Origin of the sequence: Streptomyces sp. NPDC101225, from assembly GCF_044767585.1 — a bacterium.
In the GTDB taxonomy this organism is placed as follows: Bacteria; Actinomycetota; Actinomycetes; order Streptomycetales; family Streptomycetaceae; genus Streptomyces.
The window spans coordinates 1-112,520 of record NZ_JBIWOE010000007.1; the positions used below are offsets into that span (position 1 = coordinate 1).

Annotated in this window: 105 protein-coding genes and 2 riboswitches (1 of these 107 running past the window's edge); of the genes, 35 read left to right on the forward strand and 70 right to left on the reverse strand. The window is 71.9% G+C overall.

What is annotated here, in order from left to right; all coding sequences use genetic code 11:
* Window positions 1–108 precede the first annotated feature (108 nt).
* The 10 genes from ACIRPX_RS12270 to hisD form a co-directional block, all read right to left on the reverse strand.
* Window positions 109–1,377 (reverse strand): MFS transporter, encoded by a 1,269-nt coding sequence (locus ACIRPX_RS12270; RefSeq protein WP_404192163.1) that lies wholly within the window; start codon window positions 1,375–1,377, stop codon window positions 109–111.
* Complete coding sequence (locus tag ACIRPX_RS12275; RefSeq protein ID WP_404192166.1) at window positions 1,370–1,960, reverse strand: ArsR/SmtB family transcription factor; 591 nt, start codon at window positions 1,958–1,960, stop codon at window positions 1,370–1,372. The genes ACIRPX_RS12270 and ACIRPX_RS12275 overlap by 8 nt, the downstream gene beginning before the upstream one ends.
* 111 nt (window positions 1,961–2,071) lie before the next feature.
* A complete protein-coding gene (gene hisF / locus ACIRPX_RS12280) occupies window positions 2,072–2,827 on the reverse strand; it encodes an imidazole glycerol phosphate synthase subunit HisF (RefSeq protein ID WP_404192169.1) in 756 nt (251 codons plus the stop codon).
* A complete protein-coding gene (locus ACIRPX_RS12285) occupies window positions 2,824–3,234 on the reverse strand; it encodes a RidA family protein (RefSeq protein ID WP_404192171.1) in 411 nt (136 codons plus the stop codon). Before ACIRPX_RS12285 ends, hisF begins: the two co-directional genes overlap by 4 nt.
* Window positions 3,231–3,956 (reverse strand): bifunctional 1-(5-phosphoribosyl)-5-((5-phosphoribosylamino)methylideneamino)imidazole-4-carboxamide isomerase/phosphoribosylanthranilate isomerase PriA, encoded by a 726-nt coding sequence (gene priA, locus ACIRPX_RS12290; protein ID WP_404192174.1) that lies wholly within the window; start codon window positions 3,954–3,956, stop codon window positions 3,231–3,233. Before priA ends, ACIRPX_RS12285 begins: the two co-directional genes overlap by 4 nt.
* Complete coding sequence (hisH, locus tag ACIRPX_RS12295) at window positions 3,953–4,600, reverse strand: imidazole glycerol phosphate synthase subunit HisH (protein ID WP_404192176.1); 648 nt, start codon at window positions 4,598–4,600, stop codon at window positions 3,953–3,955. Before hisH ends, priA begins: the two co-directional genes overlap by 4 nt.
* Window positions 4,591–4,755 (reverse strand): hypothetical protein, encoded by a 165-nt coding sequence (locus tag ACIRPX_RS12300; RefSeq protein ID WP_164932275.1) that lies wholly within the window; start codon window positions 4,753–4,755, stop codon window positions 4,591–4,593. The genes hisH and ACIRPX_RS12300 overlap by 10 nt, the downstream gene beginning before the upstream one ends.
* On the reverse strand, window positions 4,752–5,354 hold the full coding sequence (gene hisB / locus ACIRPX_RS12305) for an imidazoleglycerol-phosphate dehydratase HisB (protein WP_404192180.1): 603 nt from the start codon (window positions 5,352–5,354) through the stop codon (window positions 4,752–4,754). Before hisB ends, ACIRPX_RS12300 begins: the two co-directional genes overlap by 4 nt.
* Window positions 5,351–6,466, reverse strand: a complete 1,116-nt coding sequence (locus tag ACIRPX_RS12310; protein ID WP_404192183.1) for a histidinol-phosphate transaminase — start codon at window positions 6,464–6,466, stop codon at window positions 5,351–5,353. Before ACIRPX_RS12310 ends, hisB begins: the two co-directional genes overlap by 4 nt.
* Entirely contained in the window at window positions 6,463–7,788 is a 1,326-nt protein-coding gene (gene hisD / locus ACIRPX_RS12315) for a histidinol dehydrogenase (RefSeq protein ID WP_404192186.1), read from the reverse strand. Before hisD ends, ACIRPX_RS12310 begins: the two co-directional genes overlap by 4 nt.
* A gap of 164 nt (window positions 7,789–7,952) precedes the next feature.
* Here hisD and ACIRPX_RS12320 point away from each other — a divergent pair, with 164 nt between their 5' ends.
* The 4 genes from ACIRPX_RS12320 to ybaK all read left to right on the forward strand — a co-directional run bounded on the left by ACIRPX_RS12320 (window position 7,953) and on the right by ybaK (window position 11,987).
* Window positions 7,953–9,530 (forward strand): oxidoreductase, encoded by a 1,578-nt coding sequence (locus ACIRPX_RS12320; protein ID WP_404192188.1) that lies wholly within the window; start codon window positions 7,953–7,955, stop codon window positions 9,528–9,530.
* A gap of 136 nt (window positions 9,531–9,666) precedes the next feature.
* The gene (locus ACIRPX_RS12325) at window positions 9,667–10,713 is read left to right on the forward strand and encodes a hypothetical protein (RefSeq protein ID WP_404192190.1); all 1,047 of its coding nucleotides are present in this window, start codon (window positions 9,667–9,669) and stop codon (window positions 10,711–10,713) included.
* A gap of 11 nt (window positions 10,714–10,724) precedes the next feature.
* Window positions 10,725–11,465: an LON peptidase substrate-binding domain-containing protein gene (locus tag ACIRPX_RS12330; protein ID WP_404192192.1), complete on the forward strand. Its 741-nt coding sequence runs from the start codon at window positions 10,725–10,727 to the stop codon at window positions 11,463–11,465.
* 12 nt (window positions 11,466–11,477) lie between these two features.
* Window positions 11,478–11,987, forward strand: coding sequence for a Cys-tRNA(Pro) deacylase (gene ybaK, locus ACIRPX_RS12335; protein WP_404192194.1), 510 nt, complete (start codon window positions 11,478–11,480; stop codon window positions 11,985–11,987).
* Between the two features lie 285 nt (window positions 11,988–12,272).
* Here ybaK and ACIRPX_RS12340 read toward each other — a convergent pair whose 3' ends face one another.
* The 4 genes from ACIRPX_RS12340 to ACIRPX_RS12355 form a co-directional block, all read right to left on the reverse strand.
* A complete protein-coding gene (locus ACIRPX_RS12340) occupies window positions 12,273–12,956 on the reverse strand; it encodes an AAA family ATPase (RefSeq protein ID WP_404192196.1) in 684 nt (227 codons plus the stop codon).
* Window positions 12,957–12,990: 34 nt separating this feature from the next.
* Complete coding sequence (locus tag ACIRPX_RS12345) at window positions 12,991–13,812, reverse strand: ABC transporter permease (protein ID WP_404192198.1); 822 nt, start codon at window positions 13,810–13,812, stop codon at window positions 12,991–12,993.
* Window positions 13,813–13,912: 100 nt separating this feature from the next.
* The gene (locus tag ACIRPX_RS12350) at window positions 13,913–14,887 is read right to left on the reverse strand and encodes an ABC transporter ATP-binding protein (protein WP_404192858.1); all 975 of its coding nucleotides are present in this window, start codon (window positions 14,885–14,887) and stop codon (window positions 13,913–13,915) included.
* Window positions 14,888–15,010: 123 nt separating this feature from the next.
* Window positions 15,011–16,225 (reverse strand): NYN domain-containing protein, encoded by a 1,215-nt coding sequence (locus ACIRPX_RS12355; RefSeq protein ID WP_404192201.1) that lies wholly within the window; start codon window positions 16,223–16,225, stop codon window positions 15,011–15,013.
* A 236-nt stretch (window positions 16,226–16,461) separates the two neighbouring features.
* Here ACIRPX_RS12355 and ACIRPX_RS12360 point away from each other — a divergent pair, with 236 nt between their 5' ends.
* Entirely contained in the window at window positions 16,462–16,626 is a 165-nt protein-coding gene (locus ACIRPX_RS12360) for a hypothetical protein (RefSeq protein ID WP_384267581.1), read from the forward strand.
* Between the two features lie 87 nt (window positions 16,627–16,713).
* On the opposite strand, the gene dnaE is transcribed toward ACIRPX_RS12360, so the two are convergent.
* Window positions 16,714–20,253, reverse strand: coding sequence for a DNA polymerase III subunit alpha (dnaE, locus tag ACIRPX_RS12365; RefSeq protein ID WP_404192203.1), 3,540 nt, complete (start codon window positions 20,251–20,253; stop codon window positions 16,714–16,716).
* A gap of 204 nt (window positions 20,254–20,457) precedes the next feature.
* Here dnaE and ACIRPX_RS12370 point away from each other — a divergent pair, with 204 nt between their 5' ends.
* The 5 genes from ACIRPX_RS12370 to ACIRPX_RS12390 all read left to right on the forward strand — a co-directional run bounded on the left by ACIRPX_RS12370 (window position 20,458) and on the right by ACIRPX_RS12390 (window position 25,804).
* A complete protein-coding gene (locus ACIRPX_RS12370; protein ID WP_404192206.1) occupies window positions 20,458–21,783 on the forward strand; it encodes a DUF2252 domain-containing protein in 1,326 nt (441 codons plus the stop codon).
* A 68-nt stretch (window positions 21,784–21,851) separates the two neighbouring features.
* On the forward strand, window positions 21,852–22,547 hold the full coding sequence (locus ACIRPX_RS12375) for a hypothetical protein (protein ID WP_404192208.1): 696 nt from the start codon (window positions 21,852–21,854) through the stop codon (window positions 22,545–22,547).
* Between the two features lie 100 nt (window positions 22,548–22,647).
* Window positions 22,648–23,496: a thioredoxin domain-containing protein gene (locus tag ACIRPX_RS12380; RefSeq protein WP_404192210.1), complete on the forward strand. Its 849-nt coding sequence runs from the start codon at window positions 22,648–22,650 to the stop codon at window positions 23,494–23,496.
* Window positions 23,497–23,636: 140 nt separating this feature from the next.
* A complete protein-coding gene (locus ACIRPX_RS12385) occupies window positions 23,637–24,026 on the forward strand; it encodes a hypothetical protein (protein ID WP_404192212.1) in 390 nt (129 codons plus the stop codon).
* Between the two features lie 107 nt (window positions 24,027–24,133).
* Complete coding sequence (locus ACIRPX_RS12390) at window positions 24,134–25,804, forward strand: alkaline phosphatase D family protein (protein ID WP_404192214.1); 1,671 nt, start codon at window positions 24,134–24,136, stop codon at window positions 25,802–25,804.
* A gap of 7 nt (window positions 25,805–25,811) precedes the next feature.
* Here ACIRPX_RS12390 and ACIRPX_RS12395 read toward each other — a convergent pair whose 3' ends face one another.
* Window positions 25,812–26,381, reverse strand: coding sequence for a dienelactone hydrolase family protein (locus tag ACIRPX_RS12395; RefSeq protein WP_404192217.1), 570 nt, complete (start codon window positions 26,379–26,381; stop codon window positions 25,812–25,814).
* A gap of 107 nt (window positions 26,382–26,488) precedes the next feature.
* On the opposite strand from ACIRPX_RS12395, the gene ACIRPX_RS12400 reads away from it, so the two are divergent.
* Window positions 26,489–27,640 carry a mechanosensitive ion channel family protein gene (locus tag ACIRPX_RS12400; RefSeq protein WP_404192220.1) on the forward strand — a complete coding sequence of 384 codons (1,152 nt, stop codon included), beginning with the start codon at window positions 26,489–26,491 and terminating at the stop codon, window positions 27,638–27,640.
* A gap of 43 nt (window positions 27,641–27,683) precedes the next feature.
* On the opposite strand, the gene ACIRPX_RS12405 is transcribed toward ACIRPX_RS12400, so the two are convergent.
* From ACIRPX_RS12405 to ACIRPX_RS12430, 6 genes are all read right to left on the reverse strand, one after another.
* Entirely contained in the window at window positions 27,684–28,424 is a 741-nt protein-coding gene (locus ACIRPX_RS12405) for an SDR family NAD(P)-dependent oxidoreductase (RefSeq protein WP_404192223.1), read from the reverse strand.
* A 161-nt stretch (window positions 28,425–28,585) separates the two neighbouring features.
* Window positions 28,586–30,172, reverse strand: a complete 1,587-nt coding sequence (locus tag ACIRPX_RS12410; protein WP_404192226.1) for a Na+/H+ antiporter — start codon at window positions 30,170–30,172, stop codon at window positions 28,586–28,588.
* A gap of 74 nt (window positions 30,173–30,246) precedes the next feature.
* A complete protein-coding gene (locus ACIRPX_RS12415) occupies window positions 30,247–30,729 on the reverse strand; it encodes a GNAT family N-acetyltransferase (RefSeq protein ID WP_404192229.1) in 483 nt (160 codons plus the stop codon).
* Window positions 30,726–31,670, reverse strand: coding sequence for an RluA family pseudouridine synthase (locus ACIRPX_RS12420; protein ID WP_404192232.1), 945 nt, complete (start codon window positions 31,668–31,670; stop codon window positions 30,726–30,728). Before ACIRPX_RS12420 ends, ACIRPX_RS12415 begins: the two co-directional genes overlap by 4 nt.
* Before the next feature lie 87 nt (window positions 31,671–31,757).
* Entirely contained in the window at window positions 31,758–32,333 is a 576-nt protein-coding gene (gene lspA, locus ACIRPX_RS12425; RefSeq protein ID WP_404192235.1) for a signal peptidase II, read from the reverse strand.
* Between the two features lie 61 nt (window positions 32,334–32,394).
* Complete coding sequence (locus ACIRPX_RS12430; RefSeq protein WP_404192237.1) at window positions 32,395–34,032, reverse strand: TraR/DksA family transcriptional regulator; 1,638 nt, start codon at window positions 34,030–34,032, stop codon at window positions 32,395–32,397.
* A 604-nt stretch (window positions 34,033–34,636) separates the two neighbouring features.
* Here ACIRPX_RS12430 and ileS point away from each other — a divergent pair.
* Window positions 34,637–37,774, forward strand: a complete 3,138-nt coding sequence (ileS, locus tag ACIRPX_RS12435; protein WP_404192239.1) for an isoleucine--tRNA ligase — start codon at window positions 34,637–34,639, stop codon at window positions 37,772–37,774.
* 174 nt (window positions 37,775–37,948) lie between these two features.
* Here ileS and ACIRPX_RS12440 read toward each other — a convergent pair whose 3' ends face one another.
* From ACIRPX_RS12440 to rsmH, 16 genes are all read right to left on the reverse strand, one after another.
* On the reverse strand, window positions 37,949–39,157 hold the full coding sequence (locus ACIRPX_RS12440) for a DivIVA domain-containing protein (protein ID WP_404192242.1): 1,209 nt from the start codon (window positions 39,155–39,157) through the stop codon (window positions 37,949–37,951).
* A gap of 56 nt (window positions 39,158–39,213) precedes the next feature.
* Window positions 39,214–39,498 (reverse strand): YggT family protein, encoded by a 285-nt coding sequence (locus ACIRPX_RS12445; protein WP_016435858.1) that lies wholly within the window; start codon window positions 39,496–39,498, stop codon window positions 39,214–39,216.
* A gap of 73 nt (window positions 39,499–39,571) precedes the next feature.
* Entirely contained in the window at window positions 39,572–40,213 is a 642-nt protein-coding gene (locus ACIRPX_RS12450) for a cell division protein SepF (RefSeq protein ID WP_404192861.1), read from the reverse strand.
* A 128-nt stretch (window positions 40,214–40,341) separates the two neighbouring features.
* The gene (locus ACIRPX_RS12455; protein ID WP_404192245.1) at window positions 40,342–41,061 is read right to left on the reverse strand and encodes a YggS family pyridoxal phosphate-dependent enzyme; all 720 of its coding nucleotides are present in this window, start codon (window positions 41,059–41,061) and stop codon (window positions 40,342–40,344) included.
* Window positions 41,062–41,066: 5 nt separating this feature from the next.
* A complete protein-coding gene (gene pgeF, locus ACIRPX_RS12460; RefSeq protein ID WP_404192247.1) occupies window positions 41,067–41,774 on the reverse strand; it encodes a peptidoglycan editing factor PgeF in 708 nt (235 codons plus the stop codon).
* 26 nt (window positions 41,775–41,800) lie between these two features.
* Window positions 41,801–42,997: a cell division protein FtsZ gene (gene ftsZ / locus ACIRPX_RS12465; RefSeq protein ID WP_404192249.1), complete on the reverse strand. Its 1,197-nt coding sequence runs from the start codon at window positions 42,995–42,997 to the stop codon at window positions 41,801–41,803.
* A 280-nt stretch (window positions 42,998–43,277) separates the two neighbouring features.
* The gene (locus ACIRPX_RS12470) at window positions 43,278–44,072 is read right to left on the reverse strand and encodes a cell division protein FtsQ/DivIB (protein ID WP_404192252.1); all 795 of its coding nucleotides are present in this window, start codon (window positions 44,070–44,072) and stop codon (window positions 43,278–43,280) included.
* A gap of 35 nt (window positions 44,073–44,107) precedes the next feature.
* Window positions 44,108–45,205, reverse strand: coding sequence for an undecaprenyldiphospho-muramoylpentapeptide beta-N-acetylglucosaminyltransferase (murG, locus tag ACIRPX_RS12475; RefSeq protein WP_404192254.1), 1,098 nt, complete (start codon window positions 45,203–45,205; stop codon window positions 44,108–44,110).
* A 33-nt stretch (window positions 45,206–45,238) separates the two neighbouring features.
* Window positions 45,239–46,570 carry a putative lipid II flippase FtsW gene (gene ftsW, locus ACIRPX_RS12480; protein ID WP_404192257.1) on the reverse strand — a complete coding sequence of 444 codons (1,332 nt, stop codon included), beginning with the start codon at window positions 46,568–46,570 and terminating at the stop codon, window positions 45,239–45,241.
* A gap of 20 nt (window positions 46,571–46,590) precedes the next feature.
* Complete coding sequence (gene murD / locus ACIRPX_RS12485) at window positions 46,591–48,009, reverse strand: UDP-N-acetylmuramoyl-L-alanine--D-glutamate ligase (protein ID WP_404192260.1); 1,419 nt, start codon at window positions 48,007–48,009, stop codon at window positions 46,591–46,593.
* On the reverse strand, window positions 47,991–49,061 hold the full coding sequence (mraY, locus tag ACIRPX_RS12490; protein ID WP_399141042.1) for a phospho-N-acetylmuramoyl-pentapeptide-transferase: 1,071 nt from the start codon (window positions 49,059–49,061) through the stop codon (window positions 47,991–47,993). The genes murD and mraY overlap by 19 nt, the downstream gene beginning before the upstream one ends.
* The gene (gene murF / locus ACIRPX_RS12495) at window positions 49,061–50,476 is read right to left on the reverse strand and encodes a UDP-N-acetylmuramoyl-tripeptide--D-alanyl-D-alanine ligase (protein ID WP_404192263.1); all 1,416 of its coding nucleotides are present in this window, start codon (window positions 50,474–50,476) and stop codon (window positions 49,061–49,063) included. Before murF ends, mraY begins: the two co-directional genes overlap by 1 nt.
* Before the next feature lie 4 nt (window positions 50,477–50,480).
* Window positions 50,481–52,001, reverse strand: a complete 1,521-nt coding sequence (locus ACIRPX_RS12500; RefSeq protein WP_404192267.1) for a UDP-N-acetylmuramoyl-L-alanyl-D-glutamate--2,6-diaminopimelate ligase — start codon at window positions 51,999–52,001, stop codon at window positions 50,481–50,483.
* Window positions 52,002–52,162: 161 nt separating this feature from the next.
* Complete coding sequence (locus tag ACIRPX_RS12505) at window positions 52,163–54,127, reverse strand: peptidoglycan D,D-transpeptidase FtsI family protein (RefSeq protein WP_404192270.1); 1,965 nt, start codon at window positions 54,125–54,127, stop codon at window positions 52,163–52,165.
* Between the two features lie 5 nt (window positions 54,128–54,132).
* Window positions 54,133–54,720, reverse strand: a complete 588-nt coding sequence (locus ACIRPX_RS12510; RefSeq protein ID WP_404192273.1) for a septum formation initiator family protein — start codon at window positions 54,718–54,720, stop codon at window positions 54,133–54,135.
* 62 nt (window positions 54,721–54,782) lie between these two features.
* The gene (rsmH, locus tag ACIRPX_RS12515) at window positions 54,783–55,784 is read right to left on the reverse strand and encodes a 16S rRNA (cytosine(1402)-N(4))-methyltransferase RsmH (RefSeq protein ID WP_404192276.1); all 1,002 of its coding nucleotides are present in this window, start codon (window positions 55,782–55,784) and stop codon (window positions 54,783–54,785) included.
* A gap of 423 nt (window positions 55,785–56,207) precedes the next feature.
* On the opposite strand from rsmH, the gene ACIRPX_RS12520 reads away from it, so the two are divergent.
* The 4 genes from ACIRPX_RS12520 (at window position 56,208) to ACIRPX_RS12535 (ending at window position 61,913) form a co-directional block, all read left to right on the forward strand.
* Window positions 56,208–56,753 carry a beta-class carbonic anhydrase gene (locus ACIRPX_RS12520; protein ID WP_404192278.1) on the forward strand — a complete coding sequence of 182 codons (546 nt, stop codon included), beginning with the start codon at window positions 56,208–56,210 and terminating at the stop codon, window positions 56,751–56,753.
* Window positions 56,754–56,992: 239 nt separating this feature from the next.
* Window positions 56,993–58,033, forward strand: a complete 1,041-nt coding sequence (locus tag ACIRPX_RS12525) for an AAA family ATPase (RefSeq protein ID WP_404192280.1) — start codon at window positions 56,993–56,995, stop codon at window positions 58,031–58,033.
* Entirely contained in the window at window positions 58,033–59,406 is a 1,374-nt protein-coding gene (locus ACIRPX_RS12530; protein WP_404192283.1) for a DUF58 domain-containing protein, read from the forward strand. Before ACIRPX_RS12525 ends, ACIRPX_RS12530 begins: the two co-directional genes overlap by 1 nt.
* Complete coding sequence (locus ACIRPX_RS12535) at window positions 59,403–61,913, forward strand: DUF3488 and DUF4129 domain-containing transglutaminase family protein (protein ID WP_404192285.1); 2,511 nt, start codon at window positions 59,403–59,405, stop codon at window positions 61,911–61,913. The genes ACIRPX_RS12530 and ACIRPX_RS12535 overlap by 4 nt, the downstream gene beginning before the upstream one ends.
* Window positions 61,914–62,015: 102 nt before the next feature.
* On the opposite strand, the gene ACIRPX_RS12540 is transcribed toward ACIRPX_RS12535, so the two are convergent.
* From ACIRPX_RS12540 to ACIRPX_RS12550, 3 genes are all read right to left on the reverse strand, one after another.
* On the reverse strand, window positions 62,016–62,408 hold the full coding sequence (locus ACIRPX_RS12540) for a DUF3040 domain-containing protein (RefSeq protein WP_232648209.1): 393 nt from the start codon (window positions 62,406–62,408) through the stop codon (window positions 62,016–62,018).
* A gap of 277 nt (window positions 62,409–62,685) precedes the next feature.
* Entirely contained in the window at window positions 62,686–63,456 is a 771-nt protein-coding gene (locus ACIRPX_RS12545; RefSeq protein ID WP_404192288.1) for a methyltransferase, read from the reverse strand.
* Window positions 63,457–63,630: 174 nt separating this feature from the next.
* Entirely contained in the window at window positions 63,631–64,197 is a 567-nt protein-coding gene (locus ACIRPX_RS12550; protein WP_404192291.1) for an SAV_6107 family HEPN domain-containing protein, read from the reverse strand.
* 172 nt (window positions 64,198–64,369) lie between these two features.
* Between ACIRPX_RS12550 and ACIRPX_RS12555 the strand changes: the two genes are divergently transcribed.
* The 4 genes from ACIRPX_RS12555 to ACIRPX_RS12570 all read left to right on the forward strand — a co-directional run bounded on the left by ACIRPX_RS12555 (window position 64,370) and on the right by ACIRPX_RS12570 (window position 69,818).
* Window positions 64,370–65,104: an ATP-binding cassette domain-containing protein gene (locus ACIRPX_RS12555; RefSeq protein WP_404192293.1), complete on the forward strand. Its 735-nt coding sequence runs from the start codon at window positions 64,370–64,372 to the stop codon at window positions 65,102–65,104.
* On the forward strand, window positions 65,076–67,160 hold the full coding sequence (locus ACIRPX_RS12560) for a YhgE/Pip family protein (protein WP_404192296.1): 2,085 nt from the start codon (window positions 65,076–65,078) through the stop codon (window positions 67,158–67,160). Before ACIRPX_RS12555 ends, ACIRPX_RS12560 begins: the two co-directional genes overlap by 29 nt.
* Window positions 67,161–67,207: 47 nt before the next feature.
* Window positions 67,208–67,843, forward strand: a complete 636-nt coding sequence (locus ACIRPX_RS12565) for a TetR/AcrR family transcriptional regulator (protein WP_404192300.1) — start codon at window positions 67,208–67,210, stop codon at window positions 67,841–67,843.
* Window positions 67,844–68,336: 493 nt separating this feature from the next.
* Window positions 68,337–69,818, forward strand: coding sequence for a phytoene desaturase family protein (locus ACIRPX_RS12570; protein ID WP_404192303.1), 1,482 nt, complete (start codon window positions 68,337–68,339; stop codon window positions 69,816–69,818).
* A gap of 39 nt (window positions 69,819–69,857) precedes the next feature.
* Here the strand turns inward: ACIRPX_RS12570 and ACIRPX_RS12575 are convergent, their stop codons facing one another.
* The 6 genes from ACIRPX_RS12575 to ACIRPX_RS12600 form a co-directional block, all read right to left on the reverse strand.
* Entirely contained in the window at window positions 69,858–70,805 is a 948-nt protein-coding gene (locus tag ACIRPX_RS12575; RefSeq protein WP_404192307.1) for a hypothetical protein, read from the reverse strand.
* A 56-nt stretch (window positions 70,806–70,861) separates the two neighbouring features.
* Window positions 70,862–71,785 carry a methylenetetrahydrofolate reductase [NAD(P)H] gene (gene metF / locus ACIRPX_RS12580; protein ID WP_404192310.1) on the reverse strand — a complete coding sequence of 308 codons (924 nt, stop codon included), beginning with the start codon at window positions 71,783–71,785 and terminating at the stop codon, window positions 70,862–70,864.
* 98 nt (window positions 71,786–71,883) lie between these two features.
* Window positions 71,884–72,540 (reverse strand): thiamine phosphate synthase, encoded by a 657-nt coding sequence (gene thiE, locus ACIRPX_RS12585; protein WP_404192313.1) that lies wholly within the window; start codon window positions 72,538–72,540, stop codon window positions 71,884–71,886.
* A 138-nt stretch (window positions 72,541–72,678) separates the two neighbouring features.
* Window positions 72,679–73,044, reverse strand: coding sequence for an Rv2175c family DNA-binding protein (locus tag ACIRPX_RS12590; protein WP_404192316.1), 366 nt, complete (start codon window positions 73,042–73,044; stop codon window positions 72,679–72,681).
* Between the two features lie 65 nt (window positions 73,045–73,109).
* Window positions 73,110–74,351 carry an NAD(P)/FAD-dependent oxidoreductase gene (locus tag ACIRPX_RS12595; protein ID WP_404192318.1) on the reverse strand — a complete coding sequence of 414 codons (1,242 nt, stop codon included), beginning with the start codon at window positions 74,349–74,351 and terminating at the stop codon, window positions 73,110–73,112.
* Window positions 74,352–74,396: 45 nt separating this feature from the next.
* Window positions 74,397–74,738, reverse strand: coding sequence for a hypothetical protein (locus tag ACIRPX_RS12600; protein WP_404192320.1), 342 nt, complete (start codon window positions 74,736–74,738; stop codon window positions 74,397–74,399).
* A 53-nt stretch (window positions 74,739–74,791) separates the two neighbouring features.
* Window positions 74,792–74,903, forward strand: a riboswitch (TPP riboswitch).
* Here ACIRPX_RS12600 and thiO point away from each other — a divergent pair.
* The 6 genes from thiO to ACIRPX_RS12630 all read left to right on the forward strand — a co-directional run bounded on the left by thiO (window position 74,901) and on the right by ACIRPX_RS12630 (window position 80,570).
* Window positions 74,901–76,055, forward strand: coding sequence for a glycine oxidase ThiO (thiO, locus tag ACIRPX_RS12605; protein ID WP_404192323.1), 1,155 nt, complete (start codon window positions 74,901–74,903; stop codon window positions 76,053–76,055). Its footprint overlaps the riboswitch before it by 3 nt.
* Window positions 76,052–76,252 carry a sulfur carrier protein ThiS gene (gene thiS / locus ACIRPX_RS12610; RefSeq protein ID WP_404192326.1) on the forward strand — a complete coding sequence of 67 codons (201 nt, stop codon included), beginning with the start codon at window positions 76,052–76,054 and terminating at the stop codon, window positions 76,250–76,252. The genes thiO and thiS overlap by 4 nt, the downstream gene beginning before the upstream one ends.
* A gap of 3 nt (window positions 76,253–76,255) precedes the next feature.
* Window positions 76,256–77,050 carry a thiazole synthase gene (locus ACIRPX_RS12615; protein ID WP_404192329.1) on the forward strand — a complete coding sequence of 265 codons (795 nt, stop codon included), beginning with the start codon at window positions 76,256–76,258 and terminating at the stop codon, window positions 77,048–77,050.
* 118 nt (window positions 77,051–77,168) lie between these two features.
* Entirely contained in the window at window positions 77,169–79,088 is a 1,920-nt protein-coding gene (gene pknB, locus ACIRPX_RS12620) for a Stk1 family PASTA domain-containing Ser/Thr kinase (protein ID WP_404192332.1), read from the forward strand.
* A 34-nt stretch (window positions 79,089–79,122) separates the two neighbouring features.
* Complete coding sequence (locus ACIRPX_RS12625) at window positions 79,123–79,998, forward strand: deoxyribonuclease IV (RefSeq protein WP_404192334.1); 876 nt, start codon at window positions 79,123–79,125, stop codon at window positions 79,996–79,998.
* Between the two features lie 68 nt (window positions 79,999–80,066).
* Entirely contained in the window at window positions 80,067–80,570 is a 504-nt protein-coding gene (locus tag ACIRPX_RS12630; RefSeq protein WP_404192336.1) for a DUF4396 domain-containing protein, read from the forward strand.
* 16 nt (window positions 80,571–80,586) lie between these two features.
* On the opposite strand, the gene ACIRPX_RS12635 is transcribed toward ACIRPX_RS12630, so the two are convergent.
* A complete protein-coding gene (locus ACIRPX_RS12635) occupies window positions 80,587–81,234 on the reverse strand; it encodes a sulfite oxidase-like oxidoreductase (protein ID WP_404192339.1) in 648 nt (215 codons plus the stop codon).
* A 174-nt stretch (window positions 81,235–81,408) separates the two neighbouring features.
* On the opposite strand from ACIRPX_RS12635, the gene bfr reads away from it, so the two are divergent.
* Complete coding sequence (gene bfr, locus ACIRPX_RS12640; protein WP_067014823.1) at window positions 81,409–81,888, forward strand: bacterioferritin; 480 nt, start codon at window positions 81,409–81,411, stop codon at window positions 81,886–81,888.
* Between the two features lie 13 nt (window positions 81,889–81,901).
* Here the strand turns inward: bfr and ACIRPX_RS12645 are convergent, their stop codons facing one another.
* Complete coding sequence (locus tag ACIRPX_RS12645; RefSeq protein ID WP_404192865.1) at window positions 81,902–82,135, reverse strand: bacterioferritin-associated ferredoxin; 234 nt, start codon at window positions 82,133–82,135, stop codon at window positions 81,902–81,904.
* Window positions 82,136–82,280: 145 nt separating this feature from the next.
* A complete protein-coding gene (locus ACIRPX_RS12650) occupies window positions 82,281–83,633 on the reverse strand; it encodes a class II 3-deoxy-7-phosphoheptulonate synthase (protein ID WP_404192341.1) in 1,353 nt (450 codons plus the stop codon).
* Window positions 83,634–83,729: 96 nt separating this feature from the next.
* Here ACIRPX_RS12650 and ACIRPX_RS12655 point away from each other — a divergent pair, with 96 nt between their 5' ends.
* Both ACIRPX_RS12655 and ACIRPX_RS12660 read left to right on the forward strand, forming a co-directional pair.
* Entirely contained in the window at window positions 83,730–83,786 is a 57-nt protein-coding gene (locus tag ACIRPX_RS12655) for a trp operon leader peptide (protein WP_071528813.1), read from the forward strand.
* A 117-nt stretch (window positions 83,787–83,903) separates the two neighbouring features.
* Window positions 83,904–85,817, forward strand: a complete 1,914-nt coding sequence (locus ACIRPX_RS12660) for an anthranilate synthase family protein (protein ID WP_404192343.1) — start codon at window positions 83,904–83,906, stop codon at window positions 85,815–85,817.
* Here the strand turns inward: ACIRPX_RS12660 and ACIRPX_RS12665 are convergent.
* The 5 genes from ACIRPX_RS12665 to ACIRPX_RS12685 form a co-directional block, all read right to left on the reverse strand.
* The gene (locus ACIRPX_RS12665) at window positions 85,769–86,764 is read right to left on the reverse strand and encodes a 2-hydroxyacid dehydrogenase (RefSeq protein ID WP_404192346.1); all 996 of its coding nucleotides are present in this window, start codon (window positions 86,762–86,764) and stop codon (window positions 85,769–85,771) included. The two genes, ACIRPX_RS12660 and ACIRPX_RS12665, sit on opposite strands and share 49 nt — an antisense overlap.
* A gap of 80 nt (window positions 86,765–86,844) precedes the next feature.
* Window positions 86,845–87,873 (reverse strand): 6-phosphofructokinase, encoded by a 1,029-nt coding sequence (locus tag ACIRPX_RS12670; RefSeq protein WP_404192348.1) that lies wholly within the window; start codon window positions 87,871–87,873, stop codon window positions 86,845–86,847.
* Between the two features lie 109 nt (window positions 87,874–87,982).
* Window positions 87,983–88,660, reverse strand: coding sequence for a response regulator (locus ACIRPX_RS12675; protein WP_404192351.1), 678 nt, complete (start codon window positions 88,658–88,660; stop codon window positions 87,983–87,985).
* On the reverse strand, window positions 88,657–89,850 hold the full coding sequence (gene macS / locus ACIRPX_RS12680) for a MacS family sensor histidine kinase (RefSeq protein WP_404192354.1): 1,194 nt from the start codon (window positions 89,848–89,850) through the stop codon (window positions 88,657–88,659). Before macS ends, ACIRPX_RS12675 begins: the two co-directional genes overlap by 4 nt.
* 105 nt (window positions 89,851–89,955) lie before the next feature.
* A complete protein-coding gene (locus ACIRPX_RS12685) occupies window positions 89,956–90,717 on the reverse strand; it encodes a lysophospholipid acyltransferase family protein (protein ID WP_404192867.1) in 762 nt (253 codons plus the stop codon).
* A 157-nt stretch (window positions 90,718–90,874) separates the two neighbouring features.
* Between ACIRPX_RS12685 and ACIRPX_RS12690 the strand changes: the two genes are divergently transcribed.
* Both ACIRPX_RS12690 and ACIRPX_RS12695 read left to right on the forward strand, forming a co-directional pair.
* Window positions 90,875–91,654 carry an alpha/beta hydrolase gene (locus tag ACIRPX_RS12690; protein ID WP_404192870.1) on the forward strand — a complete coding sequence of 260 codons (780 nt, stop codon included), beginning with the start codon at window positions 90,875–90,877 and terminating at the stop codon, window positions 91,652–91,654.
* On the forward strand, window positions 91,647–92,213 hold the full coding sequence (locus tag ACIRPX_RS12695; RefSeq protein ID WP_404192357.1) for a hypothetical protein: 567 nt from the start codon (window positions 91,647–91,649) through the stop codon (window positions 92,211–92,213). Before ACIRPX_RS12690 ends, ACIRPX_RS12695 begins: the two co-directional genes overlap by 8 nt.
* A 33-nt stretch (window positions 92,214–92,246) precedes the next feature.
* Here ACIRPX_RS12695 and ACIRPX_RS12700 read toward each other — a convergent pair whose 3' ends face one another.
* From ACIRPX_RS12700 to ACIRPX_RS12725, 6 genes are all read right to left on the reverse strand, one after another.
* Complete coding sequence (locus ACIRPX_RS12700) at window positions 92,247–93,002, reverse strand: endonuclease/exonuclease/phosphatase family protein (RefSeq protein WP_404192359.1); 756 nt, start codon at window positions 93,000–93,002, stop codon at window positions 92,247–92,249.
* Between the two features lie 75 nt (window positions 93,003–93,077).
* A complete protein-coding gene (locus ACIRPX_RS12705) occupies window positions 93,078–94,031 on the reverse strand; it encodes an ROK family glucokinase (protein WP_404192362.1) in 954 nt (317 codons plus the stop codon).
* Window positions 94,032–94,150: 119 nt separating this feature from the next.
* Window positions 94,151–94,684: a DUF5304 domain-containing protein gene (locus ACIRPX_RS12710; protein ID WP_404192364.1), complete on the reverse strand. Its 534-nt coding sequence runs from the start codon at window positions 94,682–94,684 to the stop codon at window positions 94,151–94,153.
* A gap of 57 nt (window positions 94,685–94,741) precedes the next feature.
* The gene (locus ACIRPX_RS12715; protein WP_404192367.1) at window positions 94,742–95,911 is read right to left on the reverse strand and encodes an ArsA family ATPase; all 1,170 of its coding nucleotides are present in this window, start codon (window positions 95,909–95,911) and stop codon (window positions 94,742–94,744) included.
* 71 nt (window positions 95,912–95,982) lie between these two features.
* Window positions 95,983–96,426 carry an SRPBCC family protein gene (locus tag ACIRPX_RS12720; protein WP_404192370.1) on the reverse strand — a complete coding sequence of 148 codons (444 nt, stop codon included), beginning with the start codon at window positions 96,424–96,426 and terminating at the stop codon, window positions 95,983–95,985.
* Between the two features lie 135 nt (window positions 96,427–96,561).
* Window positions 96,562–97,359, reverse strand: coding sequence for a metallophosphoesterase (locus ACIRPX_RS12725; protein ID WP_404192373.1), 798 nt, complete (start codon window positions 97,357–97,359; stop codon window positions 96,562–96,564).
* Between the two features lie 294 nt (window positions 97,360–97,653).
* Between ACIRPX_RS12725 and ACIRPX_RS12730 the strand changes: the two genes are divergently transcribed.
* Complete coding sequence (locus ACIRPX_RS12730; RefSeq protein WP_404192375.1) at window positions 97,654–99,450, forward strand: AMP-dependent synthetase/ligase; 1,797 nt, start codon at window positions 97,654–97,656, stop codon at window positions 99,448–99,450.
* 31 nt (window positions 99,451–99,481) lie between these two features.
* Here ACIRPX_RS12730 and ACIRPX_RS12735 read toward each other — a convergent pair whose 3' ends face one another.
* Window positions 99,482–101,071 (reverse strand): GMC oxidoreductase, encoded by a 1,590-nt coding sequence (locus tag ACIRPX_RS12735; RefSeq protein WP_404192873.1) that lies wholly within the window; start codon window positions 101,069–101,071, stop codon window positions 99,482–99,484.
* A gap of 83 nt (window positions 101,072–101,154) precedes the next feature.
* The gene (locus ACIRPX_RS12740) at window positions 101,155–102,297 is read right to left on the reverse strand and encodes a glycosyltransferase family 4 protein (RefSeq protein WP_404192378.1); all 1,143 of its coding nucleotides are present in this window, start codon (window positions 102,295–102,297) and stop codon (window positions 101,155–101,157) included.
* A gap of 146 nt (window positions 102,298–102,443) precedes the next feature.
* Between ACIRPX_RS12740 and ACIRPX_RS12745 the strand changes: the two genes are divergently transcribed.
* Window positions 102,444–103,673, forward strand: a complete 1,230-nt coding sequence (locus tag ACIRPX_RS12745) for a glycosyltransferase 87 family protein (protein ID WP_404192876.1) — start codon at window positions 102,444–102,446, stop codon at window positions 103,671–103,673.
* An 18-nt stretch (window positions 103,674–103,691) separates the two neighbouring features.
* Here ACIRPX_RS12745 and ACIRPX_RS12750 read toward each other — a convergent pair whose 3' ends face one another.
* The 5 genes from ACIRPX_RS12750 to ACIRPX_RS12770 all read right to left on the reverse strand — a co-directional run bounded on the left by ACIRPX_RS12750 (window position 103,692) and on the right by ACIRPX_RS12770 (window position 109,045).
* The gene (locus ACIRPX_RS12750; protein WP_404192380.1) at window positions 103,692–104,882 is read right to left on the reverse strand and encodes a hypothetical protein; all 1,191 of its coding nucleotides are present in this window, start codon (window positions 104,880–104,882) and stop codon (window positions 103,692–103,694) included.
* 33 nt (window positions 104,883–104,915) lie between these two features.
* Window positions 104,916–105,932, reverse strand: a complete 1,017-nt coding sequence (locus ACIRPX_RS12755; protein WP_404192383.1) for an NlpC/P60 family protein — start codon at window positions 105,930–105,932, stop codon at window positions 104,916–104,918.
* A gap of 237 nt (window positions 105,933–106,169) precedes the next feature.
* Entirely contained in the window at window positions 106,170–107,204 is a 1,035-nt protein-coding gene (locus ACIRPX_RS12760; RefSeq protein ID WP_404192879.1) for an NlpC/P60 family protein, read from the reverse strand.
* A 223-nt stretch (window positions 107,205–107,427) separates the two neighbouring features.
* Entirely contained in the window at window positions 107,428–108,771 is a 1,344-nt protein-coding gene (locus ACIRPX_RS12765) for an NYN domain-containing protein (protein ID WP_404192386.1), read from the reverse strand.
* Between the two features lie 34 nt (window positions 108,772–108,805).
* Entirely contained in the window at window positions 108,806–109,045 is a 240-nt protein-coding gene (locus ACIRPX_RS12770; protein ID WP_108013339.1) for a hypothetical protein, read from the reverse strand.
* Window positions 109,046–109,211: 166 nt separating this feature from the next.
* Between ACIRPX_RS12770 and ACIRPX_RS12775 the strand changes: the two genes are divergently transcribed.
* The gene (locus ACIRPX_RS12775; RefSeq protein WP_404192388.1) at window positions 109,212–109,946 is read left to right on the forward strand and encodes a rhomboid family intramembrane serine protease; all 735 of its coding nucleotides are present in this window, start codon (window positions 109,212–109,214) and stop codon (window positions 109,944–109,946) included.
* Window positions 109,943–110,224, forward strand: coding sequence for an Lrp/AsnC family transcriptional regulator (locus tag ACIRPX_RS12780; protein ID WP_384266490.1), 282 nt, complete (start codon window positions 109,943–109,945; stop codon window positions 110,222–110,224). Before ACIRPX_RS12775 ends, ACIRPX_RS12780 begins: the two co-directional genes overlap by 4 nt.
* A 45-nt stretch (window positions 110,225–110,269) precedes the next feature.
* Here the strand turns inward: ACIRPX_RS12780 and ACIRPX_RS12785 are convergent, their stop codons facing one another.
* Both ACIRPX_RS12785 and trpD read right to left on the reverse strand, forming a co-directional pair.
* Complete coding sequence (locus tag ACIRPX_RS12785) at window positions 110,270–111,673, reverse strand: aminotransferase class V-fold PLP-dependent enzyme (protein ID WP_404192390.1); 1,404 nt, start codon at window positions 111,671–111,673, stop codon at window positions 110,270–110,272.
* A gap of 162 nt (window positions 111,674–111,835) precedes the next feature.
* Window positions 111,836–111,952: riboswitch (SAM riboswitch) on the reverse strand.
* A gap of 113 nt (window positions 111,953–112,065) precedes the next feature.
* Window positions 112,066–112,520, reverse strand: partial view of an anthranilate phosphoribosyltransferase gene (gene trpD / locus ACIRPX_RS12790; RefSeq protein ID WP_404192392.1) — the 3' end only. 610 nt of this gene lie beyond the right edge of the window; the window shows 455 of its 1,065 coding nt (coding positions 611–1,065); its start codon lies beyond the right edge, outside the window; its stop codon occupies window positions 112,066–112,068.

Below are 112,520 nucleotides of genomic sequence, written 5' to 3' on the forward strand. Positions count from 1 at the left end.
AACAGTGATCTTGGTCGACACGGTTCTAGCAGGAGCTCCATCTCTGCTTCCTACGGCTTGACACACCAACCCCACGCCTAACTACACGGCGTTGGATCTAGAGCTGCCCTACGGCTCGGACCGGTGGGGCAGTTCGGCGCGGCGCAGCGCGGGCACGCACAGGGCGACCACGCCGCCCAGACCGCAGACGACCGCACTGACCAGGAAGACCGGGCCGGTGCCCCAGGCACCGATCGCGGCGGCGGACAGCGGCATGCTGAGCGGGGTGAGGCCGAGGCTGACCAGGCCGGCCACGGCGGTCACCCGGCCCAGGTAGGCGGGGTCCGCCTGGGTCTGCAGCAGGGCCGCGCACATGGCGCCGCTGAGGCCGGTCAGCAGCCCGATCAGCAGGGCCGTACCGACGGCGAAGGGGACGGCCGGCGCGTGCGCGAGCGCGCCGACCGCCACCGAACCCGCCAGGATCGACCAGCCGGCGACCTGCCCGGCGTGCGGCAGCCGCCCCCGTACGGTCAGCAGCAGCGAGGCGGTGCCCGCACCGACGCCGAAGCCCGCGAGCACCCAGCCCATACCGGCCGCGCCCCAGCCGCGCTCGTCGCACAGCAGGGTCAGACCGACGTTGAGCGGTCCGACGAAGCCGAGGTCGCCCAGGGCGATGGCGAGCATCAGCGGTGCGAGCACGCGGTGCCGGCGGATGTGGCGCAGGCCGGCCACCAGGTCCTGCCCGGCGGTCGCGCTCCCGCCGCCGGCCGTGTCGTCCGGCGGCAGCTCGCGCATCCGTACGCCGATCAGCAGCGGCACCGACACGGCGATCAGCAGCCCCGCGAGCCCGAACGCGGCCGTCACCCCGCCCAGCGCCGCGCCGAGCCCGCCGAGCGGGCCGCCGACCACGCTCGCGAACCGGATCGCGAGTCCCCGCATGCCCTGCACGCGCGCGAGCTGGTCGCGGTGCGTCACGCGCGCGGGCAGGGCGCCCACGGCCGGCAGGAACACGGCGTCGACGGTGCCGAAGACCAGGGCGAGCAGCGCCAGGGGCCACAGGCCGGGGCCGGTCAGGAACAGCAGTGCGGCCACCGCGAGCACGGCCGCGCAGCGCACGGCGTCGCTGCCGATCACCACCCGCCGCGGCCCCAGCCGGTCGGCGATCACCCCGCCGCCGAGCATCAGCACCGCCCGCGGCAGCGCGCTCACCGCCATCACCAGGCCCGCCTGGGAGGCGGTGCCGGCCTGCACGGCGGCCCAGGACAGGGCGATGTAGTAGACGCTGTCGCCGACCATCGAGAAGGTGAAGGCGGCCAGCCAGCGCAGGACGTTGGGGTCGCGGTGGGCGGGGAGCCCGGCAACGGCCCCGGGGGCGCTGCCGAGCGCGGCCTCAGACACGGAACGGGAAGCCGTAGGTGTGCACCGCGACGTGCTCGCGGCCCTCGGTGTCGCCGGCCAGCACGGCGGCGCGTCCGCGCTCCTCGTAGCGGCGCACGACGTCGTGCATCTCCCCGGCCAGCGCGGCCAGTTCGTCCGGGGTGAGGCGCAGCAGCCACTCGGCGGATTCGGCGGCCGACGTCCACGCGTCGCCCCAGTGCGCCCGCTCGTCGAGGTAGCGCCGGTACATGTCGGCGCGCTGCTCGAAGAAGAGCCGGCTGGCCGCGGTGTGCGCGGCGGCCTTCTCGGGGGCGTCCCTGAAGTCCTCGTCGCGGATGCTCACCCCCTCGGAGGCGGGCCGCCACCACCGCTCGCGGCCGTCCCCGCTGCGCCCCTCGGCCTCCTCGATCAGCCCGTGCTCGGCCAGCTTGCGCAGGTGGTAGCTGACCAGCGAGACGGCCTCGTCGACCTGCTCGGCGAGCTGCGAGGCGGTCGCCGTCCGCGCGATGGTCACCAGCCGGTACAGCTGGGCGCGCAGGGGGTGGGCGAGGGCCTTGAGGGTGCCCACGTCCTTGATGCGGCGGTTTCGCTCCTTCTCCGTCATGCGCCCGACCCTAGATACGAAAGAAAAATTGCACAACAGATTTTGCGCAAGAAACCTTTCGCTTCTGCTCGTGAAGAAGCCCCGGCCGCAGTCCGGCCGGGGCTCGACCTCCTAGCGCACCGGGTGCCCGGCTGCCCGCAGGGCTCCCTTCACCTCGCCGATCCGCAGGTCGCCGAAGTGGAAGACCGACGCGGCCAGGACCGCGTCCGCGCCCGCCGCGACGGCCGGCGGGAAGTCGGCGAGCTTTCCGGCGCCGCCCGAGGCGATCACCGGGACCGTGACGTGCTTGCGGACGGCCGCGATCATCTCCAGGTCGTAGCCGTCCTTCGTGCCGTCCGCGTCCATCGAGTTCAGGAGGATCTCGCCGGCGCCGAGTTCGGCGGCCCGGTGCGCCCACTCCACGGCGTCGACACCGGTGCCCTTGCGGCCGCCGTGCGTGGTCACCTCGAAGGTGCCCTCGGGCGTGCGGCGCGCGTCCACCGAGAGGACCAGCACCTGCCGCCCGAAGCGCTCGGCGATCTCGCGGATCAGGTCGGGGCGGGCGATGGCCGCCGTGTTGACGCCGACCTTGTCCGCGCCGGCCCGCAGCAGCTTGTCCACGTCCTCGGCGGTGCGCACACCGCCGCCGACGGTGAGCGGGATGAACACCTGCTCGGCGGTGCGGCGCACCACGTCGTAGGTCGTCTCGCGGTTGCCCGACGAGGCGGTGATGTCCAGGAACGTCAGCTCGTCGGCGCCCTCCGCGTCGTACACCTTGGCCATCTCGACGGGGTCGCCCGCGTCGCGCAGGTTCTGGAAGTTGACGCCCTTGACGACCCGGCCGCCGTCCACGTCCAGGCAGGGGATGACGCGCACGGCGAGGGTCATGCGGTCACTCCGTGTTCTGCGCCGGGGCGGTACGCCTCCACCTCGACCTCGACGACCAGGCTGGGGTCCACGAAACCGGAGACGATGATCATCGATGCGGCGGGGCGCACGGTGTCGAACAGCTCCTTGTGAGCCCGCCCGACGTCTTCCACGTCCCGGGCGTGCGTGATGTACATGCGCGTACGCACCACGTCGTCACGGCCGAGCCCCACTTGTCCGAGCGCCGCCAGCGCGACGTTGAAGGCGTTGACCGCCTGCTCGTAGGGACCGCCCCCGGCGATCTCGCCGTCCACTATGGACGTGCAGCCGGACACCAGCACCAGGCCGTTCGGCAGTTCGACCGCGCGGGAGTAGCCGAACGCCTCCTCCCAGGGCGCACCGGTCGTCAACCGTCGTAGATCGCTCACTGGGCTACCGCCTCCAAGGCCTCTTCCAAGGTGAACGCCTTTGCGTACAGGGCCTTCCCGACGATGGCGCCCTCGACACCGAGGGGAACCAGTTCGGCGATGGCGCGCAGGTCGTCCAGCGACGACACGCCGCCGGAGGCCACCACCGGGCGGTCGGTCGCCGCGCACACGGAGCGCAGCAGCTCCAGGTTGGGACCCTGCAGGGTGCCGTCCTTGGCGATGTCGGTGACGACGTACCGCGCGCAGCCCTCCTTGTTCAGACGCTCCAGCGTCTCGTAGAGGTCGCCGCCGTCGCGGGTCCAGCCGCGGCCGCGCAGTGTGGTGCCGCGCACGTCCAGGCCCACCGCGATCTTGTCGCCGTGCTCGGCGATGACCCGGGCGACCCAGTCCGGAGACTCCAGGGCGGCCGTGCCCAGGTTCACCCGGGTGCAGCCGGTGGCGAGGGCCGCCGCCAGCGAGGCGTCGTCGCGGATGCCGCCGGACAGCTCCACCCTGATGTCCATCGCCCGCGCGACCTCGGCGATCAGCTCGCGGTTGTCGCCCGTGCCGAACGCGGCGTCCAGGTCGACCAGGTGCAGCCATTCGGCGCCCGAGCGCTGCCAGGCGAGGGCGGCCTCCAGCGGGGAGCCGTAGGAGGTCTCCGTGCCGGACTCGCCGTGCACCAGGCGGACGGCCTGGCCGTCGCGGACGTCGACGGCGGGGAGGAGTTCGAGCGTGCTCACAGGGTTCCGATCCAGTTGGTGAGGAGCTGGGCTCCGGCGTCGCCGGACTTCTCGGGGTGGAACTGCGTGGCCCACAGCGCGCCGTTCTCGACGGCCGCCACGAAGGGCTTGCCGTGCGTCGACCAGGTCACCTTGGGGGCGCGCATCGCCGAGTGGTGCGTCTGCAGGGTCCAGTCGTGGACGGCGTAGGAGTGCACGAAGTAGAAGCGCGCGTCCGCGTCCAGGCCGGCGAACAGCTCGGTGTCGGCCGGCGCCTCGACGGTGTTCCAGCCCATGTGGGGCACGACGTCGGCCTGCAGCGGCTCGACCGAGCCGGGCCACTCGTCGAGGCCCTCGGTCTCCACGCCGTGCTCGATGCCGCGCGCGAAGAGGATCTGCATGCCGACGCAGATGCCCATGACCGGGCGGCCGCCGGACAGGCGACGGTCCACGACCCAGTCGCCGCGCGCCTCCTTCAGGCCCTTCATGCAGGCGGCGAAGGCGCCGACGCCCGGGACCAGCAGGCCGTCGGCGTTCATGGCCGTATCGTAGTCACGCGTCGTCTCGACGTCCGCGCCCGCACGCGCCAGGGCGCGCTCCGCCGAGCGGATGTTGCCGAAGCCGTAGTCGAAGACGACGACCTTCTTGCGGGCGCTCAATTCCATACCTCCAGCCTCATCACACCGGCGACCAGGCACATCGCGGCTCCGATCGACAGCAGCACGATCAGCTGCTTCGGCATCTGCTGCTTGGCGAAGGAGATGATGCCGCCGACCAGGAAGAGGCCGACGACGATCAGCAGGGTCGATAGGCCGTTCACAGCGCGCCCTTCGTGGAGGGGAGGATGCCGGCGGCGCGCGGGTCGCGCTCGCTCGCGTAGCGCAGGGCCCGCGCCAGCGCCTTGAACTGGCACTCCACGATGTGGTGCGCGTTGCGCCCGTACGGCACGTGCACGTGCAGCGCGATCCGGGCCTGGGCGACGAAGGACTCCAGGATGTGCCGGGTCATCGTCGTGTCGTACGCGCCGATCATCGGCGCCATGTTCTCGGGCTCGGTGTGCACGAGGTAGGGGCGGCCGGAGAGGTCGACGGTGACCTGGGCGAGGGACTCGTCCAGCGGGACGGTGCAGTTGCCGAAGCGGTAGATCCCCACCTTGTCGCCGAGCGCCTGCCCGAAGGCGGCGCCCAGCGCGAGGGCGGTGTCCTCGATGGTGTGGTGGGAGTCGATGTGCAGGTCGCCCTCGGTCTTCACGGTGAGGTCGAACAGGCCGTGCCGGCCGAGCTGGTCGAGCATGTGGTCGTAGAAGCCGACGCCCGTCGACACCTCGACCTTGCCGCTGCCGTCGAGGTCGATCTCGACGAGCACCGACGTCTCCTTGGTCACCCGCTCGATCCTGCCGACGCGGCCTTCGCGAGTCATGCGCTCTGCTCCTTCTTCAGTTCACGGACCGCGTCGAGGAACGCGTCGTTCTCTTCGGGGGTACCGGCGGACACCCGCAGCCACCCCGGGATGCCGTTGTCCCGGACCAGGACACCCCGGTCGAGGATCCCGCGCCAGGCCGCGTGCGAGCCGCCCTCGCCGTCGAACCTGCCGAACTGCACGAAGTTCGCGTCGGACTCGACCACGTCGTAGCCGGCCGCGCGCAACTCGCTCACCAGCCGGTCCCGCTCCGACTTCAGCTGCTCGACGTACTTCAGCAGCGTGTCGGTGTGCTCCAGGGCGGCCAGCGCGGTCGCCTGGGTGACGGCCGAGAGATGGTACGGCAGCCGTACCAGCTGGACGGCGTCGACCACCGCCGGGTGCGCGGCGAGGTAGCCGAGGCGCAGGCCCGCGGCGCCGAAGGCCTTCGACATCGTGCGCGAGACGACGAGGTTCGGCCGGCCCTCGATCAGCGGCAGCAGCGAGTCGCCGTGACTGAACTCGACGTACGCCTCGTCCACGATCACCATGGACGGCTTGGCCGCCTGCGCCGCCTCGTACAGCGCGAGGACCGTCTCGCGCGAAACCGCGTTGCCCGTGGGGTTGTTGGGGGTCGTGACGAAGACGACGTCCGGCTTGTTCTCGGCGATCCACCGCTCGGCCGCCGGGAGGTCGATCGTGAAGTCCTCGCCCCGCGGGCCGGAGATCCAGCCCGTGCCGGTGCCGCGCGCGATCAGCGCGTGCATCGAGTACGACGGCTCGAAGCCGATCGCCGTGCGGCCCGGACCGCCGAAGGTCTGCAGCAACTGCTGGATGACCTCGTTGGAACCGTTGGCGGCCCAGATGTTGGCCAGGCCGACCCGGTGACCGGAGGTGTCCGACAGGTAGGTGGCGAGCCGGGTGCGCAGCTCCACCGCGTCCCGGTCCGGGTAGCGGTTGAGGTCGCGGGCCGCCTCGCGCACGCGCTCGGCGATCCGCTCGACCAGCGGCTCGGGCAGCGGATAGGGGTTCTCGTTCGTGTTCAGCCGTACGGGCACGTCCAACTGGGGCGCGCCGTAAGGGGACTTGCCACGCAGCTCGTCCCGTACGGGGAGATCGTCGATGCCGGTCACTTGCCCTCGGGTACCTTCCAGCCGAACCGTGCCTTGACCGCCGCGCCGTGCGCCGGCAGGTCCTCCGCCTCCGCCAGCGTGACCACGTGGTGCGCGACCTCGGCCAGCGCGTCCTTCGTGTAGTCGACGATGTGGATGCCGCGCAGGAAGGACTGCACGGACAGGCCCGAGGAGTGGCAGGCGCAGCCGCCGGTCGGCAGCACGTGGTTGGAGCCGGCCGCGTAGTCGCCGAGGGAGACCGGCGCCCAGGGGCCGATGAAGACCGCGCCCGCGTTCTGCACGCGGTCGGCGACCGCGGTGGCGTCGGCGGTCTGGATCTCCAGGTGCTCGGCGCCGTAGGCGTCGACGACCCGCAGGCCCTCGTCCACGCCGTCGACCAGGACGATCGCGGACTGGCGGCCCGCGAGCGCGGGGCGGATCCGGTCCTTGACGTGCCGGGTGGCCGCGACCTGGGGCTCCAGCTCCTTCTCGACCGCGTCCGCGAGATCCACGGAGTCGGTGACGAGGACGGCGGCGGCGAGCGGGTCGTGCTCGGCCTGGCTGATCAGGTCGGAGGCGACGTGCACCGGGTCGGCGGTGTCGTCGGCGAGGATCGCGATCTCGGTGGGGCCGGCCTCGGCGTCGATGCCGATCTTGCCGGTGAAGTAGCGCTTGGCGGCGGCGACCCAGATGTTGCCGGGGCCGGTGACCATGTTGGCGGGCGGGCAGGACTCGGTGCCGTGCGCGAACATCGCGACGGCGGTGGCGCCGCCGGCGGCGTACACCTCGTCGACGCCGAGCAGGGCGCACGCGGCGAGGATGGTCGGGTGCGGCAGGCCGCCGAACTCGGCCTGCGCGGGCGAGGCCAGGGCGACCGAGCGGACGCCGGCCTCCTGGGCGGGCACCACGTTCATGATCACGGAGGACGGGTAGACCGAGCGGCCGCCCGGCGCGTACAGCCCGACGCGCTCGACCGGCACCCACTTCTCGGTGACGGTGCCGCCGGGCACGACCTGGGTGGTGCGGGTCGTACGGCGCTGCTCACGGTGGACGATGCGGGCGCGCCGGATGGACTCCTCCAGGGCCGCGCGCACGGCCGGGTCGAGCTCGTCGAGGGCCTTGGCCAGCGCCTCGGCGGGCACCCGCACCTGCTCGAGCCGGACGCCGTCGAACTTCTCGGCGAAGTCGATCAGCGCCGCGTCGCCCCGATGATGCACGGCCTCACAGATCGGACGCACCTTCTCCAGGGCGGCCGAGACGTCGAAGTCGGCTCGGGGCAGCAGGTCGCGCAGAGCGGGGCCCTCGGGAAGGGCGTCGCCGCGCAGATCGATTCGGGAGATCACGTACCCAATTCTCTCAGACCCGGGTCCGGCGCCGTGCGCGCGTATCAATGGCTGATACAGAACGCGCGCGGAACCCGGAAGATCGCCTTCACGTCCTGTGCTTCGGGGGTCACTCAGCGGGCATCAACGGTTGTGCGAACACACGAACGGAGGAGCGGGGAGCGGTGACTGAGGGGGCCGGCCTGCGCGCCGGAGACCTGCCGGAGGAGCTGACCGCGGCGGAGGCCGGCATGTGGCAGGCCTTCCGCAACGGCAGTCTGTACGACCTGAGCAGCGGGGACGCGGCCGTGGACGACCCGCACGGCGGGCAGCCCTGGGGAGCCGGGCGGACCGTGCGGGCGCGCATCGTGTGCTGGCTGCTGCTCGACGGCCCGCCCGCGCTCGCCGGGCGGGTGTCCTCCCTGAAGCTGCGCGGGGTGCAGATCGACGGCAGCCTGGACCTGGCCGGCGGCACGGTGGTGCCGTACGTCGAGCTGCGCGGCTGCCGCTTCGAGCGGGACGTCCTGCTGCCGGAGGCCCGCTTCACGACCGTGCGCCTGGTGAACTGCTCGGTGCCCCGCCTGGAGGCGGCCCGCCTGCACACGGAGGGCGACCTGCATCTCCCGCGCTGCCGCTTCCTGGGCGGCATCCGGCTGACCGACGCGCACATCGGCACGGATCTGCTGCTCAACCAGGCGATCGTGCACCGTGACCGCAGCGGCCGCTCCCTCGCGGGCGACGGCATGACCGTGGGCCAGGACTTCCAGGCCGAGCTGCTGGAGTCGCACGGCGAGCTCAGCCTGCGCAGCGCCAAGATCGGCGTCTCGCTGAGCCTGCGCGGCGCCCGGCTGGCCAACCCCCGCACCCGGCTCGCGCTGAACGCGCCCCAGCTGACCGTGGGCCGCACGCTGTACCTCACCCCGGCGGGCGTCGGCGCGTCCATGTCGAGCGGCGCGACCCCCGCGCGCGGGACGCGGATCCAGCGCTTCGAGTGCCAGGGCGGGGTGCGCCTGGACGACGGGCGGTTCGGGGACGCGGTGGACTTCGAGCGGGCCCGGTTCGTCCTCACCGACGACCAGGAGCTGTCGATGCGCCGGGTGCAGACGCCCGAGCTGCGCTTCCTCGGCGAGCGCCCGCAGCGCGGCAAGGTCACCCTGTCGGGCGCGCGGGTGGGCAACCTGGTCGACCGGGCGAGCGCCTGGCCGGGCCCGGGCAACCTGCACATGGGCGGCTTCACCTACGAGAACCTGGTGCCGCAGGGCCCCTTCCCGCTGACCGAGCGGCTGGACTGGGTGGCCGCGGCGACCGCCGAGTACAACCCGGAGCCGTACGAGCGCCTCGCCTCCGTGCTGCGCAACGGGGGCGAGGACGAGGACGCCCGCGAGGTGCTGCTGGCCAAGCAGCGCCGCCGCCGCGAGAGCCTGCCGCCGGCCGCCAAGCTCTGGGGCTACGCGCAGGACTGGACGGTGGCCTACGGCTACCGGCCGGGGCGGGCCGCGGTCTGGATGGCGCTGCTGTGGGCGGCGGGCTCACTGGCCTTCGCGCACGCCGGCCATCCGCCGGTGCAGCCGGGGCAGCATCCGCACTGGAGTCCGGCCCTGTTCGCCCTGGATCTGCTGCTCCCGGTCATCGATCTGGGCCAGGCAGGCCAGTGGCAGCTGAGCGGCGGCTGGCAGTGGCTGGCCGCGGTGCTGGTCCTGCTGGGCTGGATCCTGGCCACGACGGTGACGGCGGGGGCCACGCGTCTGCTGCGCCGCAATTGAGCGGACCCGCTCAGTGGGGCCACAGATGCGCAACAGTAGTTGAACAGTTTACCTTTACTCTGTCTTGACCGATTCGCGTACAACTTTCCGCGGATTACGCGGTGCCGCTGGCGCATGCGTGACCTGCGGTCTTTCAATGGTCGTCACCATGGCACTGCTGCATCCCTTCAGCCGTACGGCCCGCACCACCCGGGCCGTGCAGCCCCTCGACGGCGCCCCGCTGCCCGCCGACGACGAGGTGCTGCTCGACGCCCCCGACGACCGCCTCGGCCATGCGCTGGTCGCGGCCGCGCGCGGCGAGCACGGGCCCGCGGCCGCCCTGCTGGCCGGCACCCGCCGATCCGCGGACTGGGAGATGCGCGACCGGAACGCGAGACGGCTGGCGGCCTTCGCCCGCCCGCGCCCCGAATGGCTTCGGCGGTGGTCGGCCGCCGACCCGCACGACCCGGACCTGCTCCTCGTCCGCGCCCAGCTGGAGGTGGACCGCGCCTGGGACTCCCCGGCCCGCGCGGAGCTGCTGCGCGAGGTCAGCCCCCTGATCACGGCGGCCGCACGCGGCGACGACCGCGACCCGGTGCCGTGGCGGATCGCGCTGGACCACGCGCGTGGCACCCGGGCCGGGCACAAGTACTTCGGCGAGCTGTGGGAGGCGGCGCTGCGCCGCGCCCCGCACCACTACGGCTGCCATGTGGCGGCCCTGCGCTATCTGGCCGAGTCCTGGCAGGGCTCGCACCGCGAGTGCTTCGACTTCGCCGACCTGGCCGCGCAGGACGCCCGGCCCGGCTCCCTGGTCCAGGCACTGCCCGCACGGGCGGCCCTGGCCTGCCTCACCGACGGCGACGGCGCCTCCGGCCCGGTGCCGCGCGCCCGGCTACACGCGGCGGCCGACCGGGGGATCGCGCTCTCGGCCCGCTTCCCGGTGGCCGACCCCTGGCCGTCGCCGATCCGCAACAAGCTGATGTACGTCCTGTTCCGGCTGGAGCGCTGGCAGGAGGCCCTGGCCGAGGCCCACCGGATCGGGCCCTGCGCCACGTCGTCCCCCTGGCACCGCTGGTCGGACGACCCGCTGGCGCATTTTCTCCGCGTGCGTGGCGAGATTCGCGCCCGTGCGGCGGGCGCCGCGCCCCCGTCCGGACATCCACGAAGTGAACGCGGCGGACGCACCACCTCCGGCGACCACTAGGCTTTTGCGCCGTGACCATCGTCCGTCTCCCGCTCTTCCCCCTGAACTCGGTGTTGTTCCCGGGGCTGGTGCTGCCGCTGAACATCTTCGAGGAGCGCTATCGCGCCATGATGCGCGAGCTGCTCAAGGCTCCCGAGGACGAGCCGCGCCGGTTCGCCGTCGTGGCGATCCGCGACGGCCACGAGGTGGCGCCGAGCGCGCCCGGCATGCCCGACCCCACGGCGCTGCCCGACCGCGGCCCCGCGGCCGGCTTCGGTCCGCACCCGGAGAAGTCGTTCCACGCGACGGGCTGCGTGGCGGACGCGGCGACCATCCGTGAACGCGCGGACGGCACCTTCGAGGTCCTGGCCACCGGCACCACCCGGGTACGCCTGGTGTCCGTGGACGCCTCGGGCCCGTTCCTGACGGCGGAGCTGGAGGAACTCACCGAGGACGTGGGCGAGGAGGCGGGCGCGCTGGCCGAGGGCGTGCTGCGCGCCTTCCGCCAGTACCAGAAGCGCCTGGCGGGCGCGCGCGAGCGCTCCCTGTCGACCGGCGCCGAACTGCCGGACGAACCGTCCGTGGTTTCCTACCTGGTCGCCGCGGCGATGATGCTCGACACCCCCACCAAGCAGCGGCTGCTCCAGGCCCCGGACACCGCGTCCAGGCTGCGCGACGAACTGAAACTCCTTCGCACCGAGACCGCGATCATCCGTAACCTTCCGTCACTGCCGGCGTCGGAGCTGACGCGCGGCCGGACGAGCCTCAACTAGGGGAACCGCGGCATGGCGAAGAAGCAGAAAAAGCAGCGGGAAGCAGGGGCGGGCGGCACCCCCGCGACGGTGGCCCTGACGGCCGCCGGCACCACGTACACGGTCCATTCCTACGACCACGACCCCTCCCACCCCTCCTACGGCGAGGAGGCCGCGGAGGCGATGGGCGTGGCGCCGGACCGTGTCTTCAAGACCCTGGTGGCGGACGTGGACGGCACCCTGACGGTCGCCGTGGTCCCGGTGGCGGGCCAGCTCGACCTGAAGGCCCTGGCCTCGGCGGTGGGCGGCAAACGTGCCGCCATGGCGGACCCGTCCCTGGCCGAACGCACCACGGGCTACGTCCGCGGCGGCATCTCCCCCCTCGGCCAGCGCAGGAAGCTCCCCACGGTCCTCGACGCCTCGGCCGGCGCCCACAGCACCATCTGCGTCTCGGCGGGCCGCCGCGGTCTGGAGGTGGAGCTCTCCCCGGAGGACCTCGCCGCGCTCACCGGAGCGGTCGTGGCCCCCATCGGTCGTGCGTGACCCCTGGACGGCGGGCCCTGCCTCGGTTAATGACGAGGGACATGTCGAAGAAAACCAGAAAACGCAAGTGGCGCACCAAGAAGGGCCGCTCCAACCACGGCCACCGCCCGGCGTAACGCCGTCACCGCTCACACCACACGCCGGCCCGCCGCTCTCGGCCGGTCCGGCCGTCGAGGACGAGGCCGTCCAGGCCGAAACGGGGGTCCAGGGGGCAGAGCCGAGCCCCCCTGGACACGACGGGCACCCCGGGCAGGACGCCACCGCCCACCTGACCGGCGCCGCAGGCTACCCCAGCGGCGCCCCGTAGGGATGGTGCGGCTCCGGGTACGACTCCGGGTCCCGCGGCCCGAACAGCGCCATCAGCCCCAGATGCACCACCAGCGCGGCCAGCGGCCACGCCAGCAACGCCCCCTTCGCCCCCATCTTCAGCGGCGCGGAGAAGACGACGCCCTTGCCCACGGCCCTCGCATGGGCGATCACGTCCTGCGTGGGCCCGAGCCACACCCCGACCTTCCAGGCCAGCAGCGAGCCGAGCAGGCCGCCGATCCCGAGGGCCACCACCAGCGGCACACCCCCGCGCCGCCGCAGCAGGAAGACGGCCAGCGCGCTCAGCACACCGAAGCCCAGCGCGAGCAGCGTGAACGTTCCGTCCACCCCGATCGCCTGCTCGCCCTCGCTGTCCGAGAGATAGACGACCCAGTTCTTGTCGACCACGTCCGCGACCAGCGGCACGTGCGGCGCCAGCCACCACCACAGGACCCCCAGCAGCGCCCCGGCGAGCGCCAGGGCCACCGTGACCACGGCGGCTTCCCGCACTTCGGTCTTCATTCCGGGCCCGTCCTGTCCGTACGTGCCGTGCCAGACGGCGTCATGGGGCGCGGCCGCCACATGCCCGGCAGCCGGCGGCTGCCACGCGTTGTGCGAGGACTGTTCATGCGGCGGCGGAGGCGGAGTCAACGGTGCGGTCACACTGCCATCGTGCCAGGCCCGCCTGCGCGGCGCGTCACCGGACGGCCGCCCGGCGGTAGGCCCAGGTGGCGACGGCCAGCGAGACGACGCCGACCACCCCGCAGACCGCGAGGTCACCGAGGACGTAGGCCCAGTCGGGACGCTCGCTGAAGGTCCGCGCGAAGGCCTCGACGCCGTACGTCGACGGCAGCAGGTCCCGCGCGAACCGCACCGCCTCGGGCATCCGGTCGGCCGGCAGCACCCCGAGCAGCAGCGCCGCCGACATGCCCAACTGGCCCAGCAGCGTGGCGAGCTCCGGCCGCGGCGCCAGCAGCCCCAGCGCCGCGCCCAGCCCGGACAGCGCCGCCCCGGCCAGCGGGATCACCGCGGCGAGCACCCACAGATGCGCCATCGGCAGCCCGAACAGCACGCACCCGAACACCGCCGTGATCACGGTCCCGGGCACCGTGAACGAGGCGTACGCGCCCGCCGCCCCCAGCACCACGGCCGCGGGCGGCACCGGCAGCGTCGCGTAGTGGTCGAGCCCGCCGCTGGCCCGCAGCTGCCCGAAGTACTGGGCGAGCAGATTCAGCGCGACGAACGCCACCACCAGCACCGCGGAGCCGGCCACCACCGACTCGGCCTCGCCCCCGCCGGTCACGACCCCGCGCATCAGGACCATGATCCCGATCGACTGGAAGGTCGCCACGAACAGCAGCGGGATACGGGCCACCCGCGCGCGCGACAGCTGCGCCCGGTACACGGCGGCGAGGGCCGGCCACAGCCGCGCCCGCGGCCCGAGCTCGGCCGCGCCGCGGCCTGCCTCCTCCACGGCCAGGCCGCCGCCCGGCAGGACATCGGCGGGTACGACACTCACGTCGCGCTGCTCCCCTTCCGGGTCGGGCTCACTGAGGCGTCTCTACGGGGTCTGCCCAGAGACCATACGAACATGACGGCCCGCGCGCTCACGACGTGACTCACGCCTTCACCAGCCCCTGCCGCGCCGCGCCCCCCAGCGCCAGGTACACGTCCTCGAGACTGGGCGTGGTCAGTGTGAAGTCGTCGAGCGCAGCGAAGGCGCTGCCGCCGGTGACGGTGGCGACCACCGCGCGGGCCTCCTCCGGGACGAGCCGGAGCGTCCAGCGGCGCCCGGACTCCACGGCCCGCTCGCGCAGCGCCGCGACCTCGGGCACGTGCAGCGGCGCCGTCTCGCGCCACACCAGCTCGACCCGCACCTCGCCGGCGACCTGCTCCTTGAGCCCGGCGGGGGTGTCGCAGGCGATCACCCGCCCCTGGTCGAGCACGGCGACCCGGTCGAGGACCGTCTCGGCCTCGATGACGTTGTGGGTGACCAGCAGCACCGTCGTCCCGCGCTCGGCCCGCCGCCGGTCCACGGCCGCCCACACGGCCCGCCGGGCCACCGGATCCATCCCCGTGGTCGGCTCGTCGAGCACCAGCAGCGGCCGCTCCCCGACCAGTGCGGCGGCGAAGCACGCGAGCCGCCGCTGCCCGCCGGACAGCTTCTTCAGGGGGCGCCCGGCGATCGCGGTGAGCCCCAGCTCCTCCAGCACGGCGTCCCGCTCGGCCCGCGCCCGGCGCGTCTCGAGGCCGCGCAGCCGCCCGGTCGTCTCGGCGGCCAGGGACACCGTCAGCTCGTCCAGCGCGCTCGACTCCTGCCCCAGATAGGCGAGGATCCGCGCGGCCCGCTCCGGGTGCCGCACGATGTCGTGCCCGAGGATCTCGACACGGCCGGCGTCGGGCCGCATCAGCCCGGTCAGCTGCCGTACGAGGGTGGACTTGCCGGCGCCGTTGGGCCCGAGCAGCCCGAAGATCTCACCGCGGCGGATGTCGAGGCGCACGTCGTCGACGGCCCGCACGGCGGGAGCGGCGGGGGCGCTGCGCCGCCCTCGTACCGCCGGATAGGTCTTGGTCAGTCCGCGCACCGCGCACACGACATCACCACGGTGCCGAAGTGCCTGTGTCGCGCGCGTACCCACAAACCACGAGGGTACGGGGTCCGAAGCCCCCTTCGGCCCTCGGGTTGGTCCACAACGGCAAATGCGCCGGTAAAAGACCTACTCGCCCGCGGGCGCGTGCTCCGCGGCCGTCCGCGCGTCGATCTCCCGCCAGAACCCGGCCCGGATCGCGTACCGGTCGTGCTCGTCGATCTGGTCGTCCTTGTGGGCGAGCAGCCCGAAGCGGGCGGCGTAGCGCAGCAGTTCCCCGTCGATACGGTGCGGGACCCGGGGATACATCGCGGACAGCTTCTGCAGATGGGCCTGGTCGCCCAGCCGTTCCATCCAGCGCCGCGCGAACACCTGACCGACTTCGAAGGGATCGCCGCCGACCGTGGTGATGTCCTCCTCGCGGTCGGCCCAGCGCTGCTCGGCCGTGGTCAGCTGCGCGAGCGTCGGCATCGAGGCGGCGTCGGCAGGCTCCGTGGGCGGGCGGTCCACCCAGCCCTTGTCGGAGGACCAGCGCAGGGTCGCGGTCGGCGGGTGCGGGGCGGGGTGCACCCCCGGGGCGCGCAGCGCGGCCAGGTCCTTGGGGGTGGGCACGCCCTTGGCGGCGGGCACGCGCTCCTGCGTGCCGTTCCCGGTGGCGGCCGCGGCCGGGGCGTGCTCGGTCTCCTCGGTGGTCCGCTCGGGCGCCGGGGCGAGCGAGGTGTCCGGCAGCGGGGCGGAGAGGATCGCGGCGATCTCGGGACGCGGCGCGGGCGGCGGCGCGCAGACCCCGCCGAGCTCCTTGGCCCGTACGGCCTTGGTGATCCAGGTGCGGTCCAGCACGCGGCGCTCGTCCGCCTCGGCGACGAGGTCCTCGGACTGGTTGTAGTCGCCGTCGGCGGCCTGCACGGCCCACAGGTGCACGGCGACGCCGTGCTCCTTGGCGGCCATCATGCCCGGCAGCAGGTCGCCGTCGCCGGTGACGAGGACGATGTCGGAGCAGGCGCGGTTGCGGGCCAGCTCGGTGAGCTCGGCGTGCATGGCGGCGTCCACGCCCTTCTGGGCCCAGCGTCCCTCGCTGCGGGTCAGGGCGCCGAGCCGGACGGTGACCCGGGGCATCACGCGCAGCCTGCGGTGCTCGGGCTGGGGGACGCGGTCGGGGGCGCCGTCGAACCAGTAGATGCGCAGCAGCGGCCGTTCCGTGTCGGACTCGGCGCGGTCGCGCAGCGCCTGGATGAGGGCGGTGTGGTCGACGGAGATCCGCGAACGCGAGGGCTCCCCCGCGAGGAGACTGGCGGCGGCCCCCAGCAGATACCCGGCGTCGACAAGGACGATGCAGCGGTCCACGCGATCCACCCTCTTTCCGGGAGGTTTGCTTCGGGCTTCCTTCGAGTCTGCCCGACGGCACGGGGCTTAACGGCCCGAACTCGATCTTCGGCGTGGCGTTTCGGGTCACGAGCTGAGCCCTCGCGCTCCGACAAGCCCTGTCACGGACGGTAATTATCCGAAATGCACTCCTTGCAAGCCTATGTGAATCTGATCCCGATCCTGGCCCTCAGATCCCCCACAGGAGGCAGATCACCATGGCCAAGAACAAGAAACAGAACCGTAAGCAGCCGCAGTCCGAGCGTGGGCAGCAGCAGGCCCAGCAGCCCTCGATGGAGGCGCAGGCCGAACAGCGTCCCCTGCAGGTCACGCCGAGTGACATGCCGCGCAAGGGCCGGCAGAAGAGCTTCGGTCACAACTGACGGCTGCGTCACGGGTCGTTGAGATCCGGCCACGGCCGAGGGGCGCACCCCCGTGAAAGGGTGCGCCCCTCGCGTGTGCACCGGTGCTCAGCCCGCCAGGCAGGAGGGGCCGAGCAGCACCTTCAGATCGCCGAACAGCGCCGGGTCGGGCTTGACCCGGTGCCGGTCCAGGCGCAGGACCGTCGTCCTGGTCGGGCCCTGCAGCTTGATCCGGACCTCGCTGTCGCCCCTGTGGTGGCTGAGGATCTCGCCCAGGCGGCTGACCATCGGCGGAGTGACCCGGGTGGCCGGGATGGTGAGGACCACGGGCGCGTTGGTGCCCGCGTTCGACAGGTCGGGGACCTGGAGCTCCATCGCCACCAGCCGGGGGATGTCCTCCCGCTTGTCCAGGCGCCCCTTGACGAACACCACCGCGTCCTCGACCAGTTGGGTCGACACCAGCTGGTAGGTCGCCGGGAAGAACATGCACTCGATGGAGCCGGCGAGGTCCTCGACGGTGGCGATCGCCCAGGCGTTGCCCTGCTTGGTCATCTTGCGCTGGAGGCCCGAGATGATGCCGCCGATGGTGACGACCGCGCCGTCCGCGTGCTCGCCCCCGGTGAGCTGGGCGATACCCGCGTCGGCCTTGTCCGACAGCACGTGCTCCAGGCCGAAGAGCGGGTGGTCGGAGACGTAGAGACCGAGCATCTCCCGCTCCTGGGCGAGCAGATAGGTCTTGTCCCACTCCTCGTCGGTGAACTGCACGTCGAGGCCGAAGCCCGGCTCGCTGGACTCCTCCTCGCCCATGCCGCCGAAGAGGTCGAACTGGCCCTCGGCCTCCTTGCGCTTGACCGCGACCACGTTGTCGATCATCGGCTCGTAGTGCGCGGTGAGGCCCTTGCGGGTGTGCCCGAGGGTGTCGAACGCACCCGCCTTGATCAGCGATTCCGTGGTGCGCTTGTTGCAGGCGGCCGCGTCGATCTTGTCGAGGTAGTCCGGGAAGGAGGCGTACTTGCCCTTGGCCTTGCGGCTCTTGATGATCGACTCGACCACGTTCGTGCCGACGTTGCGCACGGCCTCCAGGCCGAAGAGGATCACGTCGTCGCCCTGGGCGGCGAAGTTGTGCACCGACTCGTTCACGTTCGGCGGGAGCACCTTGATGCCCATGCGGCGGCACTCGTTGAGGTAGACGGCCGACTTGTCCTTGTCGTCCTTCACCGAGGTCAGCAGCGCCGCCATGTACTCGGCGGGGTGGTTGGCCTTGAGATACGCCGTCCAGTACGACACCAGTCCGTACGCGGCGGAGTGCGCCTTGTTGAAGGCGTAGCCGGCGAAGGGGACCAGCACGTCCCACAGGGCCTGGATCGCCTCGTCGCTGTAGCCGTTCTTGCGGGCGCCCGCCTGGAAGATGGTGAAGTTCTTGGCCAGTTCGTCGGGCTTCTTCTTGCCCATCACGCGACGGAGGATGTCGGCCTCGCCGAGCGAGTAGCCCGCGATGATCTGGGCGGCCTTCTGCACCTGCTCCTGGTAGACGATCAGGCCGTAGGTGACCGCCAGCACCTCTTCGAGCGGCTCCTCCAGCTCCTTGTGGATCGGGGTGATCTCCTGGAGCTTGTTCTTGCGGAGCGCGTAGTTGGTGTGCGAGTCCATGCCCATCGGGCCCGGACGGTAGAGCGCGGACACGGCGGAGATGTCTTCGAAGTTGTCCGGCTTCATCAGGCGCAGCAGGGAGCGCATGGGGCCGCCGTCGAACTGGAAGACGCCGAGGGTGTCGCCGCGCTGGAGCAGTTCGAAGGTCTTCGGGTCGTCCAGCGGCAGGCTCAGCAGCTCCAGGTCGACACCCTTGTTGGACTTCACCATCTTGACGGCGTCGTCCATGATCGTCAGGTTGCGCAGGCCGAGGAAGTCCATCTTCAGCAGGCCGAGCGACTCGCAGCTCGGGTAGTCCCACTGCGTGATGGTCACGCCGTCGGTGTGCCGGACCCAGACGGGCACGTGCTCGGTGATGGTCTCGCTGGACATGATCACGCCGGCGGCGTGCACGCCCATCTGCCGGACCAGGCCCTCGACGCCCTTGGCGGTGTCGATGACCTTCTTCACGTCCGGCTCGTTCTCGTACATCCCCCGGATCTCGCCCGCCTCGTTGTAGCGCGGGTGCGAGGGGTTGGTGATGCCATCCAGGTCGATGCCCTTGCCGAGGACGTCGGCGGGCATGGCCTTGGTCAGGCGGTCGCCCATCGCGTACGGGTAGCCCAGCACGCGCGCGGAGTCCTTGATCGCGTTCTTGGCCTTGATCTTGCCGTAGGTGCCGATCATGGCGACCTTGTCGGCGCCGTACTTCTCCGTCACGTACCTGATCACCTCGACGCGCCTGCGCTCGTCGAAGTCGATGTCGACGTCGGGCATCGAGATGCGCTCGGGGTTGAGGAACCGCTCGAAGATCAGGCCGTGCGGGATCGGGTCGAGGTCGGTGATGCCCATGGCGTAGGCGACGATCGAGCCGGCCGCGGAGCCGCGGCCGGGGCCGACCGCGATGCCGTTGTTCTTGGCCCACATGATGAAGTCGGCGACCACGAGGAAGTAGCCGGGGAAGCCCATCGAGATGATGACGTCCATCTCGTACTCCGCCTGCTTCTGGCGGTCCTCGGGGATGCCGCCGGGGAAGCGGCGCTCCATGCCGCGGCGGACCTCCTCCTTGAACCAGGTGACCTCGGTGTAGCCCTCGGGGATCTCGAACTTGGGCATGAGGTCGCGCTTCTCGAACATGCCGGAGGTGTCGACCATCTCGGCGACGAGCAGCGTGTTGCGGCAGCCCTCCTGCCAGGCGTCCGAGGAGTCGATGGCGTACATCTCGTCCGTGGACTTCAGGTAGTAGCCGGTGCCGTCGAACTTGAAGCGTCCCGGGTCGGAGAGGTTCTTGCCGGTCTGGATGCACAGCAGGGCGTCGTGGGCGGTCGCCTCGTGCGCGTACGTATAGTGCGAGTCGTTGGTGACCAGGGGCGGGATGCCGAGCTTCCGGCCGATCTCCAGCAGCCCGTCGCGGACCCGGTGCTCGATGTCGATGCCGTGGTCCATCAGCTCCAGGAAGTAGCGGTCCTTGCCGAAGATGTCCTGGTAGTCGGCGGCCGACTTCAGGGCCTCGTCGAACTGGCCGAGGCGCAGCCGGGTCTGGACCTCGCCGGAGGGGCAGCCGGTGGAGGCGACGATCCCCTCGGACCACTGGGAGATCGTCTCCTTGTCCATCCGGGGCCACTTCTGCAGCCAGCCCTCGGCGTACGCGTCGGAGGAGAGCCGGAAGATGTTGTGCAGGCCCGTCCTGTTCACGGCCCACATCGTCTTGTGGGTGTAACCGCCGGAGCCGGAGACGTCGTCGCGCTTCTGGTGCGGCTGGCCCCACTGGATCTTGCGCTTGTTGCGCCGCGACTCGGGGGCGACGTACGCCTCGATCCCGATGATCGGGGTGATTCCGGCTTTCTGGGCGGAATGGAAGAAGTCGTACGCCCCGTGGAGGTTGCCGTGGTCGGACATGGCGATGTGCGTCATCCCCATCTCGTTGCACGCGTTGAACATGTCCTTGAGCCGCGCGGCACCGTCCAGCAGTGAGTACTGGGTGTGGACGTGCAGGTGCGTGAACGGCGGCTTTGACACGGTGTGGCCTCCATGGCAAACGGTCGGTGACGGGCGGTCGGACAGTTCCGGGGTCAGCGCCGAAGTCTATGCCTCGGCACTGACACGCGGAGGGCTCCCCCGCGTACCTTCACAGCGAGGATCCCGGGCACTTCCGAGGGTCCTCACCCGTTGGAATCGACGAAACGCCGTCGTACACATCCAGGCACCAGGAGGCACCCCGCGATGTCGGTACCCCAGCTCAGCGACGAGCAGCGCGGCGAGGAGATCCTCGCCGTCTTCGACACCGCCTTCGGCGAGCTCCTGGCCGCCGACCCCGCCGCGTTCCGGGTGAAGTTCCGGAAGATGGCGGCGTCGGCGTTCGCGTTCTACCGGGGCACGGCCTGCCTCTTCTACCACGACCTGGCCGCCGAGAAGCGGGGCGGCCCGTACCTGGACGAGCGCACCTCGCGCGTGTGGATCCACGGCGACCTGCACGCGGAGAACTTCGGCACGTACATGGACTCCAACGGCCGGCTGATCTTCAACGTCAACGACTTCGACGAGGCCTACGTCGGCCCCTTCACCTGGGATCTCAAGCGCTTCGCCGCCTCCGTCGCGCTCATCGGGTACGCCAAGGCGCTCAGCGACGAGCAGATCACCGAGCTGGTGCGGGTGTACACGGGCGCGTACCGCGAGCGGATCCACGCCCTGGCGACCGGCGCGAAGAGCGACGAGGTGCCGCCCTTCACGCTGGACACCGCCGAGGGCCCGCTGCTCGGCGCCCTGCGCGCCGCCCGCTCCCTGACCCGCTTCGAGCTGCTGGACTCGATGACGGAGATCCGTGACTTCGAGCGCCGCTTCGCCCCCGGCGGCGGCTCGATCGAGCTGGACGCGGCGACCCGGTACAAGGTCCTGGCGGCCTTCGACGGCTATCTGGAGACGCTGCCGGACGCGTCGCTGGCCCGCCCGGACTCGTACCGGGTGAAGGACGTGGTCGGACGCCGCGGCATCGGCATCGGCTCGGCCGGCCTGCCGTCGTACAACATCCTCCTGGAGGGCACCAGCGACGCCCTGGAGAACGACGTGGTGATCTACATCAAGCAGGCCCAGACCCCGGCCGTCTCCCGCCACGTCACCGACCCGGCGATCCGCGACTACTTCCAGCACGAGGGCCACCGCACGGTGATCTCGCAGCGCGCCCTGCAGCAGCACGCGGACCCGTGGCTGGGCTGGACCGAGCTGGACGGCGCGGGGCAGCTGGTCGCCGAGGTCTCGCCGTACGCGGTCGACCTGGACTGGGGCGACCTCGACGACCCGGAGGAGATCGCCGCCGTCGTCGCCGACCTCGGCCGGGCCACGGCGACCATGCACGCGGCGGCGGACGACACCTCCGGCGAGTCCCTGGTGCCCTTCTCCACCGAGCGCGCCATCGACGCGGCGATCGCGGCCGACGAGGACGGCTTCGTGGACCTGCTGACGGACTTCGCGCACGCCTACGGCGCACGCGCGCGTGCCGACCACCAGATCTTCGTCGACCTGTTCCGCAACGGCCGGATTCCGGGTCTGTGACGTTCCGTGCTCTCACAGGGACCTTTTAGGGGTCCCTTACCGGAGCGCATGACAGACTCTTCCTCGCTATGGACATATCCGGGATCCGACTCAGAGCGCTTCGCGCCGCGCTGTTCACGGCACTCGTCGTGACGCTCAGCACCGCGTCGCACGTGCTGCTGTCGCAGGTCCCGCTGCCGCTGAACACGGTGGCCGCGGTCGCCGCCGCCGTGTTCGCGGCCTCCTACGCCCTGGCCGGCCGCGAACGCGGCTTCGGGCCGATCGCCGCCCTGCTGATCCCGCTGGAGCTGGCCGCCGACACGGTCTTCACCACCGGTCAGCACGTCTGCTACGGCCCCGCGGGCGGACCGGTGACCGGCCCGCTGCGCTCGGTCGGCTGGAACCTGCTGTGCGGCACCACCACCCAGGTCGGCACCCCGCTGACCCGGATGACCGAGACCACCGGCACCGACCGGCTCACGGCGCTGCTCGCCCACGCGGACCCGGCCACCGCCTGGCTGCTGCTCGGCGCGCACGTCGGTGTCGGCCTGCTCGCCGCCGCCTGGCTGCGCCGCGGCGAGCGTGCCCTGACCCAGCTGCTGCGGGCGGTCGCCGCGACGACGTTCCGGCCGCTGCTGCTCGCGGTCGCCGCGATCACCGTGCGGCCGGCCACCACGGTCCGGCGCCTCGGGCGCACCGGCCCGCCCGTCGCCGTCGCCCGCGAGCGGCTCCTCGTGCACTCCCTGGGACGGCGGGGCCCGCCGTGCTCGGTCGCCCTGGTCTGAGCGACCCCTCCGGTCGCCGGGCCGGCCCCACCGAGCACGACCAGTCCCCCACACGCATCCCGCGCAGGACATCTGCGCGTCCCACAGGGAGAAGACCAGCATGAGCAAGCGGAACAGCCAGGCGGCGAAGACGGCGGCCCGGGAGCGGCTGCGCCAGGAGCGCGAGCGTCAGGCCAAGCGGGCCAAGGTCAAGCGGCAGGCCATCGTGGCCGCCTCGGTCGTCCTCGTCCTGGCGGCGGCCGGCGGCATAGGTTACGCCGTCGTCCAGGCCAACAAGCCCAGCCACTGGGAGGCCGTCAAGGACGAGAAGGTCGTCGCGCCGGCCAACACCACGGGCAAGAACGGCACGACGGTCGTCATCGGAAAGGCGAGCGCCAAGAAGACCCTGAAGGTCTACGAGGACCCGCGCTGCCCGATCTGCGCCCAGTTCGAGCAGACGGTCGGCTCGACCGTCAAGAAGGACTACGACGAGGGCAAGTTCAAGATCCACTACATCGGCGGAACCTTCCTCGACGGTGACACCGACAAGGGCGGCAAGCTGCAGATCGGTTCCCGCGGCGAGGGCTCCAAGAACGCGATGAGCGCCCTGGGCGCCGCGCTGAATGTGAGCCCCGAGGCCTTCCTGGAGTACAAGACGGCGCTGTACTCGGCGAAGTACCACCCCGAGGAGACAAACGACAAGTTCAAGAGCGACGCGTACCTGATCAAGGTGGCCAACACGGTCGATGCGCTGAAGGGCAACACGACGTTCCAGAACGCCGTCAAGAACGGCACGTACGACGCGTGGGCCCTGGCGATGTCCGAGACGTTCAACACGAACAAGGACGGAGTCAACGGCACGCCCAGTCTCGTCATGGACGGCAAGAAACTCACGGGCTCGGACGGCCAGAACGCACCGATGACCGTCGCCGAATTCAACACTGCCATCAACGCCGCGCTCAAGGCCTGAGGCCGACCGCGGCCTGCGGCCGTCCACACGCCTCCGTGGACGGCCGCAGCCGCCTTCCCTGAAGATCATTGACGCCGGAAGATTTCATGGCATATGCATGTCATGACCATTTTTCTGCATAGATCCAAGGGGGAAGGCAGATGACACTTCGCGCCAAGATCCTCGGCGGCACGCTGGCCGCAGGAGCGGCCATCGTGTTCGCAGCCGGTCCGGCGACCGCGGGCACGGATGTGTACGTCGACACGACGGACCCGTTCAACAGCGCCGCCGCCGGCTTCAAAGCGTATGGCGAGATATTCACGGTGTGTGACAACCGCGCCGACGGTATGCGGGCGAGCGGCCACATCGGCTGGACCGACTCGAGCGCCTCTCACTGGGTTCCGCTGGAGGACACCAACGGCGCCAACAACTCCTGCGCCCGCAAGGACCTGTCGATCGGCGAGGGAATCCCGGTAACCGTGCAGATCTGCGTCAAGAACGGCGCCAACGGCGACCCGAAGTACTGCGCCATCAAGCACGGGAAGGCGTAAGGCCAGTCACTGCGGCCACACACCGCGGATGGCCGCCGACCGAAGAGCGGGCGAACTTTTGCGAGTTCGCCCGCTCGCGCACGTACCGATCAGTAACCTGTTCGGTCGTGACCAGTCGATACAGATCATCCGAGGCATCCCAGGCCGTCAACTCTCGCTCGCCCCGCCGCCGTACGGTCGTCAAGGCCGCGGCGGCGACCGCTGTGCTGGCAGGCCCGCTCGCCGCCGCGCTCCCGGCCCGCGCCGCCGCGGACACGCCCGCCTTCCTGCACGGTGTCGCCTCCGGCGACCCGCTGCCCGACGGCGTGCTGCTGTGGACCCGGGTGACCCCCACGTCCGAGGCGGTTCCCGGTTCCGGGCTCGGCCCGGACACCCGGGTCGGCTGGATCGTCGCCCGGGACAAGTCGCTGACCGACGTCGTGGCCGAGGGCTCCACCACCGCGACCGCCGCCACCGACCACACCGTCAAGGCGGACATACGCGGCCTCGCCCCCGCCACCGACTACTGGTTCCGCTTCTCGGCCGACGGCACCGACTCCCCCGTGGCCCGTACCCGCACCGCGCCCGCCGCCGACGCGGCCGTGCCCGGCCTGCGCTTCGGTGTGGTCTCCTGCGCCAACTGGGAGGCCGGCTGGTTCGCCTCGTACCGCCATCTCGCGGCCCGCGGCGACCTGGACGCCTGGCTGCACCTCGGCGACTACATCTACGAGTACAAGTCCGGGGAGTACGCGGCCCGCGGCACGGTCGTGCGCCCGCACGCGCCCGCCCACGAGATCATCACGCTCGCCGACTACCGCACCCGGCACGGCAAGTACAAGACCGACCCGGACCTGCAGGCCCTGCACCACAAGGCGCCGGTCGTCGCGATCTGGGACGACCACGAGTTCGCCGACAACGCGTGGTCGGGCGGCGCGGTCAACCACACCGAGGGCGCCGAGGGCACCTGGACCGACCGCAAGGCGGCCGCCAAGCAGGCCTACTTCGAGTGGATGCCGGTCCGCCCGGCGATCGAGGGCACGACCTACCGCCGGCTGCGCTTCGGCAAGCTCGCCGACCTGTCGCTGCTGGACCTGCGCTCCTTCCGCTCCCAGCAGGCGTCCACGGCCAGCGGTTCGGTCGACGACCCGGACCGCACGATCACAGGACGCGCCCAGCTCGACTGGCTGAAGGCCGGGCTGAAGACCTCGGACACCACCTGGCGGCTGGTCGGCAACTCGGTGATGATCTCGCCGTTCGCCATCGGCTCCCTCTCCGCCGACCTGCTGGGGCCGCTCACCAAACTGCTCGGGCTGCCGCGCGAGGGCCTGGCCCTCAACACCGACCAGTGGGACGGCTACACCGACGACCGCCGCGAGCTGCTGGCGCACCTGCGCTCCCACGCCATCCGCAACACGGTCTTCCTGACCGGCGACATCCACATGGCGTGGGCCAACGACGTGCCGGTGGACGCCGGGACGTACCCGCTGTCGGCCTCCGCCGCCACCGAGTTCGTCGTCACGTCGGTGACCTCCGACAACCTCGACGACATCGTGAAGGTCCCCGAGGGCACGGTCTCCGCGATCGCCTCGCCGATCATCCGCGCCGCCAACCGCCACGTCCACTGGGTCGACACCGACCGCCACGGCTACGGCGTGCTGGACATCACCGCCGCCCGCGCGCAGATGGACTACTACGTCCTGTCCGACCGCACGGACAGGAACGCGACGTCCAGGTGGGTACGTTCGTACCGCACCCGCACCGGTACGCAGAAGGTCGAGCGCGCCTACGACCCCGTGTAGCCCCCGGCTACAGGCTTTGGAGGAAGCCGAGTGCCACCCGCCAGGTGGCCTCGGCCGCCTCCTCGTCGTAGTCCGGCAGGCCGGGATCGGTGTACAGGTGGCCCGCGCCCGCGTATCGGTACACCTCGACGTCCGCGCCCGCCCTGCCCATCTGCAGATACCAGGCGCTCAGCCAGTCGTCCGTCTCGAAGGGGTCGGGCTCGGCCACGTGCAGCTGGACCGGCAGGTCGTCCACCGCGGCGTTCGGCGCGATGTCCGACGTGCCGTGCAGGAGCAGCAGTCCCCGGGCTCTCTCGTCGCCGAGCGCGAGGGTCTGCGCGACGGAGGCGCCGAGCGAGAACCCGGCGTAGACGAGCCCTCGCTCCGAGTAGGGGGCCGCGGCCAGGACGGCCCGCTTGAGCAGCTCGTCCTTGCCGGTCTCCGCGTTGAACGCCATGCCCTCCTCGACCGTCTCGAACGTACGCCCGTCGAAGAGGTCCGGGGTCCACACCTCGTGCCCGGCGCCGCGCAGCCGGTCCGCGGCCTCGCGCACCGCGGGCCGCAGGCCGTAGGTCGAGTGAAACAGCATGATGTTCATGAGGCCATGGTGCCAGCCGGGTCCGACAGCGCCCTCCCGCGGCCTTGCCCGGATCGAGGTTCAACTCACATGTTCATGACCCCCCGCAGCCGGTTACGTTCGGAGGCATGGAGAACGTACTGCGTCCGCTGATCGTGCTCGGCGGCTCGGTCGTGCTCACGCTGATCATCGGCTGGGCCACCGATCAGCTGCTGCGCAAGGCCGACGAACGGCACCGGGAGACGCCGCTGTGGGGGCTGCTGCGCCGTGCCCGGGTGCCCTACCAGATGGTGATCTGCGCCGCCTTCCTGAGAGGCTCCTACGACCAGTTGCAGCGCTTCCGGGACTACCGGGTCGGCATCGGCCAGGTGCTGACCCTGGTCCTGATCGGTGCCACCGCGTGGCTGGTCGTGCGGATCGCCGCCGCCATCGTCGAGACGTCCTACAGCCGTTACGCGCGCGTCCACCACGACGCCGCCCGGGTGCGCCGGGTGCGGACCCAGGTGTCGCTGATCATGCGCGTGGTGACGGCGATCGTCGGGGTGGTGGCCGTGGCCTCGATGCTGCTGACGTTCCCGGCCATGCGCGCGGCCGGCGCGTCGCTGCTGGCGTCGGCCGGCCTCGTCGGCATCGTCGCCGGTGTCGCCGCCCAGTCGACGCTCAGCAACATGTTCGCCGGCTTCCAGATCGCCTTCGGCGACATGGTGCGCATCGGCGACACGGTCGTGGTCGACGGCGAGTGGGGCACGGTCGAGGAGGTCACCCTGACCTTCCTGACCGTACGGACCTGGGACGAGCGCCGGATCACCATGCCGGTGTCGTACTTCACCTCGAAGCCGTTCGAGAACTGGTCGCGCGGCGGCAACCAGATGACGGGCACCGTCTACTGGCACCTCGACCACACCGCGCCGGTCGAGGAGATGCGCGAGCGGCTGCGGGACATCCTGCGCGAGTGCCCGGCCTGGGACGGCCGTGCCTGCGGCGTGGTGGTCACCGACTCGACCCCGAACACCATCCAGGTCCGCGCCCTGGTGACGGCCAAGGACGCGGACGACATCTGGACGGTCCGGGTCACGGTGCGCGAGCAGATGCTCGACTGGCTGTGCAAGAAGCACCCGTACGCCCTGCCCCGCGTCAACACGGCGGAGGCGGTCCTGCCGACGGACTGGCCCACCGCGGACGGGCAGCACGACGGCCACCGGGAGTGGCGCGACGGCCACTCCGACGGCGCCGCCACCGCGCGCCGTGTGCCGGAGCCGCCGCGGCCGGGGCGCGGCTGAGACGGGAGTGCCGCCGGGGCCGTACGGGTGCGCCCGTACGGCCTCAGTTGCCGCGCTCCGCGCCCCCGTTGACCTGGACGATCTGCGAGGTGACGTGGCCCGCGCCCGGGGAGGCGAGCCAGTGCAGCGTCGAGGCGACGTCACCGGGCGTACCGGCGCGCCCGGTCGAGGTGTCGGCGATGAGCCGCTCACGCCGCGCCGGGTCGATCCGCGCCCCGAAGAACTCGGTGTCCTCGACGTAGCCCGGCGCGACCACGTTCGCGGTGATCCCGCGCGGCCCCAACTCCCGTGCCAGGTCATGGGCGTACGGGTGCAGCGCGGCCTTGGCGCCTGCGTACGCCCCGGTCCCGGACCCCCGGTACGCCGCGATGGAGCTGACGAACAGCACCCGCCCGCCCGGGGAGGCGAGCCGGTCCTTCAGCGCCTCCGTGAGCAGCGCGGCGGTCAGCGTGTTGATCCGGAAGTTGACGGTCCAGTCGTGCGCGACCCGGTCGAGCGGGTCCTCGCTCGCGGACCCGGGCTCCAGCTGCCCGGTGCCCCCGGCGCCGTGGACGAGCACGTCCACCGTCCCGAACTCCTGCGCCACGAAGCCGGCGACGCCTCGTACCGCGGCCGGGTCACTGAGGTCGGCGGCGTACGTCGACGCCCCGGGCACCCCGGCCCTGCCGAGCACGTCCGCCCGGCGCCCCAGCAGCAGGACACGGTCCCCGTCCGCTGCGAAGACTCGGGCCGCGGCGAGCCCGATTCCCGTACCGCCGCCACTGATCACGACATTGCGAGCCATGAGGCGACTCTACGAAGCCTCGTCGCCGTTCGCGATCGATATCCGGGCGGCGGGGCGAACGGGCGGACGGGCCCACAGGCCCACAGGCCCTGAGCCCGGCAGGCGGACAGGCCGCGAAACGGAGAGGGCGGGGCGTCGAGGTCGCCGCCGGACGCCGCGGGTCACCGCAGACTGCGCACGTCCAGATGGCGCAGCACCCGGTCCACGATCTCCGGGTCAGCCCCCGGCTCACTGCGCGCGGACAGCACCTCGTGCCGCGCGGCGCTCAGCAACTCGCCCTGGATCCGGCGCATCCGCTTGAGCCGGCGCACCCGCATCTCGTGCGCCTCCCGCCGCTCCTCCTCGCCCATCTCGGGGCTGATCCGCACCCCGATCTCGAAGGCCCGCCGCAGCATCTGCTCGGACAGTTCCTCCGGCAGCTCCTCGACCTCCTCGATCTCCCGCAGCCTCCGCCTGGCCGCCTTGGCCGCCCGCACCGCAAGCGCCCTCTCGAACTCCTTCTCCCGCTCCGTGTCGGACCGCACGCCGAGCCGCTTCACCAGCCACGGCAGAGTCAGTCCCTGGAGCACCAGCGTCGCCATGATCACGCCGAAGGCGATGAACACGATCTCGTCCCGGTCCGGGAAGGCCGAGCCGTCCTCGGTCTCCAGCGGGATCGCCAGCGCCAGCGCCGCCGAGGCCACTCCGCGCATCCCCGACCACCACATGATGACGGTCTCCCGCCAGCTCATCGGGATGTCCTCGTCGTGGTCCCGCTGGGCGTGCAGCCGTTTGGTGAGCCAGGTCGCCGGCAGCAGGTACACCAGCCGTACGACGACCACCACGGCCGCGATCACGCCGGCCCACCCGAGCATCTCGCTCCAGTGCCCGGACGCCGTCCGGATCGCGTTGTGCAGTTCGAGCCCGACCAGACCGAACGCGACGCCCGTGACGAGGGTGTCGACGATGTCCCAGAACGTGTGCCCGGCGAGCCGTGTCATCACGTCGTCGGGGTCGGTGCCGTACTCGGAGAGGAACAGCGCGGTGGTCAGGACGGCGAGCACCCCGGAACCGTGCAGCTCCTCGGCGAGGACGTACGAGGCGTAGGGCACCAGCAGCGTCAGGCCGACCTGCAGGGTCGCGTCGCCCAGCAGGTCCAGGAGCCGGTTGGCGCTCCAGCCCAGGGCCACGCCGACGGCGACGGCGACGACGGCGGACAGCACCAGGTCGAGCCCGGCCCTCCCCGCGTGGAAGTCACCGCTGACGGCGGCGGCGACCGCGACGTGGTACAGCACGATCGCCGTCACGTCGTTGAACAGGCCCTCGCCCTCCAGGATGGACACGATCCGGCGGGGCAGTCCCAGCTGCCCGGCGACGGCCGTCGCGGCGACCGGGTCGGGCGGCGCCACGAGCGCGCCGAGCGCCACGGCGGCGGCGACGGGCAGCCCCGGCACGATGCTGTGCGCCACGGCGGCGACGCACACGGTGGTGACGAAGACCAGGGCCACCGCCAGCAGGAAGATGGGCCGGCGATTGGCCGCGAACTGCCGCCAGGAGGTGCGCCGCACCGCCGCGTACAGCAGCGGCGGGAGCAGCAGGGGTAGGATGAGGTCCGGCGGCACGTCGACGTTCGGTACGAAGTCCACCACGGCAAGGACGATCCCCAGCAGGGTCATCAGCACCGGCGCGGGCAGCCCGAACCGGTCCCCCAGCGGGACACTCACCAGGGCCCCGAGCAACAGCACGAACAGCAGGGCCAACTGATCCACGGTCAGCGCTCCGGGCGGGTCGACGTACGGCAGCAGGCCTCAAGCCTGCCACGCCGCCGCTCCGACCAGCGTCTTCAGCCCGTGGGCCGCAGCACGCGCCGCATCGCGCGGTGCGGGATGCCCGCCTCCGGGTACTCCGGTCCGTACGCCTCGTAGCCGAGCCGCTCGTAGAACCCCAGCGCGTGCGTCTGCGCGTGCAGGTCCACGGCCGCCAGCCCCCGCGCGTGTGCCGCGTCCTCGATGGCCCGCACCAGCGCCACGCCGACGCCGAGCCCGCGCGCGTCCCGGGTCACCGCGAGCCGCCCGAGCGAGCCCACCGCCGGATCGCCGCCGGTCTTCGCGGCCGCCGCCGCGCCGTGCAGCAGGCGCCCGGTGCCGAGCGGCACGCCGTCCTCGCGCACGGCCAGCACATGCACGGCCACGGCGTCGTACTCGTCGTACTCCAGGTCCTCGGGCACCCCCTGCTCGGCGACGAAGACGTCCTTGCGCAGAGCGAAGCACGTCTCCAGGTCGGCGGGGTCCCCGGCGACGCGCACCTCGTACGCGTGCGTGCTCATCCGTACGTCTCCTCACGGACCTGGTCCAGGGCCTTCTGCAGGTCGGCCGGGTAGTCGCTCTCGAACTCGGCCCACTGCCCGTCCCCGGGGTGCTCGAAGCCGAGCCGTACGGCGTGCAGCCACTGGCGGGTCAGATGCAGCCGCTTGGCGAGCGTCGGGTCGGCGCCGTAGGTGAGGTCGCCGACACAGGGGTGGCGGTGGGCGGCCATGTGGACGCGGATCTGGTGGGTGCGGCCGGTCTCCAGCTTCACGTCGAGCAGGGAGGCCGAGCGGAACGCCTCGATGAGGTCGTAGTGGGTGACGGAGGGCTTGCCGTCGGCGGTGACCGCCCACTTGTAGTCGTGGTGGGGGTGGCGGCCGATGGGGGCGTCGATGGTGCCGCTGGTCGGGTCGGGGTGGCCCTGGACGAGCGTGTGGTACCGCTTGTCGACCGTGCGCTCCTTGAACTGCCGCTTGAGCGAGGTGTACGCGCGCTCCGACTTGGCCACCACCATCAGGCCCGAGGTGCCCACGTCGAGGCGGTGCACGATGCCCTGGCGCTCGGCGGCGCCGGAGGTGGAGATGCGGTAGCCGGCGGCGGCCAGTCCGCCGATGACCGTCGTACCGGTCCAGCCGGGCGACGGGTGGGCGGCGACGCCGACCGGCTTGACGATCACGACCACGTCATCGTCGTCGTACACGATCTCCATGCCCTCGACGGGCTCGGCGACGATCTGCACGGGCGCGGGCGCCTGCGGCATCTCGACCTCGAGCCACGCCCCGCCGTGCACCCGCTCCGACTTCCCGGCCACCGATCCGTCGACCGTGACCTTCCCCGCCGCGGCGAGCTCGGCCGCCTTGGTCCGGGAGAAGCCGAACATGCGGGAGATGGCGGCGTCGACGCGCTCGCCCTCCAGGCCGTCGGGCACGGGCAGGGTACGGATCTCGGGAATCGTGCTCACCCGTCGAGTATGCCGGACGGGGCGGACGGCCCGGACCGGAGCCTGTGGATCAAGCCCGCCGCACCCCCGCCGCGCCCCTCCCCGCGGTCAGTCCTTGTGGACGGTGCCGTCCGGGTCGAGCCCCTTGAACGACAGCAGCACGATCAGGATGCCGCCGCACACGATCGCCGAGTCCGCCAGGTTGAAGACCGCGAAGCCCTTGGGCGAGATGAAGTCGACGACCGCGCCCTCGAAGACGCCGGGCGAGCGGAAGATCCGGTCGGTGAGGTTGCCGAGGGCGCCGCCGAGCAGCAGGCCGAGCGCGATCGCCCAGGGCAGGCTGTAGAGCTTGCGGGCGAGCCGGGCGATCACCACGATGACGGCCGCCGCGATCACCGTGAAGATCACGGTGAAGGCCTCGCCGAAGCCGAAGGCCGCGCCCGCGTTGCGGATCGCCTCGAGCTTCAGCCAGTCCCCGATGATCTGGATCGGCGCGTGGTGCTCCAGCTTGGCGACCACGATCATCTTGCTGATCAGGTCGAGGGCGTACGCGAACGCGGCGACCGCGAACAGCACGACGACACGGCGCTTGCCCCTAGGGCGTGCGGTACCGCCCTGCTCCGGCTCGGCCCCCGCTGCCTCTGGGGTGTCCGGGGTACCGATGATGCGCTCCGCCTCTGCCACGTGAGTCCCTCAACCTAGATACCTGACTGAGGACGAGGGTACGACACGCCTCCCGCCCCCATCAGTACCGGCGTTCCTGCTTCTGCTTGCACTCCACGCACAGGGTGGCCCGCGGGAACGCCTGCATCCGGGCCTTGCCGATGGGGTTGCCGCAGTTCTCGCAGAGACCGTAGGTGCCGGCGTCCAGCCGCTGCAGGGCGCGCTGCGTCTGTTCGAGCATCTCGCGCGCGTTGGCGGCGAGCGCCAGCTCGTGCTCGCGGGTGATGTTCTTGGTGCCGGTGTCCGCCTGGTCGTCGCCCGCGCCGTCGCCGGAGTCCCGCATCAGGCCGGCGATGGCGTTCTCGGACGAGGTGATCTCCTCGTTCAGCCGGGTCGCCTCGGCGTGCAGCTCGGCCCGCGCCTCCTCGACCTCCTGGGGGGTCCAGGGGTCCTCACCGGGACGTACCGCCAGTTCGCCGGGCTCCGCCGCGGCGATTCGCGCCTTGGGCAGGGCCGTCTTCGCCGCCGTGGCCGTGCCTGGAGTCTTCTTCGCAACCACCTCAGTGGCTCCCGTCTCCTCCGCGGCCTGAGCCGCACCCACCGTCTTGGCCGTACGTTTCCTGCCCACACCCGCACTCTTGGCGCGCGTGGCCTTGCCCTTCGCGACCGTGCTCTCCTCACCCGCACGCCCGCCGGCCGAGCTCTTGCCGCCCGCGGACCCGGCAGCCGCGGCCGCCTTGCCCCCGGCCTTCGCGGCCACGGCCGCCTTGGCCGCGGTCTTCGCGGCCGCCGGCTTCCTGCCCGCGCGCTTCGTGGCCGCGGCCTTCCCGGTACGGCCCCTCGCGGCCGCCGCCGTCCCGGCCGTGGCCTCCTCGTCCGCGGCCTCGGACGCGGCGCCCCGGCCGCCGCCCGCGCTCTCCCTCGCCGGGGCCTCCTGCTCCGCGGCCTCGGCGGCCGCGGTCCTCCTGCCCGCGCGCTTCGTGGCCGCGGCCTTCCTGCCCACGGCCTTCTTCGCCGCGGTCTCCTCACCCTCGGTCCCCGAAGCCGCGGTCTTCCTACCGGCAGGCTTCACGGCACCGCCCTTCCTGGCCGTGGTCTTCGCGGCCGTGGTCCTTGAAGCCGAGCCCTTCCTGGCCGCGGACTTCCCGGCCGCGGTCTTGGTACCCGCAGCCTTCCCGGCCGCGCCCTTCGCGGCGGTGGTCTCCTCGTCGCCCACCCCTGCAGCCGGGCCCTTCTTCGCCGCGGTCTTCGCAGCCGTGGTCCTCCTGGCCGCGGGCTTCCCGGCCGCGGTCCCCCTGGTCGTGCCCGCGTCGGCCGTAGCCGCCGCGTCCCCGGTCCTTCCTGCCCTGCTCTTCGCGGCCGCGGACGCGGACGCCTTGGCCGCGCCCTTCCCGCCCTCGGTCCTCCTGCCCGCGCCGGTCCCCTCCCCGGACTTCCCGGTCGCGGGCGCACCCGTCACGGTCTTCTTGCCGGCGCCTCGCTCGTGCGAGCCCCGTCCTTCGCCGCCCTTCGCCCCGGCCGCCCCCGTGCCCCCCGCTCCGCCCCGGCCCTCCCCCGCGGCCGACCTGGCCGGCGAAGCCGTGCCGGAGGCCGACGTCGCTCTCTTGGTGGCGGGCTTCCCGGCGTGCTTCGCCGCGCCCGGCCCTCCCCCTCCGGCCACCCCCCGCATGGCCGCCGTGGACGACGCCGGCTGCTGTACGGCGGTCTTTTTCGCCACCATGGCCGCGGCCCCTTCACATTTTGTGATCTTGCACGCGAATCGTGCTGGGACGATAAATCGACTTCAGTCCCGCGGCAACGGGGCACACCGCCCGATTCGCCCGGCCCGCGCACGCCGCTCCGCGAGCCTGCATGCGTTGTGCCCAGCTCCCCGCGGGGTAATCCGCCGGGCCACCCGTCCCAGAATCCGAACACGCGTACCGCCCCATTCGGGTCATCTCCGGCCGCCCGGCCGCCGGACCCCCGGGTACCCCGAAATCGGTCGGCCGCTGTCCTCGCGGCGCCGTACACTGGGCGCAGCGAAAAGCATGGATGGGGACGAGTAGCGGCGTACGCGGCCCAGAGCGACCCGGGGACGGTGGAAGCCCGGGGGCGAGCGCGACGCGAAGATCACCCCGGAGCCGCCGGAAGAAAGCCGCAGCCGACAGGCAGCGGCCGGTAGAACCGGCATCGCGACCCCAATGAGGGGGCTCACCGTCGCACACCCGGCGCCGGCGGGCCAAGGAGGGTGGTACCGCGGGAGCCCGCCGAAACCGGCGTAGAGACAGACACGGCTCTCGTCCCTCCGGACGGAAGGCAGCAAGTCCGCCGGAGGAAGCCCGCTGATGACAACGCCGACGTACCGCCAGGTGCCCGCCCAGGTCGACCTGCCCGCGCTGGAGCACGCCGTGCTCGACTTCTGGCGCGAGCAGAAGATCTTCGCCAAGACCCTGGAACAGTCCGAGGGCCGCCCCGAGTGGGTCTTCTACGAGGGCCCGCCCACCGCCAACGGCATGCCGGGCGCCCACCACATCGAGGCCCGCGTCTTCAAGGACGTCTTCCCCCGCTTCCGCACCATGCGCGGCCACCACGTGGCCCGCAAGGCCGGCTGGGACTGCCACGGCCTCCCGGTGGAGCTCGCGGTGGAGAAGGAGCTCGGCTTCAGCGGCAAGCAGGACATCGAGGCGTACGGCATCGCCGAGTTCAACGCCAAGTGCCGCGAGTCGGTGACCCGGTACACGGACGCCTTCGAAGAGCTCACGACCCGCATGGGGTACTGGACCGACCTCACCGACCCCTACCGCACGATGGACCCCGAGTACATCGAGTCGGTCTGGTGGTCGCTCAAGACGATCTTCGACAAGGGCCTGCTGGTCCAGGACCACCGCGTCGCCCCCTGGTGCCCCCGCTGCGGCACCGGCCTGTCCGACCACGAGCTGGCGCAGGGCTACGAGACGGTCGTCGACCCGTCCGTCTACGTCCGTTTCCCGCTCACCTCCGGTCCGCTCGCCGGCGAGGCCGCGCTCCTGGTGTGGACGACGACCCCCTGGACGCTGGTCTCCAACACGGCTGTCGCCGCGCACCCCGGGGTCACCTACGTCGTGGCGACCGACGGCGAGGAGAAGGTCGTCGTCGCCGAACCCCTCGTCGGCAAGGCGCTCGGCGAGGGCTGGGAGACCACCGGCCAGACCTTCACCGGCGCCGAGATGGAGCGCTGGACGTATCAACGACCGTTCGAGCTCGTCGAGTTCCCGGAACCCGCCCATTTCGTCGTCAACGCCGAATACGTCACGACCGAGGACGGCACGGGCCTGGTCCACCAGTCCCCCGCCTTCGGCGAGGACGACCTCAAGGTCTGCCGCGCCTACGGCCTGCCCGTGGTCAACCCGGTCCGCCCCGACGGCACCTTCGACCAGGATGTCCCGCTGGTCGGCGGTGTCTTCTTCAAGAAGGCGGACGAAAAGCTCACCGAGGACCTCCAGCAGCGCGGCCTGCTGTTCAAGCACATCCCGTACGAGCACAGCTACCCGCACTGCTGGCGCTGCCACACCGCGCTCCTCTACTACGCGCAGCCGTCCTGGTACATCCGCACCACGGCCGTCAAGGACCGCCTCCTCCAGGAGAACGAGAACACCAACTGGTTCCCGGACACGGTCAAGCACGGCCGGTACGGCGACTGGCTGAACAACAACATCGACTGGGCGCTGTCCCGCAACCGCTACTGGGGCACCCCGCTGCCGATCTGGCGCTGTGAGGAGGGCCATCTCACCTGCGTCGGCTCCCGGGCGCAGCTCACCGAGCTGACCGGCACCGACCAGTCCGGCCTGGACCCGCACCGCCCGTACATCGACGACGTCACCTTCCCGTGCCCCGAGTGCCGGCAGACGGCCACGCGCGTGCCGGAGGTCATCGACGCCTGGTACGACTCGGGTTCGATGCCGTTCGCGCAGTGGGGCTACCCGTACAAGAACAAGGAGCTGTTCGAGGCCCGTTACCCGGCGCAGTTCATCTGCGAGGCGATCGACCAGACCCGCGGCTGGTTCTACACGCTGATGGCCGTCGGCACCCTGGTCTTCGACAGGTCCTCGTACGAGAACGTCGTCTGCCTCGGCCACATCCTCGCCGAGGACGGCCGCAAGATGTCCAAGCACCTGGGCAACATCCTGCAGCCGATCCCGCTGATGGACCAGCACGGCGCGGACGCGGTGCGCTGGTTCATGGCGGCCGGCGGCTCCCCGTGGGCGGCACGCCGCGTGGGTCACGGCACCATCCAGGAGGTCGTCCGCAAGACCCTGCTGACGTACTGGAACACGGTCGCCTTCCAGGCCCTGTACGCGCGCACCTCGAACTGGGCGCCCAGCGCGGCGGACCCGGCCCCGGCCGACCGCCCGGTGCTGGACCGCTGGCTGCTGAGCGAACTGCACGCGCTCACCGACCAGGTGACCGAGTCGCTGGAGACCTACGACACCCAGCGCGCCGGAAAGCTCCTGTCCGCGTTCGTCGACGACCTCTCCAACTGGTACGTCCGCCGCTCCCGCCGCCGCTTCTGGCAGGGCGACAAGGCGGCGCTGCGCACCCTGCACGAGGTCGTGGAGACGGTCACCAAGCTGATGGCCCCGCTGACCCCGTTCATCACCGAGCGGGTGTGGCAGGACCTGGTCGTGCCGGTGACGCCGGGCGCGCCGGAGTCGGTGCACCTGTCCTCCTGGCCGGAGGCGGACCTGTCGGCGATCGACCCCGAGCTGTCGAGGCAGATGGTCCTCGTCCGCCGTCTCGTCGAACTGGGCCGTGCCACGCGCGCCGAGTCGGGCGTGAAGACCCGCCAGCCGCTGTCCCGGGCGCTCGTCGCCGCGTCCGGCTTCGACGCGCTCGACCGTGAACTGCACACGCAGATCACGGAGGAGCTGAACGTCAGCTCCCTCGCCTCCCTGTCCGAGGTCGGCGGCAGCCTGGTCGACACCACGGCGAAGGCCAACTTCCGCGCCCTGGGCAAGCGGTTCGGCAAGCGCGTCCAGGACGTGGCGAAGGCCGTCGCGAACGCGGACGCCGCCGCGCTGTCCCTGGCCCTGCGCGAGGGCACCGCGACGGTCGAGGTCGACGGTGAGACGATCACCCTCGCCCCGGACGAGGTGATCATCACCGAGACCCCGCGCGAGGGCTGGTCGGTGGCGTCCGACGCGGGTGCCACGGTCGCCCTCGACCTGGAGCTCACCGAGGAGCTGCGCCGGGCGGGCCTCGCCCGCGACGCGATCCGCCTGATCCAGGAGGCCCGCAAGAACAGCGGCCTCGACGTCGCGGACCGGATCGCCCTGCGCTGGACGTCCACGGACCCGGCGGTCATCGCCGCCCTGTCCGAGCACGCGGGCCTGATCTCGGACGAGGTCCTGGCCACCGACTTCGCCCAGGGCGAGGCCGACGACTCCTACGGCGCCCCGTTCACCGACGAGGGCCTGTCGCTCACGTTCCGCCTCCACAAGGCGTAACCGCGCGGCACGCCCCGGGCCCGGCCGCCGGAGGAGCGGCCGGGCCCGGCTCCGTGAGCGGCCGACAACAGAGATCAACACGCGTAAAAGGGCGGGGCCCCGGATCGAAATCCGGGGCCCCGCCCTTGGTGAACGCTGCCGACGCCTACCGCGTACTACTGGCCGGGACGGCCGTCAGTTGTCGTCCTCGTCGATCAGGAACCCGCGCATCGGCGAGGGGGCCTGACCCATCGGGGACGGGCTCTGCGGGCGGACCGGCGCCATCGGCTGGGTCATCGCCGGGGACATCTGCTGCTGGCCGCCGTAGGACGGGGCAGCGGGGCTCGGCGCACCGCCCATGCTCTGGTTGCCGCCGTACGACGGGGCGCTCGCGCCGGCCGGTGCCATGGAAGGCGCGGGGGACGGCGGCAGGGACGCGGTCGCCGGGGTGCGCGGCGGAGCCAGCGAGTCGTCGGCCTGGGTCTCCAGCTGACGCAGCTGGGACTCGAGGTACGACTTCAGGCGCGTACGGTACTCGCGCTCGAAGCCGCGCAGGTCCTCGACCTTGCGCTCCAGCGTGGCGCGGGCGGACTCCAGGGAGCCCATCGCGACGCGGTGCTTCTCCTGCGCGTCCCGCTCCAGCGCGTCGGCCTTGGCGCGGGCGTCACGCTCGAGGCCCTCGGCACGCGAACGCGCCTCGCCCACGATCTTGTTGGCTTCGGAACGGGCCTCGGCGATCGCCTGGTCGGCGGTCTGCTGGGCCAGCGAGAGGACGCGGGCGGCGCTGTCGCCGCCGGGGCCCTGACCGGGGCCGCCCATCGGGCCACCCATGGGGCCGCCCATCGGACCGCCCATCTGCTGCTGCATGGGGGGCTGGCCGCCCATCGGGCCCTGGCCCATGGGGCCCTGACCCATCGGCCCCTGACCCATCGGACCGGGACCCTGGTGACCGCCCTGACCACCACCGGGACCGGCGGGCAGCTGCGGAGCACCGCTGGGCAGCTGGGGCGGGCCTCCCATGGGGCCGCCCATCTGCTGCTGCGGCGGGCCCGATATGCCGGCGGGCACGGGAGCGCCGGGACCGCGCATGCCCTGCTGCGGGTGCTGCGGGTGCTGCGGGTGCTGCTGGTCCTGCGGACCGGGGCCACCGGGCCCACCAGGTCCACCGGGACCACCAGGACCGCCGGGACCCTCCGGAGGCTTGCGCATGTTCTGCTGGTTCTGGGCGGCGGCACGGGTGGCCGCGGCCAGCTTGGCGCGCAGGTCCTCGTTTTCCCGGAGCAGGCGGGTCAGTTCGGCTTCGACCTCGTCGAGGAAGGCATCGACCTCGTCCTCGTCATAGCCTTCTCGGAGGCGGACGGTCGTGAACTGCTTGTTCCGCACGTCCTCGGGGGTCAACGGCATCTCTTCACCTCAACGTAGTCGTCGGCATTCGGCAAGACGGTAGGTCACATCGCTCATCACAGCCGGCTCACGATCGAGATCAGGATGTAGACGATGATCATCAGTACGAAGAAGGACAGGTCGAGCGCCACGCCCCCGAGACGCAACGGCGGGATGAACCGCCGCAGAAGCTTGAGTGGTGGATCAGTGACAGTGTAGGTGGCCTCCAGAACGACCACCATCGCCTTGCCGGGTTGCCATGAGCGGGCGAACTGGAAGACGTAGTCCATGACCAACCGGAAGATGAGCACGATGAGGAAGCACATCAGCGCGATGTAGATCACATCAAGGACCACGCTCATGACTCGTGCTTCCCTCTCCCCTGTTTCCGTGCTGCTTGATACTGCTTTGTACCGCTGATTCCGGTCGTGCGTCTCAGCTCTGGTTGAAGAACCCGCCCTCTGCGATGCGGGCCTTGTCCTCCGCCGTGACATCGACGTTAGCAGGCGACAACAGGAACACCTTCTGCGTCACCCGCTCGATGCTGCCGTGAAGACCAAACACCAATCCTGCCGCAAAGTCGACAAGTCGCTTCGCGTCTGTGTCATCCATCTCAGTCAGATTCATGATCACCGGGGTGCCCTCACGGAAGTGTTCCCCGATGGTACGGGCCTCGTTGTAGGTCCGCGGGTGGAGTGTGGTGATCCGGTAAGGCTCTCGTTCCGACACGACCTTGGGCATGATCACCGGTGCGTTCTTCTCCAGGCTTGCGCGTTCTTGTGTGATGGACGCCACGGGCGCGATACGCGCCGGACGACCGGATTCCGCGGGTAGCGAAGCGGAACGGCCGACCGGTTCACGCGCCGCCGGCGGCTGCACGATTCGCACCTCTTCGTCCCTTTGGGACTGATGTGCCACGTGCTGCTGGTGGGACGGTTCATGCCGCCTGTGATCCCGTTCGGGCTCGGGGTCCAGCTCGGGCTCGAAATCGTCATCGGGGTCGAATCCCCTGCCGTCGTACCCATCGTCCTCCACGAGGCCGAGGTAGACCGCCATCTTGCGCATCGCGCCGGCCATGCTCTGAGTCCTCCGCTCTGTGGTGGATCCGCTGACGACCGCCAAGTGCCCGCGATCCACGAGGTCGTTGCGCCCGCCTTCGACGACATTGACCATATTTTCTGCTGTGGTCCGACTTCCTGGCGACGTTACCCGAGCCCGGGGCGGACTCCGAGTACCGCCGTACCGACGCGTACATGTGTCGCCCCGGCCGCCACGGCCTGTTCGAGGTCCGCACTCATTCCTGCCGAGACCATGTTCGCAGCCGGACGGGTTCGGCGCAGGTCGGTCGACAAATCCATCAACCGCTCGAACGCCGCCCGTTCACGGCCCGCGTACGGCCCGGTCAGCGGCGCGACGGTCATCAGACCGTCCCACCGCAGACCCGGCGACCGGGCGACCAGTTCGCCCAACTCTTCGATTCCGTCGGGCCCGACGCCCCCGCGCTCGCCCCGCCCGCCCTCGTCCGCGTCCAGCGCGACCTGGACCAGGCAGCCGATCTCGCGCCCCTGCCGCACGGCCTCCTTGGAGAGCGCCGTGACCAGCCGGGCCCGGTCGACGGATTGCACGAAGTCGGCATAACCGACCACGGAACGGACCTTGTTGGTCTGCAACTGGCCCACGAAATGCCATGTCAGCGGCAGATCCGAGCACTCCGCGGCCTTGGGCGCCGCGTCCTGGTCCCGGTTCTCCGCCACGTGCCGCACACCGAGCTCCGACAGGATCCTCACGTCGCTCGCCGGGTACGTCTTGGTGACCACGATCAGGGTCACCTCCTCGCGCTTGCGTCCGGCGGCGTCACAGGCGGCGGCGATACGACGCTCCACCTTCGCCAGGTTCGCGGCGAGTTCGCGCTTACGGTCCGTCATGCCCCTCAGTCCAGCCAGACATATCCCGCGAGTCGCCCCGTGGTCCGGTCGCGACGGTACGAGAAGTGATCGCCCGACTCGATCGTGCACACCGGCGACTGCTCCCGGTCGCGCACCCCGAGCCGTTCGAGCTGGGCGAGCACTCCGGCGGTCACGTCGACCGCGGGGGTGCCCCAGCTCGTCTCGGAGTGCGCCGCCGGTTCCACGGCGGCCACGTCGGCGCGCATCTCCTCGGGCACTTCGTAGCACCGGCCGCACACGGCGGGGCCGGTGCGGGCCACGATCCGGCCCGGCTCGGCACCGAGTTCGGTCATGGCCCGTACGGCGGCGGGGACGATCCCGGCGACCATGCCGGGCCGCCCCGCGTGGGCCGCGGCCACCACCCCGGCGACGGGGTCGGCGAGCAGGACGGGGGTGCAGTCGGCGGTGAGGACGGCGAGGGCGAGACCGCGCCGCGCCGTGACGACGGCGTCGACCTCGGGCGCGGGACGATCGCCCCACGGTCCGTCGACCACCGCCACCTCCGCGCCGTGCACCTGGTTCATCCAGACCACCCGGGCCGGGTCGAGGCCGAGGGACGTGGCCGCCAGCTCGCGATTGGCCCGTACCGCGCCGGCGTCGTCACCGACCGCTCCGCCGAGGTTGAGCTGCTCGTACGGAACGGCGCTCACCCCGCCCCACCGGTCGGTGAAAGCGAAGTGCGCGCCGTTCACGGTGCTTGTCCCGGAATGCTGTCCTATCACTTCAGGAAGTCCGGGACGTCCAGCTCCTCCGCGCCGCTTTCCGCGTAGGACCGCGACGGCGGGACCGGCGGGGTGGCCGGGAGCTCGTTCGCCGGCTCGGGTGCGGGCTCCGCGTTCTCCTTCGGCGTGACGCTGCCGAGCGAGCCGAAGGAGGGGCGGCTCTCGGACTGCCGCGCGGGGGCCGGCTCCTCGCGGCGGGTGGAGGGGGAGGACGAGCCGAGGACGTTCTCCCGCTTGGCGGGCGGCTGGCCGCCGTCGAAGCCGGCCGCGATGACCGTGACCCGCACCTCGTCGCCGAGGGCGTCGTCGATCACCGCGCCGAAGATGATGTTGGCCTCGGGGTGGGCGGCCTCGCTCACCAGCTGCGCGGCCTCGTTGATCTCGAACAGACCGAGGTCGGAGCCGCCGGAGATGGAGAGCAGCACGCCGCGGGCGCCGTCGATGGACGCCTCCAGCAGCGGCGAGGAGATCGCCATCTCGGCCGCGGCCACCGCGCGGTCGTCGCCGCGGGCCGAGCCGATGCCCATGAGGGCCGAACCGGCTTCCGACATGACCGACTTGACGTCGGCGAAGTCGAGGTTGATCAGGCCGGGCGTGGTGATGAGGTCGGTGATGCCCTGGACGCCGGAGAGCAGGACCTGGTCGGCCGACTTGAAGGCGTCCAGCACCGAGACCTGGCGGTCCGAGATGGACAGCAGCCGGTCGTTCGGGATCACGATGAGGGTGTCGACCTCTTCGCGGAGCTCGGCGATGCCGTCCTCGGCCTGGTTGGCCCGGCGCCGTCCCTCGAAGGTGAACGGGCGGGTGACCACACCGATGGTGAGGGCGCCCAGGGAGCGGGCGATGTTGGCCACGACGGGCGCGCCGCCGGTGCCGGTGCCGCCGCCTTCACCGGCCGTCACGAAGACCATGTCGGCCCCCTTGAGGACCTCTTCGATCTCCTCGCGGTGGTCCTCGGCGGCCTTGCGGCCGACGGCCGGGTTGGCTCCGGCGCCGAGTCCGCGGGTGAGTTCACGGCCGACGTCGAGCTTGACGTCGGCGTCGCTCATCAACAGCGCCTGTGCGTCCGTGTTGATGGCAATGAACTCGACACCCTTGAGACCGACCTCGATCATCCGGTTGATGGCATTGACACCACCGCCGCCGACACCGATGACTTTGATGACTGCGAGGTAGTTCTGCGGTGCTGCCACGTCGAAGGCCTCTCGCCTCGAGTTACGTGTCGTCCTCTCGCGGGCCTTGCCGCGGTCGTACGACTGATGCCGATTGGGACGGTCCGTATCGCCGACCCAAACCCTAACGTTGAAGTTTAGGGTTACCAGTGTGTCTGTTCGCTGGACTCTTCCCAACAGGACACTAAGTCGACAAGTGGCGCACGTTCAACGAACACGCCGAACCTCCCGTTTTTCTTTTCACCCTATGTGATCAGCCATAGCGGTGCCCAGCCAGGGTGCTGGCCTGCGCGGATGTGCGTCAACTCCCCGATGACGCAGGGGCGGTGGGAACCGAGACGTCGAAGTGCCGCGCACGGGGCGCCGCTTTCATGAGAGCGGTGAGCGTACGGGCCTTTGCGGAACCCTTCTCGCCGCTTCCCCAGGCGACGGTACGGCCGTCGCTCAACTCCAGTGAGATGTCGTCGAAGGAGCGCACCTTGACGGCTTCGGTCCGCCGGGCCACGGCGGCCGGAACGGCGCCGGCGACCCGCACCGCCTCGCGCACCAGCCGGTCCTCTCCGAAGCGCCGCAGGCTCGCCGCGGAGGAACCCGAGGAGGACGGCGCCAATTCCAGTGCGGGAACGCCTTTCGGGGCCCGGGAAACCGTGGCGAAACGGACACCACCGTCGTCCACTTCGACGAAGTTTCCGCCTTTTTGCACCACCAGAACCGGAGTGCGCTCAACCACTTTCAGGCCGATTCCATGAGGCCAGGAACGAACCACGTCAACCGTGTCAATTCGGCGCAGTTTCCGGGCCAGACGCGTCTCGATCGCGTCGGTGTCCACGGAAATCAGCGGTGCCCCGACGGGGACTTGGGCGGCCTCGCGGACCTGCTCCGGCGTCAGCACCCGGGTGCCGGAGACCGATACCCGCTCCACGCGCGTCCACTGCGAGCCGTACAACAGCCAGACGGCGCCCGCCCCGAGAAGGACCAGCGCGACGGCAAGGATGATGATCGTACGAGGGCGCGGAAGCCTCAACCTCCGTACCGGAGGCGGGCCGGACGACTCCTGCTGGCGTTCACCGCGCTCGGCGGTGGTCGGTCCGGCCACGCTTCCTGCCCTTCGCCTACCTCGAAATACGGTCCCTATCGGCGTGCACGGCCGGCGGAGACCGCCTCGTACACCATGCCGACGAGCAGGTCGTCGGCGTCCCGGCGGCCGAACTCGGCGGCGGCGCGGGACATCTCGTACAGCCGGTGCGGATCGGCGAGCACGGGCAGCACGCTCGCCCGCACCCAGTCGGGCGTCAGTTCCGCGTCGTCGACGAGCAGTCCGCCGCCGGCCTTCACCACCGGCTGGGCGTTCAGCCGCTGTTCGCCGTTGCCGATGGGCAGCGGGACGTAGGCGGCCGGGAGCCCGACGGCGGAGAGTTCGGCGACGGTCATCGCGCCCGCGCGGCAGAGCATCATGTCGGCCGCCGCGTACGCGAGGTCCATCCGGTCCAGGTAACTTACCGGGATGTACGGGGGCATTCCCGGCATCTGCTGCACCTGCGGCAGTTCGTTCTTCGGGCCGACCGCGTGCAGGATCTGGATGCCCGCCTGCTGGAGCCAGGGAGCGACCTGCTGGACCACCTCGTTGAGCCGGCGGGCGCCCTGCGAACCGCCGGAGACCAGCAGCGTGGGCAGGTTGGGGTCGAGCCCGAACATCGCGCGGGCCTCGGGGCGGGCGGCGGCCCGGTCCAGGGTGGCGATGGTGTGGCGCAGCGGAATGCCGATGTAGCGGGAGTTGCGCAGCTTGCTGTCCGGCGTGGCGACGGCGACCTGGGCGGCGTAGCGCGAGCCGATCTTGTTGGCCAGGCCCGGGCGGGCGTTGGCCTCGTGGATCACGATCGGCACGCCCAGGCGCTTGGCCGCGAGGTAGCCGGGCAGGGCGACGTAGCCGCCGAAGCCCACCACGCAGTCCGCCTTGGTGCGCTCCAGGACCTGCTCGGTCGCCTTGATCGTGCCGCGCAGCCGGCCCGGGACGGTGATCAGTTCGGGCGTCGGCTTGCGCGGCAGCGGCACCGCCGGGATCAGCGCGAGCTCGTAGCCCCGCTGCGGAACGAGCGTGGTCTCCAGACCGCGCTCCGTGCCCAGGGCCGTGATCCCCACGGTCGGATCCTGCCTGCGCAGGGCGTCCGCGAGGGCGAGCGCGGGCTCGATGTGGCCGGCGGTCCCCCCACCGGCGAGTACGACATGCACCGAAATTCACCGCTCTCCGGACGAACGCGCCGCCTAGGCGCGCCGTCGCATCGTGTTCCATCTCCGAGGCCCCCGGTTCCGTACGCCTCCCGCCCGCTTTCTACCAAAGCGAGGTTGCCGCACGGAAAGCGCCGCCCGCGCAGCGGGCTCGTCACGCGCGAACGCGATCAGCAGCCCGATGGCGAACATGGTCGGCAGCAGGGCGGACCCTCCGTAGGAGAACAGCGGGAGGGGGACGCCGGCGATCGGCAGCAGGCCGAGCACCGCACCGATGTTGATCACCGCCTGCGCGGTGATCCAGGTGGTCACGCCTCCCGCGGCATACCTGACGAAGGGGTCCTCCGTGCGTCCGGCCACGCGGATACCCGCATAGCCTAGAGCCGCGAACAGGGCGAGCACCGACAGCGTCCCCGCCAGACCCAGTTCCTCACCGGTGACGGCGAAGATGAAGTCCGTGTGGGCCTCGGGGAGTTGGCCCCATTTTTCCACACTCGCGCCGAGTCCGGACCCGAAGATTCCGCCCGATGCGAGCGCGTAGATCCCGTGCACGGCCTGCCAGCAGTCGGCCGGGCCGGACTGCGGCGAGGTGGCGCCGATGCAGGACAGCCGGGCCATGCGGTTGGGGCTGGTCTTGATGAGGATCACACCGATGACGGCGGCGATCGACAGCACGCCGGCGAACAGGCGCGTCGGTGCCCCGGCCAGCCACAGCAGACCGAACAGGATCGCGGTGAGGATGATCGCGGTGCCCATGTCGCCGCCGAGCATGATCAGTCCCAGCAGCATGAAGGCGACCGGCACGAGCGGCACCAGCATGTGCTTCCACTGGTTGAGCAGCTTCTTGTCCTGTTTGCGGGCCATCAGGTCCGCGCCCCACAGCACCAGGGCGAGCTTGCCGAACTCGCTGGGCTGGATCTGGAAGGAGCCGCCGAGCGCGATCCAGTTCTGGTTGCCGTTGACCGACATCCCTATCCCCGGCACCTGCACCAGCGCCATCAGGAAGACGGCGCCCGCGAGCATCGGGTAGGCGAGCGCCCGGTGCAGCTTCACCGGCATCAGCGAGGCGATCAGCAGCAGGACTGCGCCGATCACGGCGGCGAGCAGCTGCTTGCGGAAGAAGTACGAGCCCGGCAGCGACATCTGCAGCGCCGTGATCTGGGAGGCCGAGTAGACCATCACCAGGCCGAGGACGGTGATCAGCACACTGCCGCCGACGATCAGGTAGTACGCGGTCAGCGGCCGGTCCCAGGCCCTGCGGGCGTTCGCGTGGAGCCGCGTCACGGGGTTCTCGCGCGCCGGCCGGGAAGCGGCGGGGCGTCTGGCGGCCCGCTGCACGGGCGGCCGTCCGGTACGGCTACTGGGCATCAGCGCCTCCGCTGCGTCGGTCAGGAGCCGAGTTCGCGAACCGCCTCCGCGAACGCGTCACCGCGCTTGTTGTAGTTGGCGAACATGTCCATGGAGGCGCAGGCCGGAGCCAGCAGCACCGTGTCGCCCGGCTCCGCGAGCCGCCTGGCCTCCTGGACGGCCGCGAGCATCGCCCCAGTGTCGGTCCGGTCGAGGTCGACGACGGGTACTTCCGGCGCGTGTCGCGCGAGGGCTTCCCGGATCAGGGCGCGGTCCCTGCCGATGAGCACGGCGCCGCGGAGCCGCGGTGCCGACTTGGCGACCAGTTCGTCGAAGGTCGCGCCCTTGGCGAGGCCGCCCGCGATCCACACGATGGACCCGTACGCCGCCAACGACGCCTCGGCGGCGTGCGTGTTGGTCGCCTTGGAGTCGTCGATGTACGCCACCCCGTCCACGTCGGCCACGTGCGCGATGCGGTGCGCGTCCGGCGTGAAGTTCCGCAGCCCGTCGCGTACGGCCGCGGCGGGCACCCCGAAGGCACGCGCGAGGGCCGCCGCCGCAAGGGCGTTGGCGATGTTGTGCGGGGCCGGCGGATCGACGTCGGAGATCTCGGCCAGTTCCTGGGCGTTCTTGTGCCGGTTCTCGACGAAGGCGCGGTCGACCAGGATGCCCTCCACGACGCCGAGTTGGGAGGGGCCCGGGGTGCCGAGGGTGAAGCCGACGGCCCTGCAGCCCTCCTCGACGTCCGCCTCGCGCACCAGGTCCTCGGTGGCCTTGTCGGCGGCGTTGTAGACGCAGGCGACGCGATTGCCCTCGTAGACACGGCCCTTGTCGGCCGCGTAGGCCTCCATGGAGCCGTGCCAGTCGAGGTGGTCCGGCGCCAGGTTCAGGACGGCGGCGGAGTGGGCGCGCAGCGAGGGCGCCCAGTGCAGCTGGTAGCTCGACAACTCGACGGCCAACACGTCGTACTGCTCGTCGCCGAGCACCACGTCGAGCAGGGAGACGCCGATGTTGCCCACGGCGGCGGTGCGCAGTCCGGCGGCCTTCAGGATCGACGCCAGCATCTGGACGGTGGTGGTCTTGCCGTTGGTGCCGGTGACCGCCAGCCAGGGGGCCGCGCCGGGGCCGCGCAGGCGCCAGGCGAGTTCGACGTCGCCCCAGATCTCCAGGCCGGCTTCGCGGGCCGCGGCGAACAGGGGCTTGTCCGGCTTCCAGCCCGGTGCGGTGACGACGAGTTCGGTGCCCTCGGGCAGGGTGGCGCCGTCACCGAGGCGCACCGTGATGCCCAGCGCCTCCAGTTCGGCGGCCTGTTCACGCGCGCGTGCGTCGTCGCCGTCGTTGACGACCGTGACGGCCGCCCCGCGCGCGTGCAGCACCTTGGCCGCCGGGATTCCCGAGACGCCGAGCCCGGCGACGGTGACGTGCTTGCCCTGCCAGTCGGTCACTTGTCCGCTGCCCATCCGGCGTAGAAGAGACCCAGTCCGACGATCACACAGATGCCCTGGATGATCCAGAAGCGGACCACCACGAGGACTTCGGACCAGCCTTTGAGTTCGAAGTGGTGCTGGAGCGGCGCCATGCGGAAGACCCGCCGGCCGGTCAGGCGGAAGGAGCCGACCTGGATGACGACCGACATGGTGATGAGGACGAAGAGGCCGCCCATGATGGCCACCAGCAGCTCGGTGCGGGAGCAGATGGCGAGGCCGGTGAGGACACCGCCGAGCGCGAGCGAACCGGTGTCGCCCATGAAGATCTTGGCGGGCGAGGTGTTCCACCACAGGAAGCCGAGGCAGGCTCCCATCAGCGCCGAGGCGATGACCGCGAGGTCGAGGGGGTCGCGCACCTCGTAGCAGGCGTTGGGGTTGGTGAGGGTCTGCGCGTTGGCGCACGACTCCTGGAACTGCCAGACGCCGATGAAGGTGTAGGCGCCGAAGACGAGCACGGAGGCGCCGGTGGCCAGGCCGTCCAGACCGTCGGTGAGGTTCACGCCGTTGGACATGGCCAGGATCATGAACAGCGCCCAGACCACGAACAGGATCGGGCCGATCTTCCAGCCGAAGTCCGTGATGAACGAGAGCTTGGTGGAGGCCGGGGTGTTGCCGCGGGCGTCCTGGAACTGCAGGGCGAGCACCGCGAAGGAGATGCCGACGATCAGCTGGCCGGCCATCTTCGCCTTGGCCCGCAGGCCCAGCGAACGCCGCTTGACGATCTTGATGTAGTCGTCGAGGAAGCCGACCAGGCCCATGCCGACCATCAGGCCGAGCACCAGCAGGCCCGAGTAGGTCGGGGCGTAGCCGGTGATCACCTTGGACAGGAAGTAGGCGGCGACCGTCGCCAGGATGAAGGCGATACCGCCCATGGTCGGCGTACCGCGCTTGCTGGCGTGCTCGCGCGGGCCGTCGTCCCGGATGTACTGGCCGTAGCCCTTGCGGGCGAGGAGCTTGATCAGCAGCGGGGTGCCGACCAGCGTGAGGAAGAGGCCGATGACTCCCGAGAACAGGATCTGCTTCATCATCGGGCGGCGACCTCACCCTCGGTCCCGGTCGCGAGGAGCGCCTGGGCGACGCCTTCGAGACCGACCGAACGGGACGCCTTCACGAGGACGACGTCCCCCGGGCGCAACTCGCTGCGCAACAGGTCGATCGCCGCCTGTGCGTCGGACACGTGCACCGACTCCTCACCCCACGAACCCTCGTTATATGCGCCCAGTTGCAGCCAGGACGCTTCCCTGCCCCCGACCGCGACGAGCTTGCCGACATTGAGCCGGACGGCGAGCCGCCCGACCGCGTCGTGCTCGGCGAGCGCCTCGTCCCCGAGCTCGGCCATCTTGCCGAGCACCGCCCAGGTCCGCCGCCCCCGGCCCATCGCCACGAGCGCGCGCAGGGCCGCTCGCATGGACTCGGGGTTCGCGTTGTAGGCGTCGTTGACGATGGTCACGCCGTCCGGTCGCTCGGTGACCTCCATGCGCCAGCGGGAGAGGGAGTCCGCCTCGGAGAGCGCGGTGGCGATCTCTTCCGCGGACATGCCCAGCTCATGGGCGACGGCGGCCGCGGCGAGCGCGTTCGACACGTGGTGCTCACCGTACAGGCGCATGGTCACGTCGCTTGCACCGGAGGGTGTGTGGAGCCTGAAGGCGGGCTGTCCGCTGTCCGTGAGTCGCACGTTCTCGGCGCGTACGTCCGCTTCGTCGGCCTCTCCGAACAGGACGACCTTCGCCTTCGTACGGGACGCCATGGCCCGTACGAGCGGGTCGTCCGCGTTGAGGACCGCGACGCCGCCGTCCCCGGCCGCCGGCAGGCTCTCGACCAACTCGCCCTTGGCCCGGGCGATCTGCTCGCGGCCGCCGAACTCGCCGATGTGGGCGGTGCCGACGTTCAGGACGAGGCCGATCCTGGGGGGCGTCAGCTCGGCGAGGTAGCGGATGTGACCGATGCCGCGGGCGCCCATCTCCAGGACCAGGAACCGCGTCTCCTCGGTGGCGGACAGGGCGGTCAGCGGCAGCCCGATCTCGTTGTTGAGCGAGCCCGGCGTGAACACCGTCGGCGCCTTGCGCCGCAGTACCTGGGCGATCAGGTCCTTGGTGCTGGTCTTTCCCGCGGAGCCGGTGAGGGCCACGAGGGTCGTGCCGAGCCGGCGTACGACATGACGCGCGAGGGCGCCGAGCGCCCGCTGGACGTCGTCGACGACGATCGCGGGCACGCCGACGGGGCGCGACGCCAGTACGGCGACCGCGCCCGCCTCGACGACCTGCCGTGCGAAGTCGTGGCCGTCCACCCGCTCGCCGACGAAGGCGACGAACAGGCTGCCGGGCTCCACCTCGCGGGAGTCCCGGACGACCGGAGCGGTGACCTCGACGGACGGATCCGGTATGTCGTACGTCTGCCCGCCGACGACTTCTGCGATCTCGGCGAGAGAGAGGGCGATCACAAGTTCATCCCTGGGTCTTCTGGATGGCTTCTCGAAGCACCTGGCGGTCGTCGAAGGGACGGACCACCCCGGCGATGTCCTGGCCCTGCTCGTGGCCCTTGCCCGCGACCAGCACGGTGTCCCCGGGCTGCGCGCGGGCGACGGCGGCGGCGATCGCGGCGGCCCGGTCCTCGAAGACCTGGACCTCGCCGCGTTCGTGTGCTGGTACGGACGCCGCGCCCACGAGCATGGTTGCAAGGATGGCGAGGGGGTCCTCGGAGCGGGGGTTGTCGGAGGTCAGTACGGCGGTGTCGGCGAGGCGCGCGGCGGCGGCACCCATCGGTTCCCGCTTGGTCCTGTCGCGGTCGCCGCCGCAGCCGAGCACGATGTGCAGACTGCCCTCGGTGACCTTGCGCAGGGCGCGCAGCACCGACTCGACGGCGTCGGTCTTGTGGGCGTAGTCGACCACCGCGAGATACGGCTGCCCGGCGTCCACGCGTTCCAGGCGCCCCGGCACACCCGGCACGGCGGCGATGCCGTCGGCGGCGGACTGCGGGTCGAGGCCCGCGGCCGCGAGAGCCACGATGGCGGCGAGGGTGTTGGCGACGTTGAAGGGGCCCGGCAGCGGCGACGTGGCGTCGATCCGCTCGCCCTCGGGGCCGATCGCGGTGAACGTGGAGTGCAGCCGGCCGATCCGGACGTCGTCGGCGCGCCAGTCGGCGTCGGGGTGGCCCTCGGCGGAGTAGGTGACGACCGGGACGGTCGCCTCCCTGACCAGCCGGCGGCCGTACTCGTCGTCGACGTTGACCACGCCGAGCCTGCTGCGCTCCGGGGTGAACAGCTGCGCCTTGGCCTGGAAGTAGTCCTCCATGCCGGAGTGGAACTCCATGTGTTCCGGGCTCAGGTTGGTGAAGACGCCGATGTCGAAGACGCAGGCGTCGACCCGGCCGAGGACCAGGGCGTGGCTGGAGACCTCCATGGCGACCGCCTCGACCCCGCGCTCGCGCATGACGGCGAACAGGGCCTGCAGGTCGGTGGCTTCGGGGGTGGTGCGCTCGGACCTGATGCGCTCGTCGCCGATGCGCATCTCGACGGTGCCGATCAGACCGGTGTTGCTCTTGGTCTTCAGACCGCCCTCGACGAGGTAGGCGGTGGTGGTCTTGCCGGAGGTGCCGGTGATGCCGATCTGGAGCAGATCGCGGCCCGGGTGGCCGTAGATCGTGGCGGCCAGCTCGCCCATCTGCGCCCGTGGTTCGTCCACCACGAGGACCGGCAGGCCGGAGGCCGCGGCGCGTTCGGCGCCGGTCGGGTCGGTCAGCACGGCGACCGCGCCGAGGCCGGCGGCCTGGGTGACGAAGTCCGCGCCGTGCAGACGGGCGCCGGGCAGGGCGGCGTAGAGGTCTCCGGGGCGGACGGCTCGCGAGTCATGGGTGATGCCCGTGACGTCGGCGGTGCGCTCCGGCCTCGCGGCACCCAGCTGACCGGCGAGTTCCGCCAGGGGTGTGGCGGAGACCTGAACCGGCCTGGGCGGCCCGGGGTATGTCACGGATACGCCCTTCTGGGTGGTTTGGGACTGATCAGCGTGTGGCACGGCGGTGAGCGTACCGGGCGCACCCGCCTGCGGGCGAAGCGAGGGCACGGGCGGGGTCTGGTTCCCGGGATCGGGGGTGATCATGGTCACGGAGCGTTCCTGGCTGGTTGCGCTGATCAGGGCTTGAAGCTGACGGGAAGGTTCGCGGCCTTGGCCCCCGTGGGCGGGACCTGGAGGGTCTTCAGGGCGAACTCCATGACCTGCTTGAAGATCGGGCCGCAGATCTGGCCGCCGAAGTAACTCCCAGTCGTGGCGTTCTGGATGGCGCAGTAGACGGTGACCCGGGGCTTGTCCGCGGGGGCGAATCCGGCGAACGACGAGGTGTAGCCGCGGTACTTGCCGGTGGCCGGATCCACGCGGTTGGCCGTACCCGTCTTGCCCGCGACCCGGTAGCCCGGGATGCGCGCCTTGGTGCCCGTTCCCTCCTGGTCGTCCACGACCGACTCCAGCATCTGGGCGAGCGTCTTCGCCGTCTTCGCGCTGACGACCCTGGTCTTCTTGGGCTTCGCGGCCGGTGTGAAGCGTCCGTCGGGCCCCTTCGTGCCGCGTACGAGCGTGGGTTCGACGCGTACGCCGCCGTTGGCGATGGTCGAGTACACGGAGGCCGCCTGCAGCGCGTTGAGGGACACGCCCTGGCCGAAAGGAATCGTGTACTGCTGCGAGGTCGACCACTTGCCGGGCGGGGCGAGGATGCCCTTGGTCTCACCGGGGAAGCCGAGGCCGCTGTAGCTGCCGAGGCCGAACTTGCGCAGGTACGAGTAGAGGACCTTGTTGGCCTGCGCCTGCGTCTTGCCCAGCTGGCCGGTGGCCAGGATGGTGCCGATGTTGCTGGACTTGGCGAGCACGCCGTTGAGCGTGAGGTTCCAGGTCGCGTGGTCGATGTCGTCCTTGAACAGCCGGTCGCCGCGGTGCAGCCGGTTCGGCACGACGACGTGCGTCAGCGGGGTGGCGACGTTCTGCTGGAGCACGGCCGCCATCGACATGATCTTGGCGGTGGAGCCGGGTTCGAAGGCGTCCTCGACGGCCCAGTTGTGCAGGGCGCTCGAGCGGGCCTTGGACAGGTCGTTGGGGTCGAAGCCGGGCGAGTTGGCCATGGCGAGGATCTCGCCGGTCCGGGTGTCCTGCACTATCACGTAGCCGCGGTCCGCCTTGGACTTCGCGACCTGCCGGCTGATCGCGTTCTGCGCGGCCCACTGGATGTCGCGGTCGATGGTCAGCTCCACGTCGCTGCCGGGCACCGCGGGCGTCTCGGTGGATCCCGCGGTGGGCACCAGCCGCCCCCCGGACTGGGCGTAGCGGATCTTGCCGTCCTTGCCGGCCAGGTCGCCGTTGTACTGCCGCTCGACGCCTCCGCCGCCCTTGCCGTCGAGGTTGACCCAGCCCAGTATCCCGGCGGCGAGGTCGCCGTTGGGGTAGACCCGCTTGCTGCTGGGGTCGGCGAAGACGCCGGCCAGGACGTTGACCGTGGACCGGTCCGTCTCCCCCTTGGCGGCCAGGGCCGACCTCAGGTCCTTGATCTGCGTCCACACCTGCGGGGTCTGCCGGCGGGCGAGCAGGACGTAGCGCAGGTCCTTGTTCTTGGGGCGCAGCTTCTTGACGATCGACTCCTGGTCGACGCCGAGGATCGGGGCGAGGAGCGCGGCGGCCTGCTCGGGCCCGTCGCCGACCTTCAGCTGCTTGCGGTTGAACATGGTGGGGTCGGCCGTGATGTCGTAGGCGTCCACGCTGGTCGCGAGGGCCACGCCGTCGCGGTCGGTGATGCCGCCGCGCTCGGCGGCCAGGACATGGCCGACGTAGCGGTTCTGCTCGGCCTTGGCGGCGTACGCGCTCGCGTCCACCGCCTGCACCTGGAGCAGCCGCACCACGAAGGCGATCAGCACCAGGGTGAGGGCGAGGCTGACCATGCGCAGCCGGGGGCGGGGGCTGCCCAGCCGGAGGATCTTGGGGGCCGCGGGGCGGCCGGGCGCCGGGCGGCGGGCCGGGCGGGCGCCGGGACCGGGGCGCCGCTGCGCGGAGGCGGGACGCGCGGGACCGGGCACGCGGCGGCGCGGCGGCTGCCGTTCTCCAGAAGGGTCGGGCACTTCCGTCACCTGCCGGGAGTCGAGGTCGTCGGGGTGGGCGGGGCCGCCGGGGTGGTCGCCTGCTCGGGAAGGGCCGCCGGGGTGGTCGCCCCGGCCGGCAGGGCGGCCGGCGTCGTCGCCCGGACGGGAAGGTCCGTCGGCGTGGCGGAGGCGCTGGGCGCCGGCGTGGACGCGAGGGCCTCGGGCGGGAGCAGGACCAGCGGCCGGTCGGCCGCGGGCTGCTCGGCGGCGGCCGAGGGCACGCCCTTCACGGTGCCGTTCGGGTTCAGGAAGGCGGGGTCGCCGCCGGGGACCATGCCGAGCTCGTGGGCGCGGCGCTGGAGGGCCTCCGGGGCGGAGTAGGAGTCGATGTCGCGCTGCAGCGCCTGTTCCTCGTCGGTGAGGTTCTTGGTGTCCTTCTGCAGGTCGTCCAGCTGGAACGAGCCTTCGCTGACCGCGGAGTTGAGCAGCAGCAGCCCGATCAGGCCGCCGCCCAGGAGGAGCACGACGAGCAGGACGAAGGGGGTGCGGGCCGCCCGCCCGCGGCCCGCGGGTCCCGGGAAGAGCCGTGCGAGGCGGGCGGCCCGCCCCCTCAGTTCGGGTTTCCTACTCACACCGCCTCCAGTGAGTCCGGTTTCCCAACTCGCTCACTCCCCCGCCCGTTCGACCAGCCGGCTCACTCGGCGTCCTCCCTGATGCGCTGGGCTCCGCGCAGCCGGGCGGGTGCCGCCCGCCGGTTCTCGGCGACCTCTTCCTCCGTGGGAAGTTCGGCACCGCGGGTGAGCAGCTTGAGCCGGGGCTGGTAGCGCTCGGGCACGACGGGCAGCCCGGGCGGCGCGGTGTTGGCGGCGCCGGCCGCGAACACCTGCTTGACCAGACGGTCTTCGAGGGAGTGGTACGACAGCACCGCGATCCGCCCGCCCACGTCGAGCGCCTTCACCGCGGCCGGGATCGCCCGTTCCAGGACGGAGAGTTCGCCGTTGACCTCGATGCGCAGGGCCTGGAAGGTGCGCTTGGCCGGGTTGCCGCCGGTGCGCTTGGCGGCCTGCGGCAGCGCGTCCCGGATGAGCTCGACGAGCCGCGCGCTGTTGCGGAACGGCTCCTTCCCGCGCTCGCGCACGATCGCGGAGACGATCCGCTTGGCCTGCTTCTCCTCGCCGTACGCCCGCAGGATCCGGACGAGTTCACCTGGCGGGTAGGTGTTCAGGACCTCGGCGGCGCTCATGCCCGCCGTCTGGTCCATGCGCATGTCGAGCGGGGCGTCCTGGGCGTAGGCGAAACCACGGCCGGCCTCGTCGAGTTGCATGGACGAGACGCCGAGGTCGAACAGGACGCCCTGCACGCGCGCGACACCGAGGCGTTCCAGGACGTCGGGGAGCTCGTCGTAGACGGCGTGCACCAGGGTGGCGCGCTCGCCGAAGGGGGCCAGCCGCTCACCCGACAGGCGCAACGCCTCCTTGTCGCGGTCGAGGGCGACGAGCCGGGCCTCGGGGAACCGCTCCAGCAGGGCCTCGCTGTGCCCGCCGAGGCCGAGGGTGCAGTCGACGACCACCGCTCCCGGCCGCTGCAGGGCGGGGGCCAGCAGGTCCAGGCACCGCTGGAGCATCACCGGGACGTGCCGGCCCTGTCCCTCCCGGCGCCCATCAGCGCCCTCATTCGCATGCGCTTCGCGCCCCATGTGATCGTGGGCCCTCTCAGATCCGGCACGGCCGTACGCACCGCCGGGTCCCCGCCCGCTCGGGAAGGGGAGGCCTGCCGGCGCCGGAAGCGTCAGCCGACCGGGAGCGGGAGGAGGCCGAGCCGTACGTACGCGCCGCGCGCGTGGGGAGGCCGTCCGCGCGTCTGGCCTCCGGGAATGTCAGTCCAGCAGGGAGGGCCTCGCCTCCCGCTTCGCGTCACTTTAGTCCACGGTGTCCCGCGGTCAATCAACCGGCCTGCGCGTCGCGCGGCAGGATGAGTGCGATGCGGCGCGTCGGGGAAAATCACCCGCGCGGATCGGACTCCGCACCCATGTGGGGTAGCTCACATCAGGAGGGTGATGACCGCCTTTCCTCGCCCCCGCACCGCGACCGGAGCGCATCTGACCAGTACCGTCATGGGTATGACGACTTCCGCATCAGCTCCCACCGAGTCCGAAGGCGCCATACGCGGCGGCACCGTCACCGACCGCCTCGTCGAGGCGAACGAACGGTACGCATCCGCCTTCACCGATCCCGGCATGGACGCCCGCCCCGTCCTGCACGTCGCCGTCGTGGCCTGCATGGACGCCCGTATCGACCTGCACAAGGCCCTCGGCCTGCAACTCGGCGACTGCCACACCATCCGCAACGCGGGCGGTGTGGTCACCGACGACGTGATCCGCTCGCTGACCATCAGCCAGCGCAAGCTCGGTACCCGCAGCGTGGTGCTCATCCACCACACCGGCTGCGGCATGGAGACGATCACCGAGGACTTCCGCACCGAACTGGAGGGCGAGGTCGGCCAGCGCCCCGCCTGGGCGGCGGAGGCCTTCACCGACGTCGACCAGGACGTACGGCAGTCCATGCAGCGCGTGCGGACCTCGCCGTTCCTGCAGCACACCGACGACGTCCGGGGCTTCGTCTTCGACGTGCGGACGGGTCTGCTGCGCGAGATCGACCCCGTCTGACCGCCACCCGGCCCTTCTCGTTTTTCGCAAAAGCCGCGCATGCTGGAGCCCAAGCGTCGTAAAACCCGACATATCGCAGCCAGTTGTCCACAGTCGAGTGACACGAATCGGTAACGGCAGCAAGAATGCGGGTGTGACGTCACGCGGAACTATTCACGCGTGGTGTCCGTGTTTCGGGGTGGGCCGGTCCGCATCGCAGAGCGACGGCCCGGAGAAAGAAACGGGCCGAGGAGGGCCGGGTGACGACCTATGACGATCGAGCGAGCCTCACTGATCTGACCGCCACTGTGGAGAGGGTCCGCAGTTCGGTGGAAGGAGTGATCGAGGGCAAGCCCGAGGTCGTACGGCTTTCGCTGACCGTACTGCTCGCCGAGGGACATCTTCTGATCGAGGATGTCCCCGGCGTGGGCAAGACCATGCTCGCCAAAGCGCTGGCCCGGTCCATCGACTGTTCGGTGCGGCGCATCCAGTTCACCCCCGACCTGCTGCCCTCGGACATCACCGGGGTGTCGATCTGGGACCAGCAGCGCCGGGACTTCGAGTTCAAGCCGGGAGCGATCTTCGCGCAGATCGTGATCGGCGACGAGATCAACCGCGCCTCGCCCAAGACCCAGTCGGCACTGCTGGAGTCGATGGAGGAGCGCCAGGTCACGATCGACGGGCAGACCTACGAGCTGCCCAGCCCCTTCATGGTGGTGGCCACGCAGAACCCGGTCGAGATGGAGGGCACCTACCCGCTGCCCGAGGCCCAGCGCGACCGTTTCATGGCCCGGGTCTCGGTGGGCTATCCCAGCGTGGAGGCCGAGCTGCAGATGCTCGACGTGCACGGCGGCGTCTCCCCGCTGGAGGACCTCCAGCCGGTGGCCCACGCGCACGACATCGTGAAGCTGATCGAAGCGGTCCGCGGCGTCCACGTGGCGGAGACGGTCCGCCGGTACGCGGTGGACCTGGTCGCCGCCACCCGCACCCATCCCGACCTCAGACTCGGCGCCTCCCCGCGCGCGACGCTGCACCTGCTGCGCGCGGCGAAGGCGGCCGCCGCCCTGAGCGGCCGGGAGTACGCGCTGCCGGACGACGTGCAGACGCTCGCCGTCGCCGTCCTGGCCCACCGCCTGCTGCCCACCGCCCAGGCCCAGCTCAACCGCCGCACCTCGGAGCAGGTCGTGCAGGAGATCCTGCAGCGCACCCCGGTTCCGTCGGCGCCCCAGCAGCAGGCCGGCTTCGGCGGGCTGGGCCGCGGTGCCCCGTCCTATCCCCAGCAACCGCCGCGGAGGCTGTGATGGCCTTCGGGGGTACGGCGCAGCCGGAGGCCGACCGGGGCGAGAAGGGCGGTGTGCGCACCGCCCTTGCCGGTCTGACCACCCGCGGACGCTCCTTCCTGGCGGCCGGCATCGCGGCCGCCGTCTGCGCCTACGTCCTCGGGCAGAGCGATCTGCTGCGGGTCGGCCTGCTGCTGGCCGTCCTGCCGCTGGTCTGCGCGGGGTTCCTGTACCGCACGCGCTACCGGGTGGCCGGCAGCCGCCGCCTCTCCCCCGGCCGCGTACCGGCCGGCAGCGAGGCCCGCGTCCATCTGCGGATGGACAACGTCTCGCGGCTGCCCACGGGCCTGCTGATGCTCCAGGACCGGGTGCCGTACGTGCTCGGCCCGCGCCCCCGGTTCGTGCTGGACCGGGTGGAGCCGGGCGGCCGCCGCGAGGTGTCCTACCGGGTCCGCTCCGACCTGCGCGGCCGCTATCCGCTCGGCCCGCTGCAGCTGCGCCTGACCGACCCGTTCGGGATGTGCGAGCTGACCCGGTCCTTCTCGGCGTACGACACCCTGACGGTGATCCCGCGTGTGGAGGCACTGCCTCCGGTGCGGCTGGCCGGCGAGGCCAAGGGGTACGGCGACGGGCGGCAGCGCTCGCTCGCCCTGGCCGGCGAGGACGACGTGATCCCGCGCGGCTACCGCCACGGCGACGACCTGCGCCGCGTCCACTGGCGTTCCACCGCCCGCTACGGCGAGCTGATGGTGCGCCGCGAGGAGCAGCCCCAGCGCGCCCGCTGCACGGTGCTGCTCGACACCCGGGGCATCGCCTTCGACGGTGCCGGCCCGGACTCGGCCTTCGAGTGGGCCGTCTCGGGCGCGGCGTCCGTGCTGGTGCACATGCTCGAACGGGGCTTCTCCGTGCGGCTGCTGACGGACACCGGCAACTCGGTGCCCGGCGAGGGCTCCGACGGTTTCGCGGGCGCGAGCCAGGAGACGGCCGACTCGGCCGGGCTGATGATGGACACCCTCGCGGTGGTCGACCACTCGGACGGCACGGGCCTGTCGCGGGCGTACGACGTGCTGCGCGGCGGGAACGAAGGGCTCCTGGTGGCCTTCTTCGGCGACCTGGACGAGGAGCAGGCCGCGGTGGCCGCCAAGATGCGCCAGCGCAGCGGGGGCGCGGTCGCCTTCGTGCTGGACACCGGTGCCTGGATGCGGGAACCCGGCGACGTGCCCGGGGCGCTGGACCGGCATGGGGAGCGGCTGCGGATGCTGCGGGAGGCGGGCTGGACGGCCCTGAGCGTGCCGCGGGGCGCCGCGCTGAGCGAGCTGTGGCGGCAGGCGGACCGTGAGCGCACGGGCCTCGCCGCGACGACGGGGACGATCCGTGAGGGGGCGGGCTCATGAGCGGGCGGGCACGACTGGCGCTGTGCGCCTGGGCGGCCACGCTGATGGCGTCCTGCTCCCTGCTGCCCCTGGTCACCCCCGCCACCTGGATCCTGCAGGCGGCCGTCCTGCTGGCGGTGCAGACGGGCGTCGGCGCGGTGACCCGCCGGGTGCCGCTGGCTCGTCCGCTGACGATCGCGGCGCAGGCCCTGGTCACGCTGCTGCTGCTGACGCTCGTCTTCGCACGCCAGCAGGCCCTGGCCGGGATCGTGCCGGGCCCGGAGGCGTTCCGTCACCTCTCCGACCTGCTCCGGCAGGGCGGCGACGACATCGCGCGGTACGCGATCCCGGCGCCCCTGGAGTCCGACGGCATCCGGCTGATGCTCCTCGGCGGGGTCATGCTGGTCGGCCTCGCGGTGGACACGCTCGCGGTGACCTTCCGCAGCGCGGCCCCGGCCGGGCTGCCCCTGCTGGCGCTCTACTCCGTCGCCGCGGGCCTGTCCGACGGCGCTGCCGACTGGCTGTGGTTCCTGGTCGCGGCGGGCGGCTATCTCATGCTGCTGCTGGCCGAGGGCCGCGAGCGGCTCTCGCAGTGGGGCCGCGTGTTCGCCGGCGCGGCGCGCTCGCCCGGCGGGGAGCCGGGCGCGGTGGCGCCGGTCCGCACCGGCCGGCGCATCGGGGTGGTCGCGCTGGGCGTCGCCCTCATGGTGCCGCTGGCGCTGCCCGCGATGAACGGCGGCCTGCTGGACGCCACGGGAACGGGCGTGGGCAACGGCAACGGCGGGGGCGGCACGATCTCCGCGGTCAACCCGCTGGTCTCGCTGCGCGACAGTCTGAACGTGGACGAGGACCGCCAGGTCATGTCCTTGAGGTCGAACACCAACGACATCTCGAACCTGTACATCCGGATCGTCTCCCTCGACGACTTCGACGGCAGCACCTGGCGGCCCTCCAAGCGGCATGTCACCAGCGTCCCGGACAAGTTCCCGACCCCGTCCGGCCTCGGCCCGGACGTCAAGCGGGCGGAGATCGAGACCCGCATCTCGGCCGCCGACTGGTACGCCCAGGACTGGCTGCCGATGCCGTACCCGCCGAGCGGCGCGGACGTCCCGGGCAAGTGGCGCTACGAGCCGGTCGGCATGACGCTCGTCGGCGACCACGGCGAGACCACGCGCGGCAAGACGTACCTGGTCAAGAGCCTGGACGTGCAGCCGACGGCAGAGCAGCTCGCGGACGCGCCGGCACCGCCCGCCGCGATCAAGCGGGACTACACCAAGCTGCCGGACTCGGTGCCCGCGGTGGTCGCGAAGACCGCCCGCCAGGTGACCGAGGGGGCGACCACCCACTACGAGCAGGCGGTCAAGCTCCAGGACTGGTTCGCGGTCAACGGCGGCTTCCAGTACAGCACCCAGGTGCAGGTCGGCAGCGGCCCGCAGGCGATCGCCCGCTTCCTGAAGGACAAGGAGGGCTTCTGCGTCCACTTCTCCTTCGCGATGGCGGCCATGGCCCGCAGCCTGGGCATCCCCGCCCGGGTCGCGGTGGGCTTCGCCCCGGGGACTCCGCAGGCGGACGGCTCGGTGTCGGTGGGCCTGAAGGACGCCCACGCCTGGCCCGAGCTGTACTTCGAGGGTGTGGGCTGGACCCGCTTCGAGCCCACCCCGAACCGGGGCGTGGCTCCCTCGTACACGCAGACGGACACGCCGGGCAGCAGCCTCCCCGACGTGGCGCGGCCCTCGCAGTCGGCGGGTTCGGCCGCCTCGTCCGCGCCGTCGGCGAGCACGAGCTGCGCGGCCGTGGACAGGAAGCTCGCGGCCTGCGCGGGCGCGCTGCCGGTGGACACGGCCAAGCCGCAGGACGGCGGTCTGTCCTGGTACAAGATCGTCGGATGGGCGCTGCTCGGGCTCCTCGTGATCGCCCTGCCGCTGCTGCCCATGCTGTGGCGGGTGCGGCGGCGCTCGATGCGGCTGGCCTCGGCCCAGCACTCCGCGTCCGGGCGGGCGTCCGGGCGGGGCGGCAGAGCCCGCGGGCCGGGCGCGGGGGCCACGGACGACCTGGACGTGGCGGCCGTGCCGGTCGAGGCTTCGGCGGGTTACGCCGCCCAGGTGGCCGCGCACCACGTGCTGGCCGTCTGGCGCGAGCTCACCGACACGGCCTGGGACTACGGCATCGTGCCGGACGACGCGCTGACCCCGCGGAAGGCGGCCGCGCGCATCGTGCGGCTCGGACAGCTGGACGCGGCCACGGCGGGCTCCGTGCACCGGGTGGCGAGCGCGGTGGAACAGGTGCTGTTCGCACCGGAGCCGCACGCCGAGCCGGGACTGGCCGACGACGTGCGCAGGATGCGGGTGGCGCTGCGGTCCAAGGTCAGCCGGACCACCCGGGTGCGGGCGGTCGTGGCGCCCCGCTCGGCCGTCCGGGCGGCGTGGGAGGCCATGGACCGCTGGACGGCCGCCAAGGCCCGCTGGGCCGAGCGCCGGTCGGCCCTGGCCGGGCTGGTGCGACGGCCCTCCGGACAGCAGAGCGGATGACGGGAACGCGCCGGTGCGGCCGGCGCGCCCCGTCCCGCGGGCGCAGCTGAGGGGGTGACCACCCGGCGGGTGGTCACCCCCTCAGCTGTGTGAACGAAGGTGTCAGTGGCCCTGTTCGTCGCGCCGGCGCTGCCAGCGCTGCTCGATACGGTCCATCATCGAGCGCTTCTGCCGTCCCTGACGGCGCGCGTGCGGGGCACCGGCGGCGGGTTGTTCACCCGGCTTGGGAGCCTTGCGCCAGCCGGTCACGGCGAGCACGGCGCATCCCAGCATGACCAGGAAGCCCACCACGCTGAGCCACACCTGCTTGGCGACCATTCCAGCCATGAGGAGCGCGATACCCACGAGGAAGCCCGCGACCGCCTGGTACACCCGTCGCCGGGTGTACGTACGCAGCCCGCTTCCCTCAAGCGCTGTCGCGAACTTGGGATCTTCGGCATACAGCGCTCGCTCCATCTGCTCGAGCATGCGCTGCTCGTGCTCCGAGAGCGGCACGGAGTCCTCCTCATCGTGCAGTCGCCGGGGCGACCCGGGGGGTCCCTTCAGGATAGGCAGGGAATCGCCCCCGTGAAACCCGCCCCTCTGCGCCAATTGACCAACCGGTGTCCGCCATGCACGCCCCGGCTCGTTGAATGCTGCATTCCCCAACGGCCGACCCGTCATGCCGGGCGGTCTCCCTCGATCATACGGCGCCGAGCGCCCGATCGGGGGGCCTGTGGCGTACTCCATGTGCGGCCAAGTCCCTGATCAGCGGCGCACCGCAGGAGGCGGCTCAGGCCCCGGAGGCCCCCTGCGTCTCGCCGAGCACGTGGAGCTGGGTCGCCACGGAGTGGAAGGCGGGGGACTGGGCCGCCGCCTCCTCCAGCTTCAGCAGCGCCTCCAGGGCGCCGGGCTCGGTGTCCACCAGGACGCCCGGGACCAGGTCGGCGAAGACCCGGACACCGTGCACGGCGCCGACCCGGAGACCCGTCTGCTCGACCAGCGCGGAGAGCTGCTCGGCGGTGAAGCGGCGCGGCACGGGGTCGCCCTCGCCCCAGCGGCCGGCCGGGTTCTCCAGGGCCTGCCGGGCCTCCTTGAAGTGGCCGGCCAGGGCGCGCGCGAGCACCGCGCCGCCGAGGCCCGCGGCGAGCAGGCTGAGGACGCCCTCGGAGCGCAGCGCGGCCACGGCGTTGCGCACGCCCTCGGCCGGGTCGTCGACGTACTCCAGGACGCCGTGGCACAGCACCGCGTCGTAGCCGCCGCGCTCGACCACGTCGAAGAGGCCGTGGGCGTCGCCCTGGACGCCCTTCACCCGGTCGGCGACGTCGGCCTCGGCGGCGCGGCGCTCCAGCGCGAAGAGCGCGTTCGGGCTGGGGTCGACGACGGTGACCCGGTGGCCGAGCCGGGCGACGGGCACCGCGAAGTTGCCGCTGCCGCCCCCGGTGTCGAGGACGTCCAAGGACTCCCGCCCCGTGGCCTTGACCCGGCGTTCGAGGGCCTCCTGGAGGACCTCCCAGACCACGGCGGTACGGAGAGAGGCGCGGGGTCGCATCGGGTCCGACACGGCAGTTGACTCCTCGGCGCGGCACCGCCCCTTGCACGGCGGAGCGAACGGGGTGCCTCCCCCGCCCGGGCGCGGGAGGGAAGGCTGCAGGCGCCTTCCACCCTATTGCCTCCGGCGCCCCGCCCGGTCACTGCGGCGGCGTGCCCCGCCGAACGTCTCGCACGGCGGACGGACTCATCCGGTGTCCGGTAAGCCGCGGTCACTCTCCGCCTCGGTGCGCGGGTGGTCGGCGTCCTGGCGCGGCTGCGGGAGGACGGGCTGGAGGACGAGCATCCGCTCGACGAGGCGCAGGAACATCGCCACGTCCCGTATCAGGTCGTCGGCGTCGCGGCGGCCGGCGGCGCCCTGGATGCCGGCCTCGGCGAGGGCGCGGCGGCGGGCCCCGGAGGCGAACAGGACGCTCCACTCGGTCAGTTCGGGCGCGATCTCGGGGAGCACTTCCCAAGCGCTCCGGATGCGGGCACGCCGTCGGGACGACGGCTCCGGGCGCCCCCGGGCCGCGAGCACCGCGGCGGCCGTGCGCAGGGCTGCGAGGTGGGCCGTGGCGTAGCGCTCGTTGGGCGTTTCGAGGACGGCTGCCTCGTCCAGCCCGGCGCGGGCCTGGGCGAGCAGGTCGAGGGCGGCGGGCGGGGCCGTGGTCCGGCGCAGCACGGGGTGGACGTCGCTCGCCGGGCCGGTCAGTGAGGGGGCAGGGCCGGTGGCGCGGCGCCGGTGGGCGGCTGCTGCGTGGTAGCTGGCCATGACGAACCTCCTGTCGTCTGCGTGACGGCATCGCCCGAGAAGGGGTGCCGTATGTGTCCATCGTGCGATACGCCACTGACAATCCGTTCTGACCTGCGCTTTTGCTTCGATCGAAGGTTCGGGATAGTTTTTGCACTGACCAGTCAGTTCAAATTGCAGGGTGGGGAGAACCGTGTCCGGAGTGGGTGTCACCGCCCGCGGGCTAGGGATCAAGGGGCCGCGCGGCTGGGCCTTCCGTGATGTCACGTTCGCCGCGGAGCCGGGCTCGCTGATCGCGATCGAGGGGCCGTCCGGGTCCGGCCGTACCTGTCTGCTGCTCGCGCTCACGGGGCGGATGAGGCCGGCCGCGGGTGAGGCCGTGGTGGGAGAGCGCAGGCTGCCCCAGCAGATGGCGGCCGTGCGGCGGGTCAGCGGGCTCGCGCACGTCGCCGGAGTCGCCGAGCTCGAACCGGCCCTGACCGTGGCCGAGCATCTGCGCGAACGGGCGCTGCTGCAGCGGCGGTTCGGCGACTCGCTGCGCGCGCTGCTGCGGCCGCGCGGCGAGCGCGCGGCCGAGGCGAGGCTGCGGATCGACGCCGCGCTCACCGCCGCGGGCCTGGACCGGGAGTCGCTGCCCAAGGGCACCCGCACACACGTACGCGATCTCGAACGCCTGGAGGCGCTGCGGCTGTCCGTCGCGCTCGCGCTGCTGGGCCGGCCCCGGCTGCTCGGCGTCGACGACACCGACCTGAAGCTCTCGGACGCCGAACGGGACGAGGTCTGGGCGCTGTTGAGGTCGGTCGCCGGGTCCGGCACGACGGTCGTGGCGGTGTGCAGCGCTGCCCCCGAGGACGCCGTCGTCGTCACCACGGGAAACACCACGGGAAAGGAGAAGGCCGATGCGCTCGCCGAAACTGGCCGCGCTTGAGCTGAGGCGGTTCGGCCGGGGCAGGCTGCCCCGGGCCGCCCTGGTGGCGCTCCTGGTGCTGCCGCTGCTGTACGGCGCCCTGTACCTGTGGTCGTTCTGGGACCCCTACGGCCGTCTGGACCGCATCCCCGTGGCGCTCGTCAACGACGACCGGGGGGCGAGCGCCGACGGGAAGAAGGTCGCCGCGGGCGACGACCTCACCAAGGGGCTGCGGGACAGCGCCGTCTTCGACTGGCACGAGGTGAGCGCCGAGGAGGCACGCGCGGGCGTGGAGGACGGCACGTACTACCTGTCGCTGACCATGCCGGCCGACTTCAGCAGGCGGATCGCGTCCAGCGCGGGCGACTCCCCCGAGACGGGAGCGCTCCAGGTGCGCACGAACGACGCGAACAACTACATCGTCGGGCAGATCTCGCGCACGGTGTTCAGCGAGGTGCGGCAGGCCGCGTCCACCAAGGCATCGCGGTCCTTCCTGGACAAGATCTTCATCTCGTTCTCCGACATCCACGGGGCGACGGTGAAGGCCGCCGACGGGGCGGACCGGCTCAACGGCGGGATCGGCAAGGCGGAGAAGGGCTCGAAGGATCTCGCCGACGGGCTCGTGGACGCCAAGAGCGGCAGCGGCAGGCTCTCCAAGGGCCTGAAGAAGCTCAACACGGGCGCGGGTGCCCTGCAGGACGGCTCCGCGCAGGTCGCGGCGGGCACCCAGACGCTCGCCGACAAGGTCAACGCGGTGGACGAGAAGGCGGGCCCGTTCCTGAAGGACAACGAGAAGACCATCGGGGACACCGCCCGGCTGGTCGCCGACTCCTCCAAGGCGATCCGCCACCACCTCGCCACCCTGGTCAGGACGGCCCCGGCCGCCGCCAAGGGCGCGCACACGGCCTCCGCGACGCTGGACGACGTCTACCGGGCGCGCTGCGAGCAGCCCGTCCTGCCGGACGCCGCCTGCTCCGACCTGAAGAAGGCGAAGGAGGCCGCCGACGACGTGGCGACGATCGCCGACGACCTCAACACACTGATCGGCGACCAGGACGGCGACCTGAAGAAGCTCGACCGGAACCTGGCCACCCTCCAGGAGCAGGCCCGGGCGCTCGCGAAGAGCGCGCCGCACCTCTCGGAGGACCTCGACGACGCCGTCTCCAGGATCAACAAGCTGAACGACGGGGCCGCCAAGGTCGCCGCGGGCGCCAAGAAGCTGCACAAGGGGCTCGGCACCGCCTCGGGCGGCGCGGCCGACCTCGACGCGGGGGTCGGCAAGCTGAAGACCGGCGCCCAGGACCTCGACGGCGGCCTGTTCAAGCTCGTCGACGGCTCGGGCAGGCTCGCGGGCGGGCTGCACGACGGCGCCGGGAGGATCCCGGACTACGACAAGAAGGACCGCGACCGGCGCACCGAGGTGATGGCCGACCCCGTCCACCTGGCCTCCGAGGACCTGCACAAGGCGCCCAACTACGGCACCGGGTTCGCCCCGTACTTCATCCCGCTGTCCCTGTGGGTGGGCGCGATGGTGGCGTACATGCTGATCCCGCCGATGAACCGGCGCGCCCTCGCCACCGGCGCCCCGGCCTGGCGGATCGCGTTCGCGGGCTGGCTCCCGGTGGTGGCGATCGGCGTGCTGCAGACGGTGTCCCTGATGGCGGTGCTGCACTGGGCGATCGGCCTGCAGATGGCGCGGGCGGCCGGCACGGTCGGCTTCCTCTTCCTGGTGACGGCGTGCTTCGGGGCGATCGTGCAGTGGCTGAACGCGCGCTTCGGAGCGGCGGGCCGGATCCTCGTCCTCGCCCTGCTGATGCTCCAGTTGACGTCCGCGGGCGGCACGTACCCGGTGCAGACCAGCCCCGGCTTCTTCAACGCGCTGCACCCCTTCCTGCCGATGAGCTACGTCGTGGAGGCCCTGCGGCGGCTCATCACGGGCGGCGGCCTGGGACCGGTGTGGCACGCGTGCGTGGTGCTCACCGCGTTCACCGCGGGCGCCCTCGCGCTCACCGCGGTGTCGGCCCGCCGCCGGCAGGTGTGGACGCTGGACCGGCTGCACCCGGAGCTGACGCTGTGAGGGCCGCGGTGCCGTCCGGGGCTTCGGCTCCTGTGACAATCAGGGCCATGGAAAGCAGCAGCACCGCCTCGGGCGGCAGCACGCGCCGCGAGGCCACCCGGCAGAAGCTCTACGAGGCGGCCGTCACGCTCATCGCCGAGCAGGGCTTCTCCGCCACCACGGTGGACGAGATCGCCGAGCGGGCCGGTGTCGCGAAGGGCACCGTCTACTACAACTTCGCGAGCAAGTCCGTCCTCTTCGAGGAGCTGCTGCGGCACGGCGTCGGACTCCTCGCCGCCTCCTTGCGGGAGGCGGCCGAGCGGACGGCCCGGGACGGCGGGAGCAAGGTGGACGCCCTGGACGCGATGATCCGCGCCGGCCTCGTCTTCATCGACCGCTATCCCGCCTTCACGCAGCTCTACGTGGCCGAGATGTGGCGTACCAACAGGGCCTGGCAGTCGACGCTGATGGTGGTCAGGCAGCAGGCGGTCTCGGTCGTCGAGGACGTGCTGCGCGAGGGCGTGGCGGGAGGCGAGCTCAGCGACGAGATCGACGTGCCGCTGACCGCGTCGGCACTGGTCGGCATGGTCCTGGTGGCCGCGCTGGACTGGCAGTCCTTCCAGCCGGAGCGCTCCCTGGACGACGTGCACGCGGCGCTGTCCCGGCTGCTCCAGGGGCGCGTGAGCGGACCCGGCCGCCGCTGAGCACGCCGGCGGGCGGCTGAGCACGGCGGGAAGAGAGCGACGGCACGGACACGAAGGCGCCGGTGCGCGCCGGCCGCGTCCCCCGCGGGCCACCTCGCACCGGCGCCTTCTCGTGCTCCCCCGTACTCACTTCCCCCCGTTGGGCCCCCGTTCTCGGTCGTTCCCCCGGGTTCCCCCGTGTCTCGCTCCCGCCGACGCGCGGCCGGCGGAAGGAGCGGATCGTGGGCGGCTCCGTTCCGGCGCCCCGTGTCGCCGGTGCCGGAGCCGAGCCCCTTTCCGTGTCTCCACTGTCTCGTTCACGCAGGTGGCGGCCCATCCGCGCGGCTACTCATCTCCGTCACTAGGTACGCGTACTCAGGGCTGCGCACTCACCCCCAGGGTGCCTGGCCGCCGCGTGGTGACGAGCGCGCCCGCGCCCGTACTCCCCCGGCGGCTCCGCCGAGGCGGACCGCGCCGTCCGTGACGGTCGGTGGTGGTCGATAAAGTCGCAGGCATGGGACGGATTGCGGTGATCGGCGCCGGGACGGGCGCGATGGCGGCCGCCGCCCGGCTGGCCGTCGCGGGCCACCGGGTGACGGTGTACGAGCGTGCGGAGACGTACGGCGGGGAGGTGCGCCGCTTCGAGCGGGACGGCTTCGCCTTCGACACCGGTCCCGGGCTGCTGACCCTGCCCGCCGTCTGGCGCGATCTGTTCGTCAAGACCGGCAAGGAGCCGCTGGAGGCGTGCGTCGAGCTGGTCCAGGTCGACCCGTCCTCCCGGCACGTGTTCGCGGACGGCACCGAGGCCGCGCTGCCCAACGCCTCGCGCGCGGGTGTCGTCGCCGCGCTGGACGAGGCGCTGGGGTCCGGCGCGGGCGGCCGCTGGGGCGACTTCCTGGTGCGGGCCCGCGAGGCCTGGGACCGCACCCGCCGCCCGCTGCTGGAGGAGCCCCTGTGGCCCGACTGGTCGGTGCTGGCGGACCGCGAGCCGTACCCGGCGGTGCCGCACAAGCGGCTGCTGCGCACCCGGCGGGCGGCCACGCTCGCCGAGATCGGCGCCTGGGAGCTGCGCGACCCCCGGCTCGCCGCGCTCCTGGAGGGTCACGCCCTCGCGTACGGCCTCGATCCGCGCACCGCCCCGGCGAGCGCCGCCGTGCTGCCGTACATGGAGCACGCCTTCGGCACCTGGTACGTCCGCGGCGGCACGCGGGAGCTGGCGCGCGCGGTGTTCGAGCGGTGCCTGGCCCGCGGGGTCGAGTTCCGCTTCGGTGCCGAGGTGACGGGCGTGCCGGAGAAGGACGGCCGGGCCGCGGGCGTGGAGGTGGCGGACGGCACGGTGGCGGAGGCGGACCACGTGGTCGCCGGTGTGCGTCCCGCCCGGCTGCGGAAGCTGACGGGACACCGGCTCGACGACGAGGGCGACGTAGGGCCCGGCACCGGCTCGCGCCCCGGGCGGTTCACCGTGCTGCTGGCGCTGCGCGGCCCGCGGGAGACCGGTGCGGTGCATCGCACGATCGTCCACGCCCCCGACCGCGCGGCCGAGCTGGACGCCCTCGGCTCGCCGTCCCCCGGGCCCGTGCGGCCCACGGTGACCGTGCTGCGGCCGGACGACCCGGCGCTGCGGCCGGACGGCGACCACGAGTCGGTGGTCCTGTCCGCGGTGGTCGCCTCGGACGGCGGACGGGACCTGCCCGGACGGCGCGAAGCCCTCGCCGGCGAACTCGTCGCCGCGGCGGAGGCGGTGATACCGGGGCTGCGGGAGCGGATCCTGTGGCGCGAGGAGACGACGGGCAGCGGCTCGGGCGGGGTGTCCGCGCCGTCGCTGGCCGCCGGGGGCGGGCGCTTCCTGCACCCGGCCAACACCACCCGCCTGCCGGGTCTGTACCGGGTCGGCGGATGGGCTCATCCCGGCGGCGGTCTCCCGCACGCGGGCATGTCCGGCGCGCTGGTGGCCGGACTCATCGTGGAGGGACCGGAGTTCAGAGGCTCGCAGTGAGCCTCGTCCGGCGGCGAGGGGCGCGGGGACGGAGCGCGTTCAGAAGCGGTACTGCTCGTCGTACCCGTTCCCCTGCGCCTGGCCGTCGCCCTGGTAGGGGTAGGGCTGCTCCGGCGGGAGCTCGCCGCCGTAGGACTCGTCGGTGCGCTGCTGCGGGACCCACACCCCGCCGGACGGGGTCTCGCCGCCGTAGCCCTGCTGGCCGTACTGCTGCTGGTCCTGGCCGTAGCCCTGCTGGCCGTACTGCTGCTGCCCGTAGGCGTCGTAGCCGCCGTACGTCTGCGTGCCGATGTACGGGTCGGAGTAGGCGGCGTACTGCTGCTGGCCGCCGGTGTCGTAGCCGTACTGCTGCTGGTCGTAGCCCGAGTAGTCGTAGGCGTAGGCCTGGTCGCCGCCCTGGGCGGCCGCCGCGTACTGGTCCTGGGCCTGGTCCTGGGGCTGGCCGGCGCCGGCGTAGGCGGCGTTGTCGTAGATGCCGTACGAACCGGTGTCGTCGGGCATGGGCTGCGGCTCGTACACCATGGTGCTCTCGGCGGCCGTGGGCTGGGCCTGGTGCGCGGGCGTGAAGACGTCGTCGCGGTCGTAGTCGTCGTCGCCGTAGGCGACGTTCTCGCGGGTGTAGGCGGCCCGCTCGTCGTACGCGCCCTCGTCCGCCTCGAGGTCGGAGACCTCCAGGGTCGGATCCTGGTGCTCCGCCCTGCCGCGCCGCCCCCTGCCGCCGTCCTCGCCCTCCGGGCGCTTGACCGCCCAGCCCGCCGAGAAGCCGCGGCGGAAGGAGAGGGTGACGTAGGTCTGGCCGACCGCGAACGCGGCCGCGCCCAGTCCGATGACGATCACCGAGGGGATCAGCACCCCGATGACGACACCCAGGAAGCCCGCGAACGCGAGCAGCCGCCAGCGCAGCCGCGCCTTGTACTGCAGCAGCACCTCACCGAGCAGCCACAGTGCGACGATGCCGAACGCGATATAGAGGACCGTCCAGCCCATGTACGCCCCTCTCCCAGTCGCCGCTACGCAGTGTGTCGTACACCGGTGCGGCCGGTCTAGGCCTGCGGGGGGTGGTGCAGACCCAGGTTCTCGTAGATTTCCAGCGTCGCCGTGGAGTTGTTGAGCGTGATGAAGTGCAGACCCGGCACTCCCTCGGCCAGCAGCCGTGCGCAGAACTCCGTGGCGAATTCAATGCCAATGGAGCGTACAGCGGCCGGATCGTCTTTTGCTGTGAGGATCCGCTCTTTCAGGACGGACGGGATGCGGGCGTTGCTGAGCTGCGGCAGCCGTTCCAGCATCTTCACACTGGTCACCGGCATCACTTCGGGGATGACGGGGGTCTCGCAGCCGGCCGCCTGCACGCGGTCGCGCAGCCGCAGATAGGACTCCGGCTGGAAGAACATCTGGGTGATCGCGTAGTCGGCGCCGGCCCGGCACTTGTCCACGAAGCGGGAGACGTCCGTGTCCCAGTCCTCGGAGCGCGGGTGCATCTCCGGGAAGGCCGCGACGCCCACGCAGAAGTCGCCGGACTCCTTGATGAGCCGGACGAGGTCCGCCGCGTAGACGAGGCCCTTCGGGTGCGGCACCCAGTCCCCCATGGGGTCCCCGGGCGGGTCGCCGCGCACGGCGAGCATGTTGCGGATCCCGGCGTCGGCGTACTGGCCGATGATGTTGCGCAGTTCGGCGACGGAGTGGTTGACCGCGGTGAGGTGGGCGACCGGGGTCAGCGTGGTGTCGGCGACGATCTGCTCGGTCTCCCTGACCGTGCCCGCGCGCGTGGAGCCGCCGGCGCCGTACGTCACGGAGACGAAGTCGGGAGCCACGGCCTCGACCCTGCGCAGCGCGCTCCACAGGTTCCGCTCGCCCTTGGGCGTCTTGGGCGCCGAGAACTCGAAGGAGTACGTCGTCTTGCCCGTGGCGAGCACGTCCCGCACGGTGCGTGCGCGGTCAGTCCTGGTGGATGCGGTTCCGAGGGCCATACTCGCAGGTTAACCAGGGGGCGACGGTCCCCCAACCGAACGCGGGATTTTTACCCGAATTGTCGACTTGCTGTCCACGCCTCGGACAGCCGGCGTGATCAGGCCTGCCGCAGCCGCTCGGCGAACTCGGCCGCCGCGGCGCCCGGGTCCGCCGCCTCGGTGACGGCGCGGACGACCACGACCCGGCGGGCTCCGGCGTCGATCACCTGGTCGAGGTTGGCGAGGTCGATGCCGCCGATGGCGAACCAGGGGCGGTCGGTGCCGAGGGATGCGGTGTACCGGACCAGGTCGAGGCCGGGGGCGTGCCGGCCCGGCTTGGTCGGGGTCGGCCAGCAGGGCCCGGTGCAGAAGTAGTCGACGCCCTCCTGGACGGCGGCCGCCGCGGCCTCGGACTCCGCGTGGGTCGAGCGGCCGACGAGGACGTCGCCGCCGAGGATCGCGCGGGCCGCGGGGACCGGGAGGTCGCCCTGGCCGAGGTGGAGGACGTCCGCGCCGGCCGCGTGCGCCACGTCCGCGCGGTCGTTGACCGCCAGCAGCCTGCCGTGGCGGGCACAGGCGTCGGCGAAGACCTCCAGGTGCTCGAGCTCCTCGCCCGCCTCCATGCCCTTGTCGCGCAGCTGCACGATGTCGACGCCCCCCGCCAGGACGGCGTCCAGGAACTGCGGCAGATCGCCCTGGCGCCTGCGCGCGTCCGTGCAGAGGTAGACGCGGGCGTCGGCGAGTCGGGCGCGTGCGGTGGCGGCGGTGCCGGGCATGTGGGTGTCCCCCGTGGTCGGTGGCGTACGGGCCGCGGGCCCGCGGGAGGCTTCGGTGCCGCGGCCGCGGTGCACCACGGCCGCGGCCCGCGGACCCCGGCCCGTACGCCGGACGGTGTTCGGATCAGCGGGTTCGGATCAGACGGCGAGCGCCTGGGCGCGGCGCTTCACCTCCGTGCCTCGATTCTCGCTGAGGGCCTGGGCGGGGGTGCCCGGCAGGCTCTCGTCGGGAGTGAAGAGCCACTCGAGCATCTCCTCGTCGGTGAAGCCGTCGTCGCGCAGGAGCGTCAGGGTGCCGCTCAGGCCCTTGACGACCTTGTGCCCGTCGATGAAGGCGGCGGGGACGTGCAGTGCGCGGTTCTCACCACGGCGTACGGCGATGAGCTGGCCCTCCTTGACCAGCTGCCGCACTCGCGTCACCTCGACGTCGAGCATCTCTGCGATGTCGGGCAGGGTGAGCCAGGCGGGGACGAGAGCATCGATCTTTGCGTCAATCTCGGTCACGGAATCAAGCCTGCCATCCCGCACCGACAGTCGGAAGCCAGGCCGGCCCGACCTGGGGTTCCGTGTTACGCCGTGGCGGCCTTCAGGGGCCTGGACGGATCCCCCATGCGCTCGGCGTCCATCGGTGTGCCGGCCTCGATCAGCCGTCTGCCCTGCGCCAGGTCCCGGGGCCGGCCGACCGCGAGCAGGCCGACCAGCCGGCCCTCGCGCAGCCAGCAGACGGACCAGGCGGGCCCGGCCGGGTCGCCGCGCCACAGGGTCGTGTCGGCGGCGGCGTGATGGCCGGCGTACTGGACGAAGCGGCCGAACTGCTCGGACCAGAAGTACGGAACGGGGTCGTAGACGGCCGCCGCCGCACCGTTGGCTTCGGCGACGATGTTCTCGGCGACCGTGCGCGGCCCCTGCAGGGCGTTGTCCCAGTGGTGGACCAGCAGGCGCTCGCCGTAGCGCCGCGACGGGAAGGAGGCGCAGTCGCCGACGGCGTAGACGTCCGGTGCCGAGGTGCGCAGATGGGCGTCCGCGACGATCTCGTGGTGCGCTCCGAGCTCGATGCCGGAGCCGCCGAGCCAGGCCGTGGCGGGGCGGGCGCCGATGCCGACCACGACCGCGCCCGCGGGCAGCCGCGAGCCGTCGTCGAGGACGACCGCGCCGGGCTCGACACGCTCCACGCGCGTGTGCGTGCGCAGTTCGACGCCGGCGTCGGCGTACCAGGCGGCCATCGGGGCGGCCACCTCGGCGGGCAGGGCGCCGGCGAGCGGCCGGTCCGCCGCCTCGACGACCGTCACCGCGCAGCCCGCCTCGCGCGCGGCCGTGGCGAACTCGGCCCCGATCCAGCCCGCGCCGACCACCACGATGTCGTGCTGCCGGGCGAGGACGGGCCGCAGCCGGTCGGCGTCGTCCAGGGTGCGCAGCAGATGCACACCGGGGACGCCCTCGGCGCCCGGCAGCCGAATCGGTTCGGCACCGGTGGCGAGCACGAGGACGTCGTAGCGGACGGGCCCGGCCTCGGTGTCCAGCCGGTGCTCGGCGGGGCGCACGCCCAGTACCTCGCACCCGAGCCGGAGTTCGATGCCGAGCGCCTCGAAGTCGACGTCGAAGGCGGAGCCCTCGGACTTGCCGAGCAGGACGGCCTTGGACAGCGGGGGCCGGTCGTAGGGCTGGTGGGGCTCGGCGCCGATCAGGGTCACGCGGCCGGTGAAGCCCTGTTCGCGCAGCGCCACCGCGGACTGCACCCCGGCCATGCCCGCGCCGACCACGACCACGTGCCGCGAGGGCGGCCCGCCCGTCTCCTGCGTCTGCTCGCTCACCTGATCACCCTAGCCAACTGACACAGTGTCAGTCAGCGGTCGCGCTCACTCGGTGACCTGCTCCACAACACTGGTGCCGCTGCCGGTCCCCGACTCCCACTCCCAGCTCTCCTCCAGCCGCACGCGCCCGTCCGGCAGCTCCACCACCGTGGACACGCAGTGCCCCGAGGACGTCGTCCCGTCCCGCTTGAGCTGCACGTACCGGAAGTCCAGCCGGTCACCGTCCCGGGTACCCACCAGACGGCCCCGTACGACATCCCCGCCCGCGTACTCGGCCCAGATCCCGCCGTCCTTCTCGTGGTACGTGAACCGCGTCCGGGTGCCCACCTGACCTGGGGCCTGGTCGGCGACGGGGGCGAGGACGAGTCCGTCCAGCGAGCGGGGCACGGCGGGAGGCTCCCTTACAGAGGCGCGGAGGGTCGGGCTAGGGTGGCCACCGTACAAGCACTCGCGGGAGCCCGGACGCACCGGGCTGAGAGGGAGGCTGGCGGCCTCCGACCGTACGAACCTGATCCGGGTCATGCCGGCGAAGGGAGGGGCTGGACGCCCATGTCGTCACGTACGTCCGACGTCCTCGTCATCGGGGGCGGAATCATCGGCCTGGTCACGGCCTGGCGGGCCGCGCAACGCGGGTTCGCCACGGCCGTCGTGGACCCCGAGCCGGGTGGCGGGGCCGCGCAGGTGGCCGCCGGGATGCTCGCCGCGGTCACCGAACTGCACCACGGCGAGCAGACCCTGCTCGGCCTGAACCTCGCCTCGGCCCGCCGCTATCCGGAGTTCACGGCCGAGCTCACCGAGCTCACCGGGCACGACCTCGGCTACCGCCGGTGCGGCACGCTGGCCGTCGCGCTGGACGCCGACGACCGCGCCCACCTGCGCGAACTGCACGCCCTGCAGCGGGCGTCGGGCCTGGAGTCGGAGTGGCTGTCGGGCCGCGAGTGCCGGCGCCTGGAACCGATGCTCGCGCCGGGCGTGCGCGGTGGGCTCCGGGTCGACGGCGACCACCAGATCGACCCGCGGCGGCTGGCACGCGCGCTGGTCGCCGCCTGCGAGCACGCGGGCGTGGTCTTCCACCGCCAGTGGGCCGAGCGCTTCCACGCCGTACGGGACCGGGCCCGCGGTGTCACCACGGCGGACGGCACCGCGCTGGGCGCGGGCCAGGTGGTGCTGGCCGCCGGCAGTCTCAGCGGGCGGCTCCCGGGGGTCCCGGGCGACGTGCTGCCGCCGGTGCGGCCGGTGAAGGGGCAGGTGCTGCGGCTGAGTGTGCCGCGGCGGCTCGCGCCCTTCCTCAGCCGCACCGTGCGCGCCGTGGTGCGCGGCAGCCAGGTCTATCTGGTGCCGCGCGAGAGCGGCGAGCTGGTGATCGGCGCGACCACCGAGGAGCTCGGCTGGGACACGACGGTCACCGCGGGCGGGGTGTACGAGCTGCTGCGCGACGCGCACGAGCTGGTCCCCGGCATCACCGAGCTGCCGCTGACGGAGACGCGTGCGGGCCTGCGTCCGGGCTCCCCCGACAACGCCCCTCTGCTCGGCCCGACGCAGCTGCCCGGTCTGCTGCTGGCCACCGGGCACCACCGCAACGGCGTGCTGCTGACGCCGGTGACCGGCGACGCCATGGCGCACGTCCTGACCACCGGCGATCTCCCGCACGAGGCCCTCCCGTTCACCCCGAGGCGCTTCGGGCGCGTGGAGCAGCCCGCATGAACATCTCCGTCAACGGGGAGCTCCGGGAGTTCGCTTCCGGCACGGCTCTCGACACCGTTGTGCGGGCGCTGACCGCGGCCCCCACCGGAGTGGCCGCCGCGCTCAACGAAACCGTCGTCCCGCGCGCGCAGTGGCCGTCGACGCCCCTCTCCGAGGGGGACCGCGTCGAGGTCCTCACCGCCGTCCAAGGAGGCTGACCCATGGCCGACGATCCCTTCGCCATCGGCGGTACGTCCTTCACGTCCCGCCTGATCATGGGCACCGGCGGTGCCCCGAGCCTCGACGTGCTGGAGCGGGCGCTGGTGGCGTCCGGCACGGAGCTGACCACGGTCGCGATGCGGCGCGTGGACCCCTCGGTGCACGGCTCGGTGCTCTCCGTCCTGGACCAGCTCGGCATCCGGGTGCTGCCGAACACGGCCGGCTGCTTCACCGCCGGGGAGGCGGTGCTGACCGCGCGCATGGCGCGCGAGGCGCTCGGCACCGACCTGGTCAAGCTGGAGGTCATCGCCGACGAGCGCACCCTCCTGCCCGACCCGATCGAGCTGCTCGACGCCGCCGAGATCCTCGTCGACGACGGTTTCACCGTGCTGCCGTACACCAACGACGACCCGGTCCTCGCCCGGAAGCTGGAGGACGCCGGCTGCGCGGCGATCATGCCGCTCGGCTCGCCCATCGGCTCCGGTCTCGGCATCCGCAACCCGCACAACTTCCAGCTGATCACCGAGCACGCGCGCGTGCCGGTGATCCTGGACGCGGGCGCCGGTACGGCCTCGGACGCGGCGCTCGCGATGGAACTGGGGTGCGCGGGTGTGATGCTCGCCTCCGCGGTGACGCGGGCGCAGGAGCCGCAGCTGATGGCCGAGGCCATGAAGCACGCGGTGGAGGCGGGCCGGCTGGCGCACCGGGCGGGCCGCATCCCGCGCCGGCACTTCGCCGAGGCGTCCTCGCCGCACGAGGGGCGCGCGCACCTGGATCCCGAGCGTCCCGCGTTCTGAACGCACGTTCGACGGGCCTCGGCAACCGGTGCGAGGTCCGTCACAGGTCGGCTGCAGTCACGCCCCGATCCGGCAGGATCGGACGGCCTTGTCGGTCACGGCTCGTACACTCACCTGCGTGGATACGACCCTTCAGGACCCTTTGGTCGGGCAGGTGCTCGACGGGCGCTATCGCGTGGACGCGCGGATCGCGGTCGGCGGGATGGCCACGGTCTACCGGGCCCTGGACACCCGCCTGGACCGCGTGCTCGCGCTGAAGGTGATGCACCCGACGCTCGCCGCCGACGGCACCTTCGTCGAGCGGTTCATCCGGGAGGCGAAGTCGGTCGCCCGGCTGGCCCACCCGAACGTGGTGCAGGTCTTCGACCAGGGCACCGACGGGTCGTACGTCTATCTCGCCATGGAGTACGTCGCCGGGTGCACCCTGCGCGACGTGCTGCGCGAGCGCGGGGCACTGCAGCCGCGCGCCGCCCTGGACATCCTGGAGCCGGTCCTCGCCGCGCTCGGCGCCGCGCACCGGGCCGGATTCGTGCACCGGGACATGAAGCCGGAGAACGTCCTGATAGGGGATGACGGCCGGGTCAAGGTCGCCGACTTCGGGCTGGTCCGGGCGGTGAACACCGTCACCAGCACGACGGGCACCGTCCTCGGCACCGTCTCCTACCTCGCACCGGAGCAGATCGAGCACGGCATCGCCGACCCCCGGGTCGACGTGTACGCGTGCGGTGTCGTCCTGTACGAGATGCTGACCGGCGACCGCCCGCACGGCGGGGACTCGCCGGCCACCGTGCTCTACAAGCACATCCACGAGGACGTCCCGCCGCCGTCGGCCGCCGTGCCGGGGCTGGCGTACCCGCTGGACGAGCTGGTCGCGGTGGCCACCGCCCGCGCCCCGGAGCGCCGTCCGCAGGACGCGGTGGCGCTTCTCGCGCACGTGCGGGACGTACGGGTCTCGCTCGACGCGGACCAGCTCGACGCGATGCCGCCGCAGGCCCTCGCCCCGGCCCACCAGGACATCTCCCAGGACCGTACGAGTGTGATCCCGCGCGCGGTGGCGATGCAGCAGCAGCTGCCGGTGAACGAGGACGAGGTGCTGCGCACCAGCCGGCTGGAGAGCCCGCCGCCCCTGCCGCCGCGCCGCCGTGGCGCGGGCGCCCGGCGGGGTCCGGTCGCGATCGTCCTCGCCGTGCTGCTGGTCCTCGGGGTCGGCGCGGGCGTCTGGTACATCAACTCCGGGCAGTTCACCAAGGTGCCGCCGGTGCTGGCGAAGACGCAGACGCAGGCGCGCGAGCAGCTCGGGGACGCCGGCCTCGATCTCGGAAAGATCGAGCACGCCTACAGCGACACGGTGAAGCGCGGCACGGTCATCAGCTCGGACCCGGTGCCCGGTACCCGTGTCCGCGACAACGCGTCCGTGACGCTCACCATCTCCGACGGTCCGGAGACGGTGCGGGTGCCGGACCTGGAGGGCCGGACGCTGGCCGAGGCGAGGGCCCGGCTGAAGAAGGCCGCGCTGGAGCCCGGCATGGTCACCCGTGAGTTCAGCGACGAGGTGGACAAGGGCTCCGTGATCTCCACCTCCCCGGATGCGGGCACGACGCGGCACGCGGGCTCGGCGATCGCGCTGGTCGTGAGCAAGGGCTCCCCCGTGGACGTCCCGGACGTCACCGGGGAGGACCTGGAGGAGGCCAAGGCCGACCTGGAGGACGCGGGCCTGGCCGTGAAGGTCGCCCCGGGGCGGGTCAACTCCGAGTTCGACAAGGGCCAGGTCGCCACGCAGACGCCCGCGGGCGACGGCCAGGCCGCCGAGGGCGACACGGTCACGCTGACCCTGTCCAAGGGCCCGGTGATGGTCGAGGTCCCGGACGTCAAGGGCGACGGCGTCGACGACGCGAAGCGGACGCTCGAGGACGCCGGCTTCAAGGTCAGCGAGGACCGCGGCCTGCTGGGCCTGTTCGGCGACACCGTCAAGGACCAGTCCGTGAAGGGCGGCGACAAGGCGCCCAAGGGGTCGACGATCACCATCAAGATCCGGTGACGGAGCTCGTCGTACCGCGTGACACCCTGGACGGGTGAAGAGTCAGCAGCCCCGCAACCCCGTCGGCGGTCACGTCCCCGTGGCCGGCGGCCTGAGCTCCGTCGGCCTGTCCTACGCCCATGACCTCAAGGCCGAGGCGGTGCAGGTCTTCGTCGCCAACCCGCGCGGCTGGGCGACGCCCACCGGCAGTCCGCGGCAGGACGAGGAGTTCCGGGCGGTGTGCGAGGCGGAGTCGATCCCGGCGTACGTCCATGCTCCCTACCTGATCAACTTCGGTTCGCACACCGCGGCGACGGTCGAGAAGTCCGTGGCGTCGATGCGGCACTCGCTGCGGCGGGGGCGGGAGATCGGGGCGCTGGGCGTGGTCGTGCACACGGGCAGCGCGACCGGCGGCCGGGACCGCTCGGTGGCCCTGCGGCAGGTGCGGGAGCGGCTGCTGCCGCTGCTGGACGAGCTCACCCATGACGACGACCCGTTCCTGCTGCTGGAGTCGACGGCCGGGCAGGGCGCCTCGCTGTGCTCGCGGACCTGGGACTTCGGGCCGTACTTCGAGGCGCTGGACGCCCACCCCAAGCTGGGCGTCTGCCTGGACACCTGCCACATCTTCGCGGCCGGCCACGACCTGACCGGGCCGAGCGGCATGCACCAGACCCTCGATCTGCTGGTGGACACGGTCGGCGAGGGCCGGCTGAAGCTGATCCACGCCAACGACTCCAAGGACGTGGTCGGCGCGCACAAGGACCGGCACGCGAACATCGGCGCCGGCCACATCGGCGAGGACCCGTTCCGGGCGCTGACGACCCACCCCGCGACCGAGGGCGTACCGCTGGTCATCGAGACGCCCGGTGGCAAGGAGGGGCACGCGGCGGACGTGGAGCGGCTGAAGAAACTCCGTGATTCCCAGCCGTGAAGGAATACCCCCATGGGGTATACGGTTCCAGCCCGGTGCAGGAACCGTGACCCGACACTGGGGGCAGCATGGACCACGAGACACACGTACACGTACACGCGCCGGCCCGGCCGCACGCGCACCATCACCCCGCCGGGGCCACCTGGAGCACGGCCGCCCGGGCGACCCTGCACTGCCTCACCGGCTGCGCCGTCGGCGAGGTGCTGGGCATGGTGATCGGCACCGCGCTGGGCTGGGGCAACCTCTCCACGACACTCCTGGCGATCGTCCTCGCGTTCGTCTTCGGCTACTCGCTGACGCTGCGCGGGGTGCTGAAGGCCGGAGTCGGCTTCCGGGCGGCCTTCCAGGTGGCCCTGGCCGCGGACACGCTGTCCATCGCCGTGATGGAGCTGATCGACAACGGGGTGATCGCGCTGTGGCCCGACGCCATGGACGCCACCCTCGGCGACCTGCTGTTCTGGGCCTCGCTGGCGATCTCGCTCGCGCTCGCCTTCGCCGTCACGACACCGGTCAACAAGTGGATGATCGGCCGCGGCAAGGGCCACGCCGTGGTGCACGCGTACCACCACTGACGGCGTCCGCCGGGAGTCAGAGCTCGGGGCCGTCCCCGGGCTCCTCCTGGTAGGAGTAGCGCTGCTCCTTCCAGGGGTCGCCGAGGTTGTGGTAGCCGCGCTCCTCCCAGAAGCCGCGGCGGTCGGCGGTCATGTACTCCACGCCGCGGACCCACTTGGGGCCCTTCCAGGCGTACAGATGGGGCACGACGAGGCGCAGCGGGAAGCCGTGCTCCGCCGTCAGCAGCTCGCCGTCCTTGTGGGTGGCGAGGATGGTCCGCTCGGAGGCGAAGTCCGCGAGGCGCAGGTTGGAGCTGAAGCCGTACTCGGCCCACACCATCACATGGGTGACCGCGGGCGCGGGCGGCGCGATCCGGAGGATCGTCCGGGCCGGGATGCCGCCCCACTCGGCACCGAGCATGCTGAACTTCGTCACACAGTGCAGATCGGCCATGACGGTGGTGTACGGCAGGGCCGCGAACTCCTCATGGGTCCAGCAGCGCTTCCCGCCGTCCGCGGTGGCGCCGAAGACCCGGAACTCCCAGCGCTCGGGGCGGAACTTGGGGACGGGTCCGTAGTGCGTGACCGGCCAGCCCCGTTGCAGCCGCTGTCCCGGCGGAAGCTCGGGCTGTACCGCTCTTCCCGAATCGTCTTCTCCCGATCCACGCTCCACCGGCTGACCCATGCCTCCATCCTGACAGACCGGGAACGGTGCGCCTGACCGGCCGCTGCAAACAAGGGCAATTGCCATCAAGCCCGCACTTACCTACTAAGTGAAGACTTACTGGACGATCTTGGGTGCCGGTGCAATCATGCGGCCCAACCTGCCAGTTCCCCCCGCGCGGAAGGAGCCTCTGCGATGCAGGGCGACCCCGAGGTCATCGAATTCCTCAACGAGCAGCTCACCGGTGAGCTGACCGCGATCAACCAGTACTTCCTGCACGCGAAGATGCAGGAGAACTTCGGCTGGACGAAGCTCGCGAAGTACACGCGCCACGAGTCCTTCGACGAGATGAAGCACGCGGAGGTGCTCACCGACCGCATCCTCTTCCTCGAAGGGCTGCCGAACTACCAGCGGCTCTTCCACGTACGCGTGGGACAGACCGTCAAGGAGATGTTCGAGGCCGACCGGCAGATCGAGGTCGAGGCCATCGACCGCCTCAGGCGGGGCATCAAGGTGATGCGCGAGAAGGGCGACATCACGTCCGCCAACATCTTCGAGTCGATCCTGGAGGACGAGGAGCACCACATCGACTACCTCGACACCCAGCTGGAGCTGGTCGAGAAGCTCGGCGAGGCGCTCTACATCGCGCAGCTCATCGAGCAGCCGGAGAGCTAGTGCCGTGACCGCGCTAGGCGGCTTCGTCCAGTCCGGCCAGGGCGGGCTCGTCCTGCTCGACGAGTTCGCGGCGTGGAAACGCGCCGCGGCCGAGCATCGCCTGGATACGCCGTACACACGAACCGCAGTCGGTGCCCGCCTTGCAGGCGGAGGCTATCTGGCGGGGGCTGCAGGCGCCGTTCTCCGCGTGCTGCTCGACCTGCTGCTCGGTGATCCCGAAGCAACTGCAGACGTACACGCGGCTCACCTCCGGACGGGGTCGACTGGCCATCCCCGATGATCGGTGAGGCTAACCTAACCTTACCCGGCGGACAGGAAGCGCAAAAGTGGAGCGGGGCGCGGATCGTATGTGATCCGCGCCCCATTTCATGCCCTGGTAACAGGCGGACCCGTCACTGGTCCCTGTACATCTCCGCGACGAGGAACGCCAGGTCGAGGGACTGGCTGCGGTTGAGACGCGGGTCGCAGGCCGTCTCGTAGCGCTGATGCAGGTCGTCGACGAAGATCTCGTCGCCGCCGCCCACGCACTCGGTGACGTCGTCACCGGTGAGCTCGACGTGGATGCCGCCCGGGTGGGTGCCCAGGCCCTTGTGGACCTCGAAGAAGCCCTTGACCTCGTCGAGCACGTCGTCGAAGCGGCGGGTCTTGTGGCCGGAGGCCGCCTCGAAGGTGTTGCCGTGCATCGGGTCGGTGACCCAGGCCACGGTGGCACCGGAGGCGGTGACCTTCTCGATCAGCTCGGGGAGCTTGTCGCGGACCTTGTCGGCGCCCATGCGGACGATGAAGGTCAGCCGGCCCGGCTCGCGCTCCGGGTCCAGGCGCTCGATGTACTGCAGCGCCTCCTCGGCCGTCGTCGCCGGGCCGAGCTTGACGCCGATCGGGTTGCGGATCTTCGAGGCGAACTCGATGTGCGCGCCGTCCAGCTGCCGGGTGCGCTCACCGATCCACACCATGTGCCCGGAGACGTCGTAGAGCTGCCCGGTGCGGGAGTCGACGCGGGTCAGCGCGGACTCGTAGTCCAGCAGCAGCGCCTCGTGCGAGGAGTAGAACTCGACCGTCTTGAACTCCTCCGGGTCGGCCCCGCAGGCGTGCATGAAGTTGAGCGCGTTGTCGATCTCGCGGGCCAGCTGCTCGTAGCGCTGGCCGGACGGGGACGACTTCACGAAGTCCTGGTTCCAGGCGTGCACCTGGCGCAGGTCGGCGTAGCCGCCGGTGGTGAAGGCGCGCACCAGGTTGAGCGTGGAGGCGGACGCGTTGTACATCCGCTTCAGGCGCTCGGGGTCCGGGACGCGGGCGGCCTCGTTGAAGTCGAAGCCGTTGACCGAGTCGCCGCGGTAGGTGGGCAGCGTCACGCCGTCGCGGGTCTCGGTGCCCTTGGAGCGCGGCTTGGAGTACTGACCGGCGATGCGGCCGACCTTCACGACCGGCACCGAGGCGGCGTACGTCAGCACCGCGCCCATCTGGAGCAGCGTCTTGAGCTTGTTGCGGATGTGATCGGCGGACACCGCGTCGAAGGCCTCGGCGCAGTCGCCGCCCTGGAGGAGGAACGCCTCTCCCTTGGCGACGGACGCCATCCGGGCGCGCAGCTGGTCGCACTCGCCCGCGAAGACGAGCGGCGGATACGACTCGAGGTCCGCGATCACTGCGCGCAGAGCCTCGGTGTCGGGGTACTCGGGCTGCTGCGCCGCGGGCAGGTTTCGCCAGGTGTTGCCAGCGCTCGCGCTGGTCTTAGCGTTCACGGTCACGGCCTCAACATTACGGGGTCGTGTCGGGCGCCCTGCCCCATGCCCAGCAATTGAGACACGGGATACGGCAGCCGGACATGCGGTAAGGTGCCTCGCATGTTCGCGCATTCGACCCAGAACTGGTGGTGGACCGCTCATCCGGCGGCCCACTGACTGCGCGTACGCACGACTTCGCGAAGGCCGCCCGAGGGGCGGCCTTCGGCGTTCCCGGGGTCGTTCCTCTCCTCCGTCGACCACGATCGACGACGATCGAGAAGGAACCCCGGACCCATGAACCTGCTGGACCTGCTCCACGACCCCAGGCCGTTCGCCCTGCTGCGGCGCCGCGCCCCGGGCCATGACGAGAACATCGTCGAGCTGCTCCTCGGCCCGGTCAGCACCTACGACCGCCTCGCCGACCTCCCCGGTGAGGGACTCGCCCTGGTCCCCTTCCGCCAGATCCGCGAGCGCGGCTTCGACGTCCGCGACGACGGCACCCCGCTCATGTTCCTCACCCCCGAGGAGTCGTACGAGCTCCCGCTCGCCGACGTGCTCGCCGAGCTCCCGGACCAGGACGTGCGCGTGGCGGGCGGCGGCTTCGACGTCGGCGACGAGGAGTACGGCGAGATCGTCGGGCGGGTGCTGCGCGAGGAGATCGGGCGGGGCGAGGGCGCCAACTTCGTCATCCGGCGGACGTACGAGGGGGAGATCCCGGGGTTCTCCCGCCTGGACGCCCTCGCGCTCTTCCGGCGGCTGCTGGAGGGCGAGCGGGGCGCGTACTGGACGTTCGTCGTGCACACCGGAGACCGGACGGGGACGGGCGGGCGGACGCTGGTGGGGGCCAGTCCCGAGGTGCATGTGCGGATGTCCGGCGGCACGGTCGTCATGAACCCGATCAGCGGGACGTACCGCTATCCCGCCGAGGGCCCGACCCCGGAGCACCTGCTCGGCTTCCTCGCCGACGGCAAGGAGATCGAGGAGCTGTCGATGGTGGTCGACGAGGAGCTCAAGATGATGTGCACCGTCGGCGACATGGGCGGTGTCGTCGTCGGGCCGCGGCTGAAGGAGATGGCCCATCTCGCGCACACCGAGTACGAGTTGCGCGGCAGGTCGTCGCTGGACGTGCGCGAGGTCCTCAAGGAGACCATGTTCGCGGCGACCGTCACCGGGTCGCCGGTGCAGAACGCCTGCCGGGTCATCGAGCGGTACGAGCCCCTCGGACGGGACGGTGCGGGGCGCGGCTACTACGCGGGCGCGCTGGCCCTGCTCGGCCGGGACTCCGGCGGCGCCCAGACCCTCGACTCCCCCATCCTGATCCGCACCGCCGACATCTCCGCCGACGGACACCTGCGGGTCCCGGTCGGCGCCACACTGGTGCGCGGCTCGGACCCGGCGGGCGAGGTCGCGGAGACGCACGCGAAGGCGGCCGGCGTGCTGGCGGCCCTGGGCGTGCGTCCGGGACGGCCGCGTGCGGAGCACGCGCGCGTGCGGCTCGCCGACGACCCACGCGTGCGTGCCGCGCTGGACGGGCGCCGGGCCTCGCTCGCCCCGTTCTGGCTGCGGATGCAGGAGCGGTCCGCCGAGCTCGACGGGCACGCCCTGGTGGTCGACGGGGAGGACACCTTCACGGCGATGCTCGCGCACGTGCTGCGGTCGGTCGGACTGGACGTGACCGTCCGGCGCTACGACGAACCCGGGCTGCGGGACGCCGTGTCGGCACACGAGGGGCCGGTCGTCCTCGGGCCCGGTCCCGGCGACCCGCGCGATCCGGACGACCCCAGGATGCGCCTCCTGCGGGAGCTGACCGCCGAGGTGATCGGCCGCCGCCGGAACGGCGTGCTCGGCGTCTGCCTGGGCCATGAGCTGATCGCGGCCGAGCTGGGCCTGGAGATCGTCCGCAAGGAGGTGCCCCACCAGGGCGCGCAGACGGCGATCGACCTGTTCGGGCGGACCGAGACCGTCGGCTTCTACAACAGCTTCGTGGCGCGCTGCGACGACGAGGCCCGGGCGGAGCTGGCCGCGCACGGCGTCGACGTCAGCCGGAGCGCCTCGCACGAGGTGCACGCGCTGCGCGGCCCGGGCTTCGCCGGCGTGCAGTTCCACCCGGAGTCCGTCCTGACGCTCGACGGTGCCTCGGTGGTACGGGAGTTGATCGGTCAGCTGCGCGGCACCAGCACGTTCTCGGAGCGGCGGCCGGCCCGGTAGTCGAGGACGTTGGTCACGGTGGCCTCGACGATCTGGCCGACCGCGTCCTCGGTGTAGTACGCCTGGTGCGAGCTGACCAGGACGTTCGGGAAGGTCACCAGGCGGGCCAGGGTGTCGTCCTCGATCGCCTCCAGCGACCGGTCGACGTAGAAGAGCCCGGCCTCCGCCTCGTAGACGTCGAGGCCGACGCCCGTGAAGCGGCCCTCGCGCAGTTCGGCGACGAGGGCCGCGGTGTCGATCAGGCCGCCGCGGCTGGAGTTGACCAGGATCGCGTCGTCCCTCATCGCCTTCAGCGCGGCGGCGTCGATGAGGTGCTGCGTCTGCGGCATCAGCGGGACGTGCAGGGTGACCAGGTCGGACTCGGCGAGGAGCTGTTCCTTGGAGACGTACGTCATGCCCAGTTCCCGGCAGGCGGGGTTCTCGGCGACGTCCCAGCCGAGCAGCCGCATCCCGAAGCCGCGGGCGATCCGGGTGAACGCCTCGCCGATCTTGCCGGTGCCGAGGACACCCGCGGTGCGGCCGTGCATGTCGCGGCCCATCAGGCCGTCGAGGCGGAAGTCGAAGTCACGCGTACGGGTGGAGGCGCGGACGATACGGCGGTTGACCGTCATGGCGAGGGTCCAGGCGAACTCGGCGACCGAGTACGGCGAGTAGTACGAGACCCGGGCCACGGTCATGCCGAGGCGCTGCGCGACGTCGAGGTCGATGTTGTTGAAGCCGGTGGACCGCTGGGCGACCATCCGGGTGCCGCCGGCCGCGAGGAGCTCCAGGACACCTGCGCCGAGATCGGCGTTGACGCTCGTGGAGATGATCTCGTGGCCGGCCGCGATGGGCGCGGTGTCCTCGTTGAGGAAGACGTCGAGGCAGCGGACCCCGTGGTGGCCCCCGAAGGCCCGCTCGATCAGCGGCTTCTCGTCCGCCTGCACGCCGAAGGCGAGGATCTGCACGAAGCGGCTTCCCTTCCCGTGGGTTATGGGCCGAATATACGGCCCATAACCCTGGCGTGCGGTCCGGTCGGCCGACCCGGTCAGCCGAAGAAGACCCCGACCTCCTCGTACAGCGCCGGGTCCACGGTCTTCAGCCTGGCCGTGGCGTCGGCGATCGGGACGCGGACGATGTCGGTGCCGCGCAGCGCGACCATCTTGCCGAAGTCGCCGTCGCGGACGGCGTCGATGGCGTGCAGGCCGAAGCGGGTGGCGAGCCAGCGGTCGAAGGCGCTCGGGGTGCCGCCGCGCTGGATGTGCCCGAGGACCGTCGTACGGGCCTCCTTGCCCGTGCGCTTCTCGACCTCCTTGGCCAGCCACTCGCCGACACCGGACAGCCGGACGTGGCCGAAGGAGTCCAGCGACTGGTCCTTGAGGACCATGTCGCCGTCCTTGGGCATGGCGCCCTCGGCGACGACCACGATCGGCGCGTAGGACGCCTTGAAGCGGGACGTGATCCAGGCGCACACCTGGTCGACGTCGAAGCGCTGTTCGGGGATGAGGATGACGTTGGCGCCGCCCGCGAGCCCCGAGTGCAGGGCGATCCAGCCGGCGTGACGGCCCATCACCTCGCAGACGAGGACGCGCATGTGCGACTCGGCGGTGGTGTGCAGGCGGTCGATGGCCTCGGTGGCGATGCCGACCGCGGTGTCGAAGCCGAAGGTGTAGTCGGTGGCGGACAGGTCGTTGTCGATGGTCTTCGGCACGCCGACGACGGGGATGCCGTACTCGTCGGTGAGGCGTGCCGCCACGCCCAGGGTGTCCTCGCCGCCGATGGCGACGAGCGCCTCGACCTCCAGCTTGGCGAGGTTCTCCTTGATCCGGCGGATGCCGTTCTCCTGCTTGAGCGGATTGGTGCGCGAGGAGCCGAGGATGGTGCCGCCGCGGGGCAGGATGCCGCGCACGGCCGGGATGTCGAGGCGTACGGTGTCGCCCTCCAGAGGACCTCGCCAGCCGTCCCGGAAGCCGACGAAGTCGTAGCCGTACTCCTGCACGCCCTTGCGGACGATGCCCCGGATGACGGCGTTGAGCCCGGGGCAGTCGCCGCCTCCGGTCAGTACTCCGACCCGCATGGAAAAGTCCCTTCGCCGCGGTTGCCTGGTGACAGCCACGCTAATGGTGAGCCGCGTCACAGAGGGATGGGCAGGAAGGGCAATTCCGGTGAACTGTCGGGCGCGCGGTTTACGCGTCGTCAAGTCCGCGCTCTATCGCGTACCGCACGAGCTCGACCCTGTTGTGCAGCTGGAGCTTGCCGAGGGTGTTCTGGACGTGGTTCTGCACCGTGCGGTGCGAGATGACCAGGCGTTCGGCGATCTGCTTGTAGCTCAGGCCCTTGGCGACCAGGCGCAGCACCTCGGTCTCGCGGTCGGTGAGCTGCGGCGCCCTGGGCTCGTCCGGGTCCGAGGAGGGCGCGGGCTCGGAGGCGAGGCGGCGGTACTCGCCGAGCACCAGGCCGGCGAGGCCGGGCGTGAACACCGGGTCGCCGACGGCGGTGCGGCGCACCGCGTCCAGCAGGTCGTCGGTGGACGCGGACTTCAGCAGATAGCCGGTCGCGCCGGACTTCACCGCCTCCAGCACGTCGGCGTGCTCGCCGCTCGCCGAGAGCACCAGGACGCGCAGGGCCGGGTTGTGGCCGACGAGTTCCTTGCAGACCTGGACGCCGGGCTTGGCGGGCAGGTTGAGGTCGAGGACGAGCACGTCGGGGGCGGCGGCCTTGGCGCGGCGCACGGCCTGGTCGCCGTCGCCCGCGGTGGCGACCACGTCGAAACCGGACTCGGCCAGGTCCCGGGCGACGGCGTCGCGCCACATGGGGTGGTCGTCCACCACCATGACCTTGATCGGGTCCTGCCGCTCACTCATCGATGCCCCGCCTTCGCTTCCTTGAACACCTTCAGTTCGACCTCCGTGCCCTGCCCCGGCACCGACATCAGCTCGGCGCTGCCGCCGAGTTCGCGCAGCCGGCCCCTGATCGACAGGGCCACGCCGAGCCGGCCCTCGCCCTCGGCCTGCGCGAGCCGGCCCTCGGGGATGCCGGGCCCGTCGTCCCGTACGGTCACCACGACCTCGTCGGGCTCGTCCTCGACGAGGATCCACGCGCGCGCGTGCTCGCCGGCGTGCTGGTGGACGTTGTCCAGGGCCGCGCCGACGGCCGCGGCCAGCTCCTTGGCGGCGGCCGCGGGCAGCAGTACGGGGGCGCCGGGCTCGGCGAAGCTGACCTTCGCGGCGGCGTACGGCGCGAGCAGCGTGCGCAGGTCCACCGGGGTGCCGTCGCCGTCCGGCGGTTCCTGGGCGGTCCCCGCGGTCGCGTCCTCGGCCGGGCTCCGCGACCCGCGGGAGAGGGGGAGCAGCCCGCCGGAGACCAGCGTGCGCAGCGCGATCTCCTGCTCGCCGGCCATCCGGCCCAGCTCGGCCGCCTCGCCCCCGATGACCGTGCCCCGCCGCTGCACCATGGCCAGCACCTGAAGGACACCGTCGTGGATGTCGCGGGCGAGCCGCTCCCGTTCCCGCGTCGCGGCCTCGATCTCCAGGGCCCGGGCGAGGGTGCGCTCGGAGGCGCGGGCGACCTCGACGACGTAGCCGATGGCGATGGAGGCGACCCAGACCAGGATCACGTTGTGGACGGTGTCGCGGGCCGGGGCGCCGCGCTCGATGAGGTTGGCGGCGGCGACGGGCGTGGAGGCGAACGCCGCCCAGCGCCAGCCTCCCTTGATCGCGTAGGCCAGGACCGAGCCGGCCGTCCATATCGACGGCAGCGTGGGGCCGCCGTTCTGGATGTGCCGGTCGTCGACGGCGAGCGGGGTGAGCAGGATGCCGGTGAGCGCGATGGCGAGGTCGACGGCGAGGAAGCGCTTGGTGCAGGCGGCCGCGTTCTGCACGAACGGCAGGGTGGCCAGGGTCCAGACGAACAGGACGACGTAGTAGACGATGGCGATGCCCGCGCGGTCGTACTCGTCGTAGGCGGTGGCGAACAGGCCGACCGCGTACAGCATCGTGAGCACCCGGTAGGCGGTGAGCGCACGCCACAGCGGCTGCTCCACCGACATCCTCATGACGCGCCCCCGTCCGGCCGGTCCGCCGCCGGGCGCTCCTGCCGCCTCGCTCTCCCGCTCGGGCAATTCCCCCACCCCCGCCCCAGACTGCCCTGTCCCCGGCTCCTAGGACCCGGACTTCTCCGTATCCGCCCGCTGCTTCTGCTCCTTCGCGAGTGCGGCCCTGGCCGCCTTCTCGGCCTCCTTGTCGGCCTTCGCCGCCTCCGCGATCCGGCGCTTGGCCGCGGTCGCGTACATGTCGACGTACTCCTGGCCGGAGAGCTTCATGATCTCGTACATCACCTCGTCGGTGACCGCGCGGAGCACGAAGCGGTCGTGCTCCATGCCCTGGTAGCGGCTGAAGTCGAGGGGCTTGCCGATGCGGATGCCCGGACGCATCAGCTTGGGCATCACCTGGCCGGGCGGCTGGATCTTCTCCGTGTCGATCATCGCGACCGGGATGACGGGCGCGCCGGACGCGAGCGCCACGCGCGCGAGACCGCCGGGCTTGCCCCGGTACAGCCGGCCGTCGGGCGAGCGCGTGCCCTCGGGGTAGATCCCGAACAGCTCACCGCGCTCCAGCACCTCCAGACCGCTCTTGATCGCCGCCTCGCCCGCGCCGCGTGCCCCGGAGCGGTCCACCGGGAGCTGGCCGACGCTCTTGAAGAAGGCGGCCGTCAGCCGGCCCTTGACGCCGGGCGTGGTGAAGTACTCCGCCTTGGCGATGAAGGTGACCTTGCGGTCGAGCATCGTGGGCAGGAAGAACGAGTCGGAGAAGGAGAGGTGATTGCTCGCCAGAATGGCGGCGCCCTCGGCCGGGATGTGCTCGAGGCCTTCCACCCAGGGCCTGAACGCGACCTTCAGCGGTCCCCCGATGGCGACCTTCATCGTGCCGTACAACAACCGAGTGCCTCCTGTTTCCCTCGATCAGACCTTAACCCGGCCTGCCGCCAAAGGCGCCGACGGCCCTGGTCGGTGTCAGTGCCGTCGCGTACGGTGAAGCACATCTGGACTTCACGTCACTCTCATGAACAGGAGACCGATGGTGCCGGTCCTTCCTGGAGCCGAGCCGTACCGCCATGAGGGCGGGGAGGTCGGTGTCCTGCTCTGCCACGGCTTCACCGGTTCCCCCCAGTCGCTGCGTCCCTGGGCGGAGCACCTCGCCGAGCGCGGTCTCACCGTCTCGCTGCCCCTGCTGCCCGGGCACGGCACCCGCTGGGAGGACATGCAGCTCACCGGCTGGCAGGACTGGTACGCCGAGGTGGACCGCGAGCTGCGGTCCCTGCGCGAGCGCTGCCGCGAGGTGTTCGTGGCGGGCCTGTCGATGGGCGGCACCCTGGCCCTGCGGCTGGCGGCGAAGCACGGGGAGACGGTCCGCGCGGTGATGGTCGTCAACCCGGCGAACCGCATGCACGGCCTTTCCCCGTACGCCCTTCCGGTGGCACGTCATCTCCTGCGGTCGACGCCGGGCATCGCGAGCGACATCGCCAAGGAGGGCCGCACCGAACTGGGCTACGACCGGGTGCCGCTGCACGCGGCCCACTCCCTGCGGACGTTCTTCCGGCTGGTCGACGGCGAACTGCCGCAGGTCACCCAGCCGCTGCTGGTGCTGCACTCTCCGCAGGACCACGTGGTGCCGCCCGCCGACTCGGCGCGGATCCTCAGCCGGGTGTCCTCGCGGGACGTGACGGAGATCCTGCTGGAACAGAGCTACCACGTCGCGACGTTGGACCATGACGCGGACCGGATTTTCGACGAGAGCCTCGCGTTCATCGGCCGGTTCGCACCTGGTGTCGGCAAGGAAGGGACGGCCGTAGGTGGCTGAGCACGACTCGGACCGCGAGGGCCGCGAGCCGGACGAGCAGGGCGTCCCCTTCGACGAGGCGGCGGCCTGGGCCGCCATCGTCGAGGGCTACGGCGAGGAGCCGAAGGACCCTCCGGGCAGCAAGCCCTTCAAGCCGGTGGAGGATCTGGCGCTGCTGGAGGCGGAGACCAACGACCAGCCGGAGGACGAGGCCCCGAAGCAGGACGGGCCCGCACGGCCGCTGGGCGGCTCGGTCTCCTTCGCGCCCGGCGTGGGCCCCCGTGACTACAGGACGGCCGAGCCGTCGGAGGACGACTTCGACGAGGACGACGAGGGCCACTTCGTCCCGCCCGAGCCGCCCTCGCTGCCCGCCGCCGACACGACCGCCAAGTTCGCCTGGCTGGGTGTGATAGGCGGCCCGGTCCTGCTCCTGCTGGCGGTGGTGCTCGGCTGGGAGATGACCTGGTGGCTCGCCACGCTCACCATCGGCGGCTTCGTCGGCGGCTTCGCCACCCTGGTGGTGCGGATGAGGACGGACGACGAGGACGATGACGATCCCGGGCGCGGAGCGGTCGTCTAGTGCTGTGGCCGGTGAACGTTCCCGGCCACAGCACTAGCCGGCGGGGACGCTGAGGGCGGCCAGGACCGGAAGGTGGTCCGTGGCCGCCCTCAGGTCTGCCTCCGTCACCCCCGGCTGCTCCAGCGGCACCCCGCAGCCGAGCACCTCGACGCCCTTCGTCGCGAAGATCGCGTCGATGCGCTGGAAGGGGGTGACCTGGTTGAAGGTGTTCTCGCCGCCCCAGGGCGCGACGGCCCGGCAGTCCTGGAGGCCGGCGGCGAGGCGCTGGAAGGTGGCGCCGCCGGGACGCTCGTTGAGGTCGCCGCCCGCCACCGCGTGGTCCACGCCGAGCCCGGCCAGACGGTCGAGCAGCATGCCGCCCTGCTCCTGGCGCTCTTCCTTCTGCAGCGAGAGGTGGCAGCTCAGCACACCGAGCCGGGCGCCGCCGAACCGGACGACGGCGGTGGCGAAACCGCGGCGGTGCAGCCCGGGGGTGAGCGGCAGCAGCACGTCCTCGGTGCGTTCGACGGTGGCGCGCAGGGTGCACAGGATCGCGGGGCCGGCCGCCGTCGCCCCGCCGGTGAGGACCACCAGGCCCGAGGCCGACGCCAGCCGGGCCAGTTTCTTGCGCCAGCGGAAGAAGCGGGGAGCTTCCTGGACCAGTACGAGGTCGGGTGCGCAGGCGCCGATGACCCGGGCGAGGGCCGCGGTGTCGTCACGCAGGGAGCGGATGTTGTAGCTGAGGACGCGGATGACGGCGGAACCGTCGGGTTGCGTGCGGGAGTTGGGCAGCGGTGTCGAAGTCGCCATGACGATCAACATACGACGAGGCCCGCCGCCCCGGAGCGGGGCACGGCGGGCTCATCACCTACGGACGTCCTCGCGCTACATGATCGGGTCGGGCTCGCGGGCGAGGTCCGCCGCGCCCACCAGGCCCGCGTCGTTGCCCAGCCGGGCCGCGATGACGTCCGCCACCGGGCGCCAGTTGCCGCCGACCAGCCAGCGCTTGTAGGACTTGCGGATCGGGTCGAGGACCAGCTCGCCCTCGTCGGAGAGGCCGCCGCCGACGATGAAGGCGGAGGGGTCGAAGAGCGAGGCCAGGTCGGCGAGGCCCGCGCCGGCCCAGCGGGCGAGCTCGCGGTAGGAGTCGACGGCGACCGGGTCGCCCTGCCGGGCGGCCATGGAGATGTGCTTGCCCTCGATGCCGTCGGGGGTGCCGTCCCCCAGGCCGAGCAGGACCTCGGCGTTCTCGGGGGTCGCGTTGGCGCGCTGCTTGGCGTATCTGACCAGGGCGCGTCCCGAGGCGTACTGCTCCCAGCAGCCCTGCGAGCCGCAGCCGCACAGCAGGCCGTCGGGCACCATCCGGATGTGCCCGAACTCCGCGGCGACACCGAAGTGGCCGCGGCGCAGCTTGTTGCCGATGATGATGCCGCCGCCCAGGCCGGTGCCGAGGGTGATGCAGATGACGTTGCGGTGGCCCTTGCCGGCGCCGAACTTGTACTCGCCCCAGGCTGCGGCGTTGGCGTCGTTCTCCACGACGACGGGCAGGCCCACGCGGGCCTCGACCTTCTGCTTCAGCGGTTCCTGGCGCCAGTCGATGTTCGGCGCGAAGTACACGGTGGAGCGCTGCCTGTTCACGTATCCGGCAGCGCCGATGCCCACGCCCACGATCTCGTGCCCGGCGCGCGCGCCCTCCACGGCGGAGGCGATCGCGTCCACGATCCCGTCAGGCGTGCCCGGGGTGGGCACCTTGTAGGTCGAGAGGATGTTGCCCTCCTCGTCGACCACGCCTGCCGCGATCTTGGTACCGCCGATGTCGACGCCGATGGTGAGTCCCATGAATCCCTCAGTTTCGGTCGAGCCCCGCTACGGCAACCGTACCCGAGGCCCTGCCGTCACATCCGCGTCGTCCACCGGCCGGGCAGGCAGGCGCCCGGCGACGATCTCCGCGGGGGGATTCAGTCCAGGTCGATGCGCTGTCCGGGACCGGTGCCCTCGCCGCCGTCACGGCGCTCGTCGAGGTCCTTGTGCAGATCCGCCGCGCGGGTCGTCCAGCGCTGTTCCTGGGCCTGGACCGCGGAGCGGTAGGCGGCCAGCAGTTCGTTGCCCGCGGCGGCGAGATGGTCGAAGACGTCCGGATTGCGCTCGATGACCGGTTCGACGGCGGCCTTCGCCTGCTCCACGACCTGCCGCACCACCTGCTGCGCGGCGGGTCCGGCGACGGAGCCGAGCAGCGGGGACTGGATCGACGACAGCTTGTCCGAGACGGCGTCGACCAGCTTGCGCAGTTCCTCGGCGGCCGAACCCGGCGGCGGACCGTACTCGACGCGGCGGCGGGCCTTCTCCGCCGCCAGGTCCTCGGCGCACGCCGTCGACCAGGCGTCGGCGTCGGTCGCCCGCACCTCGTCGATCGGCTCGTGCCCTCCCCCACTCCCGGCCTCGCTCGGGCGGGGGGACCCCGACGCGTCTGAAGGGGGGAGCTCTTCGCTCATGACGACCTCCTGACTACGGTTCGTCTCTACGACGTTACCCGAACGGGCGTATGTGCTTCACCGGGTCCCGGGCCACAGCGCGGGGTCGGGCGCGAACCGGATGCGCAGCTCGCCCTCGCGCAGCGCGGCCCCCTCGACGGTGCAGCGGCGCAGCACGGACGGCAGCGCCACGATCCGGCGGAACCGGCCCGCCGCGACGACGAGTTCGTCGCCCCGCCGGACGAGGTCGAGATCGTCGCGTATGGCGCCGGGCAGCGGGAGCCGCCAGACGAGCACGCCGTCCTCGGCGAGCCGGTCGACGACGGTCCACTCGACCGTGGAACCCGCGTCCTTGACGCCGGGGACCGGGAGCGCGGCCAGGTCCTCGGTGCCGCGCGGGTCGCGTCCGAGGTGGTGGACGGCGGTGACGTCGTACGACTCCTGCCACTCCTCCAGTGCCTTGCGCTGCTGGGCGACGTGGCCGGCCGGCAGGCCCCCGGCCGGCTGCTCCGGCAGTACCCGGTTGGCGATCAGGGCGTCGGGGCGCAGGCCGCGCAGGGCGAGGCCGAGCCCGGCGCTGCGGACGGCGTCCGCGCCGGCCGGGCCGGGTTCCGCGACCAGCCGGACGCTGGTGTTCCGGTCGGCCAGCACGGCCTGCACGGCGGCGAGTTCGGCGTCCCAGCGGGCCGCGGTCTCGTACAGCCACTCCGAGGGCATGGGCACGCCGGCCAGCTTGCCGAGGACCGGGCGCAGGGCGCGGGCCGCCTGGCGCTCGGGCGGGAGCAGCCGGCGCAGATAGCGGCGGAGTTCCTCGGGCAGGGAGAGCAGGGCGAGCGCGTCGGCCACCGGGGGAAGGTCGGCGACGAGCAGGTCGAAGCGCTCCGAGAGCGCGGCGTCGCGCAGGGCCCGCAGGAAGCTGAGCTCCTCGGCGCCGGGAAGCGGCGTGACCTCCTCGGCGTCCAGCCGGGCCGCGCCGAGCAGGTTCAGGACGCCGGCCGCCCGTTCCTGAAAGGCGGTGAGATCGTCCCGGAAGCCCGCGGCGGCGTCGGGGCGCCAGGCGGTGAGGTCCGGGGCGACCGCGGCGGGCTCGGGCCCCGTCGCCGCGTCGAGGACCGCGCCGAGGGTGTCGGTGCGGTCGGCGCTCAGGACGAGGGTGCGGGTTCCCTCGCGGGCGGCGGCCCGGGCGGTGGCGGCGGCGACCGTGGTACGACCGCTGCCGCCGGGGCCGGTGATCAGGATGGTGCGCATGAGGCTGAACGGTAACCGAGGCCGCGCCGCGGGCGGGTGCGGGCGGCTTCCGGTACGGCGTTCGCGCGGCCCTACTTCTCCCCGGACTCGACCCGCTTCTTCAGTCCGGCCAGCGCCCGGTCGATGATGACCTTCTCGGCCTTGCGCTTGATCATCCCCAGCATCGGGATCTTGACGTCCACCGTCAGCCGGTAGGTGACCTCGGTGCCGCCGGTCCCGGCCGGCTTCAGGATGTAGGAGCCGTCCAGCGACCGCAGCATCTGGGACTTGACCAGCGTCCAGGAGACCTCGTGCGCACCGGTCCAGGTGTACGCGAGCACCTGGTCGTCCTTGATCGCGCCGGCGTCCATGACCAGGCGCACCTGCTCGGCGCGGCCCTGCGCGTCCGACGCGAGGACCTCCGCCTCCTTCACCTCGCCGGTCCAGTCCGGGTAGCGGGCGAAGTCGGCGATCACCCCCATGACATCGTCCGGTGCCGCCTCGATCGTGATGCTCGAGCTGGTGTGTTCCGCCATCGCCGTGGCTCCTCCAGATGCGGGCCGGTAGAGAGATCGTCGTGCGCACGTGCGTGCAGCGTGAAGGCTACCGCGCACGTGAGGAGCGGAGTTCACCCCCACCCGCGTTCCGGCTGCGCCGTTCACTCGCCTCACTCACCATTCGAGCGCCCACGGCCTTCCGGTCCCGGCGAAGTGCCCGACGTTCACGCACTCCGTCGTCCCGATCCGCATCCGCCGGGTCAGCGGCTGGTGGACGTGGCCGAAGAGGGCGTACCGGGGGCGGGTGCGGCGGATCACCTCCAGCAGCGCCCGGCTGCCGCGCTCGAAACGGCGCGCGACGGTGTCGTAGACGAGTTCCGGCACCTCCGGCGGGATGTGCGTGCACAGCACGTCGACCTCGCCGACGGCCGCCAGCTTGGCCGCGTACTCCTCGTCACCGATCTCGTACGGAGTGCGCATGGGGGACTTGAGGCCGCCGCCCACGAAACCGAAGGTGCGGCCGCCGATCTCCACCCGCTCGCCGTCGAGCACCGACGTGCCCGGCCCGGCGTACTCGCGCCACAGGGGTGGCATGTCGACATTGCCGTAGGTGGCATACGTCGGAGTGGGGAAGGCGGCGAACATCTCGGCGTACTGCTTGCGCACCGCCCGCTCGATGACGGCGGCCCGGTCGGAGCCGACGCCCCGCCACAGCCGCGCCCCGAGCTCCCGCGCCTCCTCGAACCGGCGGGCGGTGCGCAGCTCGACGAGGCGGTCGGCGTTCTCCCGGCCGAACAGATCGGGGAAGATCCCGCGGGAGTGGTCGGCGTAGTCGAGGAAGAGGACGAGGTCGCCCAGGCAGATCAGGGCGTCGGCACCTTCGCCGGCCGTGGCCAGGTCACGGGCGTTGCCGTGCACGTCGCTGACCACATGAACACGTGTGGTGCGGTTGCGGGCCGGTGTGGATGCCATGGCGATCAAGAGTATGCGTGTGCGGTCTACGTGAACAGTGCCGGGTGACCCCACGGTTACTGGCCAGTCAGTTAGCGGGTGGACTACCGTACGCGAAGGAACACCAGCCTGTGTGACGCAGCGAACATCTCGCCGGGACCCCCTGTCGAAGAAGCCATACCGGCGGGTAACGTCCGGGCCGTCCAGTCGTGCTCAGGATTTCAACCTCTGAACACCTGAGTACCTGCCCGAGCCGTGGACCCCCGTCGCATCACACAACGTCGTGGCGCCGGCGCCCTATGAGGAGCAGCAGTCTTGCGCGAGTTCAGCCTTCCGGCTTTGTACGAGGTCCCTGCGGACGGCAATCTCACCGACATCGTCCGGAGAAACGCCGCGCAGCATCCCGATGTCGCCGTCATCGCCCGCAAGGTGGGCGGCGCCTGGCAGGACGTGACCGCGGCGGCCTTCCTGACCGAGGTGCACGCCGCCGCCAAGGGGCTCATCGCCTCCGGCATCCAGCCCGGCGACCGCGTCGCCCTGATGTCCCGCACGCGCTACGAGTGGACGCTGCTGGACTTCGCGATCTGGTGCGCGGGCGCGATCACCGTCCCGGTCTACGAGACCAGCTCGCCCGAGCAGGTGCAGTGGATCCTCTCCGACTCGGGCGCCAGCGCGGTCGTCGTGGAGCTGGACAACCACCTGGCCGCCGTCGAGTCGGTGCGCGACCGGCTGCCCGCCCTCAAGCACATCTGGCAGATCGAGGCCGGCGCGATCGAGGAGCTGGGCGCCCTCGGCAAGGGCGTCACCGACGGGATGGTCGAGGACCGCAGCTCGCTGGCGCGGGCCGACGACCCGGCGACCATCATCTACACCTCCGGCACCACCGGCCGGCCCAAGGGCTGCGTGCTCACCCACCGCAGCTTCTTCGCCGAGTGCGGCAACATCGTGGAGCGGCTGCGCCCGCTGTTCCGCACCGGTGAGTGCTCGGTCCTGCTGTTCCTCCCGCTCGCGCACGTCTTCGGCCGCATGGTGCAGATCGCCCCGCTGATGGCGCCCATCAAGCTGGGCACGGTCCCCGACATCAAGCAGCTCACCGACGAGCTGGCCTCCTTCCGCCCGACCCTGATCCTGGGGGTGCCGCGGGTGTTCGAGAAGGTCTACAACTCGGCGCGCGCCAAGGCGCAGGCGGACGGCAAGGGCAAGATCTTCGACAAGGCCGCGGACACCGCCATCGCGTACAGCAAGGCGCTGGACACCCCCACGGGCCCCTCGCTCGGCCTGAAGATCAAGCACAAGACCTTCGACAAGCTGGTCTACAGCAAGCTGCGCGCGGTGCTCGGCGGCCGGGGCGAGTACGCCATCTCCGGCGGCGCCCCGCTGGGCGAGCGGCTGGGTCACTTCTTCCGCGGCATCGGCTTCACGGTCCTGGAGGGCTACGGCCTGACCGAGTCCTGCGCGGCCACCGCGTTCAACCCCTGGGACCGCACCAAGATCGGCACGGTCGGCCAGCCGCTGCCGGGCTCGGTGGTCCGCATCGCGGACGACGGCGAGGTGCTGCTGCACGGCGAGCACCTGTTCAAGGGCTACTGGAACAACGAGACCGCGACGGCCGAGGCGCTGACCGACGGCTGGTTCCACACCGGTGACATCGGCACCCTCGACGAGGACGGCTACCTCAGGATCACCGGCCGCAAGAAGGAGATCATCGTCACCGCGGGCGGCAAGAACGTCGCCCCGGCCGTGATCGAGGACCGCATCCGGGCGCACGCGCTGGTCGCGGAGTGCATGGTGGTCGGCGACGGGCGGCCGTTCGTGGGCGCGCTGGTCACCATCGACGACGAGTTCCTGGGCCGCTGGGCCGACGAGCACGGCAAGCCGGCGGGTTCCACCGCGGCGTCGCTGCGCCAGGACCCCGACCTGCTGGCCGCGATCCAGACGGCGGTCGACGACGGCAACGCCGCGGTGTCGAAGGCGGAATCGGTGCGGAAGTTCCGCATTCTGTCCTCCCAGTTCACGGAGGAGTCGGGCCACCTGACGCCCTCGCTGAAGCTCAAGCGCAACGTGGTGGCGAAGGACTACGCGGGCGAGATCGAGGCGATCTACGCGAAGTAGTACGCCTCGCAGTACGTCTTCTCGCGGTGCGTCATGGCGCGGTGTCCTCGGCGAGGACCCGCGCCATCGTGCGTTCGGCGAGCGCGGTGATCGTCACGAAGGGGTTCACGCCGATCGAGCCGGGCACCAGCGAGCCGTCGGTGACGTAGAGCCGTGGATAGCCCTTCACCCGGCCGTAGTCGTCGGTCGCCCTGCCCAGCACGCAGCCGCCCAGCGGGTGGTAGCAGAAGTCGTCCGCGAAGACCTTGCCGGCCGACCCGAACAGGTCGTAGCGGTAGATCGTGCCGTTGGCCGCGTTGATCCGGTCGAAGAGCTTCTTGGCCATCGCCACCGAGACGGCGCTCTGCGCGGCGCTCCAGCCGAGTCTGACCCCGTCGCTCGCGGCGTCGTAGGTGAACGCGGCCCGCTCCGGGTTCTTGGTGATCGCCAGATAGAGGCTGATCCAGGTCTCGAACCCGATGGGCAGCGGGGCGATCTCGGCGAAGACGGGGTTGGCGGTGTTGGCCCAGTCGTCGATGCCCATGACCGGCATGGTCGACTGGTTGGCGCCGACGGTGTCCCAGATGTGGTTGGCGCGGGCGAGCATGGTGTTGCCGTTGGTGCCCCAGCCGGCCCCGACGCTGGAGTTCAGCGCGGGCAGCGCGCCGGTGTCGCGGGCCCGGACCAGCAGTTCGGTGGTGCCGACGCTGCCGCCGCCGAGGAACAGGTACGTGCAGCTGTACTGCTTGGTCCCGACGACCGCGCCGGTGGTGTCGATCCGGTCGGCGGTGAGCAGCCAGCTCCCGTCGCCCGCCCGGCTGATGGCCCGCACCCGTTCCAGGGTGTTGATGGTGACGTTGCCGGTGCCGAGCGCCGCGGCCAGATACGTCCGGTCCAGGCTCCGCTTGCCGTGGTTGTTGCCGTAGATGACCTCCTTCGCGAGCGCGGACTTGGTGGCCGTGCCCGCGGCCTCGCGCTGCATGTAGCCGAAGTCGTAGACGTTCGGCACGAAGGTGGTGCGCAGGCCGGCGTTGGCCGCGGCCTTCCGGGAGGTCCGGGTGAACCGGTACCACTCGGTCGACTCGAACCACGTGGGGTCGACGGTGTTGACGCCGAGCATGGACCGGGCGCGCGGGAAGTAGGTGGCGTACATCTCCGCCGCGTCCACGGTGGGGAACTGCTCGGTGAAGTACGACTGGAGCGGCGTGACCGCCATCCCGCCGTTGACCAGGGAGCCGCCCCCGACGCCTCGGCCCACGTACACCGACATGTCGTCGAAGTGCACGCGGTCCAGGACGCCCGGGTAGGGGGTGATGTCCTTGTTGACGACGTCCAGCCACAGGAACGTGGCCAGCGGGGCCTCGGTGCGGGTGCGGAACCACATGGAGCGCTGGTCCGGCGCGGCCGTGGAGCAGAAGATCTTGCCGTCGGAGCCGGCGGTGTTCCACAGCCGGCCCATCTCCAGGACGAGGGTGCGGATGCCGGCCTGGCCGAGCCGGAGGGCGGCGACGGCGCCGCCGTACCCCGAACCGACCACGACGGCGGGCGCGTTGTCGACCGCGGCCGCCTCCTCGGCGGCCTGCGCGGACTTCAGACCGATACGGGTGAGACCGGCCGCGGCGGCCGTCTGGAGGGCCATCATGCCCAGGATTTGACGTCTCGTCAGCTGACGCTGCATCAGTTTTGCTGTCATGCGCGCAGCATCGGCGGATTATCCGCTTCCGCCTAGAGCAGCGTCTTCAACTTCTCCGCCAAAAGGTCCCAGCGCCACTTCTCCTCGACCCACTCCCGCCCCCGCTCCCCCATGCGGCGCCGCAGTTGCGCGTCGCCGAGCAGGACGGTGATCCGGTCGGCGGCCTCCTGCGGGCTGCCGCCGCGCACGACCCAGCCGGTCTCGCCGTCGAGCACGGCGTCGGGGGCGCCGCCGGAGTCCCCCGCGACGACCGGGAGCCCGGTCGCCGAGGCCTCCAGGTACACGATGCCGAGCCCCTCCACGTCGAGCCCGCGCCGGCGGGTGCGGCACGGCATCGCGAACACGTCTCCGGCGCCGTAGTGCGCGGGCAGCTCCGACCAGGGCACCGCGCCGGTGAAGCGCACGGAGCCGGCGACACCGGTCTCGTGCGCCAGCCTGCGCAGGTCCTTCCCGTACGGGCCGCCGCCGACGATCAGCAGCACCGCCTCCGGCTCGGCGGCCAGGACGCGGGGCATGGCGCGGATGAGGGTGTCCTGCCCCTTGCGCGGCACCAGCCGGGACACGCACACGACCACCGGCCGGTCCGTCAGCCCCAGCCGGGCCCGGACCGCGTCGCCGCCCGAGGCCGGGTGGAAGGTCTTCTCGTCGACGCCCGGCGGCAGCTGCACCATCCGCCCGGCCGCCCGTGGTGTCAGCGCGGTGGCGATCCTGGAGCGCGTGTATTCGCCGAGATAGGTGACCGCGTCCGTCGACTCCCCGATGCGGCGCAGCAGTTGCCGCGCGGCGGGCAGCTGCGCCCAGCCGGCCTCGTGGCCGTGGGTGGTGGCCACCAGCCGCTCGGCGCCCGCCCTGCGGAGCGCCGGCGCCATCAGCCCGAGCGGCGCCGCCGCCCCGAACCACACCGATGTGCAGCCGTGCTCACGCAGCAGCCCGACGGCCGTACGCGTGGCCGCCGGGGTCGGCAGCAGCATCGTCGTGCGGTCGCGCACGACGGTGAAGGGCTGCTCGGCGTCGAAGGCGGCCGTCGCCTCCACGCCCTCCCGGCTCCGCTTCCAGGTGGAGGCGTACACGACGAGCCGCTCCGGGTCGAGCCGCAGCGCCATGTTGTGCAGGAACGCCTGGATGCCGCCCGGGCGGGGCGGGAAGTCGTTCGTCACGATCAGCGTCTTGTGCATCGCCGCCGACCCTATCCAACCGGCGCTCACAGCTCGTCACGGCCATGTCTGTGGCACGTACACAGCCGGGCAGGACATCATGTTCTCCTCAAGGGTCGAGCGCGGCTCCCGGAGCGGGAGACGGACGGACGGGGGCTTCGGTGGAGATGTCGGCGGCGCGGCGGTCCCTGGCGGGGCTGCTGGGGACCTGGGGCCTGACCAGGCTGTTGCTGCTGCTGTTCGTCTTCAAGGTGTTCGTCTTCCCCGGCCCGGACGTCACCACCGACGTCTCCGTCTTCTACCAGGGCTGGTACGAGACGCTGCGCCACGGCACCTTCCCGCGGACCGACGTCACCTGGCAGTACCCGCCCGCGGCCGCCCTGGCGATCCTCTCGCCCGCGCTGCTGGGCTTCCTGCCGTACGCGAAGGCCTTCTTCGTCCTCGCCTTCCTGGCCGATCTCGCCGTCCTCCTGCTGCTGCTCTACGCGGGCCTGCGCCCCGGCAAGACGCTGCGCGGCGCCTGGGTGTGGGTGGTGGGCCTCCCGCTGCTCGGGCCGACGGTGTACGCCCGCTACGACGTGATGGTCACCGCGGTGGCCGTGGCCGGACTGCTCGCGGGCGCCCGGCGTCCGCGGCTGATGGGCGCCCTGCTGGCCTTCGGGGCGCTGCTGAAGGTGTGGCCGGCGCTGCTGCTGGTCGGCGCCCGCAGGCGCCGCGCCTGGGCGTGGGCGGCGGCCACCGCCCTCGCGATCGCGGCGGTGTTCGCGCTGACCATGCCGGGCTCGCTCGCCTTCGTGACCTTCCAGCGCAACCGCGGCACCGAGGTGGAGTCGCTGGGCTCCCTCGTCTTCCACGTCGCCCGGCACTTCGGCTGGCACGGCCAGGTGCTGCTGAACTACGGCTCGGTGGAGTTCCTCGGCCCGTACGTCACCCTCGTCAGCTCGGCCGCCCTGTTCCTGACCGGGATCGCCTTCGGCTGGCTGCTGCTGTGGCGGCTGATGGCCACGCGGTTCCTGCCGAACACGCTCGCCGACGCGGCCTTCGCGGCGGTGCTGATGTTCACGGCCACGAGCCGGGTGATCAGCCCGCAGTACATGGTCTGGCTGGTCGGGACGGCGGCCGTCTGCCTGTGCTTCCGCGGCAGCCGTATGCGGCTGCCCGTGTGGCTGGTCCTCGCGGCCGCCCTGGCGACGGTCCTGGAGTTCCCCGTCTGGTTCCAGCACGTCGTCATGAGCGACACCCTCGGCGTCGCCCTCCTCGTCCTGCGCAACGGGCTGCTGCTCACCGCCGCCCTGCTGGCCGCCGTGGAGCTGTGGCGGTCGACGGTCCCGCGGGGGCCGGTGCCGACGCTGCCGGCCCAGGCGAGCCGCACGCGCGAGGCGTCGAGGTCCTCCTGAGGCCGTGGGCCGCCCGGATCAGCCGAGCCGGGTCCGCAGGTAGTCCTGCCACTGCCGGGTGAAGTCGTCCGGTGTCGTGCCGAGGACCTTCTTCATCGCGTCCTCGACCGAGCCCGCCCGCGACCTGTGGTCGCCGACCGCCCGGTAGAACCGCCCGAGGCGGTCCTGGCCCCAGCGGTCCGCGATCAGCCGGCAGGCCAGCCAGCCGCCCTCGTAGGACTGCGCGAGCTTCGTGGCGTCGCCGCCGAACCCGAAGTCCCCGTCCGTCGGCAGACGGGACGGCACCTGCCCGTCGGCGACCGCGCGCGCCAGCTCCGGCGCGGCCTCGGCCGGGGTGCGGCCGGTGCCGAGATAGCCGATCCAGTCCGCGTACCCCTCCGACAGCCACAGCGGGGTGGCGGCGTTGGTGTGGGTGCGGGTGGCGACATGGGTGGTCTCGTGGGTCAGCACGACCTGCTTGCCCACGGAACCGAGCAGGGCGTACGCGTCCGGGTTGACGACGATGCGGTCCGCGGGCGCCTGCGGCGGGCCGCCCACCTCGCCGGTGGTGACCGCCGCGATCCCGCGGTACTGGGAGGCGGGCGAGCCGAGCAGCCCGGCCATGCCCTCCACCGAGCCCGGCACGAGCACCACGACGTGTCCGGCCCAGTCCGGACCCCACACCCGGGACACGTCCGGCACCGCCTGGTCGGCGAGGCCGGCGTAGGTGTGCAGCGCCTCGCCGGACTGCCCGGTGCCCAGGACGATGCTGTGCCGGCCGCGCACGACGGTCACCGGGCCCTGGTCCCACAGCTGCTGGGCGGACTTCCTGGCGGGCTTGTCGCTGTCCACGTACCAGTGGCCGCCCCCGTCCCTGGAGAGGGCCAGGGTGCGCCCGACGGTGACGGGGGCGTTGTCGTACCCCTCGATGCGGTAGCGCAGTTCGGCGTCGGCGGTGGCTCGGCCGCCGCTGCCGTGCAGGGCGGTCACCCGGTACGACCAGGAGGCCAGCGGCACCCCGCGCAGGTTCTCGAACCAGCCGGGCGCGCCCGTCGTCGCGAACGCCGCCCGGTCGCGGTCGAGCACGGCGCTCGCCCGGCGGTCCAGGACCCGCTGCAGATCGGCCCGCCCGGCCACGGCGGCGGACGGCCCGCCGCAGCCCGCCAGGGATACGAGCAGCAGCACGAGCGCCACCACCGCGCATCCCCACACCCGCCTACGACCAGCCACCTTCCCGATCGTAAGGCCGATCAAGGCGGTTGGTCAGACCCTGGTGACCGAGGACACGGGCAGCATGTTCACCGGGTCGTAACGCACGGCGGCCCCGGGGTGGGGGGCGTGGATCACCTCGCCGTTGCCCATGTACATCGCGACGTGGCTGGCGTCGGACCGGTAGACGATCAGGTCGCCCGGCCGCGCCTCGGAGAGCGGGATCCGCCGGCCCGCGTACCGCTGCTCCTGCGAGGTGCGCGGCAGATGGACGCCGGCCTGCGCGTACGACCACTGCATCAGGCCCGAGCAGTCGAAGCCGGAGGGGCCCGACGCGCCCCAGATGTAGGGCATGCCGAGCACCGAGCGCGCGGCGGCGATCGCGGCGGCCGCGCGGGGCGAGGCGGGCAGGGCGCTGCCGAAGTCGGGGATGACGCCGCGGGCGTCCCGGGAGGCGCGGTCGTAGGCGGCACGCGCCGCGTACGAAAGGGAGTTGAGCAGGGTGCGGGCCTTGGCCAGCTTCTTCTCGACCGTCTTCTTGTGGGCGGCGACGGCCTTGCGGCTCCTGTCCAGGTCGGCCAGTTTCCGGATCGCCTCGGCGCGCTCCTGGGACAGCTCCCGCATCGCGGACTGCAGGTCCCTGAGCCGGTCGGCCTGGTGGGCGCCGATCCGGTCGAGGGCGGCCGCCTTGTCGAGGTAGTCGGCCGGGTCGTCGGAGAACAGCAGGGCCAGGGCCGGGTCGATGCCGCCGGAGCGGTACTGGGCGCCGGCCAGTGAACCGAGCGACTCCCGCATGGTGTTGATGCGCTCCTGCTGCCGCGCGATGCGGTCCTGCGCGTCGCTCACCTGCCGGCGCAGCGTGCCCGCGTTCTCACCGGCCTTGTTGTAGGCCTCGGTCGCCTTCTCGGCCTCCGTGTAGAGGCGGTCCACCTCGGCCTTGGTGTTGTCGTGCGGAGCGGCGGCGGCCGGCAGCGCCCCGAGGGCGGAGGCCGCGGCGGAGAGCACACACAGGGCGGCGCCGGCGCCCCGGTTGAACCCGGACGTCGGTGCAAGGCGGCGATGGGACCCCACGGGAAGCCGCGCTCCTTCCGCTGGCGACAAGGACTGCCTCCCCGCCGGAGCAGGGAAACGCGCCAGACAGTAGCCCCGCGGCGGGGCAGCGGCCAAAGACCTCCGGGGCAACACAACGTGACGCCCCGCCGCTGACGCAGGTCATCGGCGGGGCGCGGGGTCAGGGCGGGTTCACGCAATTCGCCCGTTCGGGCGGCACCGTGTGCTGATCTTGATCCGGGCTCCCGGGCCCGGGGGTCAGATCCGGACGCCGAACTGGAACGGCATGTTGCCGATCGACTCGTAGCGCACGGTGGCGCCGGTGTGCGGGGCGTGCAGCACCTGGCCGTTGCCGGCGTAGAGGCCGATGTGGTGCAGGTCGCTGTAGAAGAGCACGAGGTCGCCGACCTTGAGCTGGCTCTCGCTGTAGATGCGCGTGCCGGCGTTGGCCTGGGCCTGGGAGGTGCGCGGTATGGAGACGCCGGCCTGGGCGTAGGCCCAGGAGGTCAGGCCCGAGCAGTCGAAGGAGGACGGGCCGGTGGCGCCGTAGACGTAGGGCGAACCTATCCGGCTCTGGGCGGCGGAGAAGGCCGCGGCGGCCCGGCCGGAGGCGGAGCCGGTGTTGCCGAGGTCGACGCGGTCGGCGGCGGAGCGGCTGGCACGCTGGTCGGCGGCGGCGAGCGCCGCCTTCTCGGCGGCCGTCAGGGTGTTGAGCAGCTTCTGCGCCTCGGCGAGCTTGCTCTGCACCTGCTTCTTCTTCTTGCCCAGTTCGGTGCGGGTGGAGGCGAGGTCCTTGAGCTTGCCGGAGGCCTCGGCGCGCTCCTGGGCGAGCTCGCGCTGCTTCTGCTGGATCTTCTTCAGCGCCTCGACCTGCTGGGCGCTGAGCTGGTCCGCGGTGGACGCCTTGTCCAGGTAGTCGTCCGGGTTCGACGACAGGAAGAGCTGGAGGGAGGAGTCGATGGTGCCGGAGCGGTACTGCGCGGCCGCCGCCATGCCTATGGAGTCACGGAGCTCGTTGAGCTCCTCCTGGCCGCGGGCGACGTTGTCCTGGATGGTGGAGATCTCCTTCTGGAGCTTCTCCTGCTTCTCCTTGGCGCCGTTGTACTTCTCGGTGGCCTGCTCGGCCTCCTCGTACAGCTTGTCGACCTTCGCCTTGACCTCGTCCTTGGAGGGCTTCTCACTGGGCGCGGCGTTGGCGGCCTGGGTACTGATGGCTACGGCGGCAGCAGCTGCGGTGGTGAGCACGGTCACGCGCGCACGGCTCGGCTGCTTGGGTCGACGGTGGGTCGCCACGAAGGTGAACTCCTTCTTCTGAGTGATCACCCGCTCGGAGGTTCGGAGCCAGACCCTAGTGACCTCATCGTGATCAGATCAAATCCTCAGGAGCAAAATCTCGTCACAGCATGCATTCTTTACACACAACTCACGTGCGGTGATGCGCGGTTGACACTACGTTGCGTGACGATCCCGCCAATTCGGGCATTAAACCTAGAAGTTCGACCTTCGGGACAGCGCCCTAGGAAAGCCGTTTCAGGAGCATCGCGGAGGCGACGGGCCGGGCGCCCGCCTTGGCCACTCCGTCGGCCACCTCGCGGTCGGTGGAGGCGACGATGACGGGCCGCCCCGGCGGCTCGGCGCGCACCAGCTGACGGATCAACTCGTCGGCCGTCACACCCGGTTTGGAGAACAGCACGCGCACGCCGCGCGGGGGCGCCAGCAGCACCGGCGCGGCCAGCTCGGCCCCGTCGAAGACACAGGTGACCTCGGCGCCGGTCTGCGCGGCGAGCTGCGAGAGCTGGCCGAGCAGCCGCAACCGCTGCTTCTCCAGGGGCATCTGGGGATAGCCGGTCTTGGTGACGTTGTAGCCGTCGACGAGCAGATGGGCCTGGGGCAGGGCGAGCAACTGGTCCAGGACCGCCGGGTCGTGCTCGGACAGCGCCCGGGCGGCGATGTCCTTCGGGCTCATGCGTCCCGGTTCCACCGCGTCGACGGTCTCGGCCGGCCGTACGGAGACCGGTGGCAGCGCCAGCTCCCGGCGCAGCCCCTGTGTCGCGTCCAGCAGGGTGTCCAGAAGCAGTCGCACGCGCATGTCCTCGACACTGCGCCCCTCGCGCGCCGCTCTGCGCGTGGCCTCCAGGGCGGCCTCCGCCTCGCCGAGCCGCCCCTTCAGGCGCCGGGACTCGCTCTCCGCGGCGGACACCTGTGCCTGCGCCTCGGCGCGTGCGGCGTCCATCTCGCCCTGGGCCTTGCGCAGGGCCGCCTCGCCCCGCTTGACGTCACTGAGGGCCGCGCGCAGCTTGCGGTGCGCCACGTCGGCCTCCTTGCGGGCCGCGTCCAGGTCGGCGCGCAGCCGCTCGGTGTCGAGCCGGGTCTGCTCGCGGGCCCGGTCGAGCTCCTCGCGCAGCCGCTCCAGCTCGGCCCGGCTCTCCTCGTCGGCGCGCTCGGCGTCGGCCCGAAGGGCCTCCTCGCCGGCCGCGGTCACCAGCTTCACCCACCCGGTGGGCCGCAGAACATAGGCCGCGGCCGCCACGTCGAGCGGGTCCGCGGCCGGGGGCGGCGAGCCGGAGTCGAGAGCGCCGGCGAGCTCCGGCTGGGCCTCTCTGAGCTTCTCCCCGATCCGCTGGCGGAACAGCGGATCGGTCTCCAGCGCGGCGGCCATCGCGTTGCCGGCGAACTTGGCCCGGCGGCTGGGGGTGAAACGGGCGTACTGCCTGAGCTGTGCGGGCAGTTCGGCGACGGTCAGCCCGCCGAACCCGTCCGAGACGATCTGGACGACCCGGCGGCGCACCCCGTCGGGCAGCGGACGGTCAAGCACCTCGGCGGTGCCGTCGCCCGGCCCCCCGCCTGCGGTCTCCACCATCCGTCACACCCCATCACCTGTGGGGCCGCTCCGCTCAGGAGTCGGCGCCCGGCCTGTCCACGAGTTCCACCTGGTCCACCGCGTTGCACCAGCGGCAGCGCACCGACTCGATGGTCTCACTGACCACGTCGCGCTCCTCCACCTTCGGCTCACCGGCCAGATCGAGGTGGACGTACTCCACGACCTTCGACGAGCGGGTCACGTCGAACCGCGTGAGGTTGCCGCAGAGGGTGCAGCGCCACCGTGTCGAGGCGGTCGGCAGGGGAACCGTCATCGTGACTTGTACCTTTTCCTTCTAGGTCGTCCATTGTCCGCGACGCGCCAGCTTCCCTGGAGCGTGTGGCCGTAACCCTACGGCCTGGCGGCAACCCGCCGCCCGCCCGTCCACGGCGGCGAGGCGTTCTGTGCGAGTACGTTCCCTTACGTCATGCTCTGTAGCCATGATCAGCCACCGGAGCCCGACCGTCAGCAGCACGAGCCGGCCTCCGTCGGCGCCCGTCACCTGCACGCTGCTCGTCCTGTGCTGCCTGGTCTTCGCGATCGGCCCGGCCTCGGGCCTGAACCAGGCCTACGGCTCCGGGGACGCGCTGCTCGCCGCCCAGCGCGCGTACTTCCACCGGTGGGGGGTGATCCCGGCCGAGCTGTTCCAGGGTTCCGCGAGGGCCGTGCTGACCCCTGCCACGGCCCTGTTCGTCCACGGCAACTGGGTGCACCTGCTCGGCAACATGCTCTTCCTCTACGTCTTCGGCGTGATGACCGAGGAGCGGATGGGCCGCACGGAGTTCGCCCTCTTCTACCTCGGCTGCGGCTGTCTGGCCCTGCTCGGGTACGCGGCCGCCAATTCCGCCTCCGAGCAGTCGCTGGTGGGGGCGTCCGGGGCGATCTCCGCCGTCCTGGGCGCGTTTCTCTTCCTGTTCCCCACGGCCAGGGTCACAAGCCTGCTCCCGTTCCTCTTCTTCCTCCCGGTGCGCTTCCCCGCCTGGGTCGTCCTGCCGTTCTGGGCCACCCTGCAGTGGCTGGCGACGGGCCGCGCGGACCAGGGACCGGGGGTGGCGTACCTGGCCCACCTGGTGGGCTTCGGGCTGGGCTTCTGCTACGCCTGGGTGCGGTTCGGCCGTACGGCTAGAGTGAAGTCCGCCCCTGCTCCGGCCCCTGAGGGAGAGAACCAGCCGTGATCACCGCGATCGTCCTCATCAAGACCAGCGTGGACCGGATCCCCGAGATCGCGGAGTCCATCGCGGCGCTGGAGTCCGTGAGCGAGGTCTTCTCGGTCACCGGCACGTACGACCTGATCGCCATGGTCCGGGTCAGGCAGCACGAGGACCTGGCCGAGGTCATCCCGGGCAGCATCAGCAAGATCCCCGGCGTCGAGGCCACGGACACCCACGTGGCCTTCCGCACCTACTCCCAGCACGACCTGGAAGCGGCGTTCGCCATCGGCCTGGACTCCTGACCGGACCGGCCCCGCGTCACCCTCGGACGCGGGGCACCGGCGTCGTCAGACCGCCGGCACGCAGCGGCCGTCCTCCGTGCGGTACTGCCACTTCGCGCCCTCGCGCACCAGTTCCCGCACGGCCGTGACGAAGCGGTCCACGTGCTCGTCGGGAGTGCCGGCGCCGAAGCTGACCCGGACGGCGTTGAGGGACTTCTCGCCGGGCGCGGCCTCGGGGGCGCCGCACTCGCCCCGGGTCGTGGGGTCGCTGCCCAGGAGGGCGCGCAGCAGGGGGTGGGCGCAGAACAGGCCGTCGCGGACGCCGATGCCGTACTCGGCGGACAGGGCGGCCGCGAAGTGGGAGCTGTTCCAGCCCTCGACGACGAAGGAGATCACGCCGACCCGGGGCGCCTCGTCGCCGAAGAGGGAGAGGATCCTGACCTCCGGGACGTCGGCCAGACCCGCGCGGACCTTGCCGATCAGGTGCCGCTCGCGGGCGACCAGGGAGTCGAAGCCCGCCTCGGTCAGGGCCTTGCAGGCCGAGGCGATGGAGTGGGCGCCGATCACGTTGGGCGAGCCCGCCTCGTGGCGGGCGGCGCCGGCGTGCCACTCCACGTCCACTCCCCCGTCCTCCCGCCGTGCGACCTTGCGGCTGGCGCCGCCGCCCGCCAGGTACGGTTCCGCCGCACGCAGCCAGTCGGCGCGGCCGGCCAGCACGCCGGAACCGAAGGGCGCGTACAGCTTGTGCCCGGAGAAGGCGACCCAGTCGACGTCGAGGTCCTGTACGGACAGCGGGTGGTGCGGAGCCAGCTGCGCGGCGTCCAGCACGATCCGCGCACCGTGGGCGTGCGCGGCGGCGGCCAGCTCCCGCACCGGCCACAGCTCGCCGGTGACGTTGGAGGCGCCGGTGACGCAGACCAGCGCCGGACCGCGGGGGTCGCGGTCGGCGAGGGCGCGTGCCAGGGCCGCCACGGCCTGCTGCGGGGTGCGCGGCGCGTCCAGGTAGGTGACGCGGGCGTCCTGCCAGGGCAGCAGGCCGGCGTGGTGCTCGGTCTCGAAGACGAAGACCTGGCAGCCGGCGGGGAGCGCCCGGGCGAGCAGGTTCAGCGAGTCGGTCGTGGAGCGGGTGAAGACCAGCTGGTCGTCGGTGCGGCAGTCCAGGAACTCGGCGACCGTGCGGCGGGCGTTCTCGAACAGCTCGGTCGACAGCTGGGACAGGTACCCGGCACCGCGGTGGACGCTGCCGTAGTAGGGGGCGTAGGCCGCCACGTCGTCCCAGACGCGCTGCAGGGCCGGCGCGCTGGCGGCGTAGTCGAGCGCCGCGTAGCCGACCTCGCCGCCGGTGACGAGCGGAACGGTGACGTCCCGGCCCAGGACGGGCAGCGGGGCGCGGACGGACCGGGCCGCGGCGACGGTGGCGGCGGCGGTGGCGGCGGCGGTGGCGGCGGCGGTGGCGGTGGCGAGGGACATGGCGAACTCCTGTGAGGGGCAAGCGGATTCACCGTGCGAGCGGGTACGGCTCGAGCACGGGAAAAGGGGGAAAGGGGGTGTGCGGAGGCGGGGCTCGACGCCCTATCGCATTCGCTTGCTCACAGAGGGCTCCTCGACGACCAGGACCCCTGGTGTACGAGGGATCCGCGCTTGCCGTGGACCTCGCTGCCCACGGCCTGGTCCTCACCCGGGGCACCCCGCCACGGACGGAGGGTTGCCGGACAGTCGGCCGGGGCCTCATGACTGTCACTCATGACCTGGAAGGGAACGTACGTGACGTGATCGCGGTCCCGCAACCCGTGTCCGGATGCCGGGACCGCGATCCCGCTGCCGCTGCCGTTGCCGCTGAGGCTGTGAATTGCCGGGCGGCCCTACGCGTTGCTGGCCGCCACCCAGCGTTCCAGCGCCCGCTTGGCCGCGCCGGAGTCGATCGACTCCGCCGCCCTGGCCATCCCGGTCCGGATCTGCTCGGCGAGCGGAGCCGGACCCGGGTCGAGGGCCACCAGCGCGGCCGCCGAGTTCAGCAGCACGGCGTCCCGTACCGGCCCCTTTTCGCCGTCGAGGAGCCTGCGGGCCACCTCGGCGTTGTACGACGGGTCGCCGCCGCGCAGCGCCTCGACCGGCACCAGCTCGATGCCGACCTCCCGGGGGTCGAAGGTCTCCTCGGTGACCTTGCCGTCACGGACGATCCACACCCGGGAGGTGGCCGTGGTGGTCAGCTCGTCCAGTCCGTCGTCCCCGCGGAAGACCAGCGAGGAGTTGCCGCGCTCGGCGAAGACGCCCGCGACGACCGGTGCCATCCGCGGGTCGGCGACCCCGACCGCCT

What these genes read in the sequence shown, in the direction of transcription:
- ACIRPX_RS12275 (WP_404192166.1), bottom strand. Translation starts at nt 1,960, where the DNA reads ATGACGGAGAAGGAGCGAAACCGCCGCATCAAGGACGTGGGCACCCTC.
- hisF (WP_404192169.1), bottom strand. Translation starts at nt 2,827, where the DNA reads ATGACCCTCGCCGTGCGCGTCATCCCCTGCCTGGACGTGGACGGCGGC.
- hisH (WP_404192176.1), bottom strand. Translation starts at nt 4,600, where the DNA reads ATGGAATTGAGCGCCCGCAAGAAGGTCGTCGTCTTCGACTACGGCTTC.
- hisB (WP_404192180.1), bottom strand. Translation starts at nt 5,354, where the DNA reads ATGACTCGCGAAGGCCGCGTCGGCAGGATCGAGCGGGTGACCAAGGAG.
- ACIRPX_RS12325 (WP_404192190.1), top strand. Translation starts at nt 9,667, where the DNA reads ATGGTCGTCACCATGGCACTGCTGCATCCCTTCAGCCGTACGGCCCGC.
- ybaK (WP_404192194.1), top strand. Translation starts at nt 11,478, where the DNA reads ATGGCGAAGAAGCAGAAAAAGCAGCGGGAAGCAGGGGCGGGCGGCACC.
- ACIRPX_RS12360 (WP_384267581.1), top strand. Translation starts at nt 16,462, where the DNA reads ATGGCCAAGAACAAGAAACAGAACCGTAAGCAGCCGCAGTCCGAGCGT.
- ACIRPX_RS12370 (WP_404192206.1), top strand. Translation starts at nt 20,458, where the DNA reads ATGTCGGTACCCCAGCTCAGCGACGAGCAGCGCGGCGAGGAGATCCTC.
- ACIRPX_RS12375 (WP_404192208.1), top strand. Translation starts at nt 21,852, where the DNA reads ATGGACATATCCGGGATCCGACTCAGAGCGCTTCGCGCCGCGCTGTTC.
- ACIRPX_RS12380 (WP_404192210.1), top strand. Translation starts at nt 22,648, where the DNA reads ATGAGCAAGCGGAACAGCCAGGCGGCGAAGACGGCGGCCCGGGAGCGG.
- ACIRPX_RS12385 (WP_404192212.1), top strand. Translation starts at nt 23,637, where the DNA reads ATGACACTTCGCGCCAAGATCCTCGGCGGCACGCTGGCCGCAGGAGCG.
- ACIRPX_RS12395 (WP_404192217.1), bottom strand. Translation starts at nt 26,381, where the DNA reads ATGAACATCATGCTGTTTCACTCGACCTACGGCCTGCGGCCCGCGGTG.
- ACIRPX_RS12400 (WP_404192220.1), top strand. Translation starts at nt 26,489, where the DNA reads ATGGAGAACGTACTGCGTCCGCTGATCGTGCTCGGCGGCTCGGTCGTG.
- ACIRPX_RS12405 (WP_404192223.1), bottom strand. Translation starts at nt 28,424, where the DNA reads ATGGCTCGCAATGTCGTGATCAGTGGCGGCGGTACGGGAATCGGGCTC.
- ACIRPX_RS12415 (WP_404192229.1), bottom strand. Translation starts at nt 30,729, where the DNA reads ATGAGCACGCACGCGTACGAGGTGCGCGTCGCCGGGGACCCCGCCGAC.
- ACIRPX_RS12430 (WP_404192237.1), bottom strand. Translation starts at nt 34,032, where the DNA reads ATGGTGGCGAAAAAGACCGCCGTACAGCAGCCGGCGTCGTCCACGGCG.
- ileS (WP_404192239.1), top strand. Translation starts at nt 34,637, where the DNA reads ATGACAACGCCGACGTACCGCCAGGTGCCCGCCCAGGTCGACCTGCCC.
- ACIRPX_RS12440 (WP_404192242.1), bottom strand. Translation starts at nt 39,157, where the DNA reads ATGCCGTTGACCCCCGAGGACGTGCGGAACAAGCAGTTCACGACCGTC.
- ACIRPX_RS12445 (WP_016435858.1), bottom strand. Translation starts at nt 39,498, where the DNA reads ATGAGCGTGGTCCTTGATGTGATCTACATCGCGCTGATGTGCTTCCTC.
- ACIRPX_RS12450 (WP_404192861.1), bottom strand. Translation starts at nt 40,213, where the DNA reads ATGGCCGGCGCGATGCGCAAGATGGCGGTCTACCTCGGCCTCGTGGAG.
- ACIRPX_RS12455 (WP_404192245.1), bottom strand. Translation starts at nt 41,061, where the DNA reads ATGACGGACCGTAAGCGCGAACTCGCCGCGAACCTGGCGAAGGTGGAG.
- ftsW (WP_404192257.1), bottom strand. Translation starts at nt 46,570, where the DNA reads ATGCCCAGTAGCCGTACCGGACGGCCGCCCGTGCAGCGGGCCGCCAGA.
- murD (WP_404192260.1), bottom strand. Translation starts at nt 48,009, where the DNA reads ATGGGCAGCGGACAAGTGACCGACTGGCAGGGCAAGCACGTCACCGTC.
- mraY (WP_399141042.1), bottom strand. Translation starts at nt 49,061, where the DNA reads ATGAAGCAGATCCTGTTCTCGGGAGTCATCGGCCTCTTCCTCACGCTG.
- rsmH (WP_404192276.1), bottom strand. Translation starts at nt 55,784, where the DNA reads ATGGGGCGCGAAGCGCATGCGAATGAGGGCGCTGATGGGCGCCGGGAG.
- ACIRPX_RS12520 (WP_404192278.1), top strand. Translation starts at nt 56,208, where the DNA reads ATGACGACTTCCGCATCAGCTCCCACCGAGTCCGAAGGCGCCATACGC.
- ACIRPX_RS12530 (WP_404192283.1), top strand. Translation starts at nt 58,033, where the DNA reads ATGGCCTTCGGGGGTACGGCGCAGCCGGAGGCCGACCGGGGCGAGAAG.
- ACIRPX_RS12535 (WP_404192285.1), top strand. Translation starts at nt 59,403, where the DNA reads ATGAGCGGGCGGGCACGACTGGCGCTGTGCGCCTGGGCGGCCACGCTG.
- ACIRPX_RS12550 (WP_404192291.1), bottom strand. Translation starts at nt 64,197, where the DNA reads ATGGCCAGCTACCACGCAGCAGCCGCCCACCGGCGCCGCGCCACCGGC.
- ACIRPX_RS12560 (WP_404192296.1), top strand. Translation starts at nt 65,076, where the DNA reads ATGCGCTCGCCGAAACTGGCCGCGCTTGAGCTGAGGCGGTTCGGCCGG.
- ACIRPX_RS12565 (WP_404192300.1), top strand. Translation starts at nt 67,208, where the DNA reads ATGGAAAGCAGCAGCACCGCCTCGGGCGGCAGCACGCGCCGCGAGGCC.
- ACIRPX_RS12570 (WP_404192303.1), top strand. Translation starts at nt 68,337, where the DNA reads ATGGGACGGATTGCGGTGATCGGCGCCGGGACGGGCGCGATGGCGGCC.
- ACIRPX_RS12575 (WP_404192307.1), bottom strand. Translation starts at nt 70,805, where the DNA reads ATGGGCTGGACGGTCCTCTATATCGCGTTCGGCATCGTCGCACTGTGG.
- metF (WP_404192310.1), bottom strand. Translation starts at nt 71,785, where the DNA reads ATGGCCCTCGGAACCGCATCCACCAGGACTGACCGCGCACGCACCGTG.
- thiE (WP_404192313.1), bottom strand. Translation starts at nt 72,540, where the DNA reads ATGCCCGGCACCGCCGCCACCGCACGCGCCCGACTCGCCGACGCCCGC.
- thiO (WP_404192323.1), top strand. Translation starts at nt 74,901, where the DNA reads ATGTCGTCACGTACGTCCGACGTCCTCGTCATCGGGGGCGGAATCATC.
- thiS (WP_404192326.1), top strand. Translation starts at nt 76,052, where the DNA reads ATGAACATCTCCGTCAACGGGGAGCTCCGGGAGTTCGCTTCCGGCACG.
- ACIRPX_RS12615 (WP_404192329.1), top strand. Translation starts at nt 76,256, where the DNA reads ATGGCCGACGATCCCTTCGCCATCGGCGGTACGTCCTTCACGTCCCGC.
- ACIRPX_RS12630 (WP_404192336.1), top strand. Translation starts at nt 80,067, where the DNA reads ATGGACCACGAGACACACGTACACGTACACGCGCCGGCCCGGCCGCAC.
- ACIRPX_RS12635 (WP_404192339.1), bottom strand. Translation starts at nt 81,234, where the DNA reads ATGGGTCAGCCGGTGGAGCGTGGATCGGGAGAAGACGATTCGGGAAGA.
- bfr (WP_067014823.1), top strand. Translation starts at nt 81,409, where the DNA reads ATGCAGGGCGACCCCGAGGTCATCGAATTCCTCAACGAGCAGCTCACC.
- ACIRPX_RS12660 (WP_404192343.1), top strand. Translation starts at nt 83,904, where the DNA reads ATGAACCTGCTGGACCTGCTCCACGACCCCAGGCCGTTCGCCCTGCTG.
- ACIRPX_RS12670 (WP_404192348.1), bottom strand. Translation starts at nt 87,873, where the DNA reads ATGCGGGTCGGAGTACTGACCGGAGGCGGCGACTGCCCCGGGCTCAAC.
- ACIRPX_RS12675 (WP_404192351.1), bottom strand. Translation starts at nt 88,660, where the DNA reads ATGAGTGAGCGGCAGGACCCGATCAAGGTCATGGTGGTGGACGACCAC.
- macS (WP_404192354.1), bottom strand. Translation starts at nt 89,850, where the DNA reads ATGAGGATGTCGGTGGAGCAGCCGCTGTGGCGTGCGCTCACCGCCTAC.
- ACIRPX_RS12685 (WP_404192867.1), bottom strand. Translation starts at nt 90,717, where the DNA reads ATGAAGGTCGCCATCGGGGGACCGCTGAAGGTCGCGTTCAGGCCCTGG.
- ACIRPX_RS12700 (WP_404192359.1), bottom strand. Translation starts at nt 93,002, where the DNA reads ATGGCGACTTCGACACCGCTGCCCAACTCCCGCACGCAACCCGACGGT.
- ACIRPX_RS12705 (WP_404192362.1), bottom strand. Translation starts at nt 94,031, where the DNA reads ATGGGACTCACCATCGGCGTCGACATCGGCGGTACCAAGATCGCGGCA.
- ACIRPX_RS12710 (WP_404192364.1), bottom strand. Translation starts at nt 94,684, where the DNA reads ATGAGCGAAGAGCTCCCCCCTTCAGACGCGTCGGGGTCCCCCCGCCCG.
- ACIRPX_RS12715 (WP_404192367.1), bottom strand. Translation starts at nt 95,911, where the DNA reads ATGCGCACCATCCTGATCACCGGCCCCGGCGGCAGCGGTCGTACCACG.
- ACIRPX_RS12720 (WP_404192370.1), bottom strand. Translation starts at nt 96,426, where the DNA reads ATGGCGGAACACACCAGCTCGAGCATCACGATCGAGGCGGCACCGGAC.
- ACIRPX_RS12725 (WP_404192373.1), bottom strand. Translation starts at nt 97,359, where the DNA reads ATGGCATCCACACCGGCCCGCAACCGCACCACACGTGTTCATGTGGTC.
- ACIRPX_RS12735 (WP_404192873.1), bottom strand. Translation starts at nt 101,071, where the DNA reads ATGATGGCCCTCCAGACGGCCGCCGCGGCCGGTCTCACCCGTATCGGT.
- ACIRPX_RS12740 (WP_404192378.1), bottom strand. Translation starts at nt 102,297, where the DNA reads ATGCACAAGACGCTGATCGTGACGAACGACTTCCCGCCCCGCCCGGGC.
- ACIRPX_RS12745 (WP_404192876.1), top strand. Translation starts at nt 102,444, where the DNA reads ATGTCGGCGGCGCGGCGGTCCCTGGCGGGGCTGCTGGGGACCTGGGGC.
- ACIRPX_RS12765 (WP_404192386.1), bottom strand. Translation starts at nt 108,771, where the DNA reads ATGGTGGAGACCGCAGGCGGGGGGCCGGGCGACGGCACCGCCGAGGTG.
- ACIRPX_RS12770 (WP_108013339.1), bottom strand. Translation starts at nt 109,045, where the DNA reads ATGACGGTTCCCCTGCCGACCGCCTCGACACGGTGGCGCTGCACCCTC.
- ACIRPX_RS12775 (WP_404192388.1), top strand. Translation starts at nt 109,212, where the DNA reads ATGATCAGCCACCGGAGCCCGACCGTCAGCAGCACGAGCCGGCCTCCG.
- ACIRPX_RS12785 (WP_404192390.1), bottom strand. Translation starts at nt 111,673, where the DNA reads ATGTCCCTCGCCACCGCCACCGCCGCCGCCACCGCCGCCGCCACCGCC.